The organism is Halosimplex halobium (genome assembly GCF_051414055.1).
GTDB lineage: Archaea > Halobacteriota > Halobacteria > Halobacteriales > Haloarculaceae > Halosimplex > Halosimplex halobium.
Genome location: NZ_JBLKNX010000010.1, coordinates 110,488 through 192,328 on the forward strand (window position 1 = coordinate 110,488; position 81,841 = coordinate 192,328).

An 81,841-nucleotide genomic window follows, 5' to 3' on the forward strand; every position below is an offset into this window, starting at 1 on the left:
CCCGCTCGACTGTCCCGGGATCGGTCCGGCCAGTTTCGGCGAGGCCGTCGAGCCACTCACTCCGGGCGGACAGTTCGTCCCGCAGGTCGGCGTAGCTCTCCGCCGGCCGCGTCAGCGCGGCGACCAGCCGGCTGTTGCCCCGTTCGATCCGGTCGGTCGGCGCCAGGCCGTCGCCGTCGCGCTCGTAGAGCGTGACGAACTCGACCGACGCGGTGGCTGCGTCGGCGTCCGCCGCTCCGCTCGCGTCCCCGCTCTCGCCACCGGCCCGCTCGACCTCCTCGATGGCGCGGACGCGGCGCTGGGTCCCGTCGGCGCTCTCGGCGGCTTCGAGCGTGACCAGCAGGTCGGTCGCCGCGAAGGAGCTCTGGGGGACGCCCAGGTCGGCGACGACCCGCTCGCGGACGGCCGCGCCGCCGTCGCCGTGGATCGTCCCGAGGACCGCGCCGTCGTTCGCGCCGACGCGCATCGCCTCGTACAGCGTCCCGGCCTCCTCGCCGCGGATCTCCCCGACCACCAGCGCGCCGCTGCCGAGCCTGAGCGCGGTCCGGAGCGCCTCGGTCGGTGAGGTCCCGCTCTCGTCGAGCGAACTGCGGAGCGCCTGCACGTCGCGGCCCTGCGACTGGAGCGCCTCCACGGGGAGTTCGGGCGTGTCCTCGATGACGACGCTCCGGGTCCCCGCGGGGACCTCCCACAGCAGCGCGCTCAGGCAGGTCGTCTTCCCGGCGCCGCGCGGGCCGGCGACCAGCCCGGCCGCGCCCCGCTCGACGGCGACCGAGAGCAGGGCGGCGGCGTCGGCGGATATCGTCCCGTTCGCGACCAGCGCGGGGAGCGTCCAGGCCTCCCGGTCGCCTGCCCGGAAAGCGAAGGCCACCCCGTCGCTGACGGGGTCGGTGACCGCGGCCACGCGCACCCGTCGGTCGCCCGTCGCGACCGCGGCGTCCAGCGTCGGGTCCGCGCCGGAGAACGCCCGGCCGCTCTCGCGGCGGAACCGCGAGGCCAGCGCCGCGGCCCCCGCCTCTGTGAGCCGGACGTTCGTCCGCATCGCCTCGCCGTCGACGCGGACCCGCAGGGGCGTCGCCGCGACCGGCGCGGTGGCGAACACGTCCGAGACCCGCGGGTCGGCGAACAGATCCGCGACGACGCCGTACCCGCGGGCGTGCTTGCGGAGGACGGCCGCGATGTCCTCGACCGGGTCGTCCTCGCCGGCGACCGCCCGGGCGGCCCGGCCCGGCGCCCGCTCGGCCCCCGCGACCTCGCCGCCGGCCAGCCGCTCGTAGGCCGCCGAGAGCGCCGCAGTCGTCGCCTCGTCGAACCGCGCCTCGACCGGTTCGAGGTGGTAGGTCGCCACCGCGTCGCCCGGTCGCTCGTAGATCCGGACGACCCCCCCGCCGTCGAGTTCCCGGCGGTCGCGCAGTCGCGCGTCGCCCGGCGGCCGCGCGGCGACCCTGGAGCGGCTGACGGTCGGCCCGACGAACGGCCGGAGCGCGTCCTCGTACCCCTCCGCACCGGCCGCGCCCTCGTCCAGTCCCGTCTCTGCGGCGATCCGTTCGACCGGACCGGCCCGCCCCGTCGCCTCCCGCGCCGCAGCGAGCGGGTCCCGCAGCGCCCGGTCGGCGAGTCGCTCGTCGCGGAAGGCGACGGCATCGGCGAACCGACCAGCCGCCGTCAGCAGCGCCGCGGCGTCGTCCTCGTACGCGCGGACCGTCCCGTCGGCGCGAGTCACGACCGTCTCGGCGTCCCGCTCGGTCAGCGCCCCGACGACCGTCTCGCGGCAGTCGGTCGCCGAGGCGAGCCGCCCGCCACCGGGGCAGTCGCTCGCGTCGACGACCAGCCGGTCGTCCTCGAACGAGGGGTCACACTCGCAGGCGTCCCCGTCGTCGCTCCCGCGGAGTCGAGACAGCAGTGCGTCCATGGCCCGCGGTGGTCGCGCACCCGTATTTCAACCTTCGCGTCCGACTACGATCGACACACCGAACGTCCGCCGAGCATCCGGCGCCGCAGGCGCCGGTTCTCCGGACGCGAGCGAACGGAGTGAGCGAGTCGTCCGGCTTTTTCACCCATGTTTTTCCACCCGGGTTCCCCGCAGGTCGCCAGCGGCGACCGAGGAAACCCAGGTGACAAAAAGATGGTCTCAGTACGTCTTCGCCCAGTAGGCCGTCTCCTCGGCCTCGTCGCCGCAGATGGCGCAGTCGTCGTGGATCGGCTCCTCGCCCCGATCTAGGGGAACCATCACGATCTCGGCGGCGAGGGCGTCCTTGATGGGTTCCTCACAGTCCTCGTCGCCGCACCAGCCGGACTTGACGTACCCGCCGTGCTGGCCGATGGTGCCGAGGATCTCCTCGCGGGAGTCGGCCTCGCGGATCTCCCCCTCCAGCGTCTCCTCGGCGCTGGCGTAGAGCTTGGCGTAGACGGTGTCGAGGTGCTCGGAGACGGTCGCGGCGATGTCGTCGCGGCTCTCGACGCTGTTCTCGCCGTCGGGGCGGTGGACGAGTGTGAGTTCGTCGTCCTCGACCTCGTTGGGGCCGACCTCGACCCGGAGGGGGACCCCTTTCAGCTCCCACTCGTTGTACTTGAAGCCGGGGTTGCGGTTGTCGCGGTCGTCGAGGTTGACCCGGATCCCAGCTTCGTCGAGTTCCGCGGCGGCGTCGGCGGCGTACTCCAGCACCTCGTCCTTGTTGTCCTCCTGCCAGATGGGGACGATCACGACCTGCGTGGGCGCGAGCGTGGGCGGGAGCACGAGCCCCTGGTCGTCGGAGTGGAGCATGATGAGCGCGCCCATCGAGCGCCAGGAGAGCCCCCACGAGGTGGTGTGGGCGGTCTGTTCCTCCTCGTCCTCGTCGGCGTAGGTGATGTCGAACGCCTCGGCGAAGGAGGTGCCCAGGTAGTGGGAGGTGGCGGCCTGGACGCTCTTGCCGTCGGGCATGAGCGTCTCGATGGTCGTGGTGGTGTGGGCGCCGGGGAACTTGTCGTGTTCGGGCTTGCGCCCCTTCAGCGCGGGCATGGCCATCACGTCCTCGTAGAGCCGCTCGTACTGGTCGAGGCGGGTCATCGTCTCGTCCCAGGCGCCGTCCTCGTCGGCGTGGGCGGTGTGGCCCTCCTGCCAGAGGAACTCCTTCGTGCGGAAGAACGGCTTGGTCTCCGTCGCCTCCCAGCGGACGACCGAACACCACTGGTTGAGCCGCATAGGCAGGTCGCGGTGCGAACGGACCCAGTCGGCGATGAAGGGGGTGATGATGGACTCGCTGGTCGGGCGGACCGCCAGGCGCTCCTCGAGTTCCTCGTAGCCGCCGTGGGTCACCCACGCGACCTCGGGGTCGAAGCCCTCGACGATGTCCTTCTCCCGTTCGAGGTAGCTCTCGGGGATGAACATCGGGAAGTAGGCGTTGTCGACCCCTGTGTCCTTGAACCAGCCGTCGAGGTGGTCCTGGATGCGCTCCCAGACCGCGTACCCGCGGGGGCGGGTGACGATGAACCCGCCCATGGGCGCGTAGTCGGCCAGCTCCGCCTTCTGCACGACTTCGGCGTACCACTCGCCCGTCGAATGCTCCTTGCTCTCGGTGATGCCGAGTTCCTGCTCGCCACTCATTATCGAATCCTCGCCGACTGCGTTCTTGAACCTGACGAAGCCCCGGTTCGCGTTCGCACGCCGCCAGCGTCCCCGACGGGTCCGACGAACACCGATCGGACCTGTCGCCGTGCGGGCGGATCCGTCGGTAGACGTGCGTCTCCGGCTCCGACCGATCGGACCTGTCGTCCCGGGATTCGGCCGGAGACGGTCGAGAAGCCGGACGTTCGTGCGGTGTGGTTCGGGATACCACACAATAATTAAGTATAAACCGCGCTTTCGTCAACGTATGTCCTCCGCCAGCCCGGCGCGGACGGCGACCGCTTCGCTGCGTGACCGACGCGACGCGATAGCACGGCGTTTCCCGACACCGCTGGCGGAGCCTTTCGCGACAACGTAATTCGACCGGCGGCGCACCGACCGACGCGCCCCCCACTATCCACCACAGCGACTCGGCAGACGACACTGCGGACGAGCGGACCACCACACCATGAGCACGATACGAGATACGGACCTGATACGGACGAACGACTACGCCGACGACAGCGGCGAGGTGCGGGTCCTCGACCCGGACGGCCGGCTCCTCCCCGGCGCGACGGAACCCGACCTCTCGGACGAGGCGCTGGTGACGATGTACGAGGCGATGGTGACGGCCCGACACTTCGACGAGCGTGCGGTGAGCTGGCAGCGCCAGGGGCGGCTCGCGACATACGCGCCGATGAGCGGCCAGGAGGCCGGCCAGGTCGCGAGCACACTCGCGCTCGCCGACGATGACTGGGTGTTCCCGACCTACCGCGAACACGCCGTCCGGCTGGTGGCGGGGTTCGACCTGCCCGGGGTCCTCCGCGGGCTGATGGGTGCGGAGTTGCCCTGCGGTTCCGCGGACGGCCCGACGGTCGCACCCGAAGCCATCCCGATCGCGACCCAGCTCCCACACGCAACGGGCGCGGCGATGGCGGCCGACCACCGCGGTGACGAGTCGGTCGCGCTCGCGCACTTCGGCGACGGCGCCACCTCGGAAGGGGACTTCCACGAGGCGCTGAACTTCGCCGGCGTGTTCGACGCGCCCGCCGTCTTCCTCTGTCACAACAACCAGTGGGCCATCTCCGTCCCGCGGCGGCGCCAGACCGCCAGCGCGACGCTCGCACAGAAGGCCGACGCCTACGGGTTCGAGGGGATCCGCGTCGACGGCATGGACCCGCTGGCGGTGTACTCGGTCGTCCGCTACGCCCGCGAGAAGGCCCTCGACCCGGACGCCGAGGACCTGCGGCCGACGCTGATCGAGTCCGTCGAGTACCGCTACGGCGCCCACACGACCGCCGACGACCCCGACGTGTACCGCGACGACGAGGAGGTCGAGTACTGGCGCGACCGCGACCCGATCGACCGCCTGGAGACGTTCCTCGTCGAGACCGGCCGGCTGGACGAGGACGGCGTCGACGCTATCGACGACCGGGTCGAGGAGCGCGTCGCAGACGCCATCGAGACGGCGGAGGCCGAGGCGGCGCCCGACCCGGACGACCTCTTCGGGGACGTGTACGACGAGGTGCCCGACCACCTCGAACGCCAGCGCGAGGACCTCCGGCGGCTGCGCGAGCGCCACGGCGACGCGCTGCTCCGGGACTGATCGGGGCCGGCGTCACTCGCTCCCGCCGGTATCGCCGGTCGACTACGGGTCGACCGCGAACGGGTTCTCGCCCTCGCGCCAGTCCCACCCGGGGAGTCGCGTCTGGAACCCCGCGGCCAGCGCCGCGTCCAGGTCGTCCAGTCCCGCCGGGTCACCCTCGTCGACGGCCGCGGACTCGCCGGTCCCCTCGACGGCCGCCTCCGCCCCTTCGATCGCCACGTCGGCGTAGTGGAAGGTGGCCTCGCCGAGCAGGCGCAGGGGTTGATTCCCGGCGATGATTCCCGCGAGTTCCCGCCCCAGGAGTTCGTCGACGACGAAGCCGGGGTAGTCGCCGGCCACGTCGAGGTCCCGGAGGACGGCGACGAGGGCGGCGACGTTGACGGCGCGGTCGCCGTCGGCGAACACCTCGTCGACGGCCCGGCGGTACTGTTCGGGAGTCACCTCGTCGACCTCGGTGTCGAAGCGCTCGCCCAGGTCGGCGCGGGTCGCGTTGACCAGCGCGACGACGACGGCGTCGCGCTCACGGACCCACTCGTGCTGGTCGGCGACGGCGTCCGGCGTGATTCGCATATCGGGTCCCTCGCGTCGGATCGCCTACTCGTTTGCGAAGGCTTTTATAACGCCGGGAGGTTAGAGGGGAGTAAGCCGGTTTTCCGGACACTTCCGTCTAGGGTCCGGAGTGGATTCCCCCAGCAGGAAAACCGACCTATGAGTATTGCTCTCAGACCCCGGCGGGCACGCCGTGGCGCGCGCGACGACGAGCGGGTAGCCGTCGGCGCCGCCCGGCGACCGGCCGGTCCGACCCTGTTTTCGCAGCTATGAGTCAAGTAGACAAGCAACTCGACGATATCAGAGCAGAGATCGAACAGGAAGTCCCGGTCGACATCTCCATCACGGAGGTCGCCTACGAGGGGCCGGAGCTGGTCGTGTACACGCGCGACCCGAAGAAGTTCGCGAGCAACGGCGACCTGATCCGCGAGCTCGCCTCGAAGCTCCGCAAGCGCATCACCGTCCGGCCCGACCCCTCGGAGCTCTCGGAACCCAGCGACGCCAGGGCGACCATCGAGAGCATCATCCCCGAGGAGGCCGGCGTCACCGACCTGGACTTCCACCACGACACCGGCGAGGTCGTCGTCGAGGCCCAGAAGCCCGGCATGGTCATCGGCCGCCACGGCTCGACGCTCCGGGAGATCACCCAGGAGGTCGGCTGGACGCCCGAGGTGGTCCGCACGCCGCCCATCGAGTCCTCGACGGTCAAGAACGTCCGCAACTTCCTCAAGCAGGAACGGGACGACCGCCGGGACATCCTCGAACGGATCGGCCGCCAGATCCACCGCGAGGAGATGTCCGACGACGAGTGGGTCCGCATCTCCACGCTCGGTTGCTGTCGCGAGGTCGGCCGCGCCGCCTTCGTCCTCTCGACGCCCGAGACCCGCGTGCTCATCGACTGCGGCGACAAGCCCGGCGCCGAGGACGAGGTGCCCTACCTCCAGGTGCCCGAGGGGCTGGGCTCGGGCCCGAGTTCGCTCGACGCGGTCGTGCTCACCCACGCCCACCTCGACCACTCGGCGCTCATCCCGCTCCTGTTCAAGTACGGCTACGACGGCCCCATCTACTGCACGGAACCCACGCGGGACCTGATGGGTCTGCTGACGCTTGACTACCTCGACGTGGCCGCCAAGGAGGGGCGGTCGCCGCCCTACGAGTCCGAGATGGTCCGCGAGGCGATCAAACACACTATCCCCCTCGAATACGGCGACGTGACCGACATCGCGCCGGACATCAAGCTCACCTTCCACAACGCCGGCCACATCCTCGGGTCGGCGATCTCGCACTTCCACATCGGCGACGGCCTCTACAACGTCGCCTTCTCCGGGGACATCCACTACGAGGACACCCGCCTGTTCAACGGCGCGGTCAACGAGTTCCCCCGCGTCGAGACGCTGGTGCTGGAGTCGACCTACGGCGGGCGCAACGACTACCAGACCGACCAGGCCGACTCCGAGCGCAAGCTCAAGGAGGTCATCAGCGAGACCGTCGAGCGCGACGGCAAGGTGCTCATCCCCGCGTTCGCCGTCGGGCGCTCCCAGGAGATCATGCTCGTCCTGGAGGAGGCGATGCGGGAGGGGGAGATCCCCGAAGTCCCCGTCCACCTCGACGGGATGATCTGGGAGGCGACCGCCATCCACACCACCTACCCCGAGTACCTCCGCGACGACCTGCGCGACCGGATCTTCCACGAGGATCAGAACCCGTTCCTCGCCGACCAGTTCAACCACATCGACGGCGGCGAGGACGAGCGCCAGGAGATCGCCGACGGCGGCCCCTGCATCGTCCTCTCGACCTCCGGGATGGTCGAGGGGGGCCCCATCATGTCCTGGCTCCGCCACGTCGGCGGCCAGGACGACGGCACCATGATATTCGTCGGCTACCAGGCCCAGGGGACGCTCGGTCGCCGCATCCAGAATGGCTGGGACGAGATCCCCGTCAACGACGGCGGCGGCCGCGCCGACACCCTCTCGCTGAACATGGACGTCGAGACGGTCGACGGCTTCTCCGGCCACGCCGACCGCCAGGGCCTGGAGAACTTCGTCCGCACGATGAACCCCCGCCCCGAGAAGGTGCTCTGCGTCCACGGCGACGAGTCCTCCACCCAGGACCTGTCGTCGGCGCTGTACCACGAGTTCAACATGCGCACCTTCGCGCCGAAGAACCTGGAGACGTTCCGCTTCGTCTGAGGCCGCGCCGCCGGCTCGACCGCTGTCCGCCTCCGCCGAACCGAACCGCATTTTGCCTTGCCCCGCCCAGCGCCGTCCGTGAGCCCCTCCCTCGCCCGTCTCGACCGCCTCGATCCGAGGTATCCGCTCGCCGCCGGGACCCTCGTCGCCGCCGTCGCCACCGCCGGGAGCCTCTACCTCTCCGTCGGGATGGGGCTGGTCCCCTGCGAACTCTGCTGGTACCAGCGAATCTTGATGTACCCGCTGGTGGTCGTCTTCGGCGTCGCGCTGGTCGAACGCCGCCCGGGCGTCTCCCGCACGGTCCTGCCGCTGTCGACGCTGGGGACTGTCCTGGCGGCGTACCACTCCTGGCTGCAGGTCGCGGCGGGCGGCCGCTGCACGTTCGGCGGCTGCGCGGCGGTACAACTGCGCGTGGTCGGGCTGACGGTCCCGAACCTCTCGCTGGTCGCCTTCCTCCTGGTCACGGCGGCGGCCGCCGCGCTGTTCGTCGGCGACCGGTGACAGCGCAAGGGGCCGACGGCGCGCCGGGAGACGGCGCGCCGGGAGACGGCGCGATTACGCTGAGGAGGTTAGCTCGGGTCCTCGTAGCCGAGGCGCTCGTCGAACTCGGACTCGATCTCGTCGAGTTCGGCCTCCAGCTCGTCGATGCGGTTCTGGAGGCGGCGGAACTCGGCGCTGTCCTCGAGCGCCGAGGGGTGTTTCTCGACCTCGAGGACGTTGCGCTTGACCCGGAGCGTGCTGAGTTCGCGCCGGGCCTCGTCGTACTCGTCGAGCAGTTCGAGCCGCTCGACGGTCTCGACCAGGTCGTCGCGGTCGACCGGCTTGACCAGGTAGTCGTCGCAGTCGATCGTGACGATGTCGAAGTCCGGGTCGACCGCCGTGACAAGGGCGATCTGGCAGTCGATGTTCCGGGCGCGGATCTCCTCCAGGACCTCGTCGCCCGAGCGGTCGGGCATCCGGCGGTCCAGCAGGACGACGTCGACGTCGTCGTCGACGGCCGCCAGCGCGGCCTCGCCGCTGTCGACCGTCCGGACCGCGTAGCCCAGCGGTTCGAGATACAGCGCGAACGACTCGCGGACCACCTCCTCGTCGTCGACGACGAGAATCGTCGTCCGGTCGTCGGCGAACCCGTCTCGTGGCTTCGTCCCCCCGCCGTTCGGCATCGACCGGTGGTAAGCCGCTTTGGTAAAAAAATGTATTCGTCTCGGAATCCCCATTTCGCGATCCCCGTCGACCGGTCGAACGGACGGTTCGGCGCCCGCTCCGCCGGAAGCCGCTTCCGGTACCCGACCGGTTAACACGCGGCCGGTCGATCGGACGCGCATGGAGTACGTCCGACTCGGCTCGACGGGACTGCAGGTATCGCCCATCTGTCTCGGCACCTGGCGGTTCGGCCTCGAACACGAGGACAGCGGCGTGATGGAGACCGACCGCGAACAGGCCCACGAACTGCTCGACGCCCTCGAGGAGCGGGGCGGCAACTTCATCGACACCGCCAACGGCTACGGCCAGGGCCGCTCCGAGAAGTGGATCGGCGAGTGGCTCGACGAGCGCGACCGCGAGGACTACGTCGTCGCCTCGAAGTGCTACTGGGCCGACCGCTCGCGGTTCCAGGAGAACCTCTCGAAGAAGAACGTCCGCGCGGAGGTCGAGGGCTCGCTGGAGAAACTCGGCACCGACTACCTCGACATCCTCTACCTGCATCGCTTCGACGACGAGACCCCCATCGAGCAGACGCTCCGGGCGGTCGACGACCTCGTGAGCGAGGGCAAGGTCCACTACGTCGGTATCTCGACGTGCGACGCCTGGAAGCTCACCAAGGGCCTGTGGCAGGCCGACGTGAACAACTACGAGGCCTTCACCGTCACCCAGCCGCAGTACTCGGCGACCTACCGCGACCCCGTCTCGGAGTACCTCGACGTCTGCGCCGACCAGGACATCGCGGTCTGTCCGTACTCGCCGCTGCACGGCGGGTTCCTCACCGGGAAGTACGAGCGCGTCGGCGACGGCGAGGTGAAGACGCCGGACGGCTCCCGGGGCGATCTGGACGAGCACTTCACCGACTGGTACCTCGACGACCAGGCCTGGGAGGTCCTGGACGAGATCCGGGCCGTGGCCGACGAGGTCGACGCCACGCCGGCCCAGGTGTCGCTGCGCTGGCTGATGGACCACGAGCGGTTCACCTGCGTCCCGATCATCGGCGCGCGGACCGTCGACCAGCTAACGGAGAACCTCGACGCCATCGAGGTGTCGCTGTCCGACGACCAGTGGGACCGCATCGACGACGCGACCGAGGCCTGAGGTCGGGGCCGCCATTCCCGACCGTCCTGCCCGCCGCCGGCGGTACAACGGCGTGAACCGATTCTATGGAGTGTCTACCGGGTTGCCCAGTCCGGCCCGAGCCTGTTCGTCCCGGGTCGGGAGCGGCTCCGTCGCGGACGGGTCGGAACCCGGGCGGCGACCGTCCCGGCGAGTCCGCCGACACGGACCCGTGCGAAAGCGCCGCTACCCCGCGGAAAGGAGTCGATACGGTGACGGCCCGGCCCGATACTCACTCAATTACAATTCGGCGGTACTGTCAACTGGCGGTATGGTCGAGACGCACGGAGGGATGCGCTGCCTCGTCGTCGGCCTCGACGCGGCGTGTCGACGGGTCCTCGAGCCGCTCGTCGAGAGCGGGACGGTACCGACGCTCGAATCGCTGTTCGAGAGGGGGGCGAGCGGGCCGCTTCGGTCCGGGATCCCGCCGTGGACGCCCAGCGCGTGGCCCTCGCTGTACACCGGCACCAACCCCGGCAAGCACGGACTGTTCGACTTCCTCGCGTTCGACGGCTACGAGTGGGACGTGGTCGACGCCACGCACCTGCGCGAGCGGGCGGTCTGGGAGTACCTCGCCGATGCGGGCCACCGGAGCGTCGTCGTCAACGTCCCGGTGACCCACCCGCCGCGGCCGTTCGACGGCGCGCTGATCCCCGGCTACACTGCCCCCGAGGACCCGCCCTGCCACCCCGAGGGACTGCTCGACGACGTGCGCGACGCCGTCGGCGAGTACCGGGTGTACCCCGACGCCGGGGGCGACGGCGCCGACACCGGCTACGCCGCCCACCGCGAGGTCGTCCGGATGCGCGGCGACGCGTTCACCTACCTCGCCGACCGGTTCGACCCCGCGTTCGGCTTCCTCCAGTTCCAGGTGGTCGACACCGTCTTCCACCGCTACCCCGACGAGTGGGACGCGGTCGAGGCCGTCTACGAGGCCGTCGACGAACAGCTCTCTCGCGTGCTCGACCGGGTCGACCCCGAGACCGTCGTCGTCGTCAGCGACCACGGCATGGGCGAGTACGACGACTACGAGTTCCGCGTCAACGAGTTCCTCCGCGAGGCCGGCTACGTCGAGACGCGACGCGGCGGCGAGGGGATGCCGACGTGGGCGACCGTCCGCGACTCGAAGCTGCGCCGCGGCGAGACCGGCGACGTGGACCGGGGCGCGCTCGACGCCGCGATGGCCGGGCTGGCCCGCGCCGGCGTGACCACCCAGCGGGTCGTCCGCGTCCTCGACGCGCTCGGGCTGACCGACGCGGTGGGCCGGGTCGTCCCGTCGTCGGTCGCCGAGTCCGGCGCCGAACAGGTCGACTTCGCCGCCTCGACGGCGTTCGCGCGCTCGCGGAGCGAACTCGGTATCCGGCTCAACGTCGAGGGACGCGAGCCGGACGGGGTGGTCCCGCCCGACGAGTACGAGCGGGTCCGCGCGGAGCTGATCGACCTGCTCGTGGACGTGGAGACGCCGGAGGGTGACCCCGTCTTCGAGGCGGTCGAACCCAGGGAGGCGTACTTCGAGGGCCCCGCCGCCGAGGACGCGGTCGACGTCGTCCTCGTCCCCCACGAGTTCGAGCAGTTCCTCTCCGCGCGGCTGGCCGACGACGCCTTCGGCGAGCCGTCCGAGCCGTGGAACCACAGGCGCGAGGGGGTCGTCGCGGTCGCGGGCGAGGGGGTCGACACCGGCGCGTCGCTGTCCGGCGCGGGCATCTACGACGTGGCGCCGACGCTGCTGGCGCTGTTCGGCCTGCCACGGGCGGAGCGGATGGACGGCGGCGTCCTCCCGGTCGTCGACGACGTCGGCACCCGCGAGTACGCCGACATGGAACCGGTCGACGCCCCGACCCGCGAGGGGGCGGTCGAATCGCGGCTGGAAGACCTGGGGTACATCGAGCGATGAGTATCGACGTGACACGGCTCGACGCCGACGAGTTCGACGAGTGGGACCGCGCGGTCGACCGGTCGCCGGAGGCGACGGTGTTCCACCGGTCGGCCGTCCTGGAGCGCCTCGCCGACTACACCGGCGCGGAGCTGTACCCGCTGGTCGGCTACAAGGGCCAGGAACCCGTCGGAATCCTGCCCCTGTTCGAGGTCGAGAAGGGGCCGATGCGGGCGGCGTTCTCGCCGCCGCCGGCCGCGTGGGCGGAGTACCTCGGACCCGCGCGGCTGAACATGGCGAAACTCTCCCGGCGGAAGGCCGAACGGCGCCACCAGGGACTGCTCGACGGCTGTTTCGAGTACGTCGACGAGACGATCGACCCGGCGATCACCCGCATCGACACCGGCCCCCGCTACGACGACGTGCGGCCGTTCCAGTGGGGCGGCTACGAGGTCGAACCCCAGTACACGTACGTCGTCGAGCTGACCGACGAGGCGGACCTGCTCGACCGGTTCAGCAGCGACGCCCGGTCGAACATCGACACCAGCTACGACGCCGACTACACCGTCCGCGCGGAGGGCGAGCGGGCGGTGGGGCGCATCCTGGACCAGGTCGAGCGGCGCTACCGCGAGCAGGACCGGCCGGTGTCGATGCCGAGGCGCTTCATCGACGACCTGGCCGTGGCCCTCCCCGACGAGCAGCTCCGCCCGTACGTCTGCCGGGTCGACGGTGAGTTCGTCGGCGGGATCCTGGCGCTCGCCGACGACGACACCGTCTACCGGTGGATCGGCGGCGTCCGGCCGGAACGGGACGTGGCCCTGCCGGTCAACGACCTGCTGGACTGGCGGGTCATGACCGACGCGCTGGCCGACGGGCGGAGCCGCTACGACCTCGTCGGCGCCGGCGCCGAACGGATCAACGAGTACAAGGCGAAGTTCGACCCCGTTCTGGAGACGAGCTACCGGGTCCACAGCAACCCGCTGCTGTTCGACGCCGCCAGCTGGGCCTACGAGCAGTTCGAACGTCGGCGGCTGTCGATGGCCGGCGACGGGACCGACGGCCGGTCGGGCCTGCTCTCCGGCGCCGCGGCGGGCCTGTTCGACCGCAAGTGACGAGTAGGCACCCATTTCTCTGCGTCCGGCGGTGAATACTAACGGGCCCCGGCGGGCTACGGGCTGGCGGATGAGCATCGATCCAGCCGACGGGCCCGCCGCCGTCGTCGTCCCGGCCATCGCCGCACCGAGCAGCGTCGCCTGCGTGCGCTCGCTGGGACGACGCGGGATCCACACCGTCGTCGTCTCCGAGGACGCCGAGGCCGCCGCGTTCCGGTCGCGCTACGCCGGCGAGACGGTCGTCGTCCCCGACCCGGGCGAGGACCTGGTCGCCTACAAGGACGCCCTGCTCGCCCTGGCGATGCGGCCGGACGTGCTGACGGTTCTGCCCGTCCGCGAGGAGGACGTGTACGTCCTCGCGCGGTACCGCGAGGAGTTCGAACCCCACGTCGAGACGCTGTGGCCGACCGCCGAGGGCCTGCGCCGGGTTCAGGACCGCGTCGAGCTGTTCGACGCCGCCGAGCGGGCCGGCGTCGCCGTCCCCGACACCCGCCTGCTCGACGAGGTCGACGACTGGGACCGCGAGTGGGTCGTCAAGGGGCGGTACACCCTGCTCGCCGACGCCTACGTCGACGACGTGCCGCCCGGCCGCTCCCGGGACCCGCCCTCGACGCAGTACCTCAACGGGAACAGGCCGGACGTGGAGACGATCCGCCGCCGGAACGGCCACACGCCGATCGTCCAGGAGTTCCTCCCGACCACCGACGAGTACGGCTTCTTCGCGCTGTACGACGAGGGCGAGGCCGTCAGGACCTTCCAGCACCGCCAGGTCCGCGCGTACAACTACGCCGGCGGCCCCAGTTCCTTCCGCGAGTCCGTCTCGATCCCGGACCTCGGCGAGGCCGGCCGCGCGCTGCTGGACGAGCTGGAGTGGCACGGGCTGGCGATGGTCGAGTTCCTGCGCGACGACGACGGCGAGTTCCGGCTGATGGAGATCAACCCGCGGCTGTGGTCGTCGCTGCCGTTCTCCGTGCGGGCGGGCGCGGACTTCCCCCACGACTACTGGCTGCTCGCCCGCGGCGAGCGCGACCGGATCGTCGACGACTACGAGGTGGGAACGGCGGGCCACCTCATCCGCGGCGAGCTGTCCTACCTCCACAGCGTCCTGTTCGACGAGGAGGAACTGGTCGAGCGGCCGGGCCGCCGCGAGGCGTTCTCGGCGGTCGCCGGGTCGCTCCGCGAACACCCCCGCTTCGACTACCTGCGCCTCGACGACCCGCGGCCGTTCGTCCGCGATGCCCTGAACGCGCTGCGCTGAGCGCGGCCGGCCGTCGCCGGCGGACGGGGCCAGCGGTCTCCTACCGGCCGTTCGCGAGCCGGCGGACGGTATCGTAGACGGTCGAGAGCCGCGCGTAGACCGGATAGGGGGCGACGCGCGCCGCGCCCCGGAGGAGCCGGTCGCGGGCCGGCGGCTCCGAGCGGGCGACGAACCCGGCCACGTCGGCGTCGCGGACCCACTCGGCGAACGACTCGCTCCCCTCGACCGGGAACGACGGGTCCGCGGGGAGCGCGGCGCGGATGTCCGCCCACTCCGCGAGGAGGTTCTCGTCGAGGGTCCAGCCGTCGGTCTCGAACTGCCGGCGGGCCCGCTCGAAGGCCGCGCGGTCGACCGGGAAGCCGTGGTCCCGCGGGTCGAGCCCGGCGATCATGAGCCCGAGCGAGGTGCGGACGCACTTCTCGCAGCGGCCGCAGTTGCCGCTCGTCGTCGACTTCGCGCACGACCGGACCGGGAGGTCGGGGTCGCGCTCGCGGACGTGGTCTGCGACGGCGCCGATCCGCTCCTGGCGCGTGCGTTCGAACGCGTCGTGGTGGACCTCGGTCCCGGCCCACGCGATCTCGTCGTCGATGTCGGGGTGGGAACCCCAGGGCATCGCCCGGCCGTCCCAGTGGGACAGCATCGACGGCACGGGAACGCCCGGCCAGGTCGTCGCGGCGACGTAGAGGTCGCGCATCCCCTCGGCGACCGCCAGCGGCGCGCAGAGGCCGGTCATGCCGAGCCCGCTCCCGACGGCGCTGTACCAGCTCCCGTCGTGTCGGTGTCTGTACCGCGCGTCGAGCATCGCCGTGTCGAGGAACTCCAGCATGTTCGAGCGGACGAACCGCGCGTCCACGCCGAAGCGGTCGGCGTACCCCTCGATCCGGTCGACCGTGTGGGCCCACTTGCCCGCCTCGTCGACGCCGATGACCCACCCCTGGACGGTGATCAGCGTCGGCTCCTCCTCGCGGTGGCGGACGTACGTCGCCAGCGAGTCCACGCCGCCCGTGAACAGCACGCCCGCCCCGCCAGCCGACCCGCTATCGCCCGACGGCGACGCTCGCTCACGGACGGCAGCCGTCCCGTCCCACTCGGGCGCCCGTTCGGCGACGACCCGCCCGCCCTCCACGAACGGGTACATCTCGCAGAGGGTGTTGCCGACGGACTCGAGGGCGTCGAGGAAGCGGCGGTCGGCGACGGGGACGCGCACGTCGGCGCCAACCGCCCACGCCACCGGGCAGACGTGCGCCAGCACCGGGATCGTCAGTATCGACTCGGGCAGGTCGGAGACGTCGACGCAGTACTCGACGTAGAACGGGGACTCGTCGAAGAACGGCCGCAGGTCGTCGTCGTAGGAGACGGTCGACTCGACCCGGCACCCGTCGGCGGCCACCGAGTCGACGGTGACGACCGGCGGCCGGTCGCCGTCCGGGAGAGCTGTGCCCCCGCTCGCGACCGAGCGGAGCGATTCGGCGCTTGGTGTCACGTGCTGTCGGGTCGCGCCCGGGGAAATAAAGTATATCCGCGCTACCCGACGTTGTCGGACGGGTTACGCCGGTTCGGACGTTCGTACCCGCTCCGGGCGGCCGGACGGGAGGTCCCGCGGCGCGGGCCTACGCCGGGAGCGGCTGCGCTCGCGGTCGCCGGACGGTCCGGTCGAACAGCACCGCCTCGTGTTCGGCCACGACGGCCGCCCAGTCGTGGGCCTCGGCGGTGGCGCGGGCCGCCCGGCCCAGCGCCCGGGCGTCGACCTCGCCGCCGATCACGTCGTCGAGCGCGGCGACGAGGCCGTCGGCGGTCCCGTCGTACAGCAGTCCGTTCGTCCCGGGTTCGACCAGCCGCCGGTGGGCGGGGATGTCGGTCGCGACCACGGGGGTCCCGGCGGCCATGTACTCCAGGAGCTTCGCGGGGAAGCTGATCCGGTAGGACTCGATGTCGGCCAGCGGGGAGACGGCCACGTCGGCGTCGGCGAGGACCCCGGGGACCTCCTCGTGGGGGACGATCCCGAGCCAGGTGACCCGGTCGTCGATCCCGAGGTCGCGGGCCCGCTCGCGCAGGGAGGCCATGTACTCGTCGCCGCCGCCGCCGGCGACCCGGAACTCGACGTCGCGGTCGCTCTCGGCGACCGCGTCGAGGACGTGTTCGAGCCCGCGCGGCGGGCCGATCGAACCGACGTAGGTGACCACCCAGGTGTCGTCGGGCCCGCGGGCGGGTTCGCGCGTCGACTCGACGGCGAAGCGGTCGGTGTCGACCCCCATCCCGATGACGTGGGCGCCAGAGAGGTCGACGCCGTACTCCAGTTCGGTCGCTTCGCGGATCCCGTCGGTCAGGCAGACGACCTCGTCGGTCCGGTCGAGCAGCCGGCCGACCGCCCAGGCGTACCGGGACAGCATCGCCACGCGGGCCCGTTTGCGAAGCGGGAGCCGGCCGTGGGTGGCCGAGAGGTCCCGCTTCTGGCGGACGGGGACCGACTGGAGGCCGACGACGAACCGCGAGCCGCCGGCGCGGGCGGCCGGCCACCCCTGGATGATCGTCTGCTGGAAGGCGTAGACGGCGTCGAAGCGGTGGCGGGCGCCCAGCGCGGCGGCGTACAGCGTCGAGACGACGACGAACAGCAGCCCCGAGAGGATGGGGACCTGTCCGGTCCCGACCTCGTGGTGGGCCACGTCGTCGGGGAACCCGTCGTCGCCGTCGCCGGCGCCGTCGGGGCGGCGCCGACTGAGGACGTGGACGGTCCCGGACTCGGCGAGTTCCCGCGCGAGGTAGTGCGGGACGGTCGCGCTGTACGGCGAGGCGATCGCCCGGTGGTGGACGAGCAGCACCGACCCGCGGTCGCCCCCGCCGGACCGGCTCACGGCCGTCCCCTCCCCGGGTCGCGAGTCCGGAGGCCCCCACTCGGCTGGTCCCGGTGCGGTCGAGTAACTGTCCGGCGGGTGCCGCCGGCGGCCGCTCGCGGCGGCCGCTCGACGACTGGCGACGGCCGCTCGGCGGTCGCCGGTGACCGGTCGACGGCGCCGCGAGTCGCGGTACCTGACATCGGGCGTCCCAACCGGACGGCAGCCAATAAGTAAGAGCCGGATAACGCGCTCGCCGCCCCGGTCACCCGCCCGTGATCGCCCCGCCGGCGACCGGCGGACGGCGGCCAGAGCGACCCAGCGGACCGCGAGCGCCGCCGGCCGTCACCGGTTCACACCCGGGGACCGCCCGTCGAGCGGGAGCGCGGCGCTAGAGGCGGTATACCGGTCCGCCCCGACCCGTCGACGCCCCGTAATCGTCCGTAAGCTGATAATAACATTCCCGGCCGCTCCGGTGGGGTGGCGTATGAGCATCGGCATCTACGGCGTCGGGTTCGTCGGCAAGGAGGTCGCGGAGCTGGCCGTCGAGCGCGGCCGGTCGGTCGCCTGCGTCGACGTGGACCCGGCGGTCGTCGAGCGGATCGAGGACGGGGAGTACCTGGCGGTCGACGACGGCGAGCGGGTCTCGGCGACGACGGACGGCGCGGCGGTCGCGGCCGGGGCGGACACCTGCGTCGTCACGGTCCCGACGCCGGTCGACGGCGCGGAACGGGTCGACCTCGGGCCGCTCCGGGCGGCCAGCGAGACCGTCGGCGAGGGGCTGCGGAGCCGCGACGCCGCCGACCCCTGTCTCGTCGTCGTCGAGTCGACCGTCCCGCCGGGGACCGTCCGCCGGGAGATCGCCGAGGTCTTCGACACGTACGGCCTGGAGTCCGGGACCGACTACTACCTCGCGGCCGCGCCCGAGCGGGTCGACCCCGGCAACGAGGCGTGGCCGCTGGAGGCCATCCCGCGCGTGGTCGGCGCGCTCACCGACGAGGGGCTGGCGCGGGCGGCCGCGTTCTACGACCGCCTGCTCGACGCCGAGGTCCACCCTGTCGAGAGCGTCGAGATCGCGGAGGTGTCGAAGATCGTCGAGAACGCCTTCCGCGACATCAACATCGCGTTCGCCAACGAGATCGCCGTCTCGCTGGACTCGCTGGACGTGGACGCCCGCGCGGCCATCGACGCCGCGAGCACCAAGCCGTTCGGGTTCATGGCCTTCGAGCCGGGCGCCGGCGTCGGCGGCCACTGCATCCCCGTCGACCCGCACCTCCTCATCGGCGAGGCCGAGGACGCCGGGTTCACCCACGAGCTGCTGACCGTCGCGCGGACGATCAACAACCAGATGCCCGAGTACGTCGCCGACATGACCGTCGACGCGCTGACGCGCGAGCGGGTCCTCCCGCAGGACGCCACCGTACTGTTGCTCGGCCGGGCGTTCAAACCCGACCTCGCCGACGACCGCAACAGCCCCTACTTCCCGATCCGGGAGAGGCTGGCCGACTACGACGTGACCGTCGAGACCTACGACCCGGTCCTCGCCGAGGAGTCGTCGGTCGCGTCGCCGTACCAGCCGGTCGACGCCGTCGTCGTCGTCACCGACCACGAGGCGTTCGCCGACCTAGGCCCCGAACGGTTCGCCGAGCTGGGCGCGTCGGCGGTCGTCGACGGCCGCGACGTCTTCGACGCCGAGGCCGTCGAGGCGGCGGGACTGCGCTACGAGGGCGTCGGGGAGGTCTGAATGCGGGTCTTCGTGACCATCCAGCACCCGGCGCACGTCCACTTCTTCCGCGAGGCCATCGGGGAGCTGGAGGCGGCCGGCCACGATGTCTCGGTGTTCATGCGCGACGTGGAGCTGGCCGCCGACCTGCTGGAGAGCTACGGCATCGACTACGAGGTGCTCGCGCCGGCCAGCGACTCGCTGCCCTCGCTGGCGCGCTCGCAGTTGCGCTACGAGCTCGCCCTCCTCCGGCGGGCCCGCCGGGCGGACCCGGACGTGCTGACCGCCATCGGCGAGCCGGCGGTCGCACACGTCGCGACGCTGCTTTCCTGCCGGTCGGTCGTGTTCACCGACACCGAGCACGCGACGCTGGGGAACCGGCTCACGTTCCCGTTCGCCGACCGGGTCTGTACGCCCGAGGTGTACATGGACGACCTCGGCGACAAGCAGGTAACCTACCCCGGGTTCCACGAACTCGCCTACCTCCACCCCGACCGGTTCGAGCCGGACCCGTCGGTCGTCGCCGACGCCGGGATCGATCCGGACCAGCGGCTCGTCGTCCTGCGGCTGGTCGCCTGGGAGGCGCTGCACGACGTGGGCGGCGGCGGCTTCGCGGACGCCCGCGCGGTCGTCGACGAGCTCGAACGCCACGGCGCGCGGGTGGTGATCACCGCCGAGGCCGACCTGCCGCCGGATCTGGCCGACCGGCGGGCGACCGTCCCGCCCGAGGACATGCACCACCTGCTGGCTCACGCGGATCTCTTCGTCGGCGAGAGCGCGACGATGGCCGCCGAGTCGGCGGTCCTCGGGACGCCCGCCGTCTACGCCTCGACGCTCGAACTGGGCTACCTCCGGGCGCTGGAGTCGGAGTACGGCCTCGTCGTCAACACCACCGGCGAGGACCGCCAGGCCGAGGCGCTGCGGCGGGCGAGCTCGATCCTCGCCGACCACGACGAAGTCGACTGGGCGGGCCGCCGCGAGCGGCTGCTCGACGACTGCGTCGACACGACCGACGTGATCCGGTCGCAGCTCGCGGGGGGCGCCGCCCCGCGGCAGTCCGCCGAGGTCGACGCCCCGCGGCCGGTCGCCGAGCGGCAGTGACGGCGCGAGCCCGGCGGTGGCCCGTCTCGTTCTGTCGTCGTCGATATCGCGGGTTATCGGGCTCCTACGCGGAGTACAGACGACATAACAAATGCCCCGAAGATCCAGAAACAAGCAAATGGTTCCCGATCGGTTGTCACGGCGACGATTCCTCGGAGGGACAGTAGCGGCCGCGCTGGGGGTCGGCGCGGCCGGGTGTGGGTCGAACGACCGCGAGCAGACCGACCGGGAGGGGGCGGGGACGCGGGCGGGCCCCGTCAGGCTGACGGACACGCCGACCCCGACGGCCGAGCCGACGCCGACCGGCACGCCGACGGCGACCCCGATCCCGGAGGTCGTCGCCGAGTACGGCGACCAGTTCGACTCGATCGTCAACGTCGTCGACGCCGGTGCCGACCCGGAGGGGGAGGAGCCGGTCAACGACGTGCTCACCGACGCGATCGCCGACGACACGCTCGTCTACTTCCCCGCCGGCCGCTACGCGCTCGACTACATGGAGATCGAGAACGTCTCCGGGTTCGGGCTCGTCTCGATCCCCCACGAGCGGACGGTCATCGTCCCGAACGGGCCGATCGACGAGATCGGCAACCACTTCATCGACTTCAGGCGCGTGGGCGACATCCTCCTCGACGGCCTGGAGTTCGACTTCACCGAGTCCGGCGTCGGCGGCGCCGTCAGGACGATCGCCGAGGGCAACATCGTCGCCCGGAACCTGCAGACCCACGGAAAACTGCCGGACCGGAACCCGGATCGCAAACACGTCGCCTACCGGTTCGAGGTGCAGAACCCCCGGGGGAAGGGCCTGGTCGAACGGGTCGTCGCCCGCGGCGGCGGCCACGACGGCGGCAACGGCGTCGGCATCTTCGTCGGCAAGGACCACGCGGGCTCGCTGACCTTCCGCGACTGCGAGATCGCGAACTTCCCGAACAACGGGCTGTACGCGTCGGCACCCGGCCAGCGGCTCGAGGGCTACACCGGCAACAACGGCGACATCCACGTCCGGGGCGGCCGCTACGAGAACAACAACATCGCCAACGTCCGGATCGGCTCGACCGGGTCGACGGTCAAGGACGTGCTCGTCGTCGTCGACGAGGTGCCCCCGAGCCCCTCGGACCACCACCTCAACGTCCGCGGGATCCGGCTCCGGGCCCGCAGCGACCAGCTGGTCGAGAACTGCGAGGTCAGGATCGGCGAGAACGCCGGCCCCGGGTTCGGCGCGATCTCCTACCACCCGGAACACGGCAGTTCGGTCGTCCGGAACACGACGATCAGGGTCGACCGCGACGACTTCAACGCGATCGACGCGACCGACGCCAGCAACGGCGGGTCGAAGGCGCCGCTCACCTTCGATGACGTCACGATCACCGGGGGCGCCAGCGGGGGTGCGGCCGTCAAGATCGCCGACCGTCCGGGGACCACCCTGCGGGACTGCCGGATCGACCAGTCAGGGACCGACCGCAACGGGATCGTCCTCGTCGACTCCGAGAACTGCACCGTCGTCGGCTCGACGATCCGGGTGACCGGCCGCCCGATCGAGACCGAGAACGCCTCCGTCGAACGCCGTAACCTCTCGATCGAGACCCTGCAACCGGGCGGGGACACCACGCCGGCCGCCGACGGTGGGTGAGCGCTCGCGGGCCGCGGCGCACCGGTCGGGGACGACGGGCAGGCACGTTCTCGGGCGACAGGCGGGAACGTTCGCCGACGACGGGCAGGAACACTCGTCGACGGGTCGAACGGCCCCGGGTCGGACCGCCGAACCGGCGGTAATCGCCGAGTAACGACCGATTACCGCTCGCGACGGCGGTCGAAATCGTCCCTTACCGGTCGGCCGTTCGCGGCGGGCGGCGGCGGCCGCGGTCCGGTCGCAGGGCACGTCGACCGGCGCTGGCCCGTCGCGATCCGGCACGTATCCCGTAACCGACCGGTACGGAACCGAAGGTAACACCCCACGATCCGGCGGTATCGGGTAGCCTCCCTGCAGGTAGCCTTTTCTCAGTAGATCGGGCTTACCAGCGATATGGTGAACGGTAACCAGAACGAACCGGATAGTACGAGCGAGGAAACTCGTCGCAATCGGCTACCACCGGACGAGTGGTTCGACCGCCGCTCGTTCCTGAAGATCGGGGCGGGGGCCGCGGCGGCCGGCGCGCTGTTCGGCGGCGAGGCCGCGGGCGCGCCGACGACACGCCACCTCGAGATCGTCTCGACGGGCGAGACGACCGAGACGGGCGACCTCGCGGTCGACTACGAGTTCACGGCGACCGGGGAGATCACCCCGGACACCGGGAACGGCCGCAACTCCGCGGAGGGCAACGACACAGTCGTCGAGAACGACGACGGCACCTGGACCGCGACCGGGACGACCGGCAACGGCTTCGGCGACGCCTACACCGTCGCCGGCCGCGTCGTCGACTTCTCCGCGACGGGCGCCTACCAGCTCTACCTCGACGGCGAGGCCGTCACCGTCGACGACCTCGTCGCCGAGTACGAGCACACGATCGAGGTGCTGACCACGGAGGACCCCTCGGAGCTTGATTACACCTTCACGACCACCGGCGAGATCGAACCGAACTACGACGCCGAGGAGAACGCCGCCGGCGACAACGACAGCGTCTCGCAGAACGACGACGGGACCTGGACCGCCGACGGGTACACCGGCAACGGCTACGGCGACACCTACTACTTCGACGGGGAGCTCACCGACTTCGGTCCGGTCGAGGAGTTCGTCGAGGTGCGGGTCGACGGCACCGCTATCGACCTGAGCCAGTTCGAGTCGACCGCCACCGACTCCGAACCCGAGCGACACACGATCGAGGTGCTGACCACGGAGGACCCCTCGCAACTGGACTACACCTTCACGACCACCGGCGAGATCACGCGCGTCACCGATGCCGAGGAAAACGCCGCCGGCGACAACGACAGCGTCTCGCAGAACGACGACGGGACCTGGACCGCCGACGGGTACACCGGCAACGGCTACGGCGACACCTACACCTTCGAGGGGGAGCTCACCGACTTCGGCCCGGTGACGGACTACGCGGAGGTGCGGGTCGACGGCTCGGTCGTCGACCTCGACCAGTTCCGACCGGAACAGCGCACGATCGAGGTGCTGACCACGGAGGACCCCTCGGAGCTTGATTACACCTTCACGACCACCGGCGAGATCACGCGCGTCACCGACGCCGAGGAGAACGCCGCCGGCGACAACGACTCGGTCACCGAGAACGACGACGGGACCTGGACCGCCGACGGCTTCACCGGCAACGGCTACGGCGACACGTACCGGTTCCGCGGCGAACTGCTGTCGTTCGGGCCGGACGTCGACCACGCCGAGGTGCGGATCGAGGGCGACGCCGTCGACCTGAGCCAGTACGAGGCGCCCGAACCGGCCGTCGTCATGGGCGGCGGCGAGGGCTACTCGGGCACCGTGCCCGAGTCGGCGGCGGACACCGTCGTCTCGACGCGGGACGAACTCGCGTCGGCGCTGAACAGCGCGTCCAGCGGCGACGTGGTGTACGTCGCGCCCGACGCGAGCATCAACGTGCCCGACCGGGAGCTGACGATCCCCGCGGGCGTGACGCTGGCCTCGAACCGCGGCATCGACGGGGCGAAGGGCGGGGAGATCCGCGCCGACGAGGTCTACGGCGAGGGCCCGCTCCAGACCGAAGACGACGTGCGCGTCACGGGCCTGCGGATCACCGGCTCGATCGACGAGTACGTCGAGTTCAGCCGCCCGGTCCACAGCGGCCTGACCGTCAAGGGGACCGGCTGCGAGGTCGACAACGTCGAGATCTCCGGGTTCACCTACGGCGGCGTCAAGCTCCAGGAGCCCGCCTACGTCCACCACTCGCACATCCACACCAACGCGATGGGCGGGCTCGGCTACGGCATCGTCTGCAACCAGGAGGGCGGCGACACCCTCGTCGAGTACAACGAGTTCAACCTCAACCGCCACTCCGTCGCCAGCCGCGGCTACGCGGGCTACGAGGTGCGCTACAACCACTTCGGCGAGGACGCCATCGCTTACCAGGTCGGGACCCACCGCCCGGGCGGGACGACCCTCGAGATCCACCACAACACGTTCGTCCCCACCCTGCACCTCAACTCCGGGGAGGACCCCGAGTCCCACGTCAGCATCCGCGGGGAGCCCGACGATATCGCGGACATCCACCACAACTGGTTCTACAACCCCGAGCGACCGTCCCCCGGCCGGGGCACGGAGTCGGTCATCCAGCCCCACGTCGAGGAGTTCACGAACCTCGACTACCGGAACAACCACTACGGGTCCGACGAACCCGCGGACGACGACATCGGCTGTCCCTGACGCCGTCGTCCCGCTCTCCCGCTGACGGGACCGCTCCGTCCCCGCCGCGACCGGATTCTCCTTCTCGGGCGCGCGAGTAACCGCACGTTTCCCGCAGCGACGGCGCGGTTACCCTGGGACCGCCGACGAACGGGCGAGCGGGCGCGTTCCCCGCTCGTCGGCCGTCTCGGGTAGGCCGTTCCTACGCAAGAGCGCGAGAAGCCGCAACTAACCGGACGGGTCCGGTACGGATCCGGCGCGCAACTGTGGGCTCCGGGCACCGCAGCCGCAGGTAGCCTTATCCCGGAACGGGAGGCTTACCGCGATATGGTGTTCGGAAACCAGAGCGAACCGACAGACGACGAACGACGAGACGACCGTAACCACAGCTTACCGGGCCGTTCGGGCGGGCTGGGGCGACGGTCGTTCCTGACCGCGGCCGCGGCCGCGGTGGGGGCGCCGCTGCTCGCCCGCGGCGGGCGAGCAGCACAGGGGTCGGGTGGTCGCCGCCGGATCGAGATCGACAGCACCGGCTCGGCGGCGGTCAACTACGAGTTCACCGCGACCGGCGCGGTCGAACCCGTCCGCGGCGACGCCGAGGGCAACGACACCGTCGCGGAGAACGGCGACGGCACCCAGACCGCGACCGGCGCGGTCGGCTCGTGGGGCCGCGACACCTACACGTTCCAGGGCCGGATCACGTCGTTCTCGCCGACGAGCGGCGACTTCGAGGTCCGCGTCGACGGGACGCGCGTCGACCCCGGTGCGGTCGCGAAGGGGAAGACCGTCCAGTCGCTGCCCGCGGCGAGCGACGTGCTGGGCGGCGGCGACGGCTACCCCGACGCGGTCCCGCAGTCGGCCGCCACCACGGTCGTCTCGACGCTGAGCGAACTCGAATCGGCGCTGAACAGCGCGTCCAGCGGCGACGTGGTGTACGTCGCGCCCGACGCGAGCATCAACGTGCCCGACCGGGAGCTGACGATCCCCGCGGGCGTGACGCTGGCCTCGAACCGCGGCATCGACGGGGCCGAAGGCGGGGAGATCCGCGCCGACGAGGTCTACGGCGAGGGCCCGCTCCACACCGAGCACCAGGTCCGGATCACCGGCCTCCGTGTCACCGGCTCGATCGACGAGTACGTCGAGTACGACCGCCCGGTCCACAGCGGCGTCGTCGTCAAGGGCAGGGGCTGCGAGATCGACAACGTCGAGGTCTCCGGGTTCAGCTACTCGGGCGTGAAACTGCTGCACTCGGCCCGGATCCACCACTCGTACATCCACACCAACGCGATGGACGGCCTCGGCTACGGCATCGTCTGTATCGGCGGCGGCAGTACGCTGGTCGAGTACAACCGCTTCAACCTCAACCGCCACTCCGTCGCCAACGAGGGCACCGCCGGCTACGAGGTGCGCTACAACCACTTCGGCGAGGACGCCATCGCTTACCAGGTCGGGACCCACCGCCCGGGCGGCGCGACCCTCGAGATCCACCACAACACGTTCGTCCCGACGAAGCACCTCAACTCCGGGGAGGACCCCGAGTCCCACGTCAGCATCCGCGGGGTCCCCGACGATATCGCGGACATCCACCACAACTGGTTCCACAACCCGAAGAAACCGGCGCCGGGACGGGGCACGGAGTCGATCATCCAGCCCCACTCGAACGAGTTCAAGAACCTGAACTTCGACACCAACCACTACGGCCCGAAGCGGCCCTCCGACCCGACGATCGGCTGTCCGCGGTAACGACTGTCGACCGCCGGGACACTGACCGTCGATCTCCGGGACACCGACTGTCGACCGTCGGGACACCTGCTCGGCCCTCCGCGAGTCGACTCGGGTGGCCCGGATCGGGACTGTCCAGCATGCACTCGCGGCGCGGTTCCCGACGCGGCCCCGCTCCGGTCCGCCAGGGATTCTCCGTTTCGACGCGTTACAGGTAGCCCAGGTCCTCCAGCCGGCTGGTCATCCGCTGTTCTGCGCCCTCCGAGACCGACGCCGTCTCCAGCTGGCGCTCGCGGGCGACGTGCTCGTCGACGATGTCGCGCAGTCGCTCGACGACCTCGGGGTGGTCGTCGGCGACGTTCTCCAGTTCCTTCGGGTCGGACTCGAGGTCGAACAGCTGGCACAGCTCGCGGTCGCGGCCCTGGACGTACTTCCAGCCGTCGTAGCGGACGCCGTCGAGCCACCGCTCGCGCTCGCCGGAGGCCCCGACCGCGCGGACGTGCGCCGGCCGGTGCTCGATGGGCTTCGAGAGGATGTCCTGGCCGGACACGTCGGCGGGCCGGTCGACGCCGGCCGCGTCGAGCAGCGTCGGGAAGATGTCGACCGAGCGGATCTGGTCGGTCACGCGGCCCTCGGCGGGGACCCCGGGGCCGGCGACGGCGAACGGCACCCGCGTGAGGAAGTCGTAGACGTGGTAGCCGTGGCCGATGCGGTGGAAGGCGTTGGGGAACTCGGTGGCGCTGGCCCGCCGCAGGGAGTTGTACCAGTCCTCCGTCTCGATGCCGCGCGGGCGGAGGTACTGGTCGTACACGTCGCTGCGGACGTTGCGCGTGCGCTTGTCGGTGAAGGGGATCGGGACCTGGTTGAACCCGACGATCGACGCGCGGTGGCGCCAGGTGCCGTCGGCGAACGCCTCGCCGTGGTCGCCGGTGACCGCCACGACCGTCTCCGAGAGGTCGACGACCTCGAGGAGGCGCTGGAGCTGCTCGAAGACGCCGCGGACGGCCGCGTCGTAGTCGATCTCCTCGTCGTCGGCGTCCGGCGGCAGGTCCTTGTGGACGTGGGCCTCCCAGAGGTGGAGATACCTGAACCACGGCCCCTCGGCCTCGTCGAGTTCCCGCCGGTACTCGTCGAACCAGTCGGTGTAGACGGTGGTGTCGCGCTGGCGGTAGTCGTAGCTGTCGAAGCCCGCGTCGAGGCCGGTGTCGTCGGTGATCGGACCGGTGACCGACGCCGACGTGTCGTAGCCGGCGGCGTCGAACGCCTCGGCGAGCGTCGTGACGCCGTCGGAAAGCGAGAAGTCCCGCAGCGAGAGGACGCCGTGCTCGGGCGGGTAGGTGCCGGTCATGTAGCTGGCGACGCAGGGCGTCGTCGACGACGCCGCGGCGATCATGGTGTCGAAGGCCGTTCCCTCGCGTTCGAGGAACTCGAAGAGGGGCTTGTCGGCCCCGTAGTCGCCGAAGGCGAAGTCGCTCCGCAGCGCGTCGACGCAGACGAACAACACGTTGGGGCGCTCGCTGTCCATACGCGGCCCGACCGGACTCTCGCCATTAGCTATGATGGCCGTACTCCCGCGGTACGTCCGGCCTACTCCGGGGTAACGGGCGTTTAACAAGGGGGAGCGCTCGTGGACGGGCGAGGTGAATGACCTGCATCCGCGCGAGCCGGTGGACGCCGCTCGGTCGATCCGCCCCTCCCGGCCGGTCCGTCCCCGCCGGTCAGCCCGTCCCCGGTGGACGGCCGACCGGCGAGGACGAGCCGGCCGACGGCCGGGACGAACCGGTCGACTGCGGCCGGCACGCACGAGACTCCGGTCGGACAGCGCCGACAGCTCCCTGCGCCCGCGGCGAGTTCGACCCCGGGCCGGCCGCGGGTGTCGCGACGTAGCCCATGGACCTGCGCGACTCCGTTCTGAAGCTGTTCTCCGGCAGCATCGTCCTCGCGCTCGTCGAGTTCGCCGCGATCGCCTGGTTCACGCAGACGCTCGGCACCGGTCCCATGGGGTCGTTTTTCGTCTTCCAGGCGGTCGTCGGGATGCTCGGCATCCCGATCGATCTGGGCATCTCGAAGGCCGCCGAGAAGCAGCTCTCCGCCGACGGCGCGACCGGGGAGATCCTCTCGACCGCCGCCTGCACGAAGGGGCTGTTGATGCTCCCGTGGGTCGGCGCGCTGGTGTTGCTGGCCCCCCGCGTCGAGTCGTACGTCGGCGTCCAGGGGGTCGTGCCGCTGGTGATCCTCGGGCTCCTCGCGGCACAGAGCCGGGGGATCACCCTGCGGCTGCTCGCCGGGCAGATGCGCGTCGACCGCAACGCCGCGCTGAAGGTGCTCGGCAAGGTCACGTGGGTCGCGGTGGGCGTCGCACTCGTCGAGCAGGGCTGGGGGGCGCGGGCGCTCATCGTCGCCTACAGCGCCGGGCGGTTCGCGACGGCGCTGGGCGCGCTCGTCCGGATGGACCTGTCGGTGGGGCTGCCCAGTCTCTCGCGGGCCCGGAGCCTCGTCGACTTCGGCCGGTACGTGTTCGTCGGGAACGTCGGCGGCTTCGTCTACCAGTGGATGGACGTGGCGATCCTCCGGCTGTTCGTCGGGGTCGAGCTCGTCGGCGCCTACGAGATCGCCTGGCGGGTCGCCAGCGTCGCGATGATGCTCACCGAGGCGATCCGCACCTCGCTGTTCCCGCAGATCTCCCAGTGGCACGCCGAGGACCGCCTCGACCGGATCGAGTCGGCCTTCGAGCAGTGGCTGCAGATCCCGCTGTACCTGACGATCCCCGCGTTCGCCGGCGCGGTCGTCCTCGGCCGCGAAGTACTCGGCACGCTGTTCGGCCCGGAGACGGTCGTCGCCTACCCGGTCCTGGTCGTCTTCATGACCGAGAAGATCCTGCGGTCGGTCCAGCTGGTGCTGGGCCCGTCGCTGTTCGCGATGGACAAGCCCAGCCTCGGCTACCGGGGGAGCATGGCGGCCATCGTGACGAACCTCGTCCTCAACGTCGCGCTGGTGCCGCAGTTCGGCATCCTCGGGGCCGCGGTCGCGACGACGCTGTCGGCGGCGACCGCCGCGGTCGTCGCGCTCACCTACGTCACGCGGTTCGTCGACGTGGTCGTCCCCTGGCGGCGGGTCGGCTGGAGCGTCGGGTCGGCGGCGGTCATGGGCGTGACCGTCTACGCCCTGCGGCCGCATCTGCCGGGCGGCTGGCAGCGCGTCGCCCTCGGCGTCGGGGCGGGCGTCGCCGTCTACGCGCTCCTGTTGCTCGCCCACGGGGGGATCCGCCTCGAGATGCGCGGCGCGCTCGAAGACGTGACCGGCTCGTGGTCCTGAGTTCGGCTCATGGTCTGAGTCCGGCTCGGAGCCCCGACTGCGCCGGCGTCAGCCGGCCGCCACTCGCCGACCGTCGCCCGGCGACATCGCCGGTTCCAGCGTCGTTATATGCTCTCTTCGAGGGTGGCGGGATCGCCCGCGAGCGGGCGCGGGCGCCGTTAGTCCGGGTGATCGGGGGCGTAGTCGCATCATTACAATGGGTGAACCGGGGAACGGTTGGGGTGTGAACGGGCTCGACAGCACAGCACAGCCGAGGGGTTCGAACCAGCCGGCCGGCCGCGGTCACCGGTCGCCGGCCACATCGGTGCCCGCGTCGCGAGGGGCGCGACGGACGGTGTTCCGATAGATGGTCCGAACGCTTCAGCTGGTCACGTCGCGCAGACCGTTTTTCGAACAGCAAGTGGAGGTGCTGGAGCGCAACGGCGTCTCCTGTACCGTCGTCCCGGTCCCGGGGGAGAGCCGCGAGCGGTCGCTGGCGGAGTACGCACGCTTCTACGCCCGGGTGCTCAGGGCCGCCCGCGGTCCCGACATCGACCTCGTCCACGCCAACTACGGGTTGACGGCGCCGGCGGCGCTGGCACAGCCGGTACGGCCGGTCGTCCTCTCGCTGTGGGGGTCGGACCTGCTGGGGCCCTACGGGACCCTCAGCGAGCAGTGCGCCCGCTTCGCCGACGAGGTGGTCGTCATGTCCGAGGAGATGGCGGGCGCACTCGACCGCGACGCGACGGTCGTCCCCCACGGGATCGACACCGAGCGGTTCGCCCCCGGACCCCGCGAGGCGGCCGTCGACGCGGTCGACTGGGATCCCGACGCCAGACACGTCCTCTTCCCGTACGATACCGAGCGTGCGGAGAAGAACTACCCGCGCGCCGAGCGGGTGGTCGAGCGGGCGCGGCCGGCGGTCGACGGACCCGTCGAACTCCACGCGGTCTCGGGCGTCCCCCACGAGGCGGTACCGACGTACATGAACGCCGCCGACGCCATGCTTCTGACCTCCGAGCGCGAGGGGTCGCCCAACGCCGTCAAGGAGGCGCTCGCGTGTAACCTGCCGGTCGTCGCGACGCCCGTCGGCGACGTGCCCGACCTGCTCGCGGGGGCCGAGTGCTCGGCGGTCGCCGACACCGACGCGGGGCTGGCCGACGCGCTGGCCGCGGCGCTGGCGCCGACGACCGAACCCACGGGTCGCGACCGCGCCCGGGAGTTCGGCCTCGACCGCATGGGCGAGGACCTGATCGGCGTCTACGAGCGCGCGCTCGGCGGGGACGGCAACGCGCTCGGCGGCGACGACGGCGTCCTCAACGGGGACGACGACGCGCTCGACGGGGAGGTGACCGCCGCGTGAACCGGCGCCCGACGAGCTGGCTGCCCAGCGCGCGCTTCGACGTGGCGGTCGCGGTCGTCGGCCTCGTCGTCGCGGTGGGGCTGCTCCCGCTGGCCGTCCTGACCTCCTCGGTGTACGTCCGGACGATCCCGGTCGTCCTCGGCGCGGCCTGCGGCCTCTATCTCGTCTCGGTCCGGCGGGACACCGCCGCCGAGCGCCGGCGGCCGACCCTCGACGCGGGGGGCGTCGCGGCGGCCGAACTGACCGGGATCGCGCTGGTCGGGATCGCGACCTGGGCCGCCCTGGCCGGGACGCGGACGCTCGCCGTCATCGTCGCGAGCGGCGCGGTCGGCGCGTTCGTCCTGCTGCAGACCGTCTTCCTGTCGGCCGAGGCGCTCGACGAGCGGCTGGTGCTCGCGCAGGTGCTGGCCCACGCGTTCGTCGTGCGGTTCACCGGCCTGTTCACGACGCCCGGGTTCGTCGGCGTCGACAGCTGGGAGCACACGACCCAGTACGCGGCGTCCGTCGGGACCGCCGACTCGCTCGCGCCGCTGGCCGGCGCGAAGTACCTCTTCGCCCCGTTCCACCACCTGGTCACCGTCGTCGGCTCGGACCTGCTCGGCGTCGACCTGCGCCTCTCGCTGTACCTGGTCGTCGGGAGCACGGTCGTGCTCTCGGTGCTGCTCGTCTACGGCACCGCCCGGTACTTCGTGGACGCCCGGTGGGCGCTGTTCGCGGCCGGCGCGTTCGCGATGACCGACCAGGCGATCCGCTGGGGGATGCACGTCATCCCGACGAGCCTCGGGCTCGTGTTCTTCCTCGGGGTCGTCTTCGCGGTCGCGCGCCTGCTCCACGCCGAGACCGGGCGGGCCGACTGGGCGCTGCTGGCCGGGTCGATCGTCGCGGTCACGCTCACCCACCAGGTGGCGGCGTTCGTCTCGCTGGTGTTCGTCGGCTCGGCCGTCCTCGCGCAGGTGCTCGTCGGCCGCGTCGGCTGGGTCACCCCCTCTGGCGGGCTCTCGGGCTCGATGGGGCTCGGCCCCGAGTCCGGCGACCCGATCACCGACGGCGCCTCCCGGACCTCGCCGGGCGTCGTCGGCCTCCACTGGGCGTTCGCCTTCCACCTCCTTTTCACGGGCGGGATCTGGATGGCCACGCCCTGGAACGGCGAGCCGTTCCTCACGCGTATGGTCGGGCTGGTCGCGCTGACGCTGCAGACCTCCGCGGGTTTCCTGAACCTCGCCGGGAGCGAAGGCGCCGGCGCCGCCGCGGTCGCCGGCAGCGCGCCCGCGTCGGAGCTGATGCGCCGCGTGGCGACGTACGTCGACGCCGTCGGCTTCCTCGTGCTCCTGTTCGCGGCGGTCCTCGGGGGGCTCGCGCTGGTCCGGCGCCACCGCTCGCCCCAGGCCGCCCACACGCTCGTGGTCGCCATCGGCGCGATGCTGTTCTTCTCGCTGGGGCTGCCGCTGTTCGGGATCCGCACGTTCCTCCCCGGCCGGTGGTTCGCGTTCGCCTACGCGCTGATGGCGGTCGTCGGCGCCGTCGGCCTGCGGTACCTCGGGACGCGGTTCTCGGGGCGCGTCGCGGCCGCCGGCCTGGTCGTGCTCCTGCTGGTCTTCCCGTTCGCGATGGTCGCCGGCGAGAAGGCGACGCTCGACGACCCGACCTTCGACGAGCAGTGGCCGAAGTACGCCTACTCCGAGTCGGAGATCGTCGCCATGCACTCCATCGGCGAGACGACGCCCGCCAGCGTCGACGCGGTCTTCACCGACCACCCCTGGCGGACCGCGTTCAAGAGCAGCGGCGCGCATTTCAGCGACACGATCAACCTCACCCGCGTCGACGGGACGGACCCGCCCTACGACAGGGTGGTCTACCGCGACTACCAGTCGACGGGCGCACCGATGTTCACTGCCGCCGGCGGCGCCGTGGTGACCCGCCAGGTCGACCGCGACCAGATCTGCCCCGTCGGGAGCAACCACGTCTACCAGAACCAGGACGCCGAACTGTGTACTCGACCGGGGGCCTGACACCATGAACTACGAGTCATCATCACGCCTCGGCGGCGTCGCCGACCTCGCGCTGGTCGTCGCGGGCGTCGCCGCCTTCGACCTCGTCGTCGCGCTGTCGGTCGACGTGCCCCCCCTGCGCCTCGCGCTGGGGCTGCCCGTCGTCCTGCTGGCGCCGGGCTACGCGGTCGTCGCCGCGCTGTACCCGCGCGGCGGGGGCAGCGCCGACCCCCGGCGGCCGCGCGCGACCGCCTCGCCCGCCGACGGTTCGTCCGTCGACGCGATCGACCCCGCGGTCCGGGCCGGCCTGACGGTCGTCGCGAGCGTCGCCGTCGTCGCCGCCGTCGCGCTGGCCGTCAACGCGAGCCCGTGGGGCATCCGCCCGCTCCCCACCCTCGCGGGGCTCACCGTCGCGACGCTGGCCGCCGTCGCCGTCGCCGTCTACCGGCGCCGGCGGGTGCCTGCGCACCTGCGCTACGCGCCGTCGCTCCCGCTGGGGTCGGTCGCCGGCGTCTTCCGCCCGCGGCTCTCGGCCACCTTCGTGCTCGCGCTCCTGCTGGTCGCCAGCGCCGTCGGCGCGACGGCCGTCCTCGCGACGACCGACACGAACGGGGCCGGGACCGACGAGCAGTTCACCGAGTTCGCCGTGCTGACGGAGAACACCACGGGCGAGTACGTCACCGCCAACTACACCGACGCCGTCGACGCCAACCGCTCGCTGTACTTCGAGGTCGCCAGCGACGAGGGCGAGCGCACTGACTACACGCTCGTCCTCGTCCGCGAGACGGTCGTCCGCGAGGACAACGTGACGGTCGTCCGCTCGGCGACGGGACAGGCCCGCGCGGACTTCTCGCTGCGCGACGGCGCCGTCCGGTACCTGGAGTTCGTCCCCGAACCGGCGCCCGGCGAGGCGCCGAGCCGACTGCGCGCGTACCTCTACCGCGGCGACGCGCCCGAGGTGCCCTCCCGCGCCTCGGCCTACCGCTCGCTACAGGTCTGGTACACCGACGACCCGATCGAGGAGGCGACCGCCGCCGCGAACGCGACGGCCGCGAACGCCACCGCCGGCAACGCCACGGCTGCGAACGCGACGGTCGGGAACGTGACCGCGGCCGGCAACGTGACCGCGGCCGGCAACGGGACCGCCGCGAGCGGCGGGACCACGGCCGACGACGGGTCCACGGCCGACGACGGGTCCACGTTCGGCGACGTGACCGCCCCGCTCGTCACGAGGGACTGACCGTCGCTCGTCCGCACTGTCCGTCCCCGGTCCCCCGCTGACGTTTCGCCCCCGTCCCGTCCCCCGCTCCCCGCTGACGATCCGCGCCCGTCCAGTCACCCACCTCGTTTCTCAGTCGGCGGCCGCTTCGGCCGGGTCGACCACCTCTCCCGTCGCCGGCGTGACCCCGACCCGGTCGCAGAGATCCGCGAGCGGGCAGGCCTCCGGGTCGTCGAGACAGGCCGGCTTGCGCGCCGAGCAGTACTCGCGGCCGAACTGGATCATCGCGGTGTGACCGAACCCGCACTTCTCGTCGGGGACCGCGGCCTCCAGCGCCTCGCGGACGCCCTCGTGGTCGGCGTCGGCGGGCGCCAGCCCCATCCGCCGGGCGATCCGGTGGACGTGGGTGTCGACCGGGAAGACGCCGCCGCGCCCGCCCGAGAACAGCAGGACGCAGTCGGCGGTCTTCGGCCCGACGCCGTTCATGTCCAGCAGCGTCTCGCGGACTTCGGCCGGGTCGCCCGTCTTGACGAACTCGTCGAAGCCGTCCGCGCCGCCGTACGCCTCGCGGACCCGCTCGGCCAGCGCGACGATCCGCTCGGACTTCTGGTTGTAAACAAAGTCGCGTAAATAGATTCTATACACATCAGCAGTACTCGCAGTCGCAGAACTGCTCGCACACCGGGTTGCTGCAGTCCGCGTCCCGGGCGGTGCAGTAGGCGCGGCCGTGGTCGATCAACAGCCGGTGGAAGCTGTACTTGACGTCGGATGGCACGTGCTCAGTGAGCAACTCGTGCGCACGAGCGTAGCTGGCGTCTTCAGGGATCAAGTCGAACCGCTTCGCCAACCGCTCACAGTGCGTGTCGACGGGGAAGTAGTCCATACCGAACCGGAAGAGCAAGATGATACCGGCAGTCTTGTCTCCGATCCCCTTGATATTCGTCAACCACGACTGCGCCTCGTCCACGTCCATCTCTTTGATGAACTCAAGAGAGTATTCGCCGCCGGTGTGTTCGCGGATAGTACGGAGAGAATCCTGAATACGCGAGGCCTTCTGATTGGCGAGTCCGGCGGTTCTGATGGCATCGGCCAGTTCGTCGTGGTCGGCGTTCTCGATGGCCTCGTAATTATGCCCGAATTCGGAGACAAGATCGTCCCACGCGTTGTCTCTGTTCTCGTCGCTCGTGTTCTGACTTAGGATCGTGTGGATTAAGGAGTCAACCGGATGCATATCCCGAGGTGGCTCCGGTTCGCCGTGGAGGTTAACGAGTGCGCCGTGAATATCGCTGATGCGATCTTCCATATCCGATTTCGAGGATTCGAGCATATTCGATGCGCCGATTCGCAGTCGCGATTATCAACGAGCAGTTGGGAGCACTTAGATGCCGGCCGGCCTACCGTGCCACTATGACGATCAATTACGCTCTCAGCGAGGAGGACGAGGAACGCATCAACCGCGAGCATTCGTCTTTAGTTGGCCCTCACACCTCGGTTGCGTAGCGGTAGCGAGCGTCTCTTGCAGTATGGGTCGTTGCTGATGGATTTTCTGTGCGTCCTCAATCAGCCGTTCTAACAACGGAGACGGCGAGCGGGGAATCATCTTGACGAGGTTCGCCGTCATCTTCTGTGAGATGTTGACACGCGCTCCTGATTTCGTATGCAGATTTTGATGAGTTGCATTTGTCGGCGTGGACGAGAACGGCGTCCGTGGCGACGTCGACGGCTTTCAGACTTTCTACCGACTCGACGCCGAGTACCGAATTGTCCAGCTCCGGCTCGACCATTCCTGTTGAAGTGTTGGAAGGTGAAGTGTAAAGGGTCGTTGTACGGCAGTTTGCGGTGAACTGTGGAAAGAAAACGGTGAAAGCGGCTTAATCCTCAGTCCAGCGCCAGCCGGGCGGCGCGGCGGACGTGTTCCGGCACGTTTTCGCTGTCGATGTTGCGGTGGGACACGTGCCACCTGATGCCCTCTCTGTTCTCCACGACGGCAACTTGCTCACCGGCGGTTGGCTCCGACTGCACGTGTGAGCTGCTGTACTCGTACTGCTCCAACTCCACGTCCTCAACTGGTGCCTGCAGCATCTCGTCGATCCTCTCGTCGTCGGCGTCAACCTTCTCGTCCTCTTTCTGCTCCAGTCTACCGAGCGCCTGCCCATGCGCGAACCGGCGCGGTGCATCGATTCGGATCACTCGTCATCACCCACCGCGAGGGCGGCCTGCTTCTGACTGATGAACCGACGCTCCGCCTCGTTGAGATCGGACGGCCAGCTCTCGGGCTCTTCGAGCATCCGCGGGCGGATGTCGTCCAGCCACTCGGGGTGCTCGTCTGCCCACTTGATGACGATCTCCTCGTGGACAAATGCGAGTCGTTCTTCGGAAGGCAATTCCCGATGGAATCCGTCTGCGTGCATCCAAGTCGAGTTCACGTCTGCAGACTGCTTCGACACGACTGCATCGGAATTAGGGCTGTCCCTCAGATAAGTACACTGCTTGACACCGCGACAGAAAAGCGCGGTACTGCAGCGTGAAATACTGTTATGAGAAAGTTAAGTAAACTGCGGCATCAGAGTCTGCCCTCGAACTTCATATCTGCCAGCGCCTCCGCGAGCAGGTCACGTCGCTCGATGAACTTGCGCTCCATGTCGTTCGGCTCGTCGGGAACGTGGAGGGGATCGCGGATGATTTCGTCGGAGACCCGCTCGATGTCGCCGGGACGCAGGTTGCTCCATCGGGACTCGAGGTACCCGGTGGCCATACCCAACCCGTACATCTCGTGGTCGTCTAGCTCTCCGAGATCATCGATGACCCTCCATCTCGTCGCCAAACCGATTCGGTTGATGTCGCTGCCTGATTTGGACTGGTCTTCTGTCTCTGCCACGACTGCAACTGTATGTTGGAACGGCTTCCGGAAAAGTACACTGCTTGACACCCCGCCGGAGAAACGCTGTACTGCGCGGTAATACGTGTTTGTCAGTAGAAGGAGTCTCTGCCGCCTTAGGCGACGGCGATGACCTCGGCGCGGTCTGCCACCTCCACGCTGAAGTCGTGGAGTTGGAGTTGACCGTCGCCGAGGCGGCGATTCAAAACAGGCTCGTCAACATTCATCCGCAAGTACTCGATGACGTGCCCCGTCACGTGCCCTGAAGGCGCCCACGCTTCGCCACGCCTGTCGAACCAGTACTCGCGGACGGCTTGATGATGCGGCTCGGTTTTCACGATCATCCTGTCTTCGTCAACCTCCTCAATCCACGTCCGCTCAAACGTCATCCGTTATCCCCGGACGAGGGTTCGTCCGAGAAGCCGTCGAGAGTGGTTTGACTGTCAGCCTCTTCTTCCTCCTCGTCGATGGGCAGGTACTCCATCATCTCCTCCAACTCGGTGAAACACTCCTCGCAGAACGGCACGTCTTCAACGTAGCAGAGCGCCCCATCACCGCAGTGAACGCAGGAGTCATTCACGCCTGATCCCCCGGAGTGGCTACCGAGGTGAGGGTTTGCTGACCGCTGTCTGTTTGCGGCTCGTGATGGGCGAACTCCAGCAGGCTGTCCCACGACAGGCCGCACGAGTCACACCTGTACTCGTGGACGTCGGCGGAGACCGCCTCCTTCATCTCACACTCCGGACAATCGTAGCTCATCGGTTATCCGCCGGCGTGTCGCAGCCAGCGTCGCTGTCGAAGAGGTCTGCCCACGGGCTTTCGCTCCCATCGTGGACGTGCGTCACGGTGCAGGGAATGCCCTCATACGTCCACTTCTCGCCGTCGTCCTCGTGGAACAATCGCTTATCATTCGTCAACCAAACCATCGCGTGCCCCGCGTGTTCGACTTCCAGAACTTCCTCTTCCTCACCAACCTTGTTTTCGAGGTGCAGCACGTCTCCGTCGCTGATTTCTTCGATGTCGATGCTGTCCGTAGATGTGTCTGTGTCGGACATAGTTTGTCGGTAGATTGATCACCTCCAGTCGCCGCAGAAGCATCAAAACGTCAGGGCCGCCCCGGGAGTCGAACCCGAGCACCACACGATGTGGTGGCCGCCGAGCGCGGATAGCTTGTGAGGGCGGTCGGAAGTTCAGCGGAGAATCGAGATGTCGCGGCTCTCCGCGCAGGCGAGATAGTCGTCGAGACGGCCTTCAGCGTACCACGTCCCATCATACTCCCCCTCGATGCGCTCCTCCGCCTCGCTCATCGCGTGGTGGAACACGTCTGCCTCGACGGTGACGAGCGCGACTTCGGGGCCACCCTCCCTGACTACCACGGTCACGTGGGTGGGATCGAGATCGTAGTTCTCCATCTCCGTGCGCTTCTCCTCGCTCATACCGTCTCACCCGCCACGTCGGCGGTTCGCGTGTCGGTCACTTCGACGGCGATCTTCGTTCCACCTTGCTTCCGCACGTCGCGCTTGACCTCGACTTCGTACGGCCCGCACCGGTACGTGTAGTACCGGACGTCGCCGCCGAAGTGTTCCTCGTAGTCGATGCAGAGGCCGAGGTTGATTCGGTTGCCGTCTATCTCCAGCGCGTTCTGCACGGTGTTCAACGTGGCGTCAAAGGTCTCTACCCGAGATTCGTTTGCGAGCTGTTCCAAACTATCGATGGTGTCTGTGTCGGACATAATTGGAGTAGTGCTTTATTGCCTGCAAATCACCTCCAGAACCAACGAGGGCCGCCGGCGGAGTCGAACCGCCGCACCCGCAAGGGTGGCGCCGAGCGCGGCTGGCCTGTGAGAAAGCGGTCGTGATTCTCAATCGCCGGTCACGTCGTGGGGCGTCATCTCGTCCACTTCCTCATCGGAGAGCAACTCTCCCTCGTGGGAGCCGTCCATATCCCAACCCATCTGCAGGACGTAACGCAGAATCACGCGGCCGTCGGCGGCCTCGTGATAGGCTTCTATGTCGCCCTCGATGGCGACGTACTCGTCGGCTTCATCCGGCTGTCGCTCGCCGCTCTTCAGGGATTCGATGATTTCCTCAGTGGTTGGAAGACCGGTGCGCCGAACGCGGCACTCGACGTGTTCGCACCGCCACTCATCATCGTGGAACAGCCGCCGGTCGATATCTTCGAGGTGGACGGTGGTGAGCTTCTGCTCGTCGCGGGCGTGTTCAACGCTGCTCACCGTCGCCACGACTTCCTCGTCGGTGGGTATGCTCTCGATGCGAATCTCGTCGCCTTCTTCGAGCAGCGTCGGTTGGATGCTGTTCTCGCTCTCGATGTCGATGTTGTTGTCGGACATAGTTTGAACCGAGTTATCACCTCCAGATCGTCGGCGAGCATCTGACTCGTGAGGCCGCGCCCCGCTGCGATGCGAGTGGAAACATCCGCGCGGCTGGAACGTGAGGGAGTTGTTGTTCAGCAGTCCCGCGTCCAGATCGTCTCGCCGTGAATGGCTTCCTCTGGCCACTCGTCCGCCGGTTCGGGAGCCGTGGTATCATCTATATGCCACATCGTGGAGCCGTCGTCCTCCTGCTCGAGGTGGCAGTACACCCACCGCACCTCGTCGCCGTCGACGTCGACGTCGACTTCCCGGTCAACCGTCTCCGCCCACACTCGGTTGCCTTTGAGGAACACCCGAGTGAAGTCGTGAATGCCGGGGAAGTCGAAGTGTTCAACTTCCGAGATGGGCATCTCGATCTCGTCTGACTCGTACACCACGTCCGCGTCGGAAACGTCGAGAACCAAGACCTCGTAGCGGGACGTGATCGCTCGGTACTGTCTGTGTGCTCTGCTCTTGACCGTGATGTCGATGTTGTTGTCGGACATAATTGAGTAGTCGTTATCACCTCTAGTCGCCGGAGAACAGCCGAGTCGTGAGGCCCGCTCCCGGTTGTGAACCGAGTCAAGCGTTCAGCAGGCAATCGTTCGGTCAGTCGTAGATGCAGTCAACCTCTGCTCTTGACCAAAATCTGGCATCTTTTTCTTCGACGAATAGCGGGCCGTCTGCTGCATAGTCCACGTTTTCAAGGATCACGTGGACTCTATCGTCAACGTCGTTCCGGCAGATAATCTTGCCTCCGCCGTCACCGAACTCTTGTACTTTCTCGTCGATGCGCAGAACCGCCGCTCCATCTTTCTCACCGTGCTGGTTCAGGAAGTCCAGTTCAACGACATCTCCCTCGCTTGTCCCGTTCAGAGTGGCATACATATCTTCAGAGTTGTCTGTCATAGTTTGAGTTGCGGGAAATCGAATGCTGGCTGTCGAGTGTCGAGAATCACCTCCAGAGTCGCCGCAGAAGCATCCGAGTCAAGGTCGCGTCCCGCCTGTGAGGCGAGTCTATATCACGCGGCTGTATCGAGGCTTAGTTGCGTCCACACCTCACCCGTCTCGTCGAAATTCGAAGCCCTCGTCCTCCAACCTCTCGACGATCTCGTTGGGAACCTCGCTGATGTCCTTCTCGCGGTGCGGTCTTGATGTGTCGCCGCCCACGTACATCAGGCCATCGTCGGTGTTCTTGAAAGCGTATGTCTCGACGCCGTGAGCCTCGATTGCTTCAACGAAGATGCCATCGAGTAGATCGGGACGATGCCACGTCGTCTTGAGGACTGCGGGCGGTTCGCTCCTGTAGACGCGGCTCGTTTTGATGTAGAAGCCATCATAGATACAGTAGTTCACGTCATCTTCCCCGTACACCGTGTATCCCGCGTCCTCAAGTTCCTCTCGCACTGTGTGGGTCACTTTTTCCGAAGGTTTCGGCGCGACGGCATCCTCCTCATCGAAAAGTTTGTGGAACTTGTATTTGTTTCCGTTTCCATACTTGTCTCTCGTCACGACGACGACGTCACCGAACTCGTTCGTGCGGATGTTGACTGTCATAGTTTGCAGATAGTGGTTGCCTTCCGAATCACCTCCAGAACGTCCAAGTCGTACTGACCGCCGGGGACTCGAACCCCGCGTCCCCTCGAGGGGACGGTCACCAGACGCGGTCTCCCGGGACGAGTACGCCCCGATGAAGTAGGATAACCACCAACAAGTGCGCACGCACGTTCGCCGAGTCGCTCACGGCTTGCGTGCGTGCGTTCCGGGCTTGCTTCCCCGAGTGGGGCGCTAAGCGAAACCTCCCTCGTAGCAGAGTTTCAGAGTCCTATTTAGTCCCTGTCACCCGCCAAGCACCCTGTGAAACCGGGGGAGAGGCGGGCTGCTCCCGTCCTGCGCCCCCGCTCGAATGCGGACTTCGGCCGCGTCGCGGGAGCGTGGTGCGGTACTTCCCTGCTCCGTGGGGCATTCCGATATTGTTTGAATCTGACTCGCCTTCGAACGTCTGGTTCCCATTTTTGTGTCACCTCTTCTGCTCTTTCTCTTCTTACCTACTGGTAAGAGTTAGAGATTGTAAATACCTTACGTCCTGATAGGTGGGTTTAGATACAAGTAATTTCTAAAATAGGAAAGTCACTCGGTCAGATACTCGACGGCATCCGAATCCGAACTGAACCCGAACTCCTCCGGCCCGAAGTTCTGCTCCACCCAAACCGACTGACACCACACCTCTCGACATCTCTGCCAGTGTGATCGAACGGTGCCATCCGCCTTTCCCAGAACATCTGCGATCTCCTCCAGCGTCATCCCTCTCTGACGGCAGAGAAGCACCTTGCTCTGTTCCTCCGTGAACGGTGACCTGTCAGCCAACTTCTCGGCCTCGACCTCGATGATCTCCTTGTCAATCGTTGCTTCCTTCATCTTACATATGTCTAAGCTACCGAGGAACATAAACCCCGGCCAGCCTCCTTCTGCACCTGCTGCACGCCGGCCTTTTTCACACACGACCTCCATACTCGGAATTGCGTCCCGCCGGGAAGCGGGACGACAGGCTGGCTCCTTTGGGAGGGTGCCACCGACGCTGCTCACGTCTTTCGTTTCCTCGCGTCCTTCATTCTTCACTTCCCCACGACGAAATCGCTTGGAGGCGGCAACAACTGCATTCCCGCAAACACTAGTGCGGGTGAGACAACACCCGGGGCAAGTGAGACGGCCAACACCGCCGTGCCCGCCAGCCACAGCAGCAAAGAGAGAACCAGCCTGTGAATCACGACGACTCCCCCGCACTGGTATGTGAGGACGCGGTGTCGAACTCGAATTCGTCGGGATCAACCGTGGCGACGATTCCATCCGCATCCATTAGCTCGTCAATCTGCTTGCGCACGATGCTGGAGAGCGTCAACACGTCGTGCCGGTCAAGCCATTCCCGCTGCTCGCGGGTGATGTAGACCGTCGTCTGAACCTTCTCCTCTGAAGCAGGGGTATCACCTGCCATCACCTAATATTAGTTCTTTTACACTTCTGAACATATAGTAGGTCTTATCATTCCACCACCTCACCACTCACTTCAAACTTAGAATTTCAGCGGTAAACCCCGAGACAGTGCCCTTTTCTGAGCCACGAATCAACTATCAAATGCAGAGAATGGCAGTACACGGTCAAATAAGGTTCCGAAGTCCCCACCACGACGAGATACAGCTCTACTCGACGTATCCCTCCGCGTCGAAACCCGGGTACGTCTTGCAGTCGCTCGACGTCATCGTCCGCAACGTCCATCAACAACTCCCCGTCTTTATGGCCAACGCGCTGCTGTTCAGCGAGGCTGCCTTCACCACGTATTCTGCTTACAACGATGTGGATCAGATCGACGAGTGGCCGAATACCACCGCGGAGCGCGTCTACGCCGCGTATCAGATGTCGTGGAAGGTGTCACAGTCAGCGGGCGTCACTCCACTATCGCGCGTCTACGACGTGTATGTGCCCCGGGAAAAGTACGACGAGGCGTTCGATACCCGTGCCTCTGGAGAGGAAACCGTCCACGTGCGGTTCTGCGACGGTTATGAGGAAGAAGTGAGTTGGAGCGAGATTGAGTGGGACTGGGATATGAAAGTCGTTGACGCTGTTGAGGAGTTCGACGTGTAACACACCCGGGTGCTCTTTTCCGGCAGGGCGTCGCACTCCCGATTGTGAGCGACAATCAAACGGACTGGGAAGTGGCTCGGAAGCGGGCGCCGCTGCTCACCGATGAGGACAACCACGTAGACATCGGCGAGTTGATCGACTACCTATGAACGAGCGCGACTACCGAGGGAAACGATGGCACGCAAGCGAGGGTACGGTCGTGGATCTAGACGAGTGCGTCAACGAGGGCGGCGACTTCTCGGAGTGGGTGGAGAGACTGTTGAACGGCGAGTGACTACTCGAATTGCTCGACAATCGCGTCAAGCGCGTCGAGTTGCCGCTCCCTGTAATCCGCCGCGGACTGTTCCCGGGGCGGATCAACCCCGCCGGGGTACTCCCGCTCCAAGTCGGCGAGCGACTCCGCACGCTCCTCGATGATCTCCTGCACCTCGGCAGGGTGTTCGGCAGCCCACTCCACCGCATCGCGGACGTCTGCCTCACTTACCTCGTGTTCCTCGGCCACCTCGAAGATGGACGAGTCGCTGCCCACGCGAATCACGAGCCCCACATCCCGAACGTCCCCGGGCACGGCTACAGCCACTCCGGTTGTGGACGGTCTCCAGTCTTCACTTCTGTCTCTGCTGCCTCATACATATCGTAGAGGATGCCGATCTGCTCGTAGTGCCCAATCTGCTTCAACAACTGGATGCCGAACTCGGTGACTGCGTAGTACGTGGTGTCGCCCATCAACGTCGTCACGAGGCCTCGTGCCTGCAAGTCCTGCAGATGCTGCTCCAGCTCGCTTTCACTCTCTCTGTTCCACGCCGCAAGTTCCGAGAGCGACAGCGAACCGTGCCGGTTGGCGAGGAGCTGCTGGAGTAGGCGGACGTCCTCACTGTTCACGGCCGCACGTACGCGGACGAGCGTCAAATCAGTATCCTGACTTTCAGACTCTGGAAAGCGGGTTTTCAAGGTGTTCAGCGGCGTGCCATCACGTGTGAACGAAATGCGAGAGACCCTCCAACAGGTCAAGCACGGCGAGACCGATCCAGACGAGGTGCTGGAGCGATTCAACGACGTCGACGGGATAGAACGCTCCATCTCAGTCGCTGTGGCGAAAAGAGAGCAAGACGAGAACATCGAGGACGGCTTCGAGAACAGCTTTGACGCCGATTTCACGTTGGAATGACTGACGTCAAACCCCAATTCAATTCCGTCGATGAGGCCCGGGGCGAGTTGATAGAGCGCGGAGTGTCAAGCGGGACGGTCGGGGATTTGTTCGACGCGGCGAAAGACGCCGTACCCGAACTGCTGCGCGAGTACGGCGTTGATGACAAGGTTGACACCTCCGAGGTGACGCGGTGGCTGCAGATCGGGTTCGCGGAGTCGTGCGTGCAATTCATCGATGAGGGCGTGTGGGACAGCGCACAGGACGGCGTTGAGCGGATCGTCGAGGATATGCACGAACACCCCGTGTCGAACGCGACGACGGTTGCGGGCGGGATGTGGCGGCGGAGCGAGGATATGATGCGTCTGTCCGCCGCGATGATGTCGAAGAACCACGGAGAACGTTGACTTTCTCAAGTTCGATCTCGAGACCGACTCTAGGCGAATCCTTGGTACCTGTGTACCTGTGAAAACGCTGGTACCCGTGTACCTGAGACATAGAACAAGTCGAGAAAACGAGACGAGAAACACTTGAAGCCGATTACAGGCGTTGAAACACGTGAAATCGGCGGGTGTCGAGACAGTGGGGTTATGTCACTCCAGTGCCTAGTACCTATGTGGGGATACCACACCTCATCAGCAAACTCGATGGTTTCGATGATGGCGATGAAGTGCGCATCGAGACCGAGAACGCTCACGTCGTCGAGGGCGTCATCGACTGGATGGACGTGTACCTCGACACGGATCGCGAGGAAGACCGAAACGTCACCGTCGTCGTGGCGATTGACGAGGAGACCGCAGACGAGATCGGCTCGGTCTGGTGCAGCGTCTCCGTGGGGGCCACGAGGCTCTCGCGGGGATGGTCAGAACTCGACGTGACGTACTGCGACGACATCGAGGATGGGCAAGAGCGACGAGAGACGCTCGGCGTCGTGGAAACCATCGAGCGCATCGACTGACGACTTCCTTCCTTTCTTTTTCGCGCATTTGAGGCAGGTCGGTCGAAAGATCGCTCCAACTGTCGCCACGCCTCCTCGCGGTTGCCTCGTATCGTTTCAGGAAGCCAAGTCGAATCGGTCGTCGATGTTGAGGGTCACACTCAAGAAGTTCAGATAGCCCTGTAACAGGTGCTTTGAGATGCCATGGGACTGTCGCCTGTTCTGACGGTGTTCTTATCAGTCCCACCACGATAGCCACGAATATGGACACAGCACATCAGAAAGCGATGGCTTCGCTTGCGCTCGCCGTCGACTCGGTCGTGGAACGTGCATCACGGGATGTACCAGACGATACGCCGCCCGTGGCGTGGCTTATCGAGTGCGCTCACGACGAGCCAGATCGCGTCGAGGAATGGGTAGACAAATGTGTGGAGGACGTGGAGTGGCGAAGCGCGGAGTACCCCACCGAGGAGTCGTGGGGCCGCCCCCCGGGAGTCTGCTTTACGCTGGGGGATTGCGAGATCGAACTGTACGACTTTGAGGGCCACGTGTATGTTGACGGACGGCAGGTCGGCTACCTTGACGTGGAAGAGGGCGAGTTTGCCGATCAGGTCTCCGACCGCTTCGACGCCGAATAGATGGACGGAGAACCACCGTACTGTCCGGGATTCCGAACATACCATCATCGTCTGATCCCTCGTCACGCCACCACGAAATGATATTTACTGTCAGATAACATACTATCTGTTGGAGGTGTTCACAGAGTTCGAGTTGAACGAGGTATCGAGCGAGAAAGACCACGACCACGTGCTGGTTGCGACTGATATCCCCGACGAGGCTGACGAGATGGAGACGTACCGCTGTTGGGAGGCCGCAGACGAGCCGTTCCTCTTGGCCGTCGAGGACGACGCTCCGGAGGCGGCGGTCGAGGTGGCGGAGAGCGAGGGATGGGAGGTGACGTTCTGCTCCGAGCTGGAGCGAGAGAGGGTCAAGCGAGTGCAGGCGGAGGTGACCGAGCAGACGGTTTACTACGCCGAGGAACCGCCCGAGGAACGGTTCATTCCCATCGGGCGACGGCGAGCGAAGCGATTTCTCGAATCCCGCGGCGTGTGGAGCAGGGCCGCCAAACTGAATGATTCGTGGCTGTATCCCGAGTTGGAGGAGTTCGTCGCCGTCTTCGATGAAGTGGACGAAAGTGGCGAGGCCGCTCGCGTTGCGTGGCGTGCAAGGGAACTGGATGCGAGCGACATCGACCTGCTGCTCGAGGGACAAGACCCGCAAGAGGTTGAGGAACAACCGACGCGAAGCATCGACGAGTTGGCGAAGCTGATCGACGAGAACAGCCCGATCGGAACCAGAGAGTCAGAGATTCTGGCGTGCTACCTGCACGGCATCGACTCGCACGCCGAGATGGCGGAGCAACTCGATGACGTGAGCCGCGGCGCGATCTCCTCAAGCGCGTACCACTTGGAGGACAAGGTGGATGGGATGGCGTGGCTGTTAATCAACGTGATCGCGAACGTTCCCGAGGAGAACAGGCCAGATGCGGTGAACGAGATGCTTGACGCCGTGCAGACCGGTGATCCGATCGCACACGATGAGGTGCAACTCGACGGCGAGACGCTACTTCGATGAACAACACGCGACCTCTCCTGCTCTCGTTGCGCTCGTCGAACCGGTCTACTCGCCAGCGTATTTCCGACGGAGGGCGCCCTTGACCGCATCGAGCGGCACCTCGTGCTCTCGAAGCGTCGTCACATCGTCTCTGATCCGCTCTTCACCGGCATCAGAATCAGCCGCCAAGTCCGCCACCACATCATCAACCTCGGGTGTTTCACTTTCCTCGGTGGACTCATCCGCACCACCCCCTTCAGATCGAGCCTCGGTCAACACGTCGTGAACGTCCGCTGCCGTGCCGTCGGCCGCTTCGAGAATCGCCTCGTTTGCCTTGATAGCTGGATGTCCAAGCAGCTTCTCTCGCCCCCACTCCTCTCGAAGCCGCTCGTACGAAGCCTGCATCAGCTCTGGTGAATACCAACCACTCCTCGAGTCCGTGCAGTTTTCTCGCTCCGAGTCGGTCACGGGGAAGTGCTCGTCGATGAACCGTCTCGTGGCCGCCCAATCGGTGAACGACTCCACCTCGACGGGATGTTCATCGATGCCGGCGCGGCGGAGCGCCTCGACGCGTCGGTGGCCGGAGACGACCTGATGCGTTGCATCGTGGCCGCCATCGAGCGGGCGAAGTAGCGGGAGATTCGTGAGGCCACCATCGCTGCGCACCTGTCGCACGAACGCCGCGAAGTCCGGGGAGTCGTACTCGCGCACGCTGTACGGCTGGGATGCAATCACGTCCACGTCGACGGTAGCGACCTCGCGGCTGGCCGTCTCGGGCTGCTGTTCGATGGAACGAGGGTTCTCGACAAGTGTGGCCGGTGTCGCGTCGCCGTCGGGCGTCGTGACGTCCCTCAGCAATACCGCGTGGTCTTGATAGTGAAACAGGGTGAGAAGACCGGTGTACGTTCCGTCGGTCGTGTGGACGCGGACGCGTTCACCGCGGAGGGCGTCCTCCGCCGCGTCCCAGAACGGGTTGTTGGTCATACGTGGAGATGCAAGGGAGGTGGGTTAGTGTTTGTGAGAAGGGGAAGACCTCACGAGGATGGGAACCTTTTGCGAATTGCTTTGCGGAACCACTCACCTCTATCTATATCTCTGTTATTCCACTCCCTACGCTGGATTCTAAATAGGTAATTCAGTTCGTGGACTACCCAAGTGATCCACGAAATGAGAACGAACATACCGAATAGTAGCTGTATTTGCGGATTCAATTTGTATGATTGGAGGAGGAAAAACAATCCAGAAAACAGAAGCAGGCCGGAGTATCTGAGAGCTGTGATTTGTAGATGGAATAGGACTACTCGAATGTCGCTAAAGAGTTCTAGAATGAACGTGAGCATCAAGAAGCCAGCACAGACAGTCAGGACTCCAATCGTAAGCTCCTGATAGTAGCCCATCTGGTCACCTTCCAGTATAAACTGAATCACCACTAATACGATAGCAAACAGGGCGATCGATTCTGATGCTGTTCGATCAACCACCGACATTGAATCCTTAGAGGAGGGAGATTCAGTAGTCGACGCTGGATTGATTAAAATCTGACCAGCGGGAACGAATATAAAAATGCCAAGTAGAATGAGATATACCAATCCTATGGAAATCATCTAACTATTCACGGTGTTCAAAACAGTAGTCGTGTTCTCGCCCCACTGCAGTTTTACATCCTGATTCAGCACAGGTCTTCTGTAATGCCGCAGTTTCAAATTCGTCGTCAGACATACTCAATCCCGATGTTTTGGACAGAAATCGTGTTCTCGGCCTATGGGAGTGTCACACCCCGACTTAGCACACAAGCTAAGCTTTTGATCAATTTCAAAGGGATCATCGTCCGGCATAATCACTCTCGGTGCTTCGGACAGAATTTGTGTTCTCGCCCAATGCTGGCTTCACAGCCATCTTCGAGGCATACTTTAACATTAGCCGATATACTCAATTTATCTTTGTCATCAGACATAGCGGAGCGGATTAAGCTCCCGGTGTTTGAAGCAGTAATCGTGTTCCCGACCAATACGATTGTCACAACCACTTTCCCTACAAACTCCTTGGAGCATTCGTTTCTCATCATCTAACATTATTCTCGATGTATGGGACAGAAATCGTGTTCCCGGCCAATTTGATTGTCGCAACCGGCCTTTGAACAGGTCACATATCGCTTAATTGGCTCTCCGCCGTCTCCACTCATACATCGAAGCTGTAGATCTCGATGCATCAGTTTTTCGAATATCAAATAGAATGGGTGAAAACTGCGAATATTATCAGATTTATTCGACTGAACTCCCTCGGGTGTCCGAGTCCGAGTGAAGGTACTTCATCGTCGTCGTGACTCTATTGCTCCGAAACGCCCCCAATAGTATGCCTTATGCGGAGTGGAACAACCGCGTCGACGAATATCGCACTCGGGCCCGCCACTATTGGTCGATCCGCGTTTGAGGCGATGAGTGGGACGATTACGATCCGCTTAGTACACGAGCGTGTCATAAACACCTGATTGACCACTTCAACGGTGTTGGGCAATCAGGGAGTAAAATGGAGGTGAGCGAACTCAGTCTCGATACTCACGTCCCAACCGTTATTGGTTGTCTCAATCACGCTGTATGTAATGAGCAACGGCTCTCCAGACTCCATTCAGGTTCTTCACGTCGACGACGAACCTGATTTCGCTGATCTGACCGCTACTTTCCTTGAACGTGAGGACGACCGGTTCGCCGTCGAAACAGCCACCAGTGCGAGTGATGGAAAAGAGGAACTCGAACAGAACGAGTTCGACTGTGTGGTATCGGATTATGAGATGCCCGGACAGAACGGGATTGAGTTCCTCCAATCCGTCCGGGAGCACTATCCCGAACTGCCGTTCATCCTCTTCACTGGCAAGGGTTCAGAAGAGGTCGCCAGCGATGCCATCTCTGCTGGCGTGACCGACTACCTCCAGAAGGAAGGTGGCACCGACCAGTACACGGTACTTGCGAACCGCATCACGAACGCTGTCGAACACCATCGGGCACAGGAGCGAGTCGAACGAAGCGAGCAACGATTGCGCGAGATCGTCGATGCCCTTCCTCATCTTCTCTATGTGGTTGACGAGGAAGGGAACTACCTGCTGGCGAATGAAGCACTCGCGACGTTCCACGACACGACTGTTGAAGATATTGAAGGGTCGAATATCGCGGAGGTTCTTGACGCGTCGGCTGCTGACCAATTTCGACGCCATCTGGACGAAGTACTCGAAGATGAGACGACACAGCGAGTTCCTGAGGTCGAAATTGCCGATCCAGATGGTGAGACACACATCTTCGAACCGCGATTACAGCCGTACGAGTTCGGCGATGTCGATGATCAGGCCGTCCTCGGTATCGCAGCGGATGTGACCGAGCGCAAGACACACGAGCGCACACTTGAACGCACGCGCGAGCGGATGCAACTCGCGCTCGAACACACGAACTCGGTGATCTTCGAGATCGACTGCAACACAGACGAAGTCGTTCGACACGGGGCCTACAACGAGTTTTTCGAGCTGTCGGCAGACGAGGTGCCGACGTGGGAAGACCATCTCGCGCAGGCGGTACACCCTGACGACCGCGACCAATTCCAGCAATTCTACCAACAACTGGTCGACGGTGAGAGGGATGGCGGCCAATTAGAGTACCGGACAACACCCGAGATGGGCGATGTACGTTGGATTCGGGATACCGTCTCTGTCCAGAATGAATCCCGTGGTGAGTCACGCCAAGTAATCGGTATCGCTCGCGAAATTACCGAGTACAAGGAGCGAGAGCAAGAACTCAAGCAAAAGGAACGTCGCTATCAAGCGATCTTCGACGATCCGAATATCCTCGTCGGGCTGATCGACACGGACGGGACAGTTCTCGAAATCAACGAGACAGCGATGGACTACGTTGACGCCACACGGGAGGACGTGACGGACGAACCGTTCTGGGAGACGCCGTGGTTCAATTATTCAGAGAGCCTCCAAGAAGACGTGAAAGGCTGGATCGAGCGGGCGGCAGATGGTGAATACGTGGAGTTTGAGACCGACCTCGTCCAGCCCGGGGGTGAACAATATACGGTCGAGGGAGTCTTCAGACCTGTCCGCGATGAGGAGGATGACGTGGTCTCGCTCATCATCTCAGACCGCGAGATTACAGAACAAAAGGAGTACGAGCGGGAACTCGAACAAACGAACGCGCTCCTGTCGACGTTATTCGATACACTTCCGGTCGGCGTGCTAGCCGAAGACGAACAACGTAACGTCGTCGCTGTCAACGAACAGATGTTCGAGCTGTTCGACCTGCCGGGTTCCCCCGATGAGATTCGCGGCACGGACTGTGCCCAACTCGCGGCGGATGTCAGTGACACGTTCGCTGACTCCGAGGCGTTCGTCGACCGGATCGACGAGCTGATCGCTGGGCAGGAGCCGGTGTACAACGAGGAACTGGAACTTGCTGACGGGCAGACCTATGCACGGAGCTACCATCCAATCGAACTCTCGGAAGGTGACGGGCATCTGTGGGTCTACCGTGATATCACCGCGAGAAAGACGCGCGAGACACGCCTTGCAACCCTCAACGAAACGACGCCGGAGCTGATGGCCGCTGAGACGCGGACGGATGTCGCCGAGATTGGCGTTGAGGCGGCTGCCGACGTGCTGGGGTTGGAGGCGAGTGCGATTCATCTGTACGATGAGCAGGACGGGCTCGTTCCTGTCGCGCAGACCGATGCTGGACACGATCTCATCGGTGAGCCACCGGCGTTCACGGGCGAAGACAGCATCGCGTGGCGTGTCTACGAACAAGGCGAGGGACGTGCAATCGAGGATGTCCACGATAATCCGGAGATCTACAATCCGGACTCCCCGGTGCGGAGTGAACTCATCCTTCCACTCGGGGAAGCGGGGATTTTGATTGCCAGCTCACCAACGGCGGCAACCTTCGACGATGAGGATCGCGTCCTCGCGGAGATTTTGGCCAGCAACATTACAGCGGCACTTGAACAGGTCGAGCGGACTGAGGAAATACGCGCTCGCGAGGCGGAACTGACGCGTCAGAACGAACGTCTCGAGGAGTTCGCCAGCATCGTCTCCCACGATCTGCGGAATCCACTACAGGTGGCCGAGGGGCGACTAGAACTCCTAAAAGACGACTGTGAAACCGAACAGGTAGCGCCCATCGAGCGAGCACTCGACCGGATGGATGCGCTGATCGAGGACATCTTGACGCTAGCTCGCGAGGGTGACAGAGTGAGCGAGATGGAAGAGGTTGGTCTTAGGGAAGTCTGTGAGGCGTGCTGGCAACACGTCGAAACGGCCGAGGCAACGCTCGAGATCACGACCGACAAGACGATCCGAGCCGACCGAAGCCGTCTCCAGCAGCTAATAGAAAATCTCATTCACAATGCCGTCGAACACGGTGGTGATGACGTTACAGTAACGATTGGTGACCTTGAAGACGGGTTCTACGTTGCAGATGACGGCCCGGGGATTCCGGCGGACGAGCGCGAGTCGGTGTTCGATGCAGGATACTCGACTGCAGATGACGGGACGGGTTTCGGTCTGAGCATCGTCAAGCAGATCGTTGACGCTCACGGGTGGAATATCACTATCACAGAAAGCGAGGCTGGTGGGGCACGCTTCGAGATTACTGGAACCGAACACGCTTGATTGCGGATTATTACGCCAAGCCAGCTATCCCGTTCTCGTCAGAAGTTCCGGGCGAACGGCGGGAACAACGTGTTCGTGGGGGAAGATCAACTACACGCTGTTGCACTCACCAAGTTGGTCTCGAACTGCCGATTCGAGATTATGCCCCTCTTCGACGGTCGTGATGAGTGCTCGGAGGAGCCGATTGTACGCAACCGGCCGTTCGATCATCGCGACGTGACCGGTGCGCTCCATCCGGCAGAACACGCTGTCGGGGAGTCGACGCGCAGTCCCGCGTGCCGCATCGACCGGAACGATCCCGTCGGCAGGGCCGTGGATGACGAGCGCGGGCACGTCGACCCGCTCGGTATCGGGGCGTCCGTCGTAGCCCCAGAACGCCTCGGTCACGGTCGTCCACGCCGAGCGGCGGCGCGGCAGGGGGTTTGATTGGAGGAAGTCCTCGACGACGGCCTCGGCTGTCTCCTCGTGAAAGCCGACGCTGTAGGCCAGTTGGCGGATGAGCGCGTCGTTTGCGGGCAGGTGATACAGCCGCAGCGCGAGGAACAGCCGTAACAGCGGTTTCTCCCACGCCGGCGTGAGGTCGTGATCACCCCCTGCGTGGAGCACGAGGCCAGCCGTCGGATGGCGTTTGGCGTATTCGAGCGCGATGGCGGTGCCGTAACTGTGGCCGTGGACGATCGGTCGGTCGATGCCGAGCGCGTCGAGCAGATTCCGGAGGTCGGTGACGTGCCCGGCGAGCGACTGCTCGGGACGCGTCGTGGAGTTGCCGTTTCCGGCTAACGAATACGTCACCAGTTCCCGCTCGCCCTCGAACGCGTCCAATTGCGGATACGCGTTCCACAGCGAACCGAGGCCACCGTGGACGAACACGATTGCTGGATCCGACTCGTCCATATGTATCGTCTCTAATGCGACCGATTCGGAGACCTGCACTCGGCGTGGCTCCGGCATCGAGCTGTGGACATCATCGAACCGGACGTACCCGGGAGGGAACGGTGACGTGGACATAGTCGATCAGAAGGGGAACTTGTCACGCGCCGATTGGAGGGCGAGACGGGAGAGCAGGCGGGCTGGCCCACGCTTGGGGAGGTCTCGGATCGTCTCGACCGACCCCGGTGGTTCACCGCCTCCAATGTCCAGTTCCCATCCTGTCTCGTCGGCAAAGCGTTCGACTGCCTCCTTCACGCGCTGCTGTACCGCGTCGGCCTCCATCGTCTCCGGTACTTCATCTTGCATCACGACTTCTCCGTCGACGATGACCGTCTCCACGTCTCCCGGCGCGGCGTTGTTCACGACGTGGGCAGGTACGTTGGTTAGCGGCGTGAACTTCGGCTTGTCCACATCGAGGAGGATGATGTCCGCCCGCTTGCCCGGTTCGATGCTCCCGATTTCGTCGCCAACACCCAGCGCACGAGCCCCGTCGATCGTCAGCATCCGCACCAGTTCCATCGAGGAGAACTGGCCGGTCGTCCGCTTGACGTTGGCCGCGAGGCGGGCCTGTCGGGCCTCGCCGAACATGCTGTAGGAGTCGTGCCAGTAGTGGTCGTCGATGCCCAATCCGACGTCGACATTTGCCTCTCGCAGTTCCGGGACGGGCGTCCACTGCATCTCGGCGTCCGGGTTCCAGTAGCAGAACACCGACGGGCAGTGTGCCACGGACGCGTCCGCTGCGGCAGTCCGCTCGATATCCTCCTCATCGGCGACGCGGAAGTGCGCTGCAACCAGCCGGTCGTCGAGCAATCCGACGTCATCGAGCAGATCGAGCGAATCCTCGCCGCCGTTCGCCCGCGCCATCGTGTTGCTCTCCTCGAGTTCCAGTAGATGGGTGTGGACGAGCAGGCCGGGATATTCGGCGGCGAGATCGGCCGTGCGCTCCCACAGGCCGCGCGTACACGACCAATCGTCGTGCGGGCAGATCGTTGCCCGGATCCGCCCGTCGTAGCTGTCATGGTACTTGTCGATGAACGTTCGAGCGCGGTCGAACTGCTCGTCGACGGGAACGTCCCAGAACAAGTCTGTGATGGTCGGGCCGAAGAAGCCGCGGAGTCCCGCCTCGCCGAACGTCTCCGCGCCCGCACTCGGCCGGACATCCATCGAGTTGATCGTCGTGACGCCCCCGAGTAGGAAATTCAAGGCGGCAAGCTCGTATCCCGACTCGACCAGATAGTCGAAGTCACCCTCGCCGAGGCGGCCGTAGATAGCCGTCATACTGCCCATCATCTCCAGCAGATCGAGGTCGCTGAACGCACCGATCAGCGGTGTCAGTTCGAGGTGGGTGTGGACGTTGATCAGTCCCGGCATCACCAGTTTTCCGTCGCCGTCGATCGTGTGCGTGGCTTCGATTTCCCCATCGCCGTCCTCGGACTTTCGCACCTCCGCGATGCGACCGTCGTCGACAAGCACCGTCCCACGCTCGTACAGACGGTTGCGCTCGTCGACCGTGAGAACGAGCGTATCAGAGATAGCGATGTCAACAGCCATATGTCCTCCCTGAAGCGGCAGCCGCGTCAAAGTTGTCGGTACTACCTCCGGGAGACAGTGGTAGAGGACAGGGCCGAACGAAAAACGAGAACTGTTCGGCAGTGGACTCGGTGTTAGAAGCCCCAGCGGAGACCGGACATCGTGGCGACGATGGCGATCATCAGGACGAGTTCGACCAGACTCAGCATCCCGTACTTCTTGTTCAGGGCGGCGAGGCGCTCGTGGTCAGTATCGTCGGCGGCAATCTCGTCGAACATGCCTGCGGTGAATTTGTGAAGTGGGCCGAACCCGAGAATGAGCAGCGCAATCGCAAGGACGAGTGCCGCCCACAGCGATGGGGTCGGAGATGCCCACAGCCCCATCATACTGGCGAGCCCAATCCCCGAGCCGACCACACCGACCGAGACCGGTTCCATCAGCAGGTTCATCTTCGGGACGAAGCCCTCGGCGAACTCGACGTTGGCTTCCTCGGAGAGATTCCCCATCACGGGGCCGAGCACGACCGCGCCGAGTACCGCAGTCCCGAACCAGAATGCACCGAGGAAAAGGTGGACAGTAAACATGATTCGGACATCACCTGAGAGGTAGCCCAAGACGGGCAGTACCAAGGGAACGGCGACGGCGCCGACCGCAAACGGCCGGGAGGCCGCGTCAGTCATCAAGCGATACCGCTCGCGCGTGTTCGTCGGTCTGTGTGCATCAGCTAGTGACATACAATACTCTGTTACTGCTAAGTGAACAGAGGAATCACACAAAAAAGTGGGTAGATCGGCACCCACGAAGATGACGGACACGGTGTCTCTCCGACGGGCGAGGAAATCGGGATCAGGACGATGGCGATGTACCACATCGGGGACGGACAGTTCGTCAATGGCTAATTTGTGGAAGGCGCTCTCAACACACTGCTACAACTCGGGCATTGGTAAGAACGTACCGCGTGACTCTAACGGAGGTGAGAAGACAGACGCGTCTACAACTACTCGGCCCGATCTGTTGTCCCTACTAACTGAACGCCGTCGAACTTACGGGAGGAGCTCATCCGGGAGATACTGCGAGCAATCGACTGGAATCGCTTCCCATGCTGCTTGAATTGCTTGATAACCTGTCCAACCTTCTCCTCGAAGCATTTCACCACACGCCTTGCAGAACTCCGCCACGGTACACTTGTCATTCTGTAACAACAGATACAGCAGAAATGGCGGGGCCACTGCCCTTCCATCACCGTCCTGTTCGTCAAACACCCGATTGATCGATTCTCGACCGTCACTATCCATCAAGATCGCGAATCGATATTCCTCAGAATTTTGCTCCACCTCCCGTCGAATAGATTCCTCTCCGGCATCGTCGCCATGCGGTCGCGGAACACAAGTAACCGAGGTAAACGATTCGTTCGACTCCATCTCAAACGGTTCCAACGCGTTCTCGCTTCCGTCGTGAACCCACCGTTCTCGTGTTCCCTCAGATGCATACTCGGACTTCTCTCGAACGTGGCGTCTCAACTCGTGACAGCACACGTTCGTCGTCGTGAGACAGAGATTCTCTTTAATTTGAGTCCATAGAGACGTATTTGCGACAGCAATCAGTGCGTCTGTGTCAACAAGAACAGGATGACGTACCTCATCGTCTGCCATCGTCTCTCACTGCTGAAACACGCCGCTCGTGTCAAGTTCCATGGCGTCCTCGAACGCATCACGTTCACGCTCGATTTCCTCTAAAGCGTCACCAATGAGGATTTGCGCCACTTCCTCAGAAATCTCTCCCTGCTTGTACCGCTGGTGGAGTTCAATTTTCTCCTCTTCGGACAATGTTTCACGAAGCATCTGCTGGAGGCCCTGTCGGGCGAGTTCACTGATATTGATCCCTCCAAGACGCATTTCATCGACGATTTGGGAGGCTTCCTTCTCCACCTCCCCGCGGAACTGGATTTTGTCGTTGTTTGTAGCCATCTTACCGTAGTGTCTGTCTCCACAGTAATAGATGTTGTGACGTGCCATCCGTGTCAGTACAAATTTTGGAATCCGATGCTAACGCTTCGCAAATCAACGCGGGCCATACCAAGGAGAGGGCTGCTAATTGAGTACTCGAATCGGTAGCGAGCAAACTTGCTCACTCAGGATCCGCCGATAGATTCATCAGTTATCATCTCGTTTAAGATAACTAGACGGACGATGACGACGGCCGACTTCATGAATCCCACCGCCGCGAAGATCGTCTTGTCGGCACAGCGTGGCGATTCAATCAACCGAATATCGAATAAGATCGGCACGTCGTACTCATGGGTCTACGACTGGGTAGATCGATTGGTCGATGCAAAAATTATCTCAAATACAGATAACGGCATTCAAGTTCGTGACTACGAGATGCGACGGCGCTACGAGGAGATGATGGGGACGTTGTACACCCGCGACGAAGTTTCACAGGAGGACGCGTACGTGATCCCCCACTTCGCCGGAATGGAGTTCGCCTACACGGAGATCGATGCCGCCTACGTCTGGACACACGGCGGATTCCAGATCGCCAGAAGCCACGATGACTATCCCGTCTTTATCGAGGTTCACGACCGCGACATCGATCGGTGGATCGAGTTCTTCGAGCGGTTCGGAGTCGACACGACCGTGGGTGAGCGCCCGGACGCGACCAATGTTGGCAGGAGCGTCCACTACGTCTTATTCCCGCAGGCAGAGGGCATTGACATCGAGTGGGTCGACGGCAATCCCGTGATCCCCTTGGACGCTACGGTCGATCAGATGATGCAAACCCGGTCGGCGTACGAACCGGCGTTGGAGATGCTCGCCGACGAGTACGATGTGGACATCGACGCGAGTCACCGCGATGAAATAGCCAACTGACCGCCTAAAGCGAGAACACATTTCTGCCAGACATCTGTAGGTGAACTATGGCTCACGAGTGCGACGATTGCGGTGAGTCGTTCGATACGCTCACGCGTTTTCGACTCCACGACTGTAGCGATGTCCAATCGGAGACATCCTCTACTTCGTCCGATTCAAATCGGCCTGACCCCGGCGACTCATCGCCAACCGAAGAGCGAAACGCGTCCGTTGCCGAACTCGATAACCTCCTCGATCGGTTCTCGGACGGCGACAAAGACGCCCTTCACTACGCAGTCGTCGAGTTCGAGTCGGCGCTCTCGGCTGCACTCGACGAAGACAACAGTGGCGACACATACCGGGACGTGTTCTGGCCGTACCACGACCGGGTCAGCAACGCCCTCGACGAGGCGGCGCGATCAGCAGGCTGGACATTCCTCAAGGACGTCATCAATGCTCACGATCCCACTGAAGACGACGAGATTCCGCTCGTGACGCCCACGGTCGCGAACGCCGTGGGACGACATCTGATCCGCACGCGGTTGACCGACGGCGTGTCGGCGATTCCAGTTGCGGGGCTCGAATACCTCGATGCCATCGCAGTCAATGCTTCCGATACGGCCGATACCGCGCGGGAGGAAGTCCACGCGTACGGGTGGGGGATCGGCCATCCCGACCACTCGATCGCCAACCGTCTCCACGTCCGCGCCTCGGAGGACATCTTCTCGGTCAACCCAACACTCGAACACGCGTTCTACGCCGACCAGTACGCGGCGGTCGACCTGCTCGAAGAGTTGGTGAGAGACGAGTCGATCGACGGGACACTCCCCCGGGTCACCCGTGACGATATGCCGTATCGTCGCTACCTGCTCGACTGCGTCTACGGGCTGCAGACGGACGATCACTGGCCGGGGATGCCCCGGTACTACGACTGGCACGAGGAATTCGACTACACGTTCGAGCTGGACGAGACGGTCGAACAGCGCATCCGTGAACTCGTCGAAGAGACTGGATTCGACGCCGACCTGCCGGACGACTGGACGTTCCGTGACCTCGGCGTCTGAGCGAACCAACAGCACGCTTTACCTGTCTTCCGACGATACTCCCCAGTAATGCCGTTCAGCGTCACGTGGCACACGCTCCTCGACGAATGCGAGGATCTCGCCGAGGATGCGACCCTGCTCACGCCACTCTCTCAAAGTCGCTTCCGGATTACCGACGTGCAGGAACACCGCATCGTCGTCGAGTTTCTCGACCGCGACGTGGACGAGACCCGGCCGCTCCAGCGCGACCAGTTCGAGACGCTCCACGAGCGCATCAGTAACGCCGTCGATGGATTCGACCTTTCGCGGCTCCCGCCCGACGCCGATCCGTACCCCGCCGTGTTGAGTCTGCACCCACGATTCGAGGTTGACGAGAGCGCGGGCGTGATCCGCGAAACCGACGAACCGACCGGAAGCCAGATCATCACGGGGACAGACGACGAGGGCTCGGACGAGAGTGCCACCGAGCGCACGGAACCCGACGTGGATGTCTACAGCGATGCGCTCCTTCTTATCGACGCGCTGGAGCGGAACGACCTCTCCTCGCTGGAGGTGTTGGACACGCCCGTCCTCATCAATCTCTATACCCTGCTCTCGGACATCCAGCGCGATGCCAACGACCTGCGTCAGACCGTGACCGACGTGTTGCTCGATCGGCTGCACCACGACCAGCCCGTCCATGGCCAGTTCGGCTCCGTGCAACGAACGACGCGGCGCAACCGAGACCTCCGAGACGACGAAGAGGTGCTGGCCGCGCTGGAGGACGCGGGAATCGACCGCGAGCGCGTGTTGAGCGTCGACCGCGACAAGGTCGACGACGCTCTCGACGTGACGGAACTCTCCGAATCGGACGTGTACGACATCGAGGAGACGGAGTACGTCCGGAAGGCAGAGGTCGATGAGGAACAGCGCGAAACGCGACTGCAGGGACTGAAAGACCGTCTCGCCACGAGCGACGACCCCGAGGCCGAGGAACTCCGAGAGGAAATCGAGGAACTGGAGAGCCGAATCGAGGAGTTGACCGAGTTCAAGACCGGCCGAGAGTATTACACCCAGTCGAGTGCGGAATGATTCCCCTCGACACCGTTCTGGTTATGGTACTGTGCGATGCATGACAGCTCTCACTCTCCGAGGCCCTGCGAGCAAAGGTACCCGTCAGAAAGCGTCGAGTTACTGGCAACTTTTAACAGGAATCGTTGTGACAGATGTGAGTGATACCATGACAAAATCACTCAAATCCTCGGGCTTTCTGGGATTGGCAGTGATGATGACAGTCGGACTATATCAGTTCATTCTGCTGTCGGGTGGAAGTGGCGTTCCCGGCTGGATGATCGGCGGGCACGCCCATTTGGGCGTGATTTCAATCCTTGCCATCGTGATGGGCTTTGCTGTCCCAGCATTAGAGGTGACTGGGACGCTCCGGACGGCGGTCACCGTTCTCTTCATCGCTGGGCAGTGGGGCATTCCCGGTGTTGTCTGGCTGGGTGAAGGGTTCGGACTCACGTTCCTGCTGCCGACCGCATTCCTGTGGGGCGGTGCCCTCATCGTCGCGATGCTCATTATGCTCTATGCGACGCTGACACAGTCCAGCGATATCGCTGGAAGTGGGCCGACCGGCGCGACACCCGCCGACGACTGACGACTGTTCCACGTCCAGTAGAGAGCGTAGACAACGGGCTCCGAATCGGACGCAATTCATCCGCCACCTGAATCGTTATCAGGCTTGGACTGGTGACGCCAACTGGAGGGGTGCTACCGGTTGGCATCACCCGCTAGTGCTTCGTAGTTGAGGATACCCCTCCCACCGAACTCTAGTTCCACAATCAGTCGCAGTCAAAGAGACGGATTTCGCTTCCGAATGTGAGTATCGAGCTATCCGGCACCTGATCATCACGGACGATCACAAAATCAGGCATCGAGCGCCTCCATTTCGTCGAGGAAGGCGGGCCGGTTCGAGTGTTTCTCTTTCAGGTGCGCGACGAACGTCTCGAATTCGTCGTCGAAACCCAGCTCTCGCATCTCTTCGAGGTACTCCACGACCGTCTGATAGTGATCGCGGCCCGTCGTGTCCGCGAGGAACGGTTCGAGACGTTCCTCGTAGACCTCGTAGTAGGTCGCCGAATCGTAGTCCGCGACATCGTCACGGTATTCGCTCAGAATCGCGAGTCCGTTGTCACCGACTGCACGCCGGAATGCATCGTCGGGTTCCTCGCGAGCCGCCTCGATGACCGTCTCGAACGCGTCTGCCGTGCGCCCCTCGCGCAGATAGAGGTCGATCAAGCGACGCACGTTCGAGTCCTCGAACCGCGCTTCGAAATCCGCAACCATCTCCTCCCACTCGTCGTCCGAACAGCGTGCCCGCAACTGATCGTAGTACTCCCAGTCGCCCGACTGGCGGAACTGCTCCCGGAGGAGTTCCCTGTGCCGCTCCGGATCGCGGTCAACATATGCGTCGATCAAAAAGCGTCGAAGCTCTCCGACGTTCGAGAGCGCGTCCAGCCCTTCTTCAGCAACCTCGATTGCCCGGTCGTCCTCGCCTTCGGCTGCGAGTAGACGGGCATACCGCACACAGAACTTCCGGATGTTGAGATAGTATTGCTCGTACACTTCCCGGAGTGTCTCGGTGTCGCCGAGCGCGTCCAGCACGTCCGCGTACAGTTCGATGCGTCGTTCGGCCTCGTAGCGGCGCGTATCGAACGACCCGATCCCATCGTCAGGCTTGCTCGTCTCAGGGATCTCGACTGGTTGGTCGTCTTCGAGGAGGTCACGCCAGTACTGTAGATCCGCGTCGTCGGTGCAAAGCTCCCAGAGCGCGTCCTCATACTGGCCCGAGAACGTGCCAACGGCAGAATCATCGTTCTCCCACCGTTCGAAGAGATAGTCGATGTACTCGCGTTTCTCCTCGTGGTCGAGGTCGGTCTCGCGGATGCACTCAACGAATGCGTCGAGTTCCGCCTCGAAGTCCTCGCCATAGTAATCCTGCACCATGTCCATATTCTCGATCCGCACCTCAGTCATCGCGCGGTAGATGGTGGCCGCCTCCAGCGGATTGCCCTGCTCACGGTGGGTCTCTGCGAGGTCGTGAAACTCCGAGAAGTCGGGGCCCTCGTACCGGTAGGTGTAGGGGCCGCGGTACTGCTGGCTCATCTCCTTCTTGTAATCGTAGAGGCTCTGTGTGTCCTGCTCCTCGAAGCGTGTCAGCAGTCGCCGGCGCAGATCGGCGTCGCGCTCGGACTCCTCAAGCAGGAAGTCCCGAAGTTCCTCGGGGTGCGCATCCGAGAGGACGCGTTCGACGGCTTCGCGCTCGTCTTCGAGTTCGATGTCGGTTTCGACGAGTTCCAGCAGCACCGCAATGATATGCTTGCAGTACCCGCCCCAGTCGTACGGACACGTGCAGGTGGCGTCGATGGTTTCGGGCTCGACAGCGCCATCCACAAACTGGATCTCGACCTCGTAGGGGTCGGGTTGGGAGCCCTGCACGGCGGCGTTCACCATCTCGTCGAAGCGGTCGATGCGCTCTATGCGCTCCTCGTCGCGGTAGTTGCGGGCGCGATCGAACACCTCGCTCGTGCAGAGGTCACGGATCTGCTCGGTGGAGAGGTTCATATCTCAAGTCGAGGAGGAGCACGGATGCGTGCTGGAGCGGTCAGAGGCATGGTCAGTTGCAATCGTGGGTGTGCTATGTGAACGAACGAGAGACCAATGTCATAGCTCGATACCGGTGGGGATGAGGCTGGCATCACGGAGGAGTGTCCCGCTTGCATCGTAGACGACCAACAGATCCTTCTCGAACGTTGTGACTCTCTCGTCCTCTGCTCGAATCTCGACGCGATACCGCGCGTCGTGACTCATTTGATCCGCGGACTCGCGTACGGTCTGAACGAACTCGCGCACCAGATTGACCGCTGTCTTGACTTCGAGAACGTATCGTCCCGTGACGCGGTCGCTGAGGGCGAGTATGCCTTCAGCTGATTCTCCATCCGACGATAGGTGGCGAAACGAGACATCGATCTCTTCGACAGCGGTATCGTCGCGGAGTCGTTCGGACAACTCCTGTCGCAGACGGTCGCGCGAGCCATCAAAGTGGATCCGGAGCGCCGGATGCTCCGCCGGCTCAGCGGTGGCTGGTTCCTTGACCGTCTCCGTTTCTATATGGAACTGGTCGCGTTCCATCACTCGGGAATAGATGATAGGCTATGGCCGGTCTTGAATATTCGCGTGGGGATAGGTGTCCTTAGTGGTGCTTCAAATCCGCTCTTGTGGGCACATCACTCCAACAGAAGGGGAATAGTATCAACACCCGACAGAACTAGCGTGATCGACATAGAGAGTAAGTTCAGCGGAGCAATTCACCTCGTGGAGGAGAGTCAATAAATTGTATTCAATATACACATTACTCCCTCAGAAGTTGCCCTGCGTCTCCGTGTGGAAACCACTCGACCATTACCAGAGGCCCAATCGATAGGAATCACGAATTTCCTGTCATCGGAGGTTGTGAGATGAGTACTACCCCCAAGTTTGAATGTCATATCATATCTCCATTTGCCTGTATGTCATCGGATGCCAAGAAACAGTACGTGGTTCGTGCAGCCGAAGCCTTTGACGAGCACGATGCCGATGGATTCGTCGCTGAGTTCACTGAGAACGGGACGTTTCGTGATCCGATCCAAGAGGATGAGTTGACGCGCGAAGAACTCCGACAATATTTCTACAAGGTGTACGCGGCCTTTCCGGATGTCGGCTCCGACATCCATCGTGTTGCAGTCAGCAACGACGGTGACTTCGGTATTGAATGGTCGATGAATGGCACGCACAAGGGCTCTTTCGAGGGCATTCTTGCCACCGGAAATCGATTCGAGGTTTCGGGGGCATCGATCGGAACCGTCTCGGAAGACGGAATCATGTTCTGGCGCGACTACTGGGATATTCGAGAATTTCTCGACCAGCTCGGGCTTACCTTCCCAGCTGTTTTCGTTCAACTCCCCAAACTCGCCTACCGTAAGCTCCAGAGATAAGCGGGTGGACAAAAGAAGGGTAGGTTGACATTAGTGACTGATTCGCATCCTGTATCTCGCACGGCGTTAGAGAAGTTACCCGAATTTGGCAGTTGAATATCGACGAGGAGAACCCACATTTTCAGACTTGAAGCTACACTTAGGAGACAGTCCCGAAGTCGCTCACTCGAATTGCAGCTTCTGACGGACGAGTTGAGTGGGTACGCGAGGACTCGAACCCCGGGCCTCCCGGATGGCCGGGCCGCTGCCGATGGCGCGGGGCGTGCCGCGCGGACTCACGCCCCCGGCGTCCCGGCCTCAATCCGAGCGTTCTGCCGGACTGAACTACGCACCCACGGCCGCCGTATTGTTCTCACATTCAACAAAACCTGCGGACGAACGTGTCGTGCTGACGTGGAAGTGTGGGATCAGTCTACGTGGGGCATCGCTGGCTGATCACCTGTGAGTTCGTCTCGGTCGTGCGGTGCGTTGAAGTCGATGACCGAGCCAATTGGGATGATCACAAATTCACAGGGGCGTTGATCTCAAGACTATTAGGATGACTCATCTGCTCAGTAGGTGTGCAGATGGGTTAACGCGACGAATGTCGTAAGAATGATCGATTTCCAACTCAGCGTTGAGTTGAAGATAGAACAACCTATTCAACCTCCTCTACTGAGGGTCATCCCGTCCCGAGAGTGGACTCGGGAGAGAGCAAGCAAAAACGCCAGTGCGAGGGCGAGTCCGCCGATAGACTGCAGCCACGTGTGCGCTTCGGCAAGTGGTCGAGCGACAACCATCCCGAGTGCCACGACAACGAGGGGAACGAACCGCTGATCGACCAGCGACAGATAGCCAGCCGGTGCCATCGCATACAGGACGTGGCTTGAGATGTCCCAGAAGGGCGTGATGAGGAGATGCGGAACGGTCACTCCAACCAGAAGGAGAGCGAATTCAGGAACGATGCTTCCCCAGTCCCATATTCGCCATCCCACCCAAATCACCAGTATTCCGATGGCCAACCCTACACTTCCCGTTGCGTCAGTCCCCCACTTCGGGAGTGTCCCCACGACTCGGGGCGCTCCTTGATAGATGGTGAATGCGACGCCCCATCCAAACGCGAGCACGACCACCCGTTTGCCGAGTCCCACGAGAGTGCCTCCTGACGACGTGCGCCACTCGTAGCCGATGACGAGCAGGGCACAGAGAAGCACGAAAAATTCGGGCGCGAACATCTCCGAATACGTCCGTGCCACCTCTAACATGAGTTGACTCACCGCTCGGAGCCTTTGTGTCGATTTCGGTTCGATGGAACGCTATCTATAGAGTTACCCGAACGCAACCGGTATTCGAGAAGCCTCCCCTGACTGCTTGCTGACGACCCCGCCGTCTGCCGCTTCAACGCCGATTACACGACGAGCTTGGCCTCTGAGCCAAAATCGATAGTACCAATCACCCCCGAGTCGTGAGCACAGGGACATCGGTAGTACGCTCGCTGCGGCTCACAATATATCGGAACTAACACCTTTGACGGCGGTTGTTTTTCGTTGGAAGAGATGAGCCAGCCGAACTCGCGTCCGCCCGCTCCCTCGGGCACGCCACTCCTCGGACATACTGTCGACTTCGTACGCAATCCGTTCGGGTTTGTCCGGCGATCGGTTGACACGACCGGCGACGCGTTTCGAATGCAGTTGCTCGGGAGAGACGTGTACGTGCTCGCGCATCCCGACTACGTCGAGACAGCGCTCCTGAATCGGGAGTCGTTCGCCAAGCTTGACGACTTCGAGGTGGCGTTCGGGGAGGCACTTCTCTCGGTCGAGGGCGAGCAGTGGCAGCGCCAGCGCCACGCGATGGAGGAGTTCTTCAGTCCCACGCGCATCCGCGACCACGCCGCGACGATGGTCGGCGTCGCCCGAACGCGGATCGACGACTGGCCGTCAGGAGGATCGATCCGGGTTGACGAGGAGATGCAGAAGGTCGCCCTCCAGAACCTGTTCGAGGTGGTGCTCGGCCAGTCTCTCTCCGACGAGGAAATTGCCGAGCTGACCGTGGCGGCCAACGCGCTCAATTACTGGTTCAAACCGACGACGTGGGCACTCCCCAACTGGGTGCCAACGCCCGCCCGTCGTAAATTCCATCGCGGCGCCAAAGATCTGCGCAAACGCGCGAAGACTCTGCTGGCCGATACGGGCGACAGCCCTCGAGAGGAGAGTCTGCTTGCCACGTTGGCCGCGTTGCGTGACGATCCAGACTCGGCGTTCGATCAGTCGGAAGTGCTCGATCAGGTCGTGGGAATGCTGTTTGCCGGCCACGAGACCACCGCTCTTGCGATGACGTATGCGCTGCATCAGATCGGTTCCCATTCCGAAGTTGCGGAGCAGTTTCACGCCGAGATCGATTCCGTCCTCGACGACGAGATCGTATTGGCTGATCTGCAGGAACTAGACTATCTCGACCAGATCATCAACGAATCGCTCCGCCTGTATCCACCCGTCCACGCGATCCCTCGCGTGACAACTGAACGCGTCGATATTGGTGACTACACACTTCCTGCAGACGCAGAGGTCTTGCTCAGCGTCTGGAGTCTCCACCGCGATGAGCGTTTCTACGATGACCCACTTAGATTCAACCCGGATCGCTGGGAGCAGACCACGCCCCAGACTCAGGAGTATGCATTCATTCCGTTCGGGAGCGGCCCTCGCATCTGTATCGGCCGCCACTTCGCTCGCCTCGAAATGAAGGCTGTGCTCGCAACAATCGGACAACGGTTCCGTGTCGATGCTGAGGACGATATCGAGGTGGCCCCGCGGATGACGACACAGCCCGCCGGCGCTGTGCCGATTCAGATCCACGAGCGACCGTAGCGAGACAGACACGCGGTCACGGCAGCAGGAAGCAAAGCTCCCACTTTCTCAAGAGATTGGGTCGCTTAAACATCGGTATCTTCAACCGGGATGTACTGCACACCAGACAGTACCATCGATGACCGTTGCTGGATGGGTACTGATTGGCCTCGGGATAGGGCTAGGGTATCTGGTAACCGATCTGGTACTGTCAAACGTGATTAACGGTAGTGACGAGAAAGACGATTCAGCCTGAGATGCTGTCCAGCGCTCGCTCCATTCGTGATTGAACATCTGATGCAACCGACTCCAGCTCTCCGCTGTCAACGACGGATAACAGCTCGTCGGGGTCAACTGCGCTCACCCCGACGACCTCCTCGTCAGTTTCGTAGACAATCACGTTGCAGGGGAGCAGTGCGCCAAGTTTGAGTTCCTCGGTGAGCGCCTGATGTGCCAGCGGTGGATTGCAGGCACCGAGGATCCGGTACTGACGAAAGTCTTCGCCAAGTTCGTCTTCGAGTTTTTGCTGCACGTCGATATCACAGAGGACACCGAACCCTTCGTCGGCGAGTGCCTGTGTCGTCTCTTCCACGGCCTCTTCGAACGAGGTCTCAACTGTTCTGTCAAGCGTGTACGTGGACGTGTTCTGGTCGGACATCTGTGTTAGTCGGAGGCTGTTGCAGTCTCTTGCTGTTCAAGGTGCTGTTCGATCCCTTTCTGAATGACCTCTTCGGGGCCGAGCACGCAATCGTAGCGAAGATCCGGGAACTGAGCGTCAAGTAAATCGACGATCATCGTGCCACTCTCGCTTTCGGCAACATCCGTGAGAGACATACCTTCGAGATGGGCTGTCAGGATACTTGAGACAGCACGGCTGACGGCACAGCTTTCGGTGTCAAACGTGATCTGTTCGATCCGTCCGTTTGACGACGTCTGTACTGCAAATTCCGCTTCATCGCCACACGTCATCTCCTGATAGGAGATCGTGAACGTGGGGTCATCCAACTCGCCGTTGTTGGGCTCGTGATAGTGCTGAGAGATGCATGATAGCAGTCAGACGCCAAATAGTCCGGCAGATCCGCAGCTGCACTATCGATGGCATTCAGCAATTGATCGATCTCTTCCGTGGTGTTATACACGTAGAAAGAGGCGCGGACAGATCCCGGAATGTCAAGTGCGTCGTGAAGCGGTTGGGTGCAGTGATCGCCTGCCCGGACGGCGATGCCGCGGTTGTTGAGGAGCGACGAGAGATCGTGGCCATGAACGCCCTCAACGTTGAACGCCACGAGCCCTGACCGTTCTGTCCCCGACGGGGGGCCGTAGGTCTCGACGTGATTTCGCGCCTCCAGTCGTTCGAGAGCGTACTGGGCCAGTTCGTTCTCGTGCTGTCGGACGGTCTCCATACCAATCTCTTCGAGATACTCGATCGCTGCCGCGAGTGCGATCCCCTCAGCAACTGGTGGCGTGCCGGCTTCGAACTTCCACGGCAGGTCATTCCACGTCGCGTCTCGAAGTGAGACGTGCTGGATCATCTCCCCACCGTAGAGGAACGGAGTCATCTCTTCGAGTAGATGCTGTTTGCCATACAGCCCGCCAATCCCGGTCGGCCCGGCCATCTTGTGGCCGGAGAACGTGAAAAAGTCGACATCGAGGTGTTCGACGTCGATTGGTCGTGTCGGAGCTGATTGCGCTCCGTCGACGAGAATGTAGGCATCGTACTCGTGAGCCAACGCGGCAAGCTCTTGAACGGGGTTGATCGTGCCGAGCACGTTCGACACGTGAGGAACGGCGAGAAGAGCAGTATCGTCGCCAATTATCTCTTTTGCCTGCTCAATATCCAGTTGACCGTCGTTCTGCACCTCAATGTATTTGATCTCCGCTCCGGTTTTCTTGGCGATTTGCTGGCAAGTGACCAGCGTGGCGTGATGATCCATCTCCGTCGTGATGATTTCATCGCCGGCCCCCAGCTCATCCATTCCCAGACCATACGCGACGAGATTGACGCTTTCGGTTGTGTTCTTCGTGAAAATGACCTCCTTGCGGCCGCCACTCGCCCCGATGAATTCGGCCACTTTGTCGTGTGCCTCTTCATAGGCGACCGACGCCTCATGGCTCAACGTGTGAATTCCCCGATGGATATTCGAGTTATATCGGGTGTAGAAATCTTCATAGATGCCGTAGACTTGCTCAGGCGTTTGTGTCGTGGCAGCGTTGTCAAGATAAACCAGATGCGAACCCTCAACGTCGCGATTCAGGATGGGGAAGTCCTCCCGGATGGAGGAGGTGTCACAGGACATTCGTTCACCCCATCTGATGGCTGACATATGTGGTTTGCGGAGTCTCAAAATAAGTAGGGGTGCGGCTGTTCCGTGGTGAGGGGTGTGGCATCTCGTCGGCGATACTCAGACGGTGATTTTATGTTCGTTGTCTATCAGTAACCCGATGCTGATCCATGAGTGAGCAAGATCTGGAGGACTTTCTCATCCTCCGTGAGCTTGATGAACCGATTACGGAAGACGAACTGGACGCGGCCGGCGAACAATCCGGCGAAGCCCTCGAAGAACTCCGGGACGAGGGCGTCGGCATCAGATGGGTCGACTCGGAGGTGATGAAAACCGACGATGGCAAAGTCGCAGGCACATTCTGCCACTACCAAGCTGAAGATGAACAAGCAGTTCGCGAACATGCCGAGAGAGCGGGCCTTCCAGCGACTCGGATCGACCGGCGTGGCGAGCCTCTTGACGGCGAATAACGAAACCCCTTTCTAAGCGAGAATTATCTCCACTGACAACATTATTTCTCTACCACTCGTTCCATAAATCTTCTTTACTTATCGTCAATCTTAATACACCTACGCTCTATGACATAGATGTCGACATAGAACGTGGCGTCCCGGCCTCAATCCGAGCGTTCTGCCAGACTGAACTACGCACCCACGGCCGCCGTAATATTCTCACATTCAACAAAACTTGCGGACAAACGTGTCGTGATGACGTGGAAGCGTGGGATCAGTCTACGTGCGGCATCGCTGGCTGATCATCTGTGAGTTCTTCTCGGTTGTGGGATGCGTTGAAGTCGATATCCGGGCCGATGGGCGTGATTTCGCCCTGATAGTAGCCCTGATCCTTGGTGTGCTCCATTCGCACGGTCTCCGCGACGCCCGGCGTCTGGTAGAGGTTTCGCAGGTATGGCCAGAGGTTCTCGTACTGGTGGAGGTACTGGCGGTTGCATTTGAAGGCCGTGTGATAGCAGTGGTCGAAGCGGACGAGCGTCGGGAACAGCCGCACGTCCGCGAGGGTCAAGCGGTCGCCCGCAAGGTACCGTTGGTCGGCCAGCACCTCGTCCCAGTGATCCAGAGCATCGAACACGTCCGCAACCGCCTCGTCGTAGGCTTCCTGTGACTCCGCGAAGCCGGCACGGTAGACACCGTTGTTGATGGGGTCGTAGATGGCGTCGATGATGCGGTCGATCTCCTCGCGGTACCCCTCGGGATACAGGTCAAGTCCTTCGTCACCGACGTCGTCGAACGCGATGGCGAACATCCGCATGATCTCGATGGACTCGTTGTTGACGATGGTGTCTTCCTGTTTGTCCCACAACACGGGCACGGTCACGCGTCCCGTGTACTCGGGGTCGGCCGCGACGTACACCTCGTGGAGATAGTCCGTGCCGTTGATAGTATCAGGTGTGCAGCCCTCCTTTTCGGGCGTGAACTCCCAGCCCTCATCCTCGCGGACGGGATCGACGATGTCCATCGTGATGGCGTCGGTGAGTCCGGCTAACCGGCGCGTGAGCGCGGCCCCGTGTGCCCACGGGCAGTTCCGCGCGATGTAGAGGTGGTAGCGGCCCGCCTCGGGTTCCGACCCGTCCGCGACGACGTCGTCTGCGCTTCGGTGCGTGCTGCGAATCCAGTCGCGGAACGAAGTTTCCGCCCGGTCGAACGCGCCGTCCTCGTCGGTGTAGGGTTCGAGATCTGTCTGCCACTCGCCGTCGACGAGCATATTCCGGCCCATACAGTCCGGTTCGTTTCCGAGGCATACAATTGTGCTGACGCAAGAGGCACAGATTTCACACAACGTGAGTGTCAATTGGTACCGTGGCACGTTATTTATTGTGAAGGGCGAGGAAATGGCAAAGTAATGGGTGAAATCTTCTCCGACGAATCCGAGAGATCAATCGACGGCTTCGGGGAAGAAGTGCGAATCCTCCACATCGAAGACGATCAGAGTCTCGCCGAGCTCGTCGCAACGTTTCTCGAACGTGAACGCGAGAGCTTCGACATCGAGACAGAAATTGATCCCCGCGACGCGCTCGACCGTCTCGATGCTATTGATGTGGACTGCATCGTCAGCGACTACGATATGCCGGGGATGGATGGATTGGACGTGCTCGAGGAGGTGAGAGAGACCCACCCGAATCTGCCGTTCATCCTGTTCACTGGCAAGGGCAGCGAAGAGGTCGCCAGCGAAGCCATCTCCAAAGGAGTCACCGAGTACCTCCAGAAGGGCGGTGGAACAGAACAGTACGAGGTGCTGGCGAACCGCATCGAGCAGGCCGTGGCCCGGTACCGCGCCGAGCGACAGGTGGAACGCGGGTTTCGCGCCATCGAGGCGGCACACGACGGTATCAGCCTCCTCGACGAGGACGGCGAGTTCATCTACGTCAACGAGGAATACGCCGACATCATCGGATACGATCGCGAAGCGTTGCTCGGCAAGCACTGGCGGATCCTGTACCCCGACGACGAGATCAATCGAGTCTACGACGAGATGCTGCCGCAGGCACGAGAGGATGAGTGGGAAGGAGAGACCGTCTACGTGCGCAGCGACGGCGAGCAGATCACGGTCGATCATCGCCTCGCTTACACCGAGGACAACACGTTGATTTGCACCATCGACGATGTCTCAGAGGTAAAAGAGGTACAACAGGAGCTGTCGCTGAAGGAAAAGGCGATGGATGAGGCACCGATCGGCATCGTCATCACGGATCCCGATGAGGAGGATAATCCGATCATCTACGCGAACGACAGGTTTTGCGAACTCACCGGTTACCCACAGGAAGAAGTTATGGGGCGCAACTGTCGATTCTTGCAGGGCCCGGAAACACGCGAAGAGCCGGTGACTGAGATGCGCGAAGCCATCGACATCGCCGAACCAGTCAGCGTCGAACTGCGTAACTACCGCAAGGATGGGGAGATGTTCTGGAACCGCGTCAGTATCGCACTGGTCGGCGGCCACGACGGTGACCCGGATTACTACGTGGGATTTCAAGAGGACGTGACCGACCGGCGCGAGCTACAAGAGCAACACGAGGAGTGGGTCGAATTGCTGCAAGGGTTCGGACAGTTGTTATCTCACGATCTGCAGACGCCGCTGGAAGTGACCCGAGGGCGGATCGAGTTGGCACAGGAAACCGGTGATGTTGACCACCTCAACGATGCGACGACGGCACTCGACCGGGCGGAGGAACTGGCCGAGGACGTGACCGAGGTGATGCAGACTGGCGAGTTAGTGAGCGAAGAGAACCCGGTCGATGTCGGTGAACTGGCCCAAAACGCATGGAAGACGCTGGAGACCGATGAAGCGTCCCTCGAAGTCAAGGATGATCCGCCTATCGTGCATGCGGATCAGAAGGCGTTGCGACGAATGTTCGAGAATCTCTTGGGGAATGCGCTGGAACACGGCGGAGACACCGTAACGGTTCACGTCGGTGGATTGAACGACGAATCGGGATTTTACGTGGCCGACGATGGCCCGGGGATTCCAGAAAACGAGCGCGACGACGTGTTTAAGCCGGGATTCACCACGAAAGAGGACGGCACCGGATTCGGGCTGGCAAGCGTAGCGCAGATCGTTGCCGCGCACGGCTGGCGCATTCACGTTAGAGACGGAATCAACGGTGGCACGAGATTCGACATCGTCGATACGGACACGAAGTGATCACTCCTCAGAACAAGGGAAGACCTTGCATCGCTCGTCTAGCTATCGGTTTGCGAAGTCGGCGCCGGTGATCTCGAACCGAGCACCGCCATCTTCGCTTTCGTCGACGGTGATCACCCAGTCGTGAGCCTCGGCGATTTCCCGGACGATGGCCAATCCGAACCCGGTTCCATCCGCGGAGGTGGTATATCCGCTAGCAAACACCTCCTCGCGATCGTCTTCGGGGATGCCCGGGCCGTCATCCGCCACGTAGAACCCATCGTTGAGGTCACCGACGGTGATCGTAACGTCTCCGCCGCCGTGTTCGACGGCGTTCCGGACGAGATTCTCCAGTAGCTGTTGCAGTCGGCTTCGATCGGCGTAGATCGACCGTTCCGTCTCAATCGTGATCGTCGCATCGGCTGTCTCGACGGTCTGCCAGCAGTTCTCGATCGTCGCCGCCAGATCGACGGGTTGCAGATCAGTGACTGCTTCCCCTTCGCGAGCAAGTGTCAGTACGTCATCGATCAGCGCATCCATCCGGTCAAGCGCGTCGGCCACCTGTTCGAGATCGTCGCTCTCGTACTCGTCCTGAGCCAGTTCGAGCCGTCCTTTGGCGACGCTGAGTGGGTTCCGAAGATCGTGGGCGAGGATGCTCGCAAACTCCTGCAACCGGTCATTCTGCCGTTCGAGTTGGGCCGTCATTTGTTGGCGTTCGAGTTCGTAGCTCAACCACCGGCTCATCAAACGGACGGTCATTCGTTCGAGATCGGAGAACGGATGATCGCGCGATGTCGATCCTGCAAAACAGAGTGTCCCATACAGGTCACCGTCGACGAGGACTTTTCCGCCGATATAGCTCCCGAGGTCGAACTGCTGGTAGGCGGGGTCACCTTCCCAGCCCGCGTCGACAGCATCAGAAACCGCCAATAACCCATCTGTATCAATCGTCTTCCGGCAGTACGCCTGTTCGAGTGGACACGACTCACCCGGCTGCAACAGCTCGTGGTCGCCGTACGCACGTACGATCCGCTGAGTGCCTTTCTCGTCGCGGTTGTCGTCTGTCTCAATGCGGGAGAGGAAGCCGTACGGGAGATCAAGCCGGGCGCACCCGAATTCCAGCAACAGATCGACTTTCTCTTCGAAATCGAGGTCGGCGTCCGTGGTGACGTCGTAGAGATCTCGGAGCAGTTCGAGGGTCGTTTCGCGTTCCTGTTCTCGCCGCTTGCGTTCGGTGATGTCACGAATGACAGCAGTAAAGCGGTGTTCATCACCGACGGTCGCTTCACCAAATGAGATGCCGAGCGGCACTTCGTGGCCGTCCTTGTGTCGTCCCGGCAACTCGATCCATTCCCGGTCGAGTTGTCGGGCTCCCTCTTCGAGATACCGGTTCACGGCCGTCTTGTGCGCCTCGTGGAATCGCTCGGGCATAATCGTGAGAAGAGAATCACCTTCCAGTTTGGAGGCTTCATAGCCGAACACGTCCTCGACGGCGTCGTTGGCATACTGAATCGTACTGTCATCGTCGATAGTGATGACGGCGAGCGTGGTATTCTCTGTGAGTGCGTTGAACCGCGCCTGTACCTCTTCAAGTTCCCGTTGCCGCCCCATACGTGCAGATGCTCTCTCAAGCCATACAATTGTGTGGGCGTGCCAAATTCGCTCGGAGCGAAGCCTGACCAGTCGGATCGGAGACGCCGGTACTGATAACCGCCTCAGACGCAAAGCGTGTGTCACCACCCGAAATGCGCATCGAGTTCGACGATGGGACGCTCTTGCTCCGAGACGCCCCCGATGGTGTGCCCCACGCTGAGTGGGACGATCGCGTCGACGAGTACCGCACTCAGGCCCGCCACTATCGGTCGATTCGCGACTGGGCCGGCGAGTGGGACGATGCGACGGCCGAGAATGGACAACTAGAACTTCACCAGAGTGCGGGACAGGACATCAATCTCACGGACGACGCGCGAGCCTACCCCGATCTTGCGCTCACGCCAGCCGTCCAGATCGAATCTCGTGAGTACCAGCAGGCCGCGCTCAACGCGTGGCGCGACCACGGCCGTCGGGGCAGCGTCGTGCTCCCGACCGGCAGCGGGAAGACGTTTCTCGGCATCCAAGCCATCGCCGACGCCGGCGTCGCGACGCTCGTCGTCGTGCCGACGATCGACCTGATGAACCAGTGGCACGCGACGCTCACCAACGCCTTCGGCGACCAACTCTCACAAGACATCGGCGTCCTCGGCGGTGGCTCTCACGACGTGACGCCCATCACGGTCACCACCTACGACAGCGCCTATCGCTACATCGACGAGTACGGCGACCGGTTCGGCCTGCTCGTCGTGGACGAGGTGCATCACTTGCCAGCCCCCACCTACCAGCAGATTCCCGAAATGACAATCGCACCCTACCGGCTGGGACTGACTGCCACCTACGAGCGTGCCGACGACAAGCACGAGGTGCTCGAAGACCTGATCGGCCCGGTCGTCTACGAGGAGCAGGTGGACAATCTCGCCGGCGAGTACCTCAGCGAGTACGAGACCATCCACCTCTCGGTCAACCTCACGTCCGAGGAGCGCAAGCGGTACGACGAGGAGTACCAGATCTATCGCGACTACGTCGACAGCCACGACTTCGACCTCTGGAAGGAAACGGGCTATCAGGAGTTTCTTCAGCGCACCTCCTACGACCCGCAAGGTCGGCGAGCCCTGATCGCCAAGCAGCGTGCCGAGAAGATCGCCCGCACCGCTGCAAAGAAACTCGACACGCTGGACAACCTGATCAAGCGCCACCACGACGACCGCGTCATCATCTTCACCGCCAACAACGAGTTCGCCTACGACATCTCCAAGGAGTTCATCATCCCCTGCATCACCCACCAGACCAAGACCGACGAGCGCACCGAGATACTGGAGCGGTTCAAGACCGGCGAGTACTCGATGTTGGCGACGTCGCAGGTGCTGGACGAGGGCATCGACGTGCCCGCCGCAAACGTCGGCATCATCCTCTCGGGAAGCGCCTCCAAGCGGCAGTACGCCCAGCGACTCGGCCGCATTCTGCGTCCAACGGAGGATCGCGAACCCGCCCGCCTATACGAGATCATCGCCGCCGACACCAAGGAAAACTACGTCTCCCAGCAACGCCGACAGGGGGTGACCGACAGTGCTGACAGCTGATCTCGCCCGCTCGCGCACCACCGACGACGAGGTGCAACCCCTGTTCATCGATCCCCACGAGAAGCGATACCGGCAGACAGCCCGCGATCTGATCGACCTGTTCGATGCACATCTGGGCGAACCGAAGGGCGACCTCGAGGACGAGATCGACGAGCTGACCGTCGCCGACACGGACTACAAGATCATCCAAGGACTGGCGAAGCTGTTGCGAGACGAGTCCGAGTTCGAGACCGTGACGCCTGTCGAGCCACGCGAGATTCGCCAGCGACTCTTCGAGAAGGCCAACGAGCGGTATCCGATCGTCCGCCAGCCCACGCTCGGCGAGGGCACCCAGAAGCTGGAGGTGTACAGCTCCGTGGCCGACGAGCTGGGCATCTCGCTGGAGGAGTGCTACACGGGGATGTACGCGGACTTGGAGCGCAACAAGCGTCTCGTTCGGTTCGGGAACCGCGTCCACGAGGAGTACGCTGCCGACGACAGCGGCTCGTCGACCACCCAGCTCACGGGCCAGTCCGACGACCGCTTCCGCGAGGACGACATCACGGTCGACTGGTTGCTCGACCGCTACAATCTCGCGCTCGCACAGGCCGTGCTGTACGACGCCACGGAGATGCGCATCCGCGTGTGGGATCACTTCGGAACGGTGTTCAGCTACGTGAAGCTGTTCGGGCTGATGCATCGCATCTACCCGATCGATGTGGAGGGCGAACGCGTAGCCAGTACAGATCAAGCCGACGGCTACGAGGCGGTGTTGGATGGCCCGGCGTCGCTGTTCTCTCAGACCCGCAAGTACGGCATTCGGCTGGCGAATTTCCTGCCGGCGCTGCCGCTGTGCGAGCGCTGGGAGATGGAGGCGGCAATTACAGACTATGACGCAGCGAGTCGGGCGCGGACACTCGCACTCGACCACACGGATTTACTGTCATCGCACTACAGTTCCGGCGACGAGTTCGACAGCGATGTCGAGCGGACGCTCGCCTCCAAATGGGAGCGGGCGAACACCGACTGGGAGCTGATTCGCGAGGATGACGTGCTGGATCTTGGCGAGGAGGTGATGCTCCCGGACTTTACGATCGAACATCCCGAAGGTCGCCGGGCCCTCCTCGAAATCGTGGGGTTCTGGACGCCCGAGTATCTCGACGAGAAGCTGTCGAAGATCCGCGACGCGGACGTCGACAATCTGGTGGTGGCCGTGTCGGAGCGATTGGATTGCGCCGAGGAGGACTTCGGCGACACCGCCGACCGCGTGCTGTGGTTCAAATCCGGGATTCACGTCTACGATGTCGTCGAGTTGGTCAAAGAGTATGCCGTGCCTGCAACAGACAAGCCAAACACATCTTGAGAGGGCAAAAGAAAACCTCATACTCTGGAGTTGCTCTACAACGCTGCCCACCGCACCGAGGTCAACGACCGTAGGATAGTTCAGCCGCGCGTTCTATACCCATCCGATATATTGCTTGTCTTCAGAGAGTCAGACACGCGTGAACCATATGATCGCGATTGAACCGCTGTCGGAGTGGATTAGAGACATTTGACAACCATTATCTACCCGTCAGTATTTGAGAGAACTACGAACTGATCTCGAACAGATGGCCGAAGATATCGATGCATCTCGACTGAGTGCCCTCTTCAACAAGTCCCCAGATGCCATCATTCTCGTTGATGCGGACGGAGAGATTCTCCGTGCCAACGAGCGCGTCGAAGAGATGTTCGGCTATCAGCCAGCAGAACTCGAGGGAGAATCCGTTGAGTTACTGGTGCCGGAAGCCGACCGCGATCAGCACCCCTCCCAGCGTGAGTCATACATGGAAAATCCCACGACGCGTCCGATGGGTGCCGATCTCGATCTCTATGCGCGGCGCAAAGACGGCTCTACCTTTCCCGTGGACATCAGTCTCAGTCCGATTGAAACCGATGACGGGCTCGAGGTGATGGCCGCCATCCGCGATATCACCGACCGTGAGACACTTCGACGAAAGTACCGAACGGTGATGGAATCCGCTCCAGACGCAATCTTCATCGCCGAAGCCGAAACGAATGAGATTCTTGAGGTCAATCAGCGAGCGGCTGACCTCATGGAGATGTCTGAGGAGGAACTCGTGGGACAAGATCAGACGGCCCTCCATCCGAGCGAAGACGCAGACCGTTACCGCGAGCTGTTCCAACGGCACGTCGAGAATGAGGAAGGAACTGTTGCCCGATTTGCAAATGGGGACGACCTGTTTGTCGAAACTGCCTCCGGCGACCGTGTTCCAATCGAGATCAGCGCCCAAGCGACGGAGTTGAACGGCGACAAGGTAGTTATCGGCGTCTTCCGTGACATCTCTGTTCGACGCGAGTACGAACGCGAACTCCAGCAGCAGATTGAGCGGCTCGAAACGGTCGCTGAGGTACTTTCGCATGACCTGCGAAATCCGCTCAACGTCGCGGAAGCGAACGTCGACCTCGCACGGAAGTCCGGCGATCCTGAGAGGTTGGACAAGGTCGAAAAGACTCACACTCGCATGGAGAATCTAATTGATGATGCGCTAACGCTGATTCAGGAGGGATACGAGGTTGAGTCGGTCGAACCGATCGAACTGACATCGATTGTATCGGACTGTTGGCAGCACGTGCAAACAACGGAGGCCACACTCCAAATCACGAACGAGGGCATCATCTATGCCGACTCTCGACGGGTGAAGAACCTGTTCGAGAATCTCTTTCGAAATGCCATCGACCACGGCGGCGACACGGTGACAGTACGGGTTGGTGTCTTTGAGGATGGGTTCTTTGTCGCGGACGATGGCCCCGGGATTCCCGCCGAGGAGCGCGAGGATGTGCTCGAACCGGGGTGGACGACCGACGAAGAAGGAACCGGCCTCGGACTGAACATCGTCTCGGAAATTACGTCCGCCCATGATTGGGAGATTGACGTGTCCGAGAGCGAGGACGGCGGTGCCCGATTCGACTTCACGGGTGTCAAGACAGCCGTGTACGATAATTCATTTGAGGATCCAACGGACATCTGAGCATTATCTCCCGAGGAGCGGATAGGAGACACTCGTGACAAGAGTAGCCGAATATACATACGCGTTCCCAACTACTCGGCCCGGTTATTGTGACTGCTAATTCCGACTCCGGCAGAGGACGCACTCCTGTTCGACGCAGCAACTCATCCCCGACGTGCCGCAGCGAAAGGCCCGACAGGTGTTCTTGAACGCATCCCATCAATGAGATCGTGACAAGAAACAGCCGACAGAGCAGTTGAATCTCGGCTCCGGTATGAGCTACCGCTGAACGAACTCGAACCGTGCCCCTCCGGAGAGACTTTCACCAAGAGAGACCTCCCACCCGTGAGCGTCGGCAATCTGTTTGACGATCGCGAGGCCGAGCCCCGTGCCCTCCTCGGCGGTCGTGTGGCCGTATTCGAACACCTTGTCGCGCTCGTCCTCGGGGATGCCGGGGCCGTCGTCTTGCACGTAAAAGCCGTGTCGCCCGTCGAGTGAGCCGATCTCGATCGTCACGTCCGGGCCAGCGTGCATAATCGCGTTGCGGAGAAGGTTCTCCAGCAGGGCTTGCAGTCGCTCCTCATCTGCATCGATTGTCGGCAACTCCGTGGCGGGCTGGAGCGATGCCTCGTCGGGGGCATCGATGGTCGACCATGCCGCCTCAACGACGGCACCCAGATCGACCGGGCTGGTCTCGCCAACGGCCTTGCCCTGTTTGGCCAGCGTCAGCACATCCTCGATAAGATCCTCCATTCGGTCGAGCACGTCGGCGAGTTCGTCCAGTTTGTCGGAGTCGGACTCCCGCTGAGCCAGCCGCGTCTTCGCCTGCGCGGTATTCAATGGATCGCGCAGGTCGTGGGAGATCACGCTCGCGAACCGCTCTAACTGTTCCACCTGTCGTTCCAACTGCTGCTGATACTCCTCGCGCCCCGTGACGTCACGGAAGATGCCGATCCGCTCGGTCGCATCACCGAGTTCTTCGACCACGTCCACGTTGAGTTCGGTGACGTGCGTGTCGCCGGTCGCAGACGTGACTTCGACCGTGCCCTCGGACTCGTCCGCTGCAGTATCGACGGCCTCGTCGACGCGGAGCAACAGCTTCTCGACGGACTCCGACGGTGACGCGTTTATCTCGGTGACGTGTGTATCCAGCACGGCCTCGCGCTCGACGTCGAACATCCGGGTGAACGCGTCGTTCACCTCCGTCACGATGCCCTCGTCGGTGACGACCACGATCGGATCGGGCGTGGACTCGAACAGCGTCTGGAATCGTTCCTCGGTAAACTCCTGTCGGCGCTTGAGTTCCAGCGACAGGTCGCGCCGCTGGAGGAGGTTCTCCACCCGATTCGTCAGTTCCTCCCGGTCGATCGGGGTGGTGATCACCTCGTCGACGTGCTCCCATACGTCCTTGGATGCCTGCTCCGGGTCTCGCTCGCCGAGAAAGAGGAGGTACGGAAGAAAGACCGGCGACGCACGCTCCTTCTTGGTCGCAAGGGTGTCCTGCTGGCCGCGAAATGCGGGGCCATCGAGCAGACAGAGGTCGAACTCGGTGTCGAGGAAGGCATCGGCGCTGTCCGTCCCCTCGATGACGTCGTGGTCGTCTGCCAACGCCTCGGCAAGTAGTTGCCGGTTGCGTTGGTTTTCGAACAGGAGCTGGATCGTGGCCATAGCTGTCTATTCCGACTCGTCGTCCATCCACTCGGGTGTGCCCTGCAAAATTCCGCGGAGATTCGTGAGCGGCTCCCCGATCGTGATGCCGTGTTCGGTGATCTGGAACTTCCGGAGCGTGCGCTGGAAGTCGCTCGTGCGTTTTTTGAGCACCCCGATCACCTTCCGCAGTTCGCCCTCCATCTCGATGTGCCGGAGGAAGACGATGTTGTCCGCGATGTAGCTGATCCCCCCTTCCGTGACTTCGAACTCGCCCGTGACCGAGGACACCTCATCGATGAGGATCACCGTGACTCCGACGCTTTTGAGATACCGACAGAGACTGTGCAGTTTTCGCCGCAGTTCCGAATCATCACCACGGATGGACAGGTCGTATCCGTTGATCCCGTCGATCATGACGAGTTGCGTCTCCTCCGCTTCCACGTCCGTTCGTACCTTGTGAGCGAACTCCTGTGGCGAGAGTTCGAGCGCCTCGATCTCCTCGATGCTGAGCGTCCCCCGATCGCGCATTTCCTCGACGGGAATATTGACCGACGAACACCGCTTGAGGAACGTCCGCTCGGTCTCCTCGAACATGTAGATGGCCGAGCGTTCTCCCCGACCGGCAGCCTCCTTCATGAACTGGGCACCGGTCGTCGTCTTGCCGACGCCCGTGGGGCCGGAGATGATCGTCACCGTCCCGCGCTCGATCCCGCCGTGCAACTGTTTGTCGAGTTCCGGCACGCCCGACGAGATCGTTTCCATCGCGTAGTCGGCATCGTGGTCAGCGGGCTCCAGTTCCGGATACACGTCCATCCCCGTGTCTCGGATCCGCATCGTGTGGTCGCCGCTGCGCGTGTCCGACCCCCGGAACTTCGGAACGTCCACGGTACGACCCGTGTCCGCGTAGTCGAGTTCGATGACGCCGTCGGACATGAACTGGAGGTCGTCGTCGGGAGACTGGGCGCCGGCCTGCGACGTGAACAGCAACGTCGCTCCCGTTTGCCCGAAGAACCGCGTGAGTGAGAGCACCTGCTTGCGGAACTGGTACTGGTCGGGCGCGAGATACTGGAGCTGTGTCATCGGATCGATGACGACCCGATCGGGCTCCAGTTCACTGACGCGGTCGGTGATCGTCTCGGTCAACGACTCCTGTTCGACCTCTTCGGGACTGAACACGTCGTACGTCTCTTCCTCGGTGAATTCCGAGGATTCGGGGGTCAGGTCGAGAAATTCGATGTCTGAGACGTCGAGATTGAGCGACGCGGCGTTCTGCTTGATGTCCGCCGCTGTCTCTTCGAGGTTGATGTACAGCGCCGTCTCGCCTTGTTCGGTGCCAGCGATCAAAAAGTGGAGTCCGAGGATCGACTTCCCGGTTCCGGGTTCGCCACGCACCATATAACTCCGCTCTGGAATCAGGCCACCGTGCAGGATCTCGTCCAGACCAGTCACGCCCGTGCTTACTCGCTCCTCACGACTATCAGGCATATCAATAACGGAGTCACGCCGACATTTGGTGATGGCGATCGCTCTTCTGTAGAGGATTGTTGGTGAGTTGGAGCAGTAGCTGGAAGTCACAGCGGGCAAGGGTGGCGCGGCCGCGCCACCCGACGAACAATGTTCCCATTGCAAACGTTCGTTTCGGA

At 63.9% G+C, this 81,841-nt stretch carries 76 protein-coding genes, 1 tRNA gene and 2 pseudogenes (1 of these 79 cut by a window edge); 36 read left to right on the plus strand and 43 right to left on the minus strand.

The window, feature by feature from the left end:
• Nucleotides 1-1,912: the 5' portion of an ATPase, T2SS/T4P/T4SS family gene (locus ACMGFG_RS11870; protein WP_436930542.1), read on the minus strand. The gene continues 41 nt to the left of window position 1, outside the view; the window shows 1,912 of its 1,953 coding nt (coding positions 1-1,912); it begins with the start codon at nt 1,910-1,912; its stop codon lies off the left edge, out of view.
• Between the two features lie 219 nt (nt 1,913-2,131).
• On the minus strand, nt 2,132-3,586 hold the full coding sequence (gene proS, locus ACMGFG_RS11875; protein ID WP_436930543.1) for a proline--tRNA ligase: 1,455 nt from the start codon (nt 3,584-3,586) through the stop codon (nt 2,132-2,134).
• Nucleotides 3,587-4,055: 469 nt separating this feature from the next.
• Between proS and pdhA the strand changes: the two genes are divergently transcribed.
• Complete coding sequence (pdhA, locus tag ACMGFG_RS11880; RefSeq protein ID WP_436930544.1) at nt 4,056-5,192, plus strand: pyruvate dehydrogenase (acetyl-transferring) E1 component subunit alpha; 1,137 nt, start codon at nt 4,056-4,058, stop codon at nt 5,190-5,192.
• 42 nt (nt 5,193-5,234) lie between these two features.
• On the opposite strand, the gene ACMGFG_RS11885 is transcribed toward pdhA, so the two are convergent.
• Entirely contained in the window at nt 5,235-5,762 is a 528-nt protein-coding gene (locus tag ACMGFG_RS11885; protein ID WP_436930545.1) for a DUF7984 family protein, read from the minus strand.
• Nucleotides 5,763-6,010: 248 nt separating this feature from the next.
• Here ACMGFG_RS11885 and ACMGFG_RS11890 point away from each other — a divergent pair, with 248 nt between their 5' ends.
• Entirely contained in the window at nt 6,011-7,930 is a 1,920-nt protein-coding gene (locus ACMGFG_RS11890; RefSeq protein ID WP_436930546.1) for a beta-CASP ribonuclease aCPSF1, read from the plus strand.
• Between the two features lie 78 nt (nt 7,931-8,008).
• The gene (locus ACMGFG_RS11895; RefSeq protein ID WP_436930547.1) at nt 8,009-8,431 is read left to right on the plus strand and encodes a disulfide bond formation protein B; all 423 of its coding nucleotides are present in this window, start codon (nt 8,009-8,011) and stop codon (nt 8,429-8,431) included.
• A 68-nt stretch (nt 8,432-8,499) separates the two neighbouring features.
• On the opposite strand, the gene ACMGFG_RS11900 is transcribed toward ACMGFG_RS11895, so the two are convergent.
• Nucleotides 8,500-9,093, minus strand: a complete 594-nt coding sequence (locus ACMGFG_RS11900) for a response regulator (protein ID WP_436930548.1) — start codon at nt 9,091-9,093, stop codon at nt 8,500-8,502.
• Between the two features lie 160 nt (nt 9,094-9,253).
• Between ACMGFG_RS11900 and ACMGFG_RS11905 the strand changes: the two genes are divergently transcribed.
• The 4 genes from ACMGFG_RS11905 (at nt 9,254) to ACMGFG_RS11920 (ending at nt 14,492) form a co-directional block, all read left to right on the plus strand.
• A complete protein-coding gene (locus ACMGFG_RS11905) occupies nt 9,254-10,231 on the plus strand; it encodes an aldo/keto reductase (RefSeq protein WP_436930549.1) in 978 nt (325 codons plus the stop codon).
• Nucleotides 10,232-10,520: 289 nt separating this feature from the next.
• Nucleotides 10,521-12,143: an alkaline phosphatase family protein gene (locus ACMGFG_RS11910; protein ID WP_436930550.1), complete on the plus strand. Its 1,623-nt coding sequence runs from the start codon at nt 10,521-10,523 to the stop codon at nt 12,141-12,143.
• Nucleotides 12,140-13,234, plus strand: a complete 1,095-nt coding sequence (locus ACMGFG_RS11915) for a GNAT family N-acetyltransferase (protein ID WP_436930551.1) — start codon at nt 12,140-12,142, stop codon at nt 13,232-13,234. The genes ACMGFG_RS11910 and ACMGFG_RS11915 overlap by 4 nt, the downstream gene beginning before the upstream one ends.
• A gap of 70 nt (nt 13,235-13,304) precedes the next feature.
• Complete coding sequence (locus ACMGFG_RS11920; RefSeq protein WP_436930552.1) at nt 13,305-14,492, plus strand: carboxylate--amine ligase; 1,188 nt, start codon at nt 13,305-13,307, stop codon at nt 14,490-14,492.
• Between the two features lie 40 nt (nt 14,493-14,532).
• On the opposite strand, the gene ACMGFG_RS11925 is transcribed toward ACMGFG_RS11920, so the two are convergent.
• Together ACMGFG_RS11925 and ACMGFG_RS11930 are read right to left on the minus strand one after the other, a co-directional pair.
• Nucleotides 14,533-15,975, minus strand: coding sequence for a hypothetical protein (locus ACMGFG_RS11925; RefSeq protein WP_436930553.1), 1,443 nt, complete (start codon nt 15,973-15,975; stop codon nt 14,533-14,535).
• A 127-nt stretch (nt 15,976-16,102) separates the two neighbouring features.
• Nucleotides 16,103-17,344: a glycosyltransferase gene (locus tag ACMGFG_RS11930; protein WP_436930554.1), complete on the minus strand. Its 1,242-nt coding sequence runs from the start codon at nt 17,342-17,344 to the stop codon at nt 16,103-16,105.
• Between the two features lie 466 nt (nt 17,345-17,810).
• Here ACMGFG_RS11930 and ACMGFG_RS11935 point away from each other — a divergent pair, with 466 nt between their 5' ends.
• The 5 genes from ACMGFG_RS11935 (at nt 17,811) to ACMGFG_RS11955 (ending at nt 26,196) form a co-directional block, all read left to right on the plus strand.
• The gene (locus ACMGFG_RS11935; RefSeq protein WP_436930555.1) at nt 17,811-19,067 is read left to right on the plus strand and encodes a nucleotide sugar dehydrogenase; all 1,257 of its coding nucleotides are present in this window, start codon (nt 17,811-17,813) and stop codon (nt 19,065-19,067) included.
• The gene (locus tag ACMGFG_RS11940; protein ID WP_436930556.1) at nt 19,068-20,147 is read left to right on the plus strand and encodes a DUF354 domain-containing protein; all 1,080 of its coding nucleotides are present in this window, start codon (nt 19,068-19,070) and stop codon (nt 20,145-20,147) included.
• 133 nt (nt 20,148-20,280) lie between these two features.
• Nucleotides 20,281-21,774, plus strand: coding sequence for a right-handed parallel beta-helix repeat-containing protein (locus tag ACMGFG_RS11945; RefSeq protein ID WP_436930557.1), 1,494 nt, complete (start codon nt 20,281-20,283; stop codon nt 21,772-21,774).
• A gap of 393 nt (nt 21,775-22,167) precedes the next feature.
• Entirely contained in the window at nt 22,168-24,474 is a 2,307-nt protein-coding gene (locus ACMGFG_RS11950; RefSeq protein WP_436930558.1) for a right-handed parallel beta-helix repeat-containing protein, read from the plus strand.
• 306 nt (nt 24,475-24,780) lie between these two features.
• Nucleotides 24,781-26,196 (plus strand): right-handed parallel beta-helix repeat-containing protein, encoded by a 1,416-nt coding sequence (locus ACMGFG_RS11955; RefSeq protein ID WP_436930559.1) that lies wholly within the window; start codon nt 24,781-24,783, stop codon nt 26,194-26,196.
• A gap of 187 nt (nt 26,197-26,383) precedes the next feature.
• On the opposite strand, the gene ACMGFG_RS11960 is transcribed toward ACMGFG_RS11955, so the two are convergent.
• Nucleotides 26,384-27,700 (minus strand): sulfatase family protein, encoded by a 1,317-nt coding sequence (locus ACMGFG_RS11960; protein ID WP_436930560.1) that lies wholly within the window; start codon nt 27,698-27,700, stop codon nt 26,384-26,386.
• Nucleotides 27,701-28,065: 365 nt separating this feature from the next.
• Here ACMGFG_RS11960 and ACMGFG_RS11965 point away from each other — a divergent pair, with 365 nt between their 5' ends.
• The 4 genes from ACMGFG_RS11965 to ACMGFG_RS11980 all read left to right on the plus strand — a co-directional run bounded on the left by ACMGFG_RS11965 (nt 28,066) and on the right by ACMGFG_RS11980 (nt 34,060).
• Nucleotides 28,066-29,490 carry an oligosaccharide flippase family protein gene (locus ACMGFG_RS11965; RefSeq protein ID WP_436930561.1) on the plus strand — a complete coding sequence of 475 codons (1,425 nt, stop codon included), beginning with the start codon at nt 28,066-28,068 and terminating at the stop codon, nt 29,488-29,490.
• Between the two features lie 346 nt (nt 29,491-29,836).
• The gene (locus ACMGFG_RS11970) at nt 29,837-30,832 is read left to right on the plus strand and encodes a glycosyltransferase (RefSeq protein ID WP_436930562.1); all 996 of its coding nucleotides are present in this window, start codon (nt 29,837-29,839) and stop codon (nt 30,830-30,832) included.
• A complete protein-coding gene (locus ACMGFG_RS11975; protein WP_436930563.1) occupies nt 30,829-32,841 on the plus strand; it encodes a putative glycosyltransferase family protein in 2,013 nt (670 codons plus the stop codon). The genes ACMGFG_RS11970 and ACMGFG_RS11975 overlap by 4 nt, the downstream gene beginning before the upstream one ends.
• A gap of 4 nt (nt 32,842-32,845) precedes the next feature.
• Nucleotides 32,846-34,060 carry a DUF8471 domain-containing protein gene (locus ACMGFG_RS11980; RefSeq protein ID WP_436930564.1) on the plus strand — a complete coding sequence of 405 codons (1,215 nt, stop codon included), beginning with the start codon at nt 32,846-32,848 and terminating at the stop codon, nt 34,058-34,060.
• Nucleotides 34,061-34,171: 111 nt separating this feature from the next.
• On the opposite strand, the pseudogene ACMGFG_RS11985 reads toward ACMGFG_RS11980, so the two are convergent.
• The 17 genes and pseudogenes from ACMGFG_RS11985 to ACMGFG_RS12065 all read right to left on the minus strand — a co-directional run.
• A pseudogene (locus ACMGFG_RS11985) lies at nt 34,172-34,657 on the minus strand (endonuclease III domain-containing protein); the annotation flags it as partial.
• A gap of 28 nt (nt 34,658-34,685) precedes the next feature.
• Entirely contained in the window at nt 34,686-35,342 is a 657-nt protein-coding gene (locus ACMGFG_RS11990) for an endonuclease III domain-containing protein (protein ID WP_436930565.1), read from the minus strand.
• Between the two features lie 253 nt (nt 35,343-35,595).
• On the minus strand, nt 35,596-35,823 hold the full coding sequence (locus ACMGFG_RS11995) for a hypothetical protein (protein ID WP_436930618.1): 228 nt from the start codon (nt 35,821-35,823) through the stop codon (nt 35,596-35,598).
• 94 nt (nt 35,824-35,917) lie between these two features.
• Entirely contained in the window at nt 35,918-36,229 is a 312-nt protein-coding gene (locus tag ACMGFG_RS12000) for a hypothetical protein (RefSeq protein ID WP_436930566.1), read from the minus strand.
• Nucleotides 36,226-36,450, minus strand: a complete 225-nt coding sequence (locus tag ACMGFG_RS12005) for a hypothetical protein (RefSeq protein ID WP_436930567.1) — start codon at nt 36,448-36,450, stop codon at nt 36,226-36,228. Before ACMGFG_RS12005 ends, ACMGFG_RS12000 begins: the two co-directional genes overlap by 4 nt.
• A gap of 152 nt (nt 36,451-36,602) precedes the next feature.
• Nucleotides 36,603-36,917, minus strand: coding sequence for a hypothetical protein (locus ACMGFG_RS12010; RefSeq protein ID WP_436930568.1), 315 nt, complete (start codon nt 36,915-36,917; stop codon nt 36,603-36,605).
• A 116-nt stretch (nt 36,918-37,033) separates the two neighbouring features.
• The gene (locus ACMGFG_RS12015) at nt 37,034-37,306 is read right to left on the minus strand and encodes a hypothetical protein (RefSeq protein WP_436930569.1); all 273 of its coding nucleotides are present in this window, start codon (nt 37,304-37,306) and stop codon (nt 37,034-37,036) included.
• On the minus strand, nt 37,303-37,497 hold the full coding sequence (locus tag ACMGFG_RS12020) for a hypothetical protein (RefSeq protein ID WP_436930570.1): 195 nt from the start codon (nt 37,495-37,497) through the stop codon (nt 37,303-37,305). Before ACMGFG_RS12020 ends, ACMGFG_RS12015 begins: the two co-directional genes overlap by 4 nt.
• 175 nt (nt 37,498-37,672) lie before the next feature.
• Nucleotides 37,673-37,972: a hypothetical protein gene (locus ACMGFG_RS12025; protein ID WP_436930571.1), complete on the minus strand. Its 300-nt coding sequence runs from the start codon at nt 37,970-37,972 to the stop codon at nt 37,673-37,675.
• Nucleotides 37,973-38,107: 135 nt separating this feature from the next.
• Nucleotides 38,108-38,353, minus strand: a complete 246-nt coding sequence (locus ACMGFG_RS12030; RefSeq protein WP_436930572.1) for a hypothetical protein — start codon at nt 38,351-38,353, stop codon at nt 38,108-38,110.
• On the minus strand, nt 38,350-38,649 hold the full coding sequence (locus tag ACMGFG_RS12035) for a hypothetical protein (protein ID WP_436930573.1): 300 nt from the start codon (nt 38,647-38,649) through the stop codon (nt 38,350-38,352). Before ACMGFG_RS12035 ends, ACMGFG_RS12030 begins: the two co-directional genes overlap by 4 nt.
• Nucleotides 38,650-38,778: 129 nt before the next feature.
• Entirely contained in the window at nt 38,779-39,267 is a 489-nt protein-coding gene (locus tag ACMGFG_RS12040) for a hypothetical protein (RefSeq protein ID WP_436930574.1), read from the minus strand.
• 116 nt (nt 39,268-39,383) lie between these two features.
• On the minus strand, nt 39,384-39,794 hold the full coding sequence (locus tag ACMGFG_RS12045; protein ID WP_436930575.1) for a hypothetical protein: 411 nt from the start codon (nt 39,792-39,794) through the stop codon (nt 39,384-39,386).
• Nucleotides 39,795-39,897: 103 nt separating this feature from the next.
• Nucleotides 39,898-40,197 carry a hypothetical protein gene (locus ACMGFG_RS12050; RefSeq protein ID WP_436930576.1) on the minus strand — a complete coding sequence of 100 codons (300 nt, stop codon included), beginning with the start codon at nt 40,195-40,197 and terminating at the stop codon, nt 39,898-39,900.
• Nucleotides 40,198-40,347: 150 nt separating this feature from the next.
• Nucleotides 40,348-40,845, minus strand: a complete 498-nt coding sequence (locus ACMGFG_RS12055; protein WP_436930577.1) for a hypothetical protein — start codon at nt 40,843-40,845, stop codon at nt 40,348-40,350.
• A 573-nt stretch (nt 40,846-41,418) separates the two neighbouring features.
• A complete protein-coding gene (locus tag ACMGFG_RS12060; protein WP_436930578.1) occupies nt 41,419-41,706 on the minus strand; it encodes a helix-turn-helix transcriptional regulator in 288 nt (95 codons plus the stop codon).
• Nucleotides 41,707-42,052: 346 nt separating this feature from the next.
• Entirely contained in the window at nt 42,053-42,280 is a 228-nt protein-coding gene (locus ACMGFG_RS12065; protein ID WP_436930579.1) for a hypothetical protein, read from the minus strand.
• Between the two features lie 140 nt (nt 42,281-42,420).
• On the opposite strand from ACMGFG_RS12065, the gene ACMGFG_RS12070 reads away from it, so the two are divergent.
• Nucleotides 42,421-42,927 (plus strand): hypothetical protein, encoded by a 507-nt coding sequence (locus ACMGFG_RS12070; RefSeq protein WP_436930580.1) that lies wholly within the window; start codon nt 42,421-42,423, stop codon nt 42,925-42,927.
• 145 nt (nt 42,928-43,072) lie between these two features.
• Nucleotides 43,073-43,201, plus strand: a complete 129-nt coding sequence (locus ACMGFG_RS12075) for a hypothetical protein (protein ID WP_436930581.1) — start codon at nt 43,073-43,075, stop codon at nt 43,199-43,201.
• Here the strand turns inward: ACMGFG_RS12075 and ACMGFG_RS12080 are convergent, their stop codons facing one another.
• Nucleotides 43,202-43,495 carry a hypothetical protein gene (locus tag ACMGFG_RS12080; RefSeq protein WP_436930582.1) on the minus strand — a complete coding sequence of 98 codons (294 nt, stop codon included), beginning with the start codon at nt 43,493-43,495 and terminating at the stop codon, nt 43,202-43,204.
• 2 nt (nt 43,496-43,497) lie between these two features.
• Nucleotides 43,498-43,809, minus strand: a complete 312-nt coding sequence (locus ACMGFG_RS12085; protein ID WP_436930583.1) for a hypothetical protein — start codon at nt 43,807-43,809, stop codon at nt 43,498-43,500.
• Nucleotides 43,810-43,912: 103 nt separating this feature from the next.
• Between ACMGFG_RS12085 and ACMGFG_RS12090 the strand changes: the two genes are divergently transcribed.
• The 5 genes from ACMGFG_RS12090 to ACMGFG_RS12110 all read left to right on the plus strand — a co-directional run bounded on the left by ACMGFG_RS12090 (nt 43,913) and on the right by ACMGFG_RS12110 (nt 46,646).
• A complete protein-coding gene (locus ACMGFG_RS12090; protein WP_436930584.1) occupies nt 43,913-44,095 on the plus strand; it encodes a hypothetical protein in 183 nt (60 codons plus the stop codon).
• Nucleotides 44,092-44,481, plus strand: a complete 390-nt coding sequence (locus tag ACMGFG_RS12095) for a hypothetical protein (RefSeq protein WP_436930585.1) — start codon at nt 44,092-44,094, stop codon at nt 44,479-44,481. Before ACMGFG_RS12090 ends, ACMGFG_RS12095 begins: the two co-directional genes overlap by 4 nt.
• A 209-nt stretch (nt 44,482-44,690) precedes the next feature.
• The gene (locus tag ACMGFG_RS12100) at nt 44,691-45,032 is read left to right on the plus strand and encodes a hypothetical protein (protein ID WP_436930586.1); all 342 of its coding nucleotides are present in this window, start codon (nt 44,691-44,693) and stop codon (nt 45,030-45,032) included.
• A 242-nt stretch (nt 45,033-45,274) separates the two neighbouring features.
• Nucleotides 45,275-45,649 carry a hypothetical protein gene (locus ACMGFG_RS12105; protein WP_436930587.1) on the plus strand — a complete coding sequence of 125 codons (375 nt, stop codon included), beginning with the start codon at nt 45,275-45,277 and terminating at the stop codon, nt 45,647-45,649.
• A gap of 109 nt (nt 45,650-45,758) precedes the next feature.
• Nucleotides 45,759-46,646, plus strand: a complete 888-nt coding sequence (locus tag ACMGFG_RS12110; protein ID WP_436930588.1) for a hypothetical protein — start codon at nt 45,759-45,761, stop codon at nt 46,644-46,646.
• Nucleotides 46,647-46,691: 45 nt separating this feature from the next.
• On the opposite strand, the gene ACMGFG_RS12115 is transcribed toward ACMGFG_RS12110, so the two are convergent.
• A complete protein-coding gene (locus tag ACMGFG_RS12115; RefSeq protein WP_436930589.1) occupies nt 46,692-47,609 on the minus strand; it encodes a ParB N-terminal domain-containing protein in 918 nt (305 codons plus the stop codon).
• Nucleotides 47,610-48,935: 1,326 nt separating this feature from the next.
• On the opposite strand from ACMGFG_RS12115, the pseudogene ACMGFG_RS12120 reads away from it, so the two are divergent.
• Both ACMGFG_RS12120 and ACMGFG_RS12125 read left to right on the plus strand, forming a co-directional pair.
• Nucleotides 48,936-49,037, plus strand: a pseudogene (locus ACMGFG_RS12120) (hypothetical protein); the annotation flags it as partial.
• A 187-nt stretch (nt 49,038-49,224) separates the two neighbouring features.
• Nucleotides 49,225-52,278: a PAS domain-containing sensor histidine kinase gene (locus ACMGFG_RS12125; RefSeq protein WP_436930590.1), complete on the plus strand. Its 3,054-nt coding sequence runs from the start codon at nt 49,225-49,227 to the stop codon at nt 52,276-52,278.
• A gap of 90 nt (nt 52,279-52,368) precedes the next feature.
• Here ACMGFG_RS12125 and ACMGFG_RS12130 read toward each other — a convergent pair whose 3' ends face one another.
• The 5 genes from ACMGFG_RS12130 to ACMGFG_RS12150 all read right to left on the minus strand — a co-directional run bounded on the left by ACMGFG_RS12130 (nt 52,369) and on the right by ACMGFG_RS12150 (nt 56,705).
• Nucleotides 52,369-53,172, minus strand: coding sequence for an alpha/beta fold hydrolase (locus ACMGFG_RS12130; protein ID WP_436930591.1), 804 nt, complete (start codon nt 53,170-53,172; stop codon nt 52,369-52,371).
• A gap of 120 nt (nt 53,173-53,292) precedes the next feature.
• The gene (locus ACMGFG_RS12135) at nt 53,293-54,759 is read right to left on the minus strand and encodes an amidohydrolase family protein (protein WP_436930616.1); all 1,467 of its coding nucleotides are present in this window, start codon (nt 54,757-54,759) and stop codon (nt 53,293-53,295) included.
• 113 nt (nt 54,760-54,872) lie between these two features.
• The gene (locus tag ACMGFG_RS12140; protein WP_436930592.1) at nt 54,873-55,418 is read right to left on the minus strand and encodes a hypothetical protein; all 546 of its coding nucleotides are present in this window, start codon (nt 55,416-55,418) and stop codon (nt 54,873-54,875) included.
• Nucleotides 55,419-55,781: 363 nt separating this feature from the next.
• Nucleotides 55,782-56,390, minus strand: a complete 609-nt coding sequence (locus tag ACMGFG_RS12145; protein WP_436930593.1) for a hypothetical protein — start codon at nt 56,388-56,390, stop codon at nt 55,782-55,784.
• A gap of 6 nt (nt 56,391-56,396) precedes the next feature.
• Complete coding sequence (locus ACMGFG_RS12150; RefSeq protein WP_436930594.1) at nt 56,397-56,705, minus strand: DUF8065 family protein; 309 nt, start codon at nt 56,703-56,705, stop codon at nt 56,397-56,399.
• Between the two features lie 240 nt (nt 56,706-56,945).
• On the opposite strand from ACMGFG_RS12150, the gene ACMGFG_RS12155 reads away from it, so the two are divergent.
• The 4 genes from ACMGFG_RS12155 to ACMGFG_RS12170 all read left to right on the plus strand — a co-directional run bounded on the left by ACMGFG_RS12155 (nt 56,946) and on the right by ACMGFG_RS12170 (nt 60,269).
• Entirely contained in the window at nt 56,946-57,608 is a 663-nt protein-coding gene (locus tag ACMGFG_RS12155; protein WP_436930617.1) for a helix-turn-helix domain-containing protein, read from the plus strand.
• Nucleotides 57,609-57,655: 47 nt separating this feature from the next.
• Nucleotides 57,656-58,651 (plus strand): DUF8137 family protein, encoded by a 996-nt coding sequence (locus ACMGFG_RS12160; RefSeq protein WP_436930595.1) that lies wholly within the window; start codon nt 57,656-57,658, stop codon nt 58,649-58,651.
• Between the two features lie 48 nt (nt 58,652-58,699).
• A complete protein-coding gene (locus ACMGFG_RS12165; protein WP_436930596.1) occupies nt 58,700-59,701 on the plus strand; it encodes a DUF7983 family protein in 1,002 nt (333 codons plus the stop codon).
• Between the two features lie 136 nt (nt 59,702-59,837).
• Nucleotides 59,838-60,269, plus strand: coding sequence for a DUF8059 family membrane protein (locus tag ACMGFG_RS12170; RefSeq protein ID WP_436930597.1), 432 nt, complete (start codon nt 59,838-59,840; stop codon nt 60,267-60,269).
• Nucleotides 60,270-60,538: 269 nt separating this feature from the next.
• On the opposite strand, the gene ACMGFG_RS12175 is transcribed toward ACMGFG_RS12170, so the two are convergent.
• Entirely contained in the window at nt 60,539-62,125 is a 1,587-nt protein-coding gene (locus ACMGFG_RS12175; RefSeq protein WP_436930598.1) for an SWIM zinc finger family protein, read from the minus strand.
• A 210-nt stretch (nt 62,126-62,335) separates the two neighbouring features.
• A complete protein-coding gene (locus ACMGFG_RS12180) occupies nt 62,336-62,803 on the minus strand; it encodes a DUF5793 family protein (RefSeq protein ID WP_436930599.1) in 468 nt (155 codons plus the stop codon).
• A gap of 377 nt (nt 62,804-63,180) precedes the next feature.
• Between ACMGFG_RS12180 and ACMGFG_RS12185 the strand changes: the two genes are divergently transcribed.
• Nucleotides 63,181-63,645: an ester cyclase gene (locus ACMGFG_RS12185; RefSeq protein ID WP_436930600.1), complete on the plus strand. Its 465-nt coding sequence runs from the start codon at nt 63,181-63,183 to the stop codon at nt 63,643-63,645.
• 197 nt (nt 63,646-63,842) lie between these two features.
• Here the strand turns inward: ACMGFG_RS12185 and ACMGFG_RS12190 are convergent.
• Nucleotides 63,843-63,979, minus strand: a tRNA-Leu gene (locus ACMGFG_RS12190).
• A 307-nt stretch (nt 63,980-64,286) separates the two neighbouring features.
• Nucleotides 64,287-64,859 (minus strand): hypothetical protein, encoded by a 573-nt coding sequence (locus tag ACMGFG_RS12195; RefSeq protein WP_436930601.1) that lies wholly within the window; start codon nt 64,857-64,859, stop codon nt 64,287-64,289.
• A 321-nt stretch (nt 64,860-65,180) separates the two neighbouring features.
• On the opposite strand from ACMGFG_RS12195, the gene ACMGFG_RS12200 reads away from it, so the two are divergent.
• Complete coding sequence (locus ACMGFG_RS12200) at nt 65,181-66,488, plus strand: cytochrome P450 (RefSeq protein WP_436930602.1); 1,308 nt, start codon at nt 65,181-65,183, stop codon at nt 66,486-66,488.
• Nucleotides 66,489-66,714: 226 nt separating this feature from the next.
• Here the strand turns inward: ACMGFG_RS12200 and ACMGFG_RS12205 are convergent, their stop codons facing one another.
• From ACMGFG_RS12205 to ACMGFG_RS12215, 3 genes are read right to left on the minus strand one after another with little or no spacing between them, the layout of a single operon-like run.
• Nucleotides 66,715-67,125: a DUF302 domain-containing protein gene (locus tag ACMGFG_RS12205; RefSeq protein WP_436930603.1), complete on the minus strand. Its 411-nt coding sequence runs from the start codon at nt 67,123-67,125 to the stop codon at nt 66,715-66,717.
• 5 nt (nt 67,126-67,130) lie between these two features.
• Complete coding sequence (locus ACMGFG_RS12210; RefSeq protein WP_436930604.1) at nt 67,131-67,472, minus strand: iron-sulfur cluster assembly scaffold protein; 342 nt, start codon at nt 67,470-67,472, stop codon at nt 67,131-67,133.
• On the minus strand, nt 67,433-68,764 hold the full coding sequence (locus ACMGFG_RS12215) for an aminotransferase class V-fold PLP-dependent enzyme (protein ID WP_436930605.1): 1,332 nt from the start codon (nt 68,762-68,764) through the stop codon (nt 67,433-67,435). Before ACMGFG_RS12215 ends, ACMGFG_RS12210 begins: the two co-directional genes overlap by 40 nt.
• Before the next feature lie 155 nt (nt 68,765-68,919).
• Between ACMGFG_RS12215 and ACMGFG_RS12220 the strand changes: the two genes are divergently transcribed.
• Complete coding sequence (locus tag ACMGFG_RS12220; protein ID WP_436930606.1) at nt 68,920-69,219, plus strand: DUF4242 domain-containing protein; 300 nt, start codon at nt 68,920-68,922, stop codon at nt 69,217-69,219.
• 256 nt (nt 69,220-69,475) lie between these two features.
• Here the strand turns inward: ACMGFG_RS12220 and ACMGFG_RS12225 are convergent, their stop codons facing one another.
• Complete coding sequence (locus tag ACMGFG_RS12225; RefSeq protein ID WP_436930607.1) at nt 69,476-70,480, minus strand: glutathione S-transferase family protein; 1,005 nt, start codon at nt 70,478-70,480, stop codon at nt 69,476-69,478.
• Nucleotides 70,481-70,606: 126 nt separating this feature from the next.
• Between ACMGFG_RS12225 and ACMGFG_RS12230 the strand changes: the two genes are divergently transcribed.
• On the plus strand, nt 70,607-72,406 hold the full coding sequence (locus ACMGFG_RS12230; protein WP_436930608.1) for a PAS domain S-box protein: 1,800 nt from the start codon (nt 70,607-70,609) through the stop codon (nt 72,404-72,406).
• A gap of 42 nt (nt 72,407-72,448) precedes the next feature.
• Here the strand turns inward: ACMGFG_RS12230 and ACMGFG_RS12235 are convergent, their stop codons facing one another.
• Entirely contained in the window at nt 72,449-73,996 is a 1,548-nt protein-coding gene (locus ACMGFG_RS12235) for a PAS domain-containing sensor histidine kinase (RefSeq protein WP_436930609.1), read from the minus strand.
• Between the two features lie 134 nt (nt 73,997-74,130).
• On the opposite strand from ACMGFG_RS12235, the gene ACMGFG_RS12240 reads away from it, so the two are divergent.
• The 3 genes from ACMGFG_RS12240 (at nt 74,131) to ACMGFG_RS12250 (ending at nt 78,569) form a co-directional block, all read left to right on the plus strand.
• Nucleotides 74,131-75,558: a DEAD/DEAH box helicase family protein gene (locus ACMGFG_RS12240; protein ID WP_436930610.1), complete on the plus strand. Its 1,428-nt coding sequence runs from the start codon at nt 74,131-74,133 to the stop codon at nt 75,556-75,558.
• On the plus strand, nt 75,545-76,900 hold the full coding sequence (locus ACMGFG_RS12245; protein ID WP_436930611.1) for a DUF790 family protein: 1,356 nt from the start codon (nt 75,545-75,547) through the stop codon (nt 76,898-76,900). Before ACMGFG_RS12240 ends, ACMGFG_RS12245 begins: the two co-directional genes overlap by 14 nt.
• 247 nt (nt 76,901-77,147) lie before the next feature.
• Nucleotides 77,148-78,569, plus strand: coding sequence for a PAS domain S-box protein (locus ACMGFG_RS12250; RefSeq protein ID WP_436930612.1), 1,422 nt, complete (start codon nt 77,148-77,150; stop codon nt 78,567-78,569).
• 258 nt (nt 78,570-78,827) lie between these two features.
• On the opposite strand, the gene ACMGFG_RS12255 is transcribed toward ACMGFG_RS12250, so the two are convergent.
• Both ACMGFG_RS12255 and ACMGFG_RS12260 read right to left on the minus strand, forming a co-directional pair.
• Nucleotides 78,828-80,216: a sensor histidine kinase gene (locus ACMGFG_RS12255; RefSeq protein ID WP_436930613.1), complete on the minus strand. Its 1,389-nt coding sequence runs from the start codon at nt 80,214-80,216 to the stop codon at nt 78,828-78,830.
• 6 nt (nt 80,217-80,222) lie between these two features.
• Nucleotides 80,223-81,683, minus strand: a complete 1,461-nt coding sequence (locus tag ACMGFG_RS12260) for a DUF7125 family protein (protein WP_436930614.1) — start codon at nt 81,681-81,683, stop codon at nt 80,223-80,225.
• Nucleotides 81,684-81,841: the final 158 nt, after the last annotated feature.

Excerpts from the sequence above, each read along its gene's own strand:
- ACMGFG_RS11980 (WP_436930564.1), top strand. The coding sequence starts at position 32,846 with ATGAACTACGAGTCATCATCACGCCTCGGCGGCGTCGCCGACCTCGCG.
- ACMGFG_RS12035 (WP_436930573.1), bottom strand. The coding sequence starts at position 38,649 with ATGTCCGACACAGACACCATCGATAGTTTGGAACAGCTCGCAAACGAA.
- ACMGFG_RS12235 (WP_436930609.1), bottom strand. The coding sequence starts at position 73,996 with ATGGGGCGGCAACGGGAACTTGAAGAGGTACAGGCGCGGTTCAACGCA.
- ACMGFG_RS12025 (WP_436930571.1), bottom strand. The coding sequence starts at position 37,972 with ATGTCCGACACAGACACATCTACGGACAGCATCGACATCGAAGAAATC.
- ACMGFG_RS12160 (WP_436930595.1), top strand. The coding sequence starts at position 57,656 with ATGGCTCACGAGTGCGACGATTGCGGTGAGTCGTTCGATACGCTCACG.
- ACMGFG_RS12230 (WP_436930608.1), top strand. The coding sequence starts at position 70,607 with ATGGGTGAAATCTTCTCCGACGAATCCGAGAGATCAATCGACGGCTTC.
- ACMGFG_RS12090 (WP_436930584.1), top strand. The coding sequence starts at position 43,913 with ATGCGAGAGACCCTCCAACAGGTCAAGCACGGCGAGACCGATCCAGAC.
- ACMGFG_RS12115 (WP_436930589.1), bottom strand. The coding sequence starts at position 47,609 with ATGACCAACAACCCGTTCTGGGACGCGGCGGAGGACGCCCTCCGCGGT.
- ACMGFG_RS12185 (WP_436930600.1), top strand. The coding sequence starts at position 63,181 with ATGTCATCGGATGCCAAGAAACAGTACGTGGTTCGTGCAGCCGAAGCC.
- ACMGFG_RS11990 (WP_436930565.1), bottom strand. The coding sequence starts at position 35,342 with ATGGAAGATCGCATCAGCGATATTCACGGCGCACTCGTTAACCTCCAC.
- ACMGFG_RS12095 (WP_436930585.1), top strand. The coding sequence starts at position 44,092 with ATGACTGACGTCAAACCCCAATTCAATTCCGTCGATGAGGCCCGGGGC.
- ACMGFG_RS12065 (WP_436930579.1), bottom strand. The coding sequence starts at position 42,280 with ATGGCAGGTGATACCCCTGCTTCAGAGGAGAAGGTTCAGACGACGGTC.
- ACMGFG_RS12175 (WP_436930598.1), bottom strand. The coding sequence starts at position 62,125 with ATGGTGAACGCCGCCGTGCAGGGCTCCCAACCCGACCCCTACGAGGTC.
- ACMGFG_RS12165 (WP_436930596.1), top strand. The coding sequence starts at position 58,700 with ATGCCGTTCAGCGTCACGTGGCACACGCTCCTCGACGAATGCGAGGAT.
- ACMGFG_RS12195 (WP_436930601.1), bottom strand. The coding sequence starts at position 64,859 with ATGTTCGCGCCCGAATTTTTCGTGCTTCTCTGTGCCCTGCTCGTCATC.
- ACMGFG_RS12030 (WP_436930572.1), bottom strand. The coding sequence starts at position 38,353 with ATGAGCGAGGAGAAGCGCACGGAGATGGAGAACTACGATCTCGATCCC.
- ACMGFG_RS12205 (WP_436930603.1), bottom strand. The coding sequence starts at position 67,125 with ATGTCCGACCAGAACACGTCCACGTACACGCTTGACAGAACAGTTGAG.
- ACMGFG_RS12125 (WP_436930590.1), top strand. The coding sequence starts at position 49,225 with ATGAGCAACGGCTCTCCAGACTCCATTCAGGTTCTTCACGTCGACGAC.
- ACMGFG_RS11940 (WP_436930556.1), top strand. The coding sequence starts at position 19,068 with ATGCGGGTCTTCGTGACCATCCAGCACCCGGCGCACGTCCACTTCTTC.
- ACMGFG_RS12045 (WP_436930575.1), bottom strand. The coding sequence starts at position 39,794 with ATGTCCGACAACAACATCGACATCACGGTCAAGAGCAGAGCACACAGA.
- ACMGFG_RS12055 (WP_436930577.1), bottom strand. The coding sequence starts at position 40,845 with ATGACAGTCAACATCCGCACGAACGAGTTCGGTGACGTCGTCGTCGTG.
- ACMGFG_RS11950 (WP_436930558.1), top strand. The coding sequence starts at position 22,168 with ATGGTGAACGGTAACCAGAACGAACCGGATAGTACGAGCGAGGAAACT.
- ACMGFG_RS12255 (WP_436930613.1), bottom strand. The coding sequence starts at position 80,216 with ATGGCCACGATCCAGCTCCTGTTCGAAAACCAACGCAACCGGCAACTA.
- ACMGFG_RS12250 (WP_436930612.1), top strand. The coding sequence starts at position 77,148 with ATGGCCGAAGATATCGATGCATCTCGACTGAGTGCCCTCTTCAACAAG.
- ACMGFG_RS11995 (WP_436930618.1), bottom strand. The coding sequence starts at position 35,823 with ATGGTCGAGCCGGAGCTGGACAATTCGGTACTCGGCGTCGAGTCGGTA.
- ACMGFG_RS11920 (WP_436930552.1), top strand. The coding sequence starts at position 13,305 with ATGAGCATCGATCCAGCCGACGGGCCCGCCGCCGTCGTCGTCCCGGCC.
- ACMGFG_RS11885 (WP_436930545.1), bottom strand. The coding sequence starts at position 5,762 with ATGCGAATCACGCCGGACGCCGTCGCCGACCAGCACGAGTGGGTCCGT.
- ACMGFG_RS12155 (WP_436930617.1), top strand. The coding sequence starts at position 56,946 with ATGAATCCCACCGCCGCGAAGATCGTCTTGTCGGCACAGCGTGGCGAT.
- ACMGFG_RS12220 (WP_436930606.1), top strand. The coding sequence starts at position 68,920 with ATGAGTGAGCAAGATCTGGAGGACTTTCTCATCCTCCGTGAGCTTGAT.
- ACMGFG_RS12145 (WP_436930593.1), bottom strand. The coding sequence starts at position 56,390 with ATGGCAGACGATGAGGTACGTCATCCTGTTCTTGTTGACACAGACGCA.
- ACMGFG_RS12215 (WP_436930605.1), bottom strand. The coding sequence starts at position 68,764 with ATGTCCTGTGACACCTCCTCCATCCGGGAGGACTTCCCCATCCTGAAT.
- ACMGFG_RS12015 (WP_436930569.1), bottom strand. The coding sequence starts at position 37,306 with ATGACGTTTGAGCGGACGTGGATTGAGGAGGTTGACGAAGACAGGATG.
- proS (WP_436930543.1), bottom strand. The coding sequence starts at position 3,586 with ATGAGTGGCGAGCAGGAACTCGGCATCACCGAGAGCAAGGAGCATTCG.
- ACMGFG_RS12180 (WP_436930599.1), bottom strand. The coding sequence starts at position 62,803 with ATGGAACGCGACCAGTTCCATATAGAAACGGAGACGGTCAAGGAACCA.
- ACMGFG_RS12005 (WP_436930567.1), bottom strand. The coding sequence starts at position 36,450 with ATGCACGCAGACGGATTCCATCGGGAATTGCCTTCCGAAGAACGACTC.
- ACMGFG_RS12260 (WP_436930614.1), bottom strand. The coding sequence starts at position 81,683 with ATGCCTGATAGTCGTGAGGAGCGAGTAAGCACGGGCGTGACTGGTCTG.
- ACMGFG_RS11935 (WP_436930555.1), top strand. The coding sequence starts at position 17,811 with ATGAGCATCGGCATCTACGGCGTCGGGTTCGTCGGCAAGGAGGTCGCG.
- ACMGFG_RS12105 (WP_436930587.1), top strand. The coding sequence starts at position 45,275 with ATGGACACAGCACATCAGAAAGCGATGGCTTCGCTTGCGCTCGCCGTC.
- ACMGFG_RS12040 (WP_436930574.1), bottom strand. The coding sequence starts at position 39,267 with ATGTCCGACAACAACATCGACATCGAGAGCGAGAACAGCATCCAACCG.
- ACMGFG_RS11955 (WP_436930559.1), top strand. The coding sequence starts at position 24,781 with ATGGTGTTCGGAAACCAGAGCGAACCGACAGACGACGAACGACGAGAC.
- ACMGFG_RS12070 (WP_436930580.1), top strand. The coding sequence starts at position 42,421 with ATGCAGAGAATGGCAGTACACGGTCAAATAAGGTTCCGAAGTCCCCAC.
- ACMGFG_RS11890 (WP_436930546.1), top strand. The coding sequence starts at position 6,011 with ATGAGTCAAGTAGACAAGCAACTCGACGATATCAGAGCAGAGATCGAA.
- ACMGFG_RS11910 (WP_436930550.1), top strand. The coding sequence starts at position 10,521 with ATGGTCGAGACGCACGGAGGGATGCGCTGCCTCGTCGTCGGCCTCGAC.
- ACMGFG_RS12130 (WP_436930591.1), bottom strand. The coding sequence starts at position 53,172 with ATGGACGAGTCGGATCCAGCAATCGTGTTCGTCCACGGTGGCCTCGGT.
- ACMGFG_RS12225 (WP_436930607.1), bottom strand. The coding sequence starts at position 70,480 with ATGGGCCGGAATATGCTCGTCGACGGCGAGTGGCAGACAGATCTCGAA.
- ACMGFG_RS11915 (WP_436930551.1), top strand. The coding sequence starts at position 12,140 with ATGAGTATCGACGTGACACGGCTCGACGCCGACGAGTTCGACGAGTGG.
- ACMGFG_RS12240 (WP_436930610.1), top strand. The coding sequence starts at position 74,131 with ATGCGCATCGAGTTCGACGATGGGACGCTCTTGCTCCGAGACGCCCCC.
- ACMGFG_RS12075 (WP_436930581.1), top strand. The coding sequence starts at position 43,073 with ATGAACGAGCGCGACTACCGAGGGAAACGATGGCACGCAAGCGAGGGT.
- ACMGFG_RS11970 (WP_436930562.1), top strand. The coding sequence starts at position 29,837 with ATGGTCCGAACGCTTCAGCTGGTCACGTCGCGCAGACCGTTTTTCGAA.
- ACMGFG_RS12150 (WP_436930594.1), bottom strand. The coding sequence starts at position 56,705 with ATGGCTACAAACAACGACAAAATCCAGTTCCGCGGGGAGGTGGAGAAG.
- ACMGFG_RS12050 (WP_436930576.1), bottom strand. The coding sequence starts at position 40,197 with ATGACAGACAACTCTGAAGATATGTATGCCACTCTGAACGGGACAAGC.
- ACMGFG_RS11960 (WP_436930560.1), bottom strand. The coding sequence starts at position 27,700 with ATGGACAGCGAGCGCCCCAACGTGTTGTTCGTCTGCGTCGACGCGCTG.
- ACMGFG_RS11900 (WP_436930548.1), bottom strand. The coding sequence starts at position 9,093 with ATGCCGAACGGCGGGGGGACGAAGCCACGAGACGGGTTCGCCGACGAC.
- ACMGFG_RS12200 (WP_436930602.1), top strand. The coding sequence starts at position 65,181 with ATGAGCCAGCCGAACTCGCGTCCGCCCGCTCCCTCGGGCACGCCACTC.
- ACMGFG_RS12060 (WP_436930578.1), bottom strand. The coding sequence starts at position 41,706 with ATGAAGGAAGCAACGATTGACAAGGAGATCATCGAGGTCGAGGCCGAG.
- ACMGFG_RS11905 (WP_436930549.1), top strand. The coding sequence starts at position 9,254 with ATGGAGTACGTCCGACTCGGCTCGACGGGACTGCAGGTATCGCCCATC.
- ACMGFG_RS11965 (WP_436930561.1), top strand. The coding sequence starts at position 28,066 with ATGGACCTGCGCGACTCCGTTCTGAAGCTGTTCTCCGGCAGCATCGTC.
- ACMGFG_RS12140 (WP_436930592.1), bottom strand. The coding sequence starts at position 55,418 with ATGACTGACGCGGCCTCCCGGCCGTTTGCGGTCGGCGCCGTCGCCGTT.
- pdhA (WP_436930544.1), top strand. The coding sequence starts at position 4,056 with ATGAGCACGATACGAGATACGGACCTGATACGGACGAACGACTACGCC.
- ACMGFG_RS12135 (WP_436930616.1), bottom strand. The coding sequence starts at position 54,759 with ATGGCTGTTGACATCGCTATCTCTGATACGCTCGTTCTCACGGTCGAC.